The organism is Pseudoalteromonas sp. Xi13 (assembly GCF_003952205.1).
In the GTDB taxonomy this organism is placed as follows: Bacteria; Pseudomonadota; Gammaproteobacteria; order Enterobacterales; family Alteromonadaceae; genus Pseudoalteromonas; species Pseudoalteromonas atlantica.
This window is the reverse complement of the sequence record NZ_CP034439.1, coordinates 2,734,112-2,849,454: the sequence shown is the minus strand read 5'-3', so window position 1 is coordinate 2,849,454 and position 115,343 is coordinate 2,734,112. Positions and strand designations below refer to the sequence as shown.

At 41.0% G+C, this 115,343-nt stretch carries 105 protein-coding genes and 1 tRNA gene (2 of these 106 running past the window's edge); 68 read left to right on the top strand and 38 right to left on the bottom strand.

The features are described 5' to 3' along the window. Positions 1–2,471, bottom strand: the 5' portion of a protein-coding gene (locus tag EJ103_RS12795; protein ID WP_126007987.1) for a PilZ domain-containing protein. 7 nt of this gene lie to the left of the window's left edge; the window shows 2,471 of its 2,478 coding nt (coding positions 1–2,471); its start codon is at positions 2,469–2,471; its stop codon lies off the left edge, out of view. A 359-nt stretch (positions 2,472–2,830) separates the two neighbouring features. On the opposite strand from EJ103_RS12795, the gene radA reads away from it, so the two are divergent. The 3 genes from radA to EJ103_RS12780 all read left to right on the top strand — a co-directional run bounded on the left by radA (position 2,831) and on the right by EJ103_RS12780 (position 6,268). Next, complete coding sequence (gene radA, locus EJ103_RS12790; protein WP_004586161.1) at positions 2,831–4,216, top strand: DNA repair protein RadA; 1,386 nt, start codon at positions 2,831–2,833, stop codon at positions 4,214–4,216. A gap of 75 nt (positions 4,217–4,291) precedes the next feature. Beyond that, on the top strand, positions 4,292–5,224 hold the full coding sequence (locus tag EJ103_RS12785) for a hypothetical protein (protein ID WP_126007986.1): 933 nt from the start codon (positions 4,292–4,294) through the stop codon (positions 5,222–5,224). 192 nt (positions 5,225–5,416) lie between these two features. Next, positions 5,417–6,268 carry a tetratricopeptide repeat protein gene (locus EJ103_RS12780; protein WP_126007984.1) on the top strand — a complete coding sequence of 284 codons (852 nt, stop codon included), beginning with the start codon at positions 5,417–5,419 and terminating at the stop codon, positions 6,266–6,268. Positions 6,269–6,387: 119 nt separating this feature from the next. On the opposite strand, the gene serA is transcribed toward EJ103_RS12780, so the two are convergent. The 5 genes from serA to metK all read right to left on the bottom strand — a co-directional run bounded on the left by serA (position 6,388) and on the right by metK (position 10,936). Beyond that, positions 6,388–7,617, bottom strand: coding sequence for a phosphoglycerate dehydrogenase (serA, locus tag EJ103_RS12775; RefSeq protein ID WP_004586164.1), 1,230 nt, complete (start codon positions 7,615–7,617; stop codon positions 6,388–6,390). A 9-nt stretch (positions 7,618–7,626) separates the two neighbouring features. Beyond that, on the bottom strand, positions 7,627–8,280 hold the full coding sequence (gene rpiA, locus EJ103_RS12770; RefSeq protein WP_004586165.1) for a ribose-5-phosphate isomerase RpiA: 654 nt from the start codon (positions 8,278–8,280) through the stop codon (positions 7,627–7,629). 37 nt (positions 8,281–8,317) lie between these two features. Next, positions 8,318–8,914 carry a 5-formyltetrahydrofolate cyclo-ligase gene (locus tag EJ103_RS12765; RefSeq protein ID WP_126007982.1) on the bottom strand — a complete coding sequence of 199 codons (597 nt, stop codon included), beginning with the start codon at positions 8,912–8,914 and terminating at the stop codon, positions 8,318–8,320. Between the two features lie 19 nt (positions 8,915–8,933). After that, a complete protein-coding gene (locus EJ103_RS12760; protein ID WP_055252842.1) occupies positions 8,934–9,476 on the bottom strand; it encodes a hypothetical protein in 543 nt (180 codons plus the stop codon). Positions 9,477–9,784: 308 nt separating this feature from the next. Further along, positions 9,785–10,936, bottom strand: a complete 1,152-nt coding sequence (gene metK, locus EJ103_RS12755; protein ID WP_004586168.1) for a methionine adenosyltransferase — start codon at positions 10,934–10,936, stop codon at positions 9,785–9,787. A gap of 304 nt (positions 10,937–11,240) precedes the next feature. Between metK and tkt the strand changes: the two genes are divergently transcribed. From tkt to EJ103_RS12720, 7 genes are all read left to right on the top strand, one after another. Beyond that, positions 11,241–13,232, top strand: a complete 1,992-nt coding sequence (gene tkt / locus EJ103_RS12750) for a transketolase (RefSeq protein WP_126007980.1) — start codon at positions 11,241–11,243, stop codon at positions 13,230–13,232. Between the two features lie 256 nt (positions 13,233–13,488). Then, positions 13,489–13,803, top strand: coding sequence for a pyrimidine/purine nucleoside phosphorylase (locus EJ103_RS12745; protein ID WP_024033130.1), 315 nt, complete (start codon positions 13,489–13,491; stop codon positions 13,801–13,803). A 178-nt stretch (positions 13,804–13,981) separates the two neighbouring features. Then, positions 13,982–14,338, top strand: a complete 357-nt coding sequence (gene raiA / locus EJ103_RS12740) for a ribosome-associated translation inhibitor RaiA (protein WP_024033129.1) — start codon at positions 13,982–13,984, stop codon at positions 14,336–14,338. 142 nt (positions 14,339–14,480) lie between these two features. Then, positions 14,481–15,716, top strand: coding sequence for a divalent metal cation transporter (locus EJ103_RS12735; RefSeq protein WP_031289801.1), 1,236 nt, complete (start codon positions 14,481–14,483; stop codon positions 15,714–15,716). Positions 15,717–15,795: 79 nt separating this feature from the next. Next, entirely contained in the window at positions 15,796–16,002 is a 207-nt protein-coding gene (locus tag EJ103_RS12730) for a hypothetical protein (RefSeq protein WP_126007979.1), read from the top strand. Between the two features lie 22 nt (positions 16,003–16,024). Continuing rightward, positions 16,025–16,480 (top strand): GNAT family N-acetyltransferase, encoded by a 456-nt coding sequence (locus EJ103_RS12725; protein ID WP_126007977.1) that lies wholly within the window; start codon positions 16,025–16,027, stop codon positions 16,478–16,480. An 18-nt stretch (positions 16,481–16,498) separates the two neighbouring features. Further along, positions 16,499–16,915, top strand: coding sequence for a GNAT family N-acetyltransferase (locus EJ103_RS12720; protein ID WP_126007975.1), 417 nt, complete (start codon positions 16,499–16,501; stop codon positions 16,913–16,915). A gap of 359 nt (positions 16,916–17,274) precedes the next feature. On the opposite strand, the gene EJ103_RS12715 is transcribed toward EJ103_RS12720, so the two are convergent. From EJ103_RS12715 to EJ103_RS12700, 4 genes are read right to left on the bottom strand one after another with little or no spacing between them, the layout of a single operon-like run. After that, a complete protein-coding gene (locus EJ103_RS12715; RefSeq protein WP_126007973.1) occupies positions 17,275–17,697 on the bottom strand; it encodes a hypothetical protein in 423 nt (140 codons plus the stop codon). A gap of 1 nt (position 17,698) precedes the next feature. Continuing rightward, on the bottom strand, positions 17,699–18,886 hold the full coding sequence (locus EJ103_RS12710) for a VWA domain-containing protein (RefSeq protein ID WP_126007972.1): 1,188 nt from the start codon (positions 18,884–18,886) through the stop codon (positions 17,699–17,701). 1 nt (position 18,887) lies between these two features. Beyond that, the gene (locus EJ103_RS12705; protein ID WP_004586178.1) at positions 18,888–19,736 is read right to left on the bottom strand and encodes a MoxR family ATPase; all 849 of its coding nucleotides are present in this window, start codon (positions 19,734–19,736) and stop codon (positions 18,888–18,890) included. Between the two features lie 52 nt (positions 19,737–19,788). After that, positions 19,789–20,028, bottom strand: a complete 240-nt coding sequence (locus EJ103_RS12700; RefSeq protein WP_029774266.1) for a DUF1653 domain-containing protein — start codon at positions 20,026–20,028, stop codon at positions 19,789–19,791. Between the two features lie 60 nt (positions 20,029–20,088). Between EJ103_RS12700 and EJ103_RS12695 the strand changes: the two genes are divergently transcribed. The 11 genes from EJ103_RS12695 to rpoS all read left to right on the top strand — a co-directional run bounded on the left by EJ103_RS12695 (position 20,089) and on the right by rpoS (position 27,659). After that, the gene (locus EJ103_RS12695; protein WP_024033120.1) at positions 20,089–20,568 is read left to right on the top strand and encodes a DUF2947 domain-containing protein; all 480 of its coding nucleotides are present in this window, start codon (positions 20,089–20,091) and stop codon (positions 20,566–20,568) included. Between the two features lie 75 nt (positions 20,569–20,643). Beyond that, on the top strand, positions 20,644–21,273 hold the full coding sequence (locus tag EJ103_RS12690; RefSeq protein ID WP_126007970.1) for a hypothetical protein: 630 nt from the start codon (positions 20,644–20,646) through the stop codon (positions 21,271–21,273). A 30-nt stretch (positions 21,274–21,303) separates the two neighbouring features. Beyond that, complete coding sequence (gene ftsB, locus EJ103_RS12685; protein WP_004586182.1) at positions 21,304–21,591, top strand: cell division protein FtsB; 288 nt, start codon at positions 21,304–21,306, stop codon at positions 21,589–21,591. Further along, a complete protein-coding gene (ispD, locus tag EJ103_RS12680; RefSeq protein WP_054982725.1) occupies positions 21,581–22,282 on the top strand; it encodes a 2-C-methyl-D-erythritol 4-phosphate cytidylyltransferase in 702 nt (233 codons plus the stop codon). Before ftsB ends, ispD begins: the two co-directional genes overlap by 11 nt. Continuing rightward, positions 22,279–22,776 carry a 2-C-methyl-D-erythritol 2,4-cyclodiphosphate synthase gene (gene ispF / locus EJ103_RS12675; protein ID WP_126007968.1) on the top strand — a complete coding sequence of 166 codons (498 nt, stop codon included), beginning with the start codon at positions 22,279–22,281 and terminating at the stop codon, positions 22,774–22,776. The genes ispD and ispF overlap by 4 nt, the downstream gene beginning before the upstream one ends. Next, positions 22,773–23,822 carry a tRNA pseudouridine(13) synthase TruD gene (locus EJ103_RS12670; protein WP_121637862.1) on the top strand — a complete coding sequence of 350 codons (1,050 nt, stop codon included), beginning with the start codon at positions 22,773–22,775 and terminating at the stop codon, positions 23,820–23,822. The genes ispF and EJ103_RS12670 overlap by 4 nt, the downstream gene beginning before the upstream one ends. After that, positions 23,803–24,567, top strand: coding sequence for a 5'/3'-nucleotidase SurE (surE, locus tag EJ103_RS12665; RefSeq protein ID WP_054982722.1), 765 nt, complete (start codon positions 23,803–23,805; stop codon positions 24,565–24,567). The genes EJ103_RS12670 and surE overlap by 20 nt, the downstream gene beginning before the upstream one ends. Next, a complete protein-coding gene (locus EJ103_RS12660; RefSeq protein ID WP_126007966.1) occupies positions 24,557–25,195 on the top strand; it encodes a protein-L-isoaspartate(D-aspartate) O-methyltransferase in 639 nt (212 codons plus the stop codon). The genes surE and EJ103_RS12660 overlap by 11 nt, the downstream gene beginning before the upstream one ends. 9 nt (positions 25,196–25,204) lie before the next feature. Beyond that, positions 25,205–25,783 (top strand): YqaA family protein, encoded by a 579-nt coding sequence (locus EJ103_RS12655; RefSeq protein ID WP_126007964.1) that lies wholly within the window; start codon positions 25,205–25,207, stop codon positions 25,781–25,783. A gap of 41 nt (positions 25,784–25,824) precedes the next feature. Then, positions 25,825–26,649, top strand: coding sequence for a peptidoglycan DD-metalloendopeptidase family protein (locus EJ103_RS12650; protein ID WP_126007962.1), 825 nt, complete (start codon positions 25,825–25,827; stop codon positions 26,647–26,649). Between the two features lie 35 nt (positions 26,650–26,684). Further along, entirely contained in the window at positions 26,685–27,659 is a 975-nt protein-coding gene (gene rpoS, locus EJ103_RS12645) for an RNA polymerase sigma factor RpoS (protein WP_024033114.1), read from the top strand. A 132-nt stretch (positions 27,660–27,791) separates the two neighbouring features. On the opposite strand, the gene mutS is transcribed toward rpoS, so the two are convergent. After that, positions 27,792–30,377 (bottom strand): DNA mismatch repair protein MutS, encoded by a 2,586-nt coding sequence (mutS, locus tag EJ103_RS12640; protein ID WP_126007961.1) that lies wholly within the window; start codon positions 30,375–30,377, stop codon positions 27,792–27,794. Positions 30,378–30,398: 21 nt separating this feature from the next. Between mutS and EJ103_RS12635 the strand changes: the two genes are divergently transcribed. Next, positions 30,399–30,890 (top strand): nicotinamide-nucleotide amidohydrolase family protein, encoded by a 492-nt coding sequence (locus tag EJ103_RS12635; protein WP_126007959.1) that lies wholly within the window; start codon positions 30,399–30,401, stop codon positions 30,888–30,890. Between the two features lie 65 nt (positions 30,891–30,955). Then, positions 30,956–31,999 (top strand): recombinase RecA, encoded by a 1,044-nt coding sequence (gene recA, locus EJ103_RS12630; RefSeq protein WP_004586193.1) that lies wholly within the window; start codon positions 30,956–30,958, stop codon positions 31,997–31,999. 337 nt (positions 32,000–32,336) lie between these two features. Here recA and EJ103_RS12625 read toward each other — a convergent pair whose 3' ends face one another. Continuing rightward, positions 32,337–34,463, bottom strand: a complete 2,127-nt coding sequence (locus EJ103_RS12625) for a TonB-dependent siderophore receptor (protein WP_126007957.1) — start codon at positions 34,461–34,463, stop codon at positions 32,337–32,339. A 406-nt stretch (positions 34,464–34,869) separates the two neighbouring features. After that, entirely contained in the window at positions 34,870–36,039 is a 1,170-nt protein-coding gene (locus EJ103_RS12620; RefSeq protein ID WP_004586195.1) for a DcaP family trimeric outer membrane transporter, read from the bottom strand. Between the two features lie 418 nt (positions 36,040–36,457). Here EJ103_RS12620 and acs point away from each other — a divergent pair, with 418 nt between their 5' ends. The 3 genes from acs to EJ103_RS12605 all read left to right on the top strand — a co-directional run bounded on the left by acs (position 36,458) and on the right by EJ103_RS12605 (position 41,024). Further along, positions 36,458–38,398: an acetate--CoA ligase gene (gene acs / locus EJ103_RS12615; protein WP_126007956.1), complete on the top strand. Its 1,941-nt coding sequence runs from the start codon at positions 36,458–36,460 to the stop codon at positions 38,396–38,398. Between the two features lie 104 nt (positions 38,399–38,502). Then, positions 38,503–39,153 (top strand): response regulator transcription factor, encoded by a 651-nt coding sequence (locus EJ103_RS12610; RefSeq protein WP_004586197.1) that lies wholly within the window; start codon positions 38,503–38,505, stop codon positions 39,151–39,153. Between the two features lie 275 nt (positions 39,154–39,428). Further along, positions 39,429–41,024, top strand: a complete 1,596-nt coding sequence (locus EJ103_RS12605) for an AbgT family transporter (protein ID WP_126007954.1) — start codon at positions 39,429–39,431, stop codon at positions 41,022–41,024. 309 nt (positions 41,025–41,333) lie between these two features. Here EJ103_RS12605 and purU read toward each other — a convergent pair whose 3' ends face one another. Together purU and EJ103_RS12595 are read right to left on the bottom strand one after the other, a co-directional pair. Beyond that, positions 41,334–42,164: a formyltetrahydrofolate deformylase gene (purU, locus tag EJ103_RS12600; RefSeq protein ID WP_024033106.1), complete on the bottom strand. Its 831-nt coding sequence runs from the start codon at positions 42,162–42,164 to the stop codon at positions 41,334–41,336. A gap of 296 nt (positions 42,165–42,460) precedes the next feature. Continuing rightward, a complete protein-coding gene (locus tag EJ103_RS12595; protein WP_126007952.1) occupies positions 42,461–44,347 on the bottom strand; it encodes a hypothetical protein in 1,887 nt (628 codons plus the stop codon). 343 nt (positions 44,348–44,690) lie between these two features. On the opposite strand from EJ103_RS12595, the gene EJ103_RS12590 reads away from it, so the two are divergent. The 3 genes from EJ103_RS12590 to EJ103_RS12580 all read left to right on the top strand — a co-directional run bounded on the left by EJ103_RS12590 (position 44,691) and on the right by EJ103_RS12580 (position 48,213). Beyond that, the gene (locus tag EJ103_RS12590; RefSeq protein ID WP_004586201.1) at positions 44,691–45,668 is read left to right on the top strand and encodes a DNA topoisomerase IB; all 978 of its coding nucleotides are present in this window, start codon (positions 44,691–44,693) and stop codon (positions 45,666–45,668) included. A 211-nt stretch (positions 45,669–45,879) separates the two neighbouring features. Further along, complete coding sequence (locus EJ103_RS12585) at positions 45,880–47,196, top strand: L,D-transpeptidase family protein (RefSeq protein WP_126007950.1); 1,317 nt, start codon at positions 45,880–45,882, stop codon at positions 47,194–47,196. A 15-nt stretch (positions 47,197–47,211) separates the two neighbouring features. Next, positions 47,212–48,213: a D-Ala-D-Ala carboxypeptidase family metallohydrolase gene (locus EJ103_RS12580; protein ID WP_126007948.1), complete on the top strand. Its 1,002-nt coding sequence runs from the start codon at positions 47,212–47,214 to the stop codon at positions 48,211–48,213. A gap of 105 nt (positions 48,214–48,318) precedes the next feature. Here EJ103_RS12580 and EJ103_RS12575 read toward each other — a convergent pair whose 3' ends face one another. From EJ103_RS12575 to EJ103_RS12540, 8 genes are all read right to left on the bottom strand, one after another. Then, positions 48,319–48,630 (bottom strand): hypothetical protein, encoded by a 312-nt coding sequence (locus EJ103_RS12575; RefSeq protein ID WP_029774557.1) that lies wholly within the window; start codon positions 48,628–48,630, stop codon positions 48,319–48,321. Positions 48,631–48,714: 84 nt separating this feature from the next. Then, on the bottom strand, positions 48,715–50,079 hold the full coding sequence (pelG, locus tag EJ103_RS12570; RefSeq protein WP_126007947.1) for an exopolysaccharide Pel transporter PelG: 1,365 nt from the start codon (positions 50,077–50,079) through the stop codon (positions 48,715–48,717). After that, entirely contained in the window at positions 50,067–51,584 is a 1,518-nt protein-coding gene (gene pelF, locus EJ103_RS12565) for a GT4 family glycosyltransferase PelF (protein WP_126007945.1), read from the bottom strand. Before pelF ends, pelG begins: the two co-directional genes overlap by 13 nt. Next, positions 51,577–52,560 (bottom strand): protein PelE, encoded by a 984-nt coding sequence (locus tag EJ103_RS12560; RefSeq protein WP_126007943.1) that lies wholly within the window; start codon positions 52,558–52,560, stop codon positions 51,577–51,579. The genes pelF and EJ103_RS12560 overlap by 8 nt, the downstream gene beginning before the upstream one ends. Next, positions 52,553–53,848, bottom strand: a complete 1,296-nt coding sequence (locus tag EJ103_RS12555) for a PelD GGDEF domain-containing protein (protein ID WP_126007942.1) — start codon at positions 53,846–53,848, stop codon at positions 52,553–52,555. Before EJ103_RS12555 ends, EJ103_RS12560 begins: the two co-directional genes overlap by 8 nt. Continuing rightward, the gene (locus EJ103_RS12550; protein WP_055252862.1) at positions 53,845–54,360 is read right to left on the bottom strand and encodes a hypothetical protein; all 516 of its coding nucleotides are present in this window, start codon (positions 54,358–54,360) and stop codon (positions 53,845–53,847) included. The genes EJ103_RS12555 and EJ103_RS12550 overlap by 4 nt, the downstream gene beginning before the upstream one ends. A 14-nt stretch (positions 54,361–54,374) precedes the next feature. Beyond that, positions 54,375–57,662, bottom strand: coding sequence for a tetratricopeptide repeat protein (locus tag EJ103_RS12545; RefSeq protein ID WP_126007940.1), 3,288 nt, complete (start codon positions 57,660–57,662; stop codon positions 54,375–54,377). Further along, the gene (locus tag EJ103_RS12540; RefSeq protein WP_126007938.1) at positions 57,662–60,370 is read right to left on the bottom strand and encodes an endo alpha-1,4 polygalactosaminidase; all 2,709 of its coding nucleotides are present in this window, start codon (positions 60,368–60,370) and stop codon (positions 57,662–57,664) included. The genes EJ103_RS12545 and EJ103_RS12540 overlap by 1 nt, the downstream gene beginning before the upstream one ends. Before the next feature lie 406 nt (positions 60,371–60,776). Between EJ103_RS12540 and EJ103_RS12535 the strand changes: the two genes are divergently transcribed. The 4 genes from EJ103_RS12535 (at position 60,777) to EJ103_RS12520 (ending at position 65,731) form a co-directional block, all read left to right on the top strand. After that, a complete protein-coding gene (locus EJ103_RS12535; protein ID WP_126007937.1) occupies positions 60,777–62,444 on the top strand; it encodes a methyl-accepting chemotaxis protein in 1,668 nt (555 codons plus the stop codon). Positions 62,445–62,740: 296 nt separating this feature from the next. Further along, positions 62,741–63,214: a MarR family transcriptional regulator gene (locus tag EJ103_RS12530; protein WP_052026274.1), complete on the top strand. Its 474-nt coding sequence runs from the start codon at positions 62,741–62,743 to the stop codon at positions 63,212–63,214. A 146-nt stretch (positions 63,215–63,360) separates the two neighbouring features. Next, positions 63,361–64,110, top strand: a complete 750-nt coding sequence (locus EJ103_RS12525) for a hypothetical protein (protein WP_004586207.1) — start codon at positions 63,361–63,363, stop codon at positions 64,108–64,110. A gap of 268 nt (positions 64,111–64,378) precedes the next feature. Beyond that, positions 64,379–65,731 (top strand): magnesium transporter, encoded by a 1,353-nt coding sequence (locus tag EJ103_RS12520; RefSeq protein ID WP_024033089.1) that lies wholly within the window; start codon positions 64,379–64,381, stop codon positions 65,729–65,731. Positions 65,732–65,773: 42 nt separating this feature from the next. Here EJ103_RS12520 and EJ103_RS12515 read toward each other — a convergent pair whose 3' ends face one another. The 4 genes from EJ103_RS12515 to EJ103_RS12500 all read right to left on the bottom strand — a co-directional run bounded on the left by EJ103_RS12515 (position 65,774) and on the right by EJ103_RS12500 (position 68,574). Then, positions 65,774–66,607, bottom strand: coding sequence for a mechanosensitive ion channel family protein (locus EJ103_RS12515; RefSeq protein ID WP_029774567.1), 834 nt, complete (start codon positions 66,605–66,607; stop codon positions 65,774–65,776). A 37-nt stretch (positions 66,608–66,644) separates the two neighbouring features. Next, positions 66,645–67,364 (bottom strand): LrgB family protein, encoded by a 720-nt coding sequence (locus tag EJ103_RS12510; protein WP_126007935.1) that lies wholly within the window; start codon positions 67,362–67,364, stop codon positions 66,645–66,647. Continuing rightward, positions 67,357–67,710, bottom strand: a complete 354-nt coding sequence (locus EJ103_RS12505; RefSeq protein ID WP_004586211.1) for a CidA/LrgA family protein — start codon at positions 67,708–67,710, stop codon at positions 67,357–67,359. Before EJ103_RS12505 ends, EJ103_RS12510 begins: the two co-directional genes overlap by 8 nt. A gap of 72 nt (positions 67,711–67,782) precedes the next feature. Then, positions 67,783–68,574 carry a crotonase/enoyl-CoA hydratase family protein gene (locus EJ103_RS12500; RefSeq protein ID WP_126007934.1) on the bottom strand — a complete coding sequence of 264 codons (792 nt, stop codon included), beginning with the start codon at positions 68,572–68,574 and terminating at the stop codon, positions 67,783–67,785. A gap of 249 nt (positions 68,575–68,823) precedes the next feature. Between EJ103_RS12500 and EJ103_RS12495 the strand changes: the two genes are divergently transcribed. The 3 genes from EJ103_RS12495 to EJ103_RS12485 are packed head-to-tail and all read left to right on the top strand — an operon-like array spanning position 68,824 to position 70,504. After that, positions 68,824–69,153: an HI1450 family dsDNA-mimic protein gene (locus EJ103_RS12495; RefSeq protein ID WP_029771932.1), complete on the top strand. Its 330-nt coding sequence runs from the start codon at positions 68,824–68,826 to the stop codon at positions 69,151–69,153. A gap of 33 nt (positions 69,154–69,186) precedes the next feature. Then, positions 69,187–69,999 (top strand): DUF481 domain-containing protein, encoded by an 813-nt coding sequence (locus tag EJ103_RS12490; RefSeq protein ID WP_004586215.1) that lies wholly within the window; start codon positions 69,187–69,189, stop codon positions 69,997–69,999. A 16-nt stretch (positions 70,000–70,015) separates the two neighbouring features. Continuing rightward, positions 70,016–70,504 (top strand): hypothetical protein, encoded by a 489-nt coding sequence (locus EJ103_RS12485; protein ID WP_126007932.1) that lies wholly within the window; start codon positions 70,016–70,018, stop codon positions 70,502–70,504. Between the two features lie 41 nt (positions 70,505–70,545). On the opposite strand, the gene EJ103_RS12480 is transcribed toward EJ103_RS12485, so the two are convergent. Together EJ103_RS12480 and EJ103_RS12475 are read right to left on the bottom strand one after the other, a co-directional pair. Continuing rightward, on the bottom strand, positions 70,546–71,031 hold the full coding sequence (locus EJ103_RS12480) for a peptidylprolyl isomerase (RefSeq protein WP_126007930.1): 486 nt from the start codon (positions 71,029–71,031) through the stop codon (positions 70,546–70,548). Positions 71,032–71,043: 12 nt separating this feature from the next. Beyond that, positions 71,044–71,955, bottom strand: a complete 912-nt coding sequence (locus tag EJ103_RS12475) for a folate-binding protein YgfZ (RefSeq protein WP_126007929.1) — start codon at positions 71,953–71,955, stop codon at positions 71,044–71,046. 162 nt (positions 71,956–72,117) lie between these two features. Between EJ103_RS12475 and EJ103_RS12470 the strand changes: the two genes are divergently transcribed. Further along, the gene (locus EJ103_RS12470; RefSeq protein ID WP_004586219.1) at positions 72,118–72,369 is read left to right on the top strand and encodes a succinate dehydrogenase assembly factor 2; all 252 of its coding nucleotides are present in this window, start codon (positions 72,118–72,120) and stop codon (positions 72,367–72,369) included. Continuing rightward, on the top strand, positions 72,362–72,781 hold the full coding sequence (locus EJ103_RS12465) for a hypothetical protein (protein ID WP_126007927.1): 420 nt from the start codon (positions 72,362–72,364) through the stop codon (positions 72,779–72,781). Before EJ103_RS12470 ends, EJ103_RS12465 begins: the two co-directional genes overlap by 8 nt. Here EJ103_RS12465 and nadB read toward each other — a convergent pair. Further along, positions 72,756–74,366 carry an L-aspartate oxidase gene (nadB, locus tag EJ103_RS12460; protein WP_024033085.1) on the bottom strand — a complete coding sequence of 537 codons (1,611 nt, stop codon included), beginning with the start codon at positions 74,364–74,366 and terminating at the stop codon, positions 72,756–72,758. The two genes, EJ103_RS12465 and nadB, sit on opposite strands and share 26 nt — an antisense overlap. 245 nt (positions 74,367–74,611) lie before the next feature. Here nadB and rpoE point away from each other — a divergent pair, with 245 nt between their 5' ends. The 10 genes from rpoE to pdxJ all read left to right on the top strand — a co-directional run bounded on the left by rpoE (position 74,612) and on the right by pdxJ (position 83,242). Continuing rightward, positions 74,612–75,193: an RNA polymerase sigma factor RpoE gene (gene rpoE, locus EJ103_RS12455; protein ID WP_004586222.1), complete on the top strand. Its 582-nt coding sequence runs from the start codon at positions 74,612–74,614 to the stop codon at positions 75,191–75,193. A gap of 1 nt (position 75,194) precedes the next feature. Next, entirely contained in the window at positions 75,195–75,821 is a 627-nt protein-coding gene (locus tag EJ103_RS12450) for an RseA family anti-sigma factor (RefSeq protein WP_055015366.1), read from the top strand. 4 nt (positions 75,822–75,825) lie between these two features. After that, complete coding sequence (locus EJ103_RS12445; protein WP_054982697.1) at positions 75,826–76,776, top strand: MucB/RseB C-terminal domain-containing protein; 951 nt, start codon at positions 75,826–75,828, stop codon at positions 76,774–76,776. Between the two features lie 19 nt (positions 76,777–76,795). After that, on the top strand, positions 76,796–77,245 hold the full coding sequence (locus tag EJ103_RS12440; RefSeq protein ID WP_126007926.1) for a SoxR reducing system RseC family protein: 450 nt from the start codon (positions 76,796–76,798) through the stop codon (positions 77,243–77,245). 189 nt (positions 77,246–77,434) lie between these two features. Then, complete coding sequence (lepA, locus tag EJ103_RS12435; protein WP_126007924.1) at positions 77,435–79,222, top strand: translation elongation factor 4; 1,788 nt, start codon at positions 77,435–77,437, stop codon at positions 79,220–79,222. 16 nt (positions 79,223–79,238) lie between these two features. Beyond that, positions 79,239–80,174, top strand: coding sequence for a signal peptidase I (gene lepB / locus EJ103_RS12430; protein ID WP_126007921.1), 936 nt, complete (start codon positions 79,239–79,241; stop codon positions 80,172–80,174). 2 nt (positions 80,175–80,176) lie between these two features. After that, positions 80,177–80,854 carry a ribonuclease III gene (rnc, locus tag EJ103_RS12425; RefSeq protein ID WP_004586228.1) on the top strand — a complete coding sequence of 226 codons (678 nt, stop codon included), beginning with the start codon at positions 80,177–80,179 and terminating at the stop codon, positions 80,852–80,854. After that, on the top strand, positions 80,844–81,776 hold the full coding sequence (gene era / locus EJ103_RS12420; RefSeq protein ID WP_004586229.1) for a GTPase Era: 933 nt from the start codon (positions 80,844–80,846) through the stop codon (positions 81,774–81,776). Before rnc ends, era begins: the two co-directional genes overlap by 11 nt. A gap of 20 nt (positions 81,777–81,796) precedes the next feature. Then, positions 81,797–82,489, top strand: a complete 693-nt coding sequence (recO, locus tag EJ103_RS12415) for a DNA repair protein RecO (RefSeq protein ID WP_126007919.1) — start codon at positions 81,797–81,799, stop codon at positions 82,487–82,489. 21 nt (positions 82,490–82,510) lie between these two features. After that, a complete protein-coding gene (gene pdxJ, locus EJ103_RS12410) occupies positions 82,511–83,242 on the top strand; it encodes a pyridoxine 5'-phosphate synthase (protein ID WP_126007918.1) in 732 nt (243 codons plus the stop codon). A gap of 104 nt (positions 83,243–83,346) precedes the next feature. Here pdxJ and barA read toward each other — a convergent pair whose 3' ends face one another. After that, positions 83,347–86,121: a two-component sensor histidine kinase BarA gene (gene barA, locus EJ103_RS12405; RefSeq protein WP_126007916.1), complete on the bottom strand. Its 2,775-nt coding sequence runs from the start codon at positions 86,119–86,121 to the stop codon at positions 83,347–83,349. Positions 86,122–86,232: 111 nt separating this feature from the next. Between barA and rlmD the strand changes: the two genes are divergently transcribed. The 5 genes from rlmD (at position 86,233) to eno (ending at position 93,746) form a co-directional block, all read left to right on the top strand. After that, a complete protein-coding gene (gene rlmD, locus EJ103_RS12400) occupies positions 86,233–87,558 on the top strand; it encodes a 23S rRNA (uracil(1939)-C(5))-methyltransferase RlmD (RefSeq protein WP_126007914.1) in 1,326 nt (441 codons plus the stop codon). A gap of 8 nt (positions 87,559–87,566) precedes the next feature. Beyond that, a complete protein-coding gene (gene relA, locus EJ103_RS12395; protein ID WP_024033076.1) occupies positions 87,567–89,723 on the top strand; it encodes a GTP diphosphokinase in 2,157 nt (718 codons plus the stop codon). 1 nt (position 89,724) lies between these two features. Then, positions 89,725–90,522: a nucleoside triphosphate pyrophosphohydrolase gene (gene mazG / locus EJ103_RS12390; RefSeq protein ID WP_126008773.1), complete on the top strand. Its 798-nt coding sequence runs from the start codon at positions 89,725–89,727 to the stop codon at positions 90,520–90,522. A gap of 177 nt (positions 90,523–90,699) precedes the next feature. Then, positions 90,700–92,334: a CTP synthase gene (locus EJ103_RS12385; protein ID WP_004586236.1), complete on the top strand. Its 1,635-nt coding sequence runs from the start codon at positions 90,700–90,702 to the stop codon at positions 92,332–92,334. 113 nt (positions 92,335–92,447) lie between these two features. Next, positions 92,448–93,746, top strand: a complete 1,299-nt coding sequence (gene eno / locus EJ103_RS12380) for a phosphopyruvate hydratase (protein ID WP_029771921.1) — start codon at positions 92,448–92,450, stop codon at positions 93,744–93,746. 292 nt (positions 93,747–94,038) lie between these two features. Here eno and mutH read toward each other — a convergent pair whose 3' ends face one another. Then, on the bottom strand, positions 94,039–94,710 hold the full coding sequence (gene mutH, locus EJ103_RS12375; RefSeq protein WP_126007912.1) for a DNA mismatch repair endonuclease MutH: 672 nt from the start codon (positions 94,708–94,710) through the stop codon (positions 94,039–94,041). A gap of 577 nt (positions 94,711–95,287) precedes the next feature. Here mutH and rppH point away from each other — a divergent pair. From rppH to EJ103_RS12315, 12 genes are all read left to right on the top strand, one after another. Next, entirely contained in the window at positions 95,288–95,806 is a 519-nt protein-coding gene (rppH, locus tag EJ103_RS12370) for an RNA pyrophosphohydrolase (protein ID WP_004586239.1), read from the top strand. 29 nt (positions 95,807–95,835) lie between these two features. Beyond that, complete coding sequence (ptsP, locus tag EJ103_RS12365; protein ID WP_126007911.1) at positions 95,836–98,100, top strand: phosphoenolpyruvate--protein phosphotransferase; 2,265 nt, start codon at positions 95,836–95,838, stop codon at positions 98,098–98,100. A 72-nt stretch (positions 98,101–98,172) separates the two neighbouring features. Further along, positions 98,173–98,982 (top strand): sulfite exporter TauE/SafE family protein, encoded by an 810-nt coding sequence (locus tag EJ103_RS12360; RefSeq protein WP_096041290.1) that lies wholly within the window; start codon positions 98,173–98,175, stop codon positions 98,980–98,982. A gap of 10 nt (positions 98,983–98,992) precedes the next feature. Next, a complete protein-coding gene (lgt, locus tag EJ103_RS12355; RefSeq protein WP_004586242.1) occupies positions 98,993–99,796 on the top strand; it encodes a prolipoprotein diacylglyceryl transferase in 804 nt (267 codons plus the stop codon). Positions 99,797–99,808: 12 nt separating this feature from the next. Then, positions 99,809–100,660 (top strand): thymidylate synthase, encoded by an 852-nt coding sequence (locus tag EJ103_RS12350; protein WP_004586243.1) that lies wholly within the window; start codon positions 99,809–99,811, stop codon positions 100,658–100,660. 19 nt (positions 100,661–100,679) lie between these two features. Next, on the top strand, positions 100,680–101,558 hold the full coding sequence (gene galU / locus EJ103_RS12345) for a UTP--glucose-1-phosphate uridylyltransferase GalU (RefSeq protein WP_121637835.1): 879 nt from the start codon (positions 100,680–100,682) through the stop codon (positions 101,556–101,558). A 380-nt stretch (positions 101,559–101,938) separates the two neighbouring features. Then, entirely contained in the window at positions 101,939–102,637 is a 699-nt protein-coding gene (locus EJ103_RS12340) for an SPOR domain-containing protein (RefSeq protein WP_126007909.1), read from the top strand. Positions 102,638–102,847: 210 nt separating this feature from the next. After that, a complete protein-coding gene (locus EJ103_RS12335) occupies positions 102,848–103,426 on the top strand; it encodes an SPOR domain-containing protein (protein WP_126007908.1) in 579 nt (192 codons plus the stop codon). 159 nt (positions 103,427–103,585) lie between these two features. Then, a complete protein-coding gene (locus EJ103_RS12330) occupies positions 103,586–104,179 on the top strand; it encodes a FlgO family outer membrane protein (RefSeq protein WP_126007906.1) in 594 nt (197 codons plus the stop codon). 13 nt (positions 104,180–104,192) lie between these two features. Beyond that, positions 104,193–104,885 (top strand): FlgO family outer membrane protein, encoded by a 693-nt coding sequence (locus EJ103_RS12325; protein WP_126007904.1) that lies wholly within the window; start codon positions 104,193–104,195, stop codon positions 104,883–104,885. 8 nt (positions 104,886–104,893) lie between these two features. Further along, the gene (locus EJ103_RS12320; protein WP_126007902.1) at positions 104,894–105,571 is read left to right on the top strand and encodes a FlgO family outer membrane protein; all 678 of its coding nucleotides are present in this window, start codon (positions 104,894–104,896) and stop codon (positions 105,569–105,571) included. Positions 105,572–105,693: 122 nt separating this feature from the next. Beyond that, a tRNA-Arg gene (locus tag EJ103_RS12315) sits at positions 105,694–105,768 on the top strand. A gap of 175 nt (positions 105,769–105,943) precedes the next feature. Here EJ103_RS12315 and EJ103_RS12310 read toward each other — a convergent pair. From EJ103_RS12310 to EJ103_RS12290, 5 genes are all read right to left on the bottom strand, one after another. After that, the gene (locus EJ103_RS12310) at positions 105,944–107,035 is read right to left on the bottom strand and encodes a GGDEF domain-containing protein (RefSeq protein WP_126007900.1); all 1,092 of its coding nucleotides are present in this window, start codon (positions 107,033–107,035) and stop codon (positions 105,944–105,946) included. Positions 107,036–107,133: 98 nt separating this feature from the next. Then, positions 107,134–107,697 (bottom strand): hypothetical protein, encoded by a 564-nt coding sequence (locus EJ103_RS12305; protein WP_126007899.1) that lies wholly within the window; start codon positions 107,695–107,697, stop codon positions 107,134–107,136. A gap of 434 nt (positions 107,698–108,131) precedes the next feature. After that, positions 108,132–109,064 carry an exopolyphosphatase gene (locus tag EJ103_RS12300; protein ID WP_126007897.1) on the bottom strand — a complete coding sequence of 311 codons (933 nt, stop codon included), beginning with the start codon at positions 109,062–109,064 and terminating at the stop codon, positions 108,132–108,134. A gap of 318 nt (positions 109,065–109,382) precedes the next feature. Beyond that, entirely contained in the window at positions 109,383–110,831 is a 1,449-nt protein-coding gene (locus EJ103_RS12295; RefSeq protein ID WP_055252881.1) for a dihydrolipoyl dehydrogenase, read from the bottom strand. An 82-nt stretch (positions 110,832–110,913) separates the two neighbouring features. Then, the gene (locus tag EJ103_RS12290; RefSeq protein WP_126007895.1) at positions 110,914–111,642 is read right to left on the bottom strand and encodes a glutathione peroxidase; all 729 of its coding nucleotides are present in this window, start codon (positions 111,640–111,642) and stop codon (positions 110,914–110,916) included. A 109-nt stretch (positions 111,643–111,751) separates the two neighbouring features. Here EJ103_RS12290 and EJ103_RS12285 point away from each other — a divergent pair, with 109 nt between their 5' ends. After that, positions 111,752–112,642, top strand: coding sequence for a LysR substrate-binding domain-containing protein (locus EJ103_RS12285; protein ID WP_206435484.1), 891 nt, complete (start codon positions 111,752–111,754; stop codon positions 112,640–112,642). Here EJ103_RS12285 and EJ103_RS12280 read toward each other — a convergent pair. Next, a complete protein-coding gene (locus EJ103_RS12280) occupies positions 112,639–113,832 on the bottom strand; it encodes a flagellar assembly protein FlgT (RefSeq protein WP_126007892.1) in 1,194 nt (397 codons plus the stop codon). The two genes, EJ103_RS12285 and EJ103_RS12280, sit on opposite strands and share 4 nt — an antisense overlap. A 129-nt stretch (positions 113,833–113,961) precedes the next feature. Here EJ103_RS12280 and EJ103_RS12275 point away from each other — a divergent pair, with 129 nt between their 5' ends. After that, entirely contained in the window at positions 113,962–114,417 is a 456-nt protein-coding gene (locus tag EJ103_RS12275) for an LPP20 family lipoprotein (protein ID WP_004589651.1), read from the top strand. Positions 114,418–114,841: 424 nt separating this feature from the next. Continuing rightward, on the top strand, positions 114,842–115,343 hold the 5' portion of the coding sequence (locus EJ103_RS12270; RefSeq protein WP_036963734.1) for a transglutaminase-like cysteine peptidase. The gene runs 149 nt beyond the window's last position; the window shows 502 of its 651 coding nt (coding positions 1–502); its start codon is at positions 114,842–114,844; the stop codon falls past the right edge of the window.

Genomic DNA, 115,343 nt, shown 5'->3' with positions numbered 1-115,343 from the left:
AAGCGGTTTAACCAGAGCAGCTTTCTGCGGCCCATTTGAGCGACCTGCTTTTGATCTAACTCTAAATGGCTAAGCGCTTCGTCGGTTATATCTACAATATCACCCACCCCAGATACAGCCCACAGCGCTTCTTCTATGTCTTTTGCTTTGTGCATTGCATATTGGCTTACATATTTAAGTTCGTTTGATAGGTAGTCTGTATCTGGGCGACCCGTTCGCGATAAGTACAAGCGCATAACAAATACCAGCTCAGACTTAACGCCTGCGCTAATTTGCTCACTAAAGCTCGAATAGTTTTCGCCTAGTACGCATTGGCTCGTCACAGCCTTTTCAATGTTATCTTGTTTAGGGTCAAAATTAATTGCGAGTGTAAACGGTAAAGGCGGGTCTTGTCGGCTACGATCTTTAATGCTTGGGGTGATCACATCAATAATTTGTTGCTGCGTTAAAATATGGCTTAGGTCAGTTTTATTATTTAATAAGCCAAAATTTTGTAAAATCACGTGAATTGGGCTGGCATATAAACCAAAACCTATGGCTCCTGGAATAAAGTGGCTTGCTTCTTTATGTAAATAAAGCGGGAATTGGCACACACTTTTGGTCACCATATTTCTCAGTGCGGTAGAAAGGCCTTCTATTTTAGGGGCTTCTTCAGACACTTTTAATTTATCTTTATTACTTTGAATTAATTGGGTAAAAAAGTTAACCCCTGCATGTGGTAAGTCAGCAACTCTGTTGGCTTTTAAATTAATGGTCGTTAACGACTTACTAATTGCCATCACTTCGTATTTAAGCTCACTTAAATTATGCTTTTTAGTTATTTTTTGTAAATCGGGGAAAGACAGTAAAACAATATCGCCTTTTTTAAAGCTAACCGGCGAGGCTGACTCTAATTGCAAGCCCATAACCGAAAAATCCCGAGTATGAGCCTGATACTGCTTATCCTCAAACGTAAGCTCGGCAGGTGTTTTATATAAGTAACGTTTGTGAGAGCGTAAATTTACATACTCTAGTGGCACAATATCTAAATAAGGAGGCTTATTATGCTTAGCGTGGCCAAAATGTTTAAGCTGGTTAACTAACGCCTTATCGTAGGGCTGCTTCTTATAGTGCGCTTGTTCTTCACTGTTACCAATGGCGGTTAAAACCGCAATGTATTTTACATCTTTTATAAGGCCAGCCACTCTTGGAGAAGGTGGCTTATTTAGCTTTTCTATGTTTTTACCCGCCGAATTAGGCAACGATAATGGAATAAACGAATCATCTGGGTGGCTTGGCATAACTTGTAATTTAAAGCATTGCCAGCTGTCTTTTTGGCTACCAAACCCTAAAAATAGGTTTCTTAATTTAGGGTTGTTATTAAGCTCTGTACGCGTGGCTGAGTAGTAATAAATTTTTCCTGCAGAAACATGAGTAAACGTATATAAGTAATCTTCTTTTACTGCGTTTACTTGGGTAAGCATTTGGCTAATACGTTGATTATTTAAAATGCTATATAAGCAGGGCACTTTTCGTTCATCAGTAAAATAGCGCTGAATAAAAATATTGTTTTCAGTGGTTAGGCTTAAACTAGGAACAATTTGTTCGCCTTTTTTACTTAAAAACACGTATAAAGAGGTAACGCGCGGAATATAATATTGCTCATAACCCTTTGAAACCACAGCATCTAGGGTGTTATCTAGGTTCACTTTATAGCGGCGTTTATTACCGTTTATAAAGCTATCTAAAAAATTATCGAATGCTTCATTTTTTTCTATAAAAGTACGCTTTAAACGAATGTGGTTATATTCACGAGATATATTTTCAACTGCAACTACTTCATATTGAATGCCATTTTTAAGGCCTAGCTCAAAATCTTGCTCAAGCCCTACTAGCCGCATGGCAATTAGCTGCCCTTTTTTTATAATTTGGCGGGTAGGAAGCTTAATTTTACAACCACTCAAAGAGATATCTGAGGTACTCGCGGCAATGTTTTTCTTATCGTTGTACTCAATTTTAACTTTAATCGAGTAGTTCATTCGCTCCTCAGAGCGGCTTTCATAAGAGGCAAATTTTATTACGCTGGTAGTCAGAGTGTCGTTTTCAACTTGTGTATCACTTTGCTCTTGTGCTTGTTTTTGTAATACGCGATGGTTGTTTTCGGTATTCATTACCGCTTCGTATACCGCTAAAGTATAGCCGCCGTGTTGTTTTAAGGCTGCCTCAAATACTTCTATGGCGGTGTCATCCATAAAGTGCTGTTTACCATTGTGCTCATACGGGCGAACTTGGCCTGTTACTAAGCCTCGCAGGTCAACAAAACGGGCAACTGGCTGAGATAGGCGCGACATTTCCATTTTCATTAAAAACTGCTCAGGCTTTGTTAAACCTGCCGTTTTAGATTTGAAAATTAGGTCGAACTTTGCGTTACCTAAATAGGTTTTTAGCTCATTTACGAGGTCTTCGTGTTTGAGCAGTATGTCTTCAGCCATTTATAAATCGTCACCGTCTAATTGAAAAGTAGGTATACTGTAAAGTCCATTTATTTGAAAAATTCAATAAACGTAACATCGTGCTATGTTATTAATATAGGTACGATTTTTCGTGTAAGTACAGTTTAACTCTTGTTATTATGTGTTAAATGCCAATTTGTTGGCAAGTTACTTTAAAGTATTTAAAAGCAATAAGTATGCCCTAACTTAAAGTAAAAGAGAAAATTACATGTGTTTGTTTCTAATATAGATCCTAGAGTGGCTTTAGCAATGTAGCGCTGCTATGTCGTTCTCCCCATGATAAAATAAACAACTAAATGTATGCATTTTAAATTAAAGAATAGTAGGTAAGGTTATAAATGGCTAAAGCGGCAAAAGTAGAATTTGTTTGTACAGAGTGTGGTATGAACTATCAACGTTGGCAAGGTCAGTGTCGCTGTGGTGCGTGGAACACGTTGGCAGAATTTAAACCCTCTGCAGGGCAAAGTAAAAAAGCCGCTGCGCGAGCAACCGTTGGTGGTTATGCAGGTGGCATTGGTGGCGGCTCTAAAAAAATTGATGATGTAGCCACCACCGAGGCCGAAAAGCAGCTAACAGAAATAGGCGAGCTTGACCGTGTACTAAGCGGCGGCGTAACCACGGGCTCGGTTAATATTATATCGGGCGACCCAGGGGCAGGTAAAACAACGCTATTATCTGATTTAGTAGCCAGAATGTCGCAGCGTATGCCATCACTTTACTGTACTGCTGAGGAGTCGTTGTCGCAGTTTAAAAACCGTGTAAACCGCTTAAAGCTTAACTATAACGCCGATGAGCTTTATTTACTTTCTGAAACTAGCGTAGAAACCATTATTGAAGAGCTTGATAAAAATAAAATTAAGTTTGCTGTTATCGACTCTATTCAGGCGGTTGTAACCGACACTGCAAATGGCAGCCCTGGTTCGCCTTCGCAAGTAAAAAGTGCCGCGCAAGCGCTTACTCAGTATTGTAAGCAAAACGATGTCACTATGTTTATTATTGCCCATGTAAATAAAAACAACGAAATTGCAGGGCCGCAAACATTAGTGCATATAGTGGATGCCTTATTGCACATTGACACGAATGATGGACAGGTACGTACGCTTAGAGCTAACAAAAACCGTTTTGGTGATATTGATACCGTAGGCATTTTTAAAATGTGCGAACGCGGTATGCTGAGTGTTGATAACCCCAGCGAGATTTTTTTATCGGGATCAAGTACTGAATCACCAGGCTCTACTATTACGTGTATCCGAAAAGGTAACCGTAATTTATTGCTCGAAATTCAATGTTTAACCACCGAAACCGAAGCCGAATTTCCGCAGCGTGTGTGCGTGGGTTTAAACATGAACCGAATAAAAATGCTCACTGGTATTTTACGCAAACACACCAAAACTAAAATATTTCACGATACGTTTTTTAATATTGTGGGCGGCTTACGAATCGATGAAACCGAAACCTGTATTGATTTAGCGTTAGTAACCGCGCTTTTAAGCAGCTTAAACGAGTTTGTTGTACCGCGTACAACCTGCATCATGGGTGAGCTTAGTTTAAACGGCGATGTTCGCCCAATCGACAGCGGTGTACCACGGGTTAAAGAAGCGGCTCAGCATGGGTTTACTGAAATATTTATTCCGTTTCGTAATTACCATAAATCGATGGAAGGACTAGGGGCTAAAATTACGCCAGTAAAAACCGTGCACGAGTTACTGAGTTTAATTAATTAACGCTTACAGCGGCTGCTGTGCAATGTTACTCTTGAGCAAACACAATTTATATACAGATCAGAATAAGGAAATAGCATGAAAAAACTCGTAATAGCCATAGCCATTGTTGCAGCTGGCGTAGGCGGTGTTAGCTACGCAAACTATGTAGCAACTCAAGAAGTACGTACCGAAGTAGACAAGCAGCTTGCTTTAGTGAGCGATCAAACCGGTGCAACATTTAAATACGCGGGTTTATCGGCAAGTGTTATTTCTCAAAGCGTTGAAATTACTAACATGGAAGTAATTAGCCCTGAAGGTGATAACGTAGCGCATATTCAAAGTATTGAAGTAACCAGTTACGAAACCGATAAAATATCGCCACATACATCGTTTACAGTAAAAAGCTTTCAGTTCGATAAAGACTTTGTAGCAAAACTACCTGCTGATACAAACGAAATGCTTGCCTCTGCAAGTTACGACTTAAGCTCATCACTCGATTACGATGAACAATCTGGCGACAGTGACGTAGTTTTAAAACTAGATGCAAAAGATATTGCTAGTTTTAATATGGATGTAGGCCTTGCCAATTCTAAAGCATTAATGGACGCATCCCTTGCGATAAGCAAAGCACAGCAAGAAGCAGGTGACACGCCACTTACGTACGAGCAAGAGTTACAACAGCAAACCTTAGTTATGCAAGCTATGAGTAAGCTTGAGCCACGAAATATTAATTTAGTACTTAATAACCAAGGCAAATTAAAAGAGCTATTTGTGAGCGAGCTTGAAAAACAAGGTATGACGCTTGAGCAAATGCAAATGACGCTACAGCAACAGTTACAGCAAGCTCCCGTAACTGAAGAAATTGCACAGGCGCTAACTGATTTTGCCAAAGGTTTAAACTCATTAAGCATATCGGCAAAATTGCCTGAAGGTAAAACCATGATGGAAGTAAACCAGCAAATAATGATGTTAGCTGGCCAGCCAGAAGAGCTAGTTAAATTTGTCAATTTAGAAGTTAAAGGCGAGTAAAGTCGTTTTAGCTTTGTAGTTGCCTATATGGTTGGCTGCAAACAATGAAGTTGTTAGAGCGTGGGTATATCTCACGCTTTTTTGTGCAATATAATAATCTGTTTTTAAATGCTTTTTCATTGGTTGAACTGCTTGTTTTTTAGTCTCTGTTTGGCTAGTGTATTAATTATACATACGGAAATGGACCTAATTATGCGCTTATTTTTAATTCTTACCCAAGTAATAACCTTATCACTTTCGCCTACCTTATCAGCAAAAACTAATTTTGAGCACAATATCAAGGTGGAGTCATGCTCTTCAGAAAAATGTAAGGAAGAGTTTAAAAAACTAAAGCGATACTCACGTCAACAGATCCCACTTGCTCAAGAGATGTTGGGCACTTTTTATTATAATGGTTATGGTGTAGAGCAAGATTTAAAAAAAGCAAGAAGGTACTTTTATGAAGCCGCTCGTTGGGGGCTGCCTAATAGCCAGTTTAAACTTGGCATAATGATGATTGAAGGCCAAGGTGGTGAAGTTAATAGAAGCCTTGGCTTTACAAACTTACGACACGCCGCTAAAAAGTTACCAAAAGCAAATTATTATATTGCAGCATATATGCTAACTAATAACCCGACAAAAGATGATGCTTTAGAAGCAAAAGAAAAGCTAGAACTGGCAGCAAATAAGGGCTATGTGAGGGCAAATTTTTTACTAGCTAAAGTGTATGAATCAGCAATTTTAGGTCAATCCAATAAAGAAAAAGCAATTAAGCATTATAAAAAGGCGGCTATAAAAGACCCAAGGGCAAAACTAAAGCTTGCCTCTTTAGGCATTGATTTACCAAGAGAGCCTGAAAATAAAGATATTGAGCGTATAACCGTTGTCAGAGAAAAGCAAACAATGGGTAATTTTATCACTAATATAAAAAATATGCCTAGTATGCGAACCGCCGTATCGAGTCGTATTAAAGGAGGTAAATGCGAGGATAGCATCAGCTGTGAAAGTATAAGTGGTTATGAAAACTTGAAACTGTTTAAGCAAGGCGCTACTCAAGGTTTATAATGGGCACCTAGGTAAATGCGTTGAAATGAGAGCCTAAAGTTAAGTTAGCTTTAAAATAAAAAAACACCGTATTTATTTTAAACACGGTGTTTATTTAATTATTTTTTACACTTCATCTTTTAGTGAAGAATACGCGCTCTAATTGTACCTTCTACTGCGCTTAGCTCTTTAAGTGCAACTTCTGACTGATCGGTATCTACGTCAATAACTACATAACCAATTGATTCATCAGTTTGTAAGTACTGCGCGGCAATGTTAATACCGTGCTGGGCAAACGCTTGGTTAATTTGTGTAAGTACGCCAGGGCGGTTGTGGTGTACGTGCAATAAGCGGCTACGGTTAGCAAGCTCTGGAAGCGAAACCTCAGGGAAGTTAACCGCTGTAATAGTTGAACCATTATCTGAGTATTTAGCTAATTTACCGGCTACTTCAATACCAATGTTTTCTTGCGCTTCTTGGGTTGAACCACCAATGTGCGGCGTTAAAATAACGTTGTCGAATTCACGCAGTGGCGATACAAATTCTTCTTCGTTAGATTTTGGCTCAACAGGGAATACATCAATAGCTGCGCCGCTTAGCTTTTTCTCGCTAAGTGCTTCAGCAAGTGCATCAATATCCACTACAGTACCGCGTGAAGCGTTAATTAGTATTGAGCCTTGTTTCATTACGGCAAGTTCTGCTGTGCCAATTAGGTTTTTAGTTTGCGGTGTTTCTGGTACGTGTAAACTAATAATATCAGCGCGCTGTAAAAGCTGTGTTAGGTTATGAATTTGTGTTGCATTACCTAAAGATAGCTTATCTTCAATGTCGTAATACTCTACGTTCATACCTATGTTTTCAGCCATAATACCAAGCTGGGTACCAATGTGGCCGTAACCAATAATCCCGAGCGTTTTACCGCGCGCTTCAAACGAGCCGGTTGCTGTTTTTAACCAGCCGCCACGGTGCGCTGCTGCATTACGCTCTGGAATACCACGTAATAGTAATAGTATTTCGCCAAGTACAAGTTCAGCCACTGAACGAGTGTTTGAAAACGGTGCATTAAATACTGCAATACCGCGCTCGCGAGCTGAGTTTAAGTCAACTTGGTTAGTACCAATACAAAAACAACCAATGGCTACTAGCTTTTCAGCTGAGTCTAAAACTGCTTGGTTAATATGAGTACGAGAACGAAGCCCTACAAAGTGCACATCTTTAATACGCTCTTTAAGTTCGTCCTCAGGTAGCGATGTTTTTACGTAGTCGATGTTGCTGTAACCATTACGTTTAAGCGTTTCTACTGCGCTTTGGTGAACACCTTCAAGCAAGAGAATTTTAATTTTGTCTTTTGCTAACGATACCTTACTCATAACCTCATCCTATTTAATTTGTGGCCCATTTTTAGTGCCGATAATCACTTTATCAGCGCCGCGCATCGCAAATAGGCCGTTGGTAACTACGCCAACAATTGAATTAATTTGTGTTTCAAGTTGTTTGGCATTACTAATACTTAAATTGTGTACATCTAAAATAACGTTACCGTTATCGGTTACTACGCCTTGGCGGTACACAGGGTCGCCACCAAGTTTTAATAATTCACGCGCTACGTAGCTGCGTGCCATGGGTATAACTTCTACCGGAAGTGGGAAGTCACCCAATGTATCTACTAATTTTGTGTCATCAACAATACAAACAAATTGTTTTGCAACGGCTGCGACTATTTTTTCGCGGGTAAGTGCTGCGCCGCCGCCTTTGATCATTTCGTTTTGGGCATTAATTTCATCTGCGCCGTCTACGTATACATCAAGAGCATCTACATCGTTTAGCTCAAACACTTCAATACCTAACGCGTGTAAACGCGCTGTTGAAGCCTCAGAGCTAGATACCGCACCCGTTATGGTGTCTTTTACTGTGCCTAGGGCATCAATAAAATGATTTACGGTAGAGCCTGTCCCCACACCAACAATGGTGTTTTCTTTTACAAACTCGAGTGCAGCCCACGCAGCTGCTTTTTTTAATTCGTCTTGCGTCATTGTTATGCTCATATTTCAAATGTGTAGTGGGTGTTTATTACCAGTGATAAATTTTATCGGGAGTAATAATGGTTTTAAGTGGAACATCCCACGATTCAATTGGCAGTGCATCTACTTTTTGGCAGCTATGTGCTAAGCCTATAAGTTGCGGTTTTTGCCAATTGTAAGCGTGTAATTGCGCCAGTGTTTTATCGTAAAATCCACCCCCCATTCCTAATCGATTACCTTGATTATCAAATGCTACAAGTGGCATCAGTAAGTAATCTAAATCAGTTAATGGGCATATTTGAGAGCAGTTCAGCTTAGGCTCCAAGATACCATAGCGATTTGCTCTCATGGGTGAGTTTTTTTCATAGCGTTGAAACAGCAAAGTAGCCCCATTAAATGGGTGTATAACGGGTAAGTAAAGGGTGTGGCCTTGTTGCCATAACTCATTAATTAACAATGAGGTATCTAATTCTCCATCGTTACTAAAGTAAATGGCTATTTGTTTTTTTGAGGCTGTTTTATCGCTATTTAGCTGTTGAGTAAAATTCAACTTTAACTGTACCGCGGCTTTTTCTTGCTGTTTTTTTGATAGATTATTGCGTAATTGGCGAATAGATTGGCGTATGTGTGTACGTTTATTGCTCATTGTAATTACGCACCTTTGATTAAATAGACACTAAATCAGGAAAAGCTAAGTAAACAGCAAGCACAATAAGTAGTAAAACGGCGGTGGCAATCAGTGAATATAACAAAATATTGCTACGCGTTTTAACAGGTTCATCGAGCTGCTCGTCAAGCATAAGATCATCTTCTTGCCACTCATCGCTTTCGTCTGTAGGGCTTTTTAGCTCATTGGTTGGAAGCCTTTGTTCTAGCTCTTCTAGTTTTTCTTCTAGGCGGATCAGGCTGCTCGTTATGTAATCAAGGGCATCAAAAATCCGTTCATCGCGCTGACTAGCTGCGCTAGGGCTTTGAGTGGGCAACTCACCTGTGGCTTGTAACTTACTTTTAATGCCTAGGCTTGCTAGTAATTTGGCCTGCTTTAGGGCTTTGTCTTTATTGCTAGGTGCAAAGAGTGCTTTGCCATTAAAAAACTGAGTTACTTTATCTTCAGACGTTTTTAGCTTACTTGCTAAATTTACGCAGGCCGTTTTAGCCTCAGTGCCCTCGGCGAGTCCTACAAACATAACGCGAAAATTATTGGCCATTTACTTATCCCTTAAGCTTTTATTATGCAAAGAGTATATACCTAAAACCGTACGAAATTCGAGGGCTAGCTAATACCAATTTAATTCAAAACACGATTAGTTTAGCGTATTAAATAGCGCACTGACTGCGTTAAAATTATTTATATAAAATAACTGTACGCCGTAAATTCCTTTGTTATTGCACTATTTACAGGGTGCAATGATAAACAACTAAATTAATGCAATTGATATAAATAGTATAATTAGCCTTTGCTTTAGATATAAAAACGGCCCTTAAAAGGGCCGTTTATTATTTAATGCATTTTGGCTTAAAGGCCAGCAGCTGCGCGAAGTGCGTCTGCTTTATCTGTACGTTCCCATGGGAATTCGTCACGACCAAAGTGACCGTATGCCGCTGTTGGTTGGTAAATTGGGCGCTCTAAATCAAGCATTTGAATTAAGCCGTAAGGGCGTAGGTCAAAGTGCTCACGAATAAGCTCAATTAAACGACCTTCTTCAAGCTTGCTTGTACCAAAGGTTTCAACGCTGATAGAGGTAGGCTCTGCTACACCAATTGCGTAAGATACTTGTAGCTCACACTTATCAGCAAGGCCAGCCGCAACTACGTTTTTAGCAACGTAACGTGCAGCGTATGCAGCTGAGCGGTCAACTTTTGATGGATCTTTACCTGAGAAAGCACCACCACCGTGACGTGCCATACCGCCGTATGTATCTACGATGATTTTACGACCTGTTAAACCACAGTCGCCCATAGGTCCGCCAATTACAAAGCGACCCGTTGGGTTAATGAAAAATTTAGTCGCGCTAGTAATAAGCTCTGCAGGAAGTACCGGCTTAATGATGGTTTCCATCACGGCTTCTACTAAGTCATTTTGCGAAATTTCTTCAGCGTGCTGAGTAGAAAGCACAACTGCATCAATACCTACTGGCTTGCCGTTTTCGTATGCAAAAGTTACTTGAGATTTTGCATCTGGGCGTAACCAGTTAAGCTCGCCGCTTTTACGTACTTGCGCTTGGCGCTGTACTAAACGGTGTGAGTAAGTAATTGGCGCAGGCATTAGTACTTCTGTTTCGTTACATGCATAACCAAACATTAAGCCTTGGTCGCCAGCACCTTGTTCTTCTGGGCTAGTACGGTCAACACCTTGGTTAATATCAGGAGACTGCTTACCAATTGTGTTTAAAATTGCACACGAGTCTGCATCGAAACCCATGTCTGAATGCGTGTAGCCAATTTCACGTACTGTTTTACGTGTAATTTCTTCAATATCAACCCATGCGCTAGTGGTAATTTCACCACCAACCATAACCATACCGGTTTTTACGTAAGTTTCGCACGCAACACGGGCATGAGAGTCTTGCTCTAGGATAGCATCAAGTACCGCATCAGAGATTTGATCGGCGATTTTATCCGGATGACCTTCAGAAACAGATTCAGAAGTAAATAAATGTTTTGCCATTGTATTTCTGCTCACAAATATTGCGCTTCACAAACGTCGGTATTAGCGCTAAAAAATTAAGGGGCGTATTTTATCTAAAACAAAACACCTTGCATAGTGTTTTTACGCCTAGACGTCTAAATAAAATGAGTAATAACTTTTTGGTCTTAAAAAATATTCATAATAGCCCATTTTTATGGGGTTTTTAATTGCACACTGCACCCACATTAAGTAAGAATGGTTGCTATAACAGCTCTTAAGTTACTTAAGGGTATTAACGAACACATAAGTACCCGCGCAAATACACATAAAGGTAGGAGAATTCATGCCATCTCGCAAAGAACTTGCAAATGCTATTCGCGTCTTGTCAATGGACGCAGTACAAAAGGCCAAATCTGGCCACCCTGGAGCCCCTATGGGCATGGCCGATATCGCAGAAGTATTATGGCGCGATTATCTAAAGCATAATCCAACTAATCCAGAGTGGGCTGACCGTGACAGATTTATTCTTTCAAATGGCCACGGTTCAATGCTTATCTATTCTCTATTGCACCTAACTGGTTACGACTTACCACTTGATGAAATTAAAAACTTCCGTCAAATGCATTCTAAAACGCCAGGCCACCCTGAGTACGGTTATGCACCAGGAATTGAAACTACTACGGGCCCACTAGGTCAGGGGATCACAAATGCGGTAGGTATGGCGATTGCTGAAAAAGCGCTTGCTGCACAATTTAACCGTGAAGGCCACGACATTGTTGATCACTACACATATGCATTTATGGGTGACGGTTGTTTAATGGAAGGTATTTCTCATGAAGCATGTTCACTTGCTGGCACATTAGGCCTTGGCAAGTTAGTGGCTTTTTGGGATGACAACGGTATTTCAATCGATGGTGAAGTAGAAGGTTGGTTTAGCGACGATACACCAGCACGATTTAAAGCGTACGGCTGGCATGTAATAAGTGACGTTGATGGCCACGACAGCGATGCTGTTAGTGCTGCAATAGCAGAGGCTCAAAGTGTTACTGACAAACCATCGCTAATTTGTTGTAAAACAGTGATTGGTTACGGTTCACCTAACAAATCTGGTAGCCACGATTGTCACGGTGCGCCATTAGGTGATGACGAAATTACAGCGTCTCGCGAATTTTTAGGCTGGTCTGGCGGTGCATTTGAAATCCCTGATGATATTTACGCACAGTGGGATAGCAAAGAAAAAGGTCAACAGCTTGAATCTAGCTGGGACGAAAAATTTGCAGCATACGCAAAGGCATTCCCAGAGCTTGCAGCTGAATATAAGCGCCGTATTAATAACGAACTTCCAGGCGATTGGGCTGAAAAATCTCAAGCATACATAGAGCAACTACAAGCAAACCCTGCAAACCCTGCATCTCGTAAAGCGTCGCAAAATGCATTAAATGCATTTGGCCCGTTATTACCAGAGTTCATGGGGGGCTCAGCCGATTTAGCTGGATCAAACTTAACAATTTGGGATGGCTCTAAAGGGCTAACTGCAGACGATGCAAGCGGTAACTACGTTTACTACGGTGTACGTGAGTTTGGTATGTCGGCAATTATGAATGGTATTGCCCTTCATAAAGGTTTTATTCCTTACGGTGCAACGTTCTTAATGTTTGTTGAATACGCAAAAAATGCGGTACGTATGGCTGCACTAATGAAGCAACCAAGCATTTTTGTATACACGCACGATTCAATCGGCCTAGGTGAAGACGGTCCAACTCACCAACCGGTAGAGCAAATTGCTAGCATGCGTTTAACGCCAAACTTATACAACTGGCGCCCGTGTGACCAAGTTGAGTCGGCAATTGCATGGCAACAAGCTATTGAGCGTAAAGACGGTCCTACATCACTTATCTTTACTCGCCAAGGCCTTGAGCAACAAGCGCGTGACGCTCAGCAATTAGCAGATGTTAAAAAGGGTGGTTACATCCTTAGCTGTGACGGCGAGCCAGAGCTAATTATTATTGCAACAGGTTCTGAGGTGCAACTAGCACAAGACTCTGCAGTAGAGCTACGCAGCCAAGGTAAAAAGGTACGTGTTGTATCTATGCCATGTACTGATGTATTTGAAGAGCAAAGCGCACAGTACAAAGAAAGCGTACTACCGGCAGCCGTTACACGCCGCGTAGCAGTAGAAGCAGGTATTGCTGATTACTGGTACAAGTACGTGGGCCTTAATGGCGCAGTAGTAGGTATGACTACCTTTGGTGAGTCGGCACCTGCTGGTGAGCTGTTTGAGTACTTTGGCTTTACAGTAGAGAACATTGTAAATAAAGCAAACGCGTTGTTTTAACCGTTAGCTTTAATATTTAAAAGCCCGCCCTGTGTAAAACAGGGCGGGCTTTTTTGTTTGCTGACTGAGTTATAAAGCGGTGTAGTAGCCTTAAGATACTGCATCACACTGCTTGAAATACGTAGTACTTTTTTAGCTTAAAGCCTTTTGAGTTTGAATTTCAGATGAGTAATTTTCACAGCGCTTTTCTTGCAAGGCTATGACCTATCAGGCAAGGTGGTGGCCGATTAAATAAAATAATACAACAGGAGTGAGGATGTCTCAGTTTGAAAATGTAAGCGTAATTAAAAAAGCGAACGTGTATTTTGACGGTAAAGTATCAAGCCGTACCGTGGTATTTAATGATGGCACAACCAAAACGCTAGGTTTTATGCAACCAGGCGAATTTGTATTTGATACCAGTAAAAAAGAACTCATGGAGCTGTTAGGCGGCCAGTGGGACATTTTATTACCTGGCGAAACGCAGTGGAAAACATTTATCGCAGGCGAATCTTTTAACGTTGATGCCAATGTTAGCTTTAAAGTAAAAGTGAGCGATTTTGCTGACTATTGCTGTTCGTACACAGACTAAACGCTAAAGGCTAGACGTCTGAAAGCCCATATTTTATGGGCTTTGCATAAACTTTGCACAACTTATAATTTAAATCAGTTTAAGTAACAAATTAATTTCAAAAATCAGTGCTTTTTCCTTGTGTTAATCTAAATAGCCCCCAATACTATTTATGAGGTAACAAATAAAAGGATACCCTATGAAAATTAATCTTTCTGGTCACCATGTAGACGTTACTAACTCTATTAGAGAGCATATCAACGAAAAGTTTTCAAAAATCGAGAGCCACTTTCCATCACTTATCGCACTCGACATTATATTGTCTAAAGAGCATCACAAAATCCAAGCAGAAATTAGCACAAATTACGAAGGTGCGCGTATATCGGTAAAAGGGGAAAACGAAGTTATGTACCCGGCGATTGCAAGCGCAGCTAAAAAACTCGATGCAGCACTAAAACATCGAAAAGGGCAAATAAAAGCAAATTTACACGAAAAGCCTGTAAGCACAACGCCAGAAATAGCGCACGAAATCATCCAAGAGATGGAACTAAAATAAGATTTAGTCCCAAAGTACTATAAAAAAGAGCCTTACGGCTCTTTTTTATTGCCTTTAATTTAGGTAAGTTATGCAGCCTTCGGTGTTATTAATTATGAAAATTAATAACCAGAGCGAATAATACACATAATTTGAGAAATTAATGCAGCAAACACACACCTCTTGGAAATCTCGATTGGGCGCACTAGGCCCTGGTATCTTAATGGCAACCGCAGCAATTGGCGGCTCTCACTTAGTTGCATCTACTCAAGCTGGCGCGCTATTTGGCTGGCAACTGTTTTGGCTAATTCTCGTTGTTAACGTATTAAAGTACCCGTTTTTTCGCTTTGGAATGGAATACACCTTAGCAACCAAAAACAGTTTAGTAGAAGGCTATAAAAATAAAGGCCCTGTCTATTTTTATAGTTTTATTGGCTTAAATATACTTGCCGCCATAGTTAATACTGCAGGGGTGTTATTACTGACTGCAAGCTTGCTGCATTATGCACTGCCAATAGTGATAGAAGTCACGCTACTGTGTTGGATATTGCTCGGTGTGTGTTTAGCTATTTTATTACTTGGGCACTTTAAAGCGCTCGACAGCGTTGCTAAAGGCATTATGGGGCTATTAACGCTTGCTACTGTTATTGCGCTGGTTATCGCGTTTAGTAATGGCCCAATGGCTCCTGCTGACTATATTGGCCCATCACCTTACGAGTTGGCTATGCTGAGCTTTATGGTCGCGTTAATGGGCTGGATGCCAGCACCCATAGAAATATCAGCGCTTAGTTCGCTTTGGCTTAAAGAAAAACAAACTCAGCAAACGGTTACTAAAAGCCAAGGCTTATTCGATTTTAACGTAGGCTATTGGCTAACAGCCTGTTTAGCATTGGTATTTTTTAGCTTAGGTGTGCTGGTGCAATACGGGCAAAGCAGCAGTATTGAGCTTGGCGGTGTTGCCTTTGCTAAACAGCTTATTGATATGTATGCACTGACTATTGGCGAGTGGGCAAGGCCGCTTGTATCAGCCATTGCTTTTTTATGTATGTTTGGCACTACACTCACCGTGCTTGATGGCTACGCCCGTACACTTAACGAGTCACATAAACTACTTGGCTTTAAGCAATCTAAACACAGTTTAAATATTTGGTTAGTACTGCAGGCATTTGCCGGTATGGCAGTGATTTTATTTTTTAAATCGGCCCTTGGCCCCATGCTTACCTTTGCCATGACACTAGCTTTTGTCACTACCCCCGTTTTTGCATGGCTTAACTTTAGCCTTGTACGCTCAGAGCCCGCTATTAAGCACAGCGTATTACTGCGCAGCTTAACCTGGTTAGGCTTAGTGTACTTGGTTGGTTTTGCTGTTGCGTTTGTGGTTTGGAAGCTAGCTGCATAAACCAGTTATATAAATATGATATTTTTAAGTTAGTTAAGCATAGGTGTAGGCATTAATTTGTGTTTATGAGGAAAGTGACATGAAATTTGAAATGTCTATTACAGATAATTTTGCATCCTTTTTTGATGAACAAAAAGAAAGATATATTTTTATTGATAGCTTTGATAATAAAACGTTTGAGGTGCAAGTAGGGGATTTAGATAACCCAAAATCAGTAGGTAGCGTTTTAGCTTCTAATAATGATGAATTGAATGTTAAGTTATTAGCGCTTTACAATAAATATTAATACACTAAAAAATGAGCTATAAATGAAAATTAAAACAGGTGAGCTTTCAAACCCACACATTATAAAGTTACTACAAGCGCATCATAACGATATGCTAAAACACTCACCTGTTGAAAGCGTACATGCGCTGGATGTAACTAAACTCACAAAGCCCAATATAACTTTTTATAGCTTATGGATTGATAATAATTTAGCGGGTATTGGCGCATTAAAAGCGCTAAATACAACGCATGGCGAAATTAAATCAATGCGCACCTCAAGCAACTATTTACGCCAAGGCATAGCCGCTAAGTTACTCACGCATATTATTGAGCAAGCAACACAGCGAGGTTATAAAAAGTTAAGCCTAGAAACTGGAACAGCAAAAGCATTTTTACCTGCGCAAAAGCTTTACACTCAGTTTGGTTTTAAAGAGTGCGAGCCGTTCGGTGATTATCAGCTAGATCCGTACAGCTTGTTTATGAGTAAAGTGCTTTAAAAGTGAGTAAGGGATATTATGGTTTATAAGGTTGAATATACAGCTCCTGCACAGGATGAATTTGCTAATTTACGTACACAAGTAAAGTGGCAAAACCCTGACGATAAAACATTAAAAGCAAGCATCGAAAATTCATTGTTTTGGGTCACTGTATACGACACGGATAAGTTAATAGGCACTGGCAGAGTGGTTGGTGATGGCGCAATGTATTTTTATATTCAAGATATAATTGTTGCGCCAAGCTATCAAAAACAAGGCATTGGTCATTTAGTAATGACCCACATTGAAAACTACCTAAGCAGCACCAGCCCTAATGGCGCTACAATCGCTTTATTAAGTGCTCATGGTAAAGAAAGCTTTTATACACAATATGGTTATGTAAAACGAGATGGCGATGGTTTAGGGCTCGGAATGTGTAAATTTATTAGCAAGTAATAATAAATATTGCTGAATTTTTTTATATTTCCCATTAACTCTGTAAGTCAGATTGTTTCTAGTTAATTCATCATTTTTTTTGATGGCGTGGCTTCGCCACTTATCCGACCTACGTTAAAGGTAGGTTGGTTAAGCCAAAGGCGCCACCCAACAACGTTATAGGTTCACGCCTGAAGCTCCACTGCTAGTTCTGAGCCTTCGTAAATTAACATTCTAACTCAGCTCTTTAATCGCTTTACTTATCCCAGCTAAACTCTGTGGTTAGATGTGGTTATCAATCAACTGTTTTATAAAATCAGTTGATTGATAGTGCGGCGAATGCTCAACGAGTTGTGAGTTTAGCCAATCTAGCCTAATTGCTACTCATTTGAGTAAACAATAATTTCATCAGAATTTGGTAATTTATAAAATCCAACATTTTTTGATTGCTTACCCATGAAATCAATAGCATATTTCATCTCTGAAATTGTTCTTACTGTAGAAAACTTATCTTTAAAACATGCTGAGAATTCGTATGTGAAAGATGTTGACTGATCATAACCTCCCAGCTCTAAAAGGTTATATTCAGTAAACGGATCTGGCCCTAAAATTTGATGAGAGGTAATAAAAGGCACCCTAGAGTCTTGTGATTTCCAGTCATTCAAGCATTTAGCTTCAACATTGCTTGCTAATAAATAAATGCTTTCATCCTTTTTAGAGTCACTTTTAAAGATAGTAATAAAAACCATATTGATAATAAGTGATGCAAACAAAACTAATTTTAATATATTCCTATTATTCATTTTAACTCAGCTCTTTTATCGCTCTACTTATTCCATCCAAGCTCAGCGCATACATGCGATTGTTCATTAACTCTTTTATAAAGCCAATTGATTGATAGTAAGGCCAGTGTTCAACAGGTTGTGGGTTGAGCCAGGCGACTTTATCGAAGTGATTGGTAATTCGTTGCAGCCATGCACTGCCGGGTTCTTCGTTGTAGTGCTCTACTGAGCCGCCAGGGTAGGCTATTTCGTAAGGGCCCATAGTGGCATCACCTACAAATATGACCTTGTAGTCGCTGGTAAATTTATTAATCAGCGTCATGGTGTCGATAATGTTTGAATGGCGCCGAGCATTGTCTTGCCAAACGTGTTCGTATAAACAGTTATGAAAGTAGTAAAACTCTAAATGTTTAAACTCGCTGTGGGCTGCGCTAAATAGCTCTTCGCAAGTATGAATGTAGTCATCCATTGAGCCGCCGATATCAAACAGCATTAATACTTTAACGGCATTGTGGCGCTCGGGTGCCATTTTTACATCCAGCATGCCGCCTTGTTTGGCAGTAGCGCGAATGGTCTCGTTTAAATCAAGGGTGTCACTTGCCCCAGTGCGGGCAAATTTACGTAATTTTTTAAGGGCGAGTTTAATAGTACGAGAGCCAATTTCGCGATCTGAGTCTAAATTGCGGTATTCGCGCTTATCCCACACTTTTACCGCTTGGCGATTACGGTTACCCTCTTGCCCTATACGCACGCCTTCTGGGTTATAGCCGTATGCACCAAAAGGTGATGTACCGCCGGTGCCCACCCATTTATTGCCGCCTGCGTGGCGTTTTTGTTGCTCTTCTAAACGCTCTTTTAGGGTTTTCATTAGCTCGTCGAGCCCACCCATGGCTTTTAGCTGGGCTTTTTCTTCATCGCTTAGGTGTTTTTCAAACTCTTTGCGCAACCAATCTTTAGGTAAGTTGTGCTGTTGTTTTAAACTTTCAAGCAAATCAAGGTCGGCAATACCGCTAAAATAGTCGCTGAAGGCTTTGTCGAACCGGTCAAAATGGGTTTCGTCTTTTACCATTATGGTGCGCGCTAAATGGTAAAAGCCATCTACATCGGCAAATATAACGCCTTTTTTTAAGGCGTTTATTAAATCGAGTAGCTCGCGCAGGCTTACCGGTAAGCGGTATTTGCGCAGCTTGAAGAAAAACTGTACTAACATGTTAGCGACGACTCATAAACGCAAGTTTTTCGATGAGGCTTATGTCTTGCTCGTTTTTAAGCAGTGCGCCAAACATCGGCATTAAGCCGCCTTTTTGGGCTTTATCGTGCAGCGTTTTAGCGTCTATATCTTCGGCCATTAAAAGCTTTAACCAATCCAGTAATTCGCTGGTGGAAGGTTTCTTTTTAAGACCGTTGGCTTCACGTAAATTAAAAAATACTTCGAGAGCTTGGCGAACTAAATCTTGTTTAACGTTAGGGTAGTGCACATCAACGATTTGCTGCATTTCTTCGCTGCTTGGAAAATCAATATAGTGAAAAAAGCAGCGGCGTAAAAAGGCATCTGGTAGTTCTTTTTCATTGTTTGACGTGATGATCACAATAGGGCGTTCTTTCGCTACAATGCGCTCGTTAGTTTCGTAAACATGAAACTCCATTTTATCAAGTTCGAGCAGTAAGTCGTTTGGGAACTCGATGTCGGCTTTGTCTATTTCGTCGATTAAAAGCACTGGGCGTTTGCCGTTAAGTTCAGCATAGTTAAACGCTTGCCACAGCTTGCCTTTAACAATATAGTTGCCAATATTATGTACGCGCTCATCGCCTAATTGGCTGTCGCGTAGGCGCGATACCGCGTCGTATTCGTACAAGCCCTGTTGTGCTTTGGTGGTTGATTTAATGTGCCACTGAATAAGCTCGGTATCTAAGCTTTTAGCAAGCTCTTCCGCCAGCATGGTTTTACCTGTACCTGGCTCACCTTTAATTAATAAGGGTTTTTCAAGCATAATAGCGGCATTTACAGCCTGTTTAAGCGAGCTGCTAGCGATGTAGTTGTCGGTAGAATTAAATTGCACGGGTTCCCCTTGCCTGGTCTGATCAGTGTTGTATGTGATTATAATGCCATAGTTAATCTGCAGCTCCAAGGTAGGCAAAGCGTGGAATAGTGTGTCCATCTTTTTCAACGGTTTCTAAAAACATACTTAGTGGGCGTGCCCACATGCCGTACTCGCCATACAGGGCTTGGTATATAACTAGTTGCTCATCGGTTTCACTGTGTGTTGCTACGTAAAATACTTTGTATTGTGGGCCTTTGTAGTGTTGATATATGCCTGGTTTGAGGGAAAGCGGTTTTATTGCTGTAGTCATGTTTTGATCTCTTGTATAATTGCGTTTGCTTTTTATTATGCCAAAGAATACACCAACACTATGAATTATATTTCGCTCGATGATCACAAAAAAGCCTGGGTTTTTCGTCATAAAGACCTCCCTGTATCTGAAGAAGACGCTGCGCGTATTAAGCCAATGACCAGCGAACGTGCTGCGGTGCTTTGGAGCACTATGGTGAGCCGCGAGTTCGACCACCCCGATTTTTTTGATAAAACTGATTGGTGCGGTAAAGAAGAAAGCTTTAGTGATGAAGTAAATTGGGAAGATGCGTGGGAAAATGGCGACGAAAGCTTACCACAAGCCATTTTGGATCATTTAGATTGGCAGGCTAATACCACTGTTTATTTTTGTATGGCACGCGATAACGTTATAGAAACCACCTTTGATGTATTTAAACGTAATTGGCAAAACTTTATGTTTTTAGCTGATGGCAGTTTATTAATTGGTAAAAAGCGTAATACCGTGGTGCAATTTTTAGAAAGCGGCATTGCTAAATTAGGTGAAAAGCCAAGTGCTTAAATTGCCAAGTGCGCTTAAAAAATAGCCGCTATTGTGCTATAAAACAGCTACCTAATTGTTTTTTGAGTATAACTATTGGTAGCGAAGAGTCAGCCACTTGCAGCTCAGCAGCAAGAAATATGGCAAAGTGATGCGCAAAAAGTGCTGTATGCACAATTGTGCAATGCGTTTTATCAGCGAGAGGTACAGCGCTTAGTTGCTGAGCCTAATGCCGATAAACTACGCCGCCAATTAAAAAGCTTACCGTATTATATAGAACGGGCGGCAACTTTGGTTGCCAATGGGAGTTCGCCGTTTACGCTCGACTCACAAAATGGCTCTTGGCTTGAAAAACAAAAGCCAACACCGCCAGAGGTTAACGCTCAGGCAAATGAACTTTTTTATAAAAAATATGCCCAAGTGGGGCTAATAGTGCCGGTGTTAATAAATAGTCATGACCAAGTGAGGCTAAGAATAGACAGCATAGATCAAGTAAGCGACAATAAACTGCACTGTAATGAACTAGGCTGGTTTGATTTTTTTGGCAAGGGCCTAGAGCAAGCAAATGCGCAGTTGGTAAAACCCAGTAAAATGAGTTTTACAGCGGCGTGTTGCGGGCATCAGTGGCAATTTTCAAAACGCTGCGCACCTAGGTTGCTTTCACTTAGAGAAATGCTATTAGCGGGTAATATTAATTGGCGTAATATAAAACGCCCACGAGCCTAATTTTATTTAAAAACGAATAGGGAGTGTTAAATGCGGTTTTTTCAGCTTGGCCTGTTGTGCTTAGCACTGTTTATACAATACCGACTTTGGTTTGGTCATAACGGTGTGCAAGACTATACACGTTTAAAAGCAGCCGTGGCTTCTCATCAACAAACTAATGAAAAACTAATTAAGCGCAATAAAGTACTTACCGCCGACATAGAAGATTTAAAGCTTGGTCAAGAAGGCATAGAAGAGCGCGCTCGTAACGAATTAGGAATGATTAAACCGGATGAAACATTTATACGTGTTTTACCGGGCAAACAACATGAAAAATAATAATTCAATAGCTGCCATTGTACCCGCTGCCGGCGTAGGCAGCAGAATGCAGCACAGTGCACCTAAGCAGTATATTAAATTGGCAGGAAAAACTATTTTAGAGCACACGCTCTGTAAGCTTTCGCAATTACAAAGCTTAAGCCAAATAGTTGTAGCCGTTAGTCAAACCGACCCTTATTTTGACTCGCTTGCGCACATAGACTCGCGAATTTTACGCGCGAACGGCGGGCAGGAGCGAGCAGACTCAGTGCTTAATAGCCTATTATTTTTAGAAAATAACCCTCCTGAATGGGTGCTGGTGCACGACGCAGCCCGCCCTTTAGTCACTATTAACGATATTGAAACCTTAATAGCGCATTGTATAGCCGACGACGAAGGCGGTATTTTAGCAAGCAAAGTAAAAGACACCATAAAGCGCGGTAACACGCATAGCGAGCAAACCGTGCCTCGTGATGATTTATGGCAAGCGCTTACGCCGCAGTTTTTTAAATATGACGAGCTTAAAAATGCGTTGCAACGCGCGCTTTGTGAAGGCGTGACTATTACCGATGAAGCCAGTGCCATTGAGTGGGCAAATAAACCCGTTAAGCTAATTGCAGGGCGCAGCGACAATATTAAAATAACCACGCCGGAGGATTTAGACCTGGCGGGGTTTTTATTAAACAAACAACAAAACGAGCAAGCATTATGATTCGAATTGGCCATGGTTTTGACGTACACAAATTTGGTGGCGAAGGCCCAATAACAATTTGCGGCGAAAAAATAGATTACCCGCAGGGCTTTTTAGCACACTCAGATGGCGATGTTGCTATTCATGCATTATGCGATGCTATTTTAGGCGCGTTGGCAATGGGCGATATTGGTAAGCATTTTCCGGACACGGCGAGCGAGTATGAAAATATAGATAGCCGTATTTTACTTCGCCATGTTGTTAGCCTTGCCAAAGAGCAAGGTTATGTACTGGGCAATGGCGATGTCACTATTGTGGCGCAGGCTCCTAAAATGTTGCCACACATCCACGCTATGCGCTCTAATTTAGCCAGCGATTTAAATTGCGAGCTTTCACAAATCAATGTTAAAGCGACCACCACCGAAAAGCTTGGCTTTGAAGGGCGTAAAGAAGGTATTTCTAGCCATGCTGTGGTTATTATGAGCAAAGCGCCTGAGAGTACAGGAAGCGCATGAGCGATTTAAATTACCTATACGGTGCACCGCTTTCAAAAGCAGACTTTAAAACCGTTGCTGAAGATTTTATGGTTGATGAAGACCTCGGCATAGAATTTACCGGCAGTGGTGAGCATGTATGCTTACAGGTCGTTAAAAAAGGTGAAAACACGCAGTACGTGGCCAAGTTAATTGCACAAAAGGCTGGAGTGTCACCGCGCGAAGTAAGCTATGCTGGCATGAAAGACCGCCACGGCGTTTGTAGCCAATGGTTTAGCGTAAAAGTACCTATTAAAAAGCATATTGATTTTAGTGAACTCAATAGCGACAGCATTTTTGTGGTTTCGCAACAGCGCCACGAACGTAAATTACGCACCGGTTGCCACAAAGGAAACCGATTCACTATTACGCTTCGTAATGTAACCCAGCCGCTTGATATTTTATGCCGCATTAATGCCGTACGTGCGGGTGTGCCTAACTACTTTGGCGAGCAGCGCTTTGGCCGCGATGGGCATAATTTAGTTATGGCCGAAAAAATGTTTGCCGGCGAGCGCATTCGCGATAAAAAACTACGCGGTATTATTATCTCCGCTGCCCGTTCACATGTATTTAATCAAATAGTGAGCTTACGTGTTAAAGAGCATGGGTTAGCTAAAACCATGCACCGTGAAGTATTTATGCTAAGCGGTAGTAACGCATTTTTTGAAGATGCAATAAGCGATGAAAACATAGCACGTTTAGCCTCTGGCGATATTATGATGTCGGCTCCTATGGTTGGTAAAAGCGAAAAGGGCTTAACTGAACAAGAAAAATTATGGCTAAAACCATACCAAGCATGGTGTGAGGGCTTAGGCGAATTAGGCCTAAAAAATGAGCGCCGTATGCTGCGCCTCATTCCGCAAGATTTAACCATAGAAACACTAGACGAAACGACTTTAAAATTAAGCTTTGGATTGCCTAAAGGGTGTTTTGCTACCGCACTTTTACGTGAGCTGGTGGATTACACCGATGCAAGCCCTAATGAGCGAAAAGAAAAGGACAGTCAAAATGAAGATACTGCTAAGTAACGACGACGGTGTAAACGCTAAAGGGATTGCTGTTTTATACCAGGCTCTTACGCAAATTGCCGATGTAACCCTTGTAGCCCCTGATCGTAACTGTAGTGGTGCCAGTAACTCGTTAACGTTAATAAACCCACTGCGCTCTACCACGCTTGAAAACGGCTTTATATCGGTTAATGGCACGCCTACTGATTGTGTTCATTTAGGGGTTAATCAGTTAGTAGATGAAACGCCTGATTTAGTCGTAGCAGGTATTAACCACGGCGCTAATTTGGGCGACGATACATTGTATTCAGGCACTGTGGCAGCGGCGACCGAAGGGCGCCATTTAGGCTTGCCTGCTATTGCCGTGTCGCTTTGCTCGCACCATGGTGAGCACTTTGAAACCGCAGCAGCTGTGACCGTTAATATAATTAAAGGGCTGGCATCGCACCCCCTGCCTAAAGATCAAATTATCAACGTAAATGTACCCGATATTCCTCTAACTGAGCTAAAAGGGGTGCAAGTTACGCGTTTAGGTGCTCGACATAAAGCCGAAACCATGACCAAACAAACGGACCCATGGGGGCGTGATATTTTTTGGTATGGCTCGCTTGGTATTGAAAGCGATGCCGGAGAGGGCACTGATTTTTACGCTGTTAATAATGGCTATGCTTCAGTTACACCGTTAAGTGTTGATATGACAGCAAAAGAAAGTATTGAAGCGGTTGGGCAGTGGTTAGCTGAAATGGAGATAAACCGTGCTGGCTAATTACTCGCGCAGTGCTATTGCGCTTTCTAAGCTATTAGAGCAAGAAGGGGTAGAAGACAAACAGGTATTAAAAGCCATTGCAGATATACCACGTCATGCCTTTATTGATGATGTACTAAAACACAAGGCGTACGAAAACACGGCGTTGCCAATAGGGCAAGGGCAAACTATTTCGCAGCCTTATATTGTGGCGCGTATGACCGAGCTGCTTCATTTGGCTGGCGTACGCGACAAAGTGTTAGAAATTGGCACAGGCTCTGGTTATCAAACCGCAGTGTTAGCCAAATGTTTTAATAAGGTGTATTCGGTCGAGCGTATAAAAGCACTGCAATGGCAGGCTAAACGCCGTTTACACCAACTTGATTTATACAATGTAACCATGAAACACGCAGATGGCTGGCAAGGCTGGCAATCACAGGCCCCGTTTAATGGTATTATAGTTACCGCGGCCGCATCAAAAGTGCCCCAAGACTTACTTGCACAACTAGCTGATGGCGGTGTACTCCTTGCCCCCATTGGAGAGCAAGAACAAAAATTAACCATGATTATTCGCCAAGGCGATAGCTTCACAGAGCATGTTATTGCACCAGTACGGTTTGTCCCTCTCGTCCCTGGTGATATTGAATAGGAATTCACGTTGAAATTGTTTACTAAGTTATACGATATGGCCCTAGTGTGGGCAAAACACCGCTTTGCTGAGCGCTATTTAGCAGCCATGAGCTTTGCTGAGTCTGTTTTTTTTCCGGTACCACCGGATGTAATGCTTGCTCCTATGTCGCTTGCTCAGCCAAGTAAAGCGTGGCGCTTTGCAAGCTTTGCAACAGTTGCTTCAGTACTTGGGGGGATTGTAGGTTACTTTTTAGGTTACTGGTTATTTGAGCCTGTTGTACAGCCCTTTATTGAGCAGATGCACTGGCAAGAAAAGTTTGAAACAGCGCTTACATGGTTTAAAGAGTATGGCGTGTGGGTGGTATTTTTAGCGGGCTTTTCACCTATCCCTTATAAGGTATTTACTATTGGTGCAGGGGTATTACAAATGGCATTTTTACCATTTTTAATAGCGTCTGCCGTTGGCCGTGGTGCGCGTTTCTTTTTAGTTTCTGCTTTAATGAAGTGGGGCGGGGTTAAAATGGAGCAAAAATTACGTCAATATGTTGAAGTACTTGGCTGGGGTTTAGTTATATTAATAGCGGTTACTTACTTTTTATTACGCTAACTAGCAAAAGTAGTACTTTTTAAATTTCGGAGCAAAACACCTTGAATAGTCAGTACGTATTATATGTAGTTGTATTTATTGCTGTTTTGCTTTCGGGGTGTTCATCTCGCCATATTCCTGCTCCTGTTAGTAGCCTTAATACTAATGTTAATGATTTTCAAAAAGGCATTAACATTAATGGCAATAAATACACAGTACAAAAGGGTGATACTTTATATTCCATTGCCTTTAGTGCAGGGCAAGATTTTAGGTCGCTTGCAAAAAACAATTCAATTCCATCACCTTACGTTATTTATCCTGGGCAAGTTATTTCGCTTGTAGCCACGAGTAGCCATGCGGTTGCTAGCAATTCACCCGTTAAACAAAAAATAACATCCACTAAAATAAAACAAAAAACTAACAAAAAATTAAAGAAAAATCTTGATCAGCCGAAACAACGAGAGTATGTTCGAAAACAAGCCAATGAAATAGTTAGTAATGCTAAACCTTCGTCGAGCAGTAAAGTAAAGTGGTTTTGGCCTGCAAAGGGCAAAGTGACTAAACGCTTTTCTAATAAGGAAAACGGTTACAAGGGTTTACAGATTACTAACCGTACAGGGGCTTCAGTTTTAGCCGCAGCACAAGGAACGGTGGTGTATGCGGGTAATGCGCTTCGAGGGTACGGTAATTTAATCATTTTGAAACATAATGATGATTACCTAAGTGCTTATGCACATAACTCGAAACTACTTGTTAGAGAAAAGCAGAAAGTTAAGGCAGGACAAAAAATAGCAGAAATGGGCAAGTCAGAATCTTCGGTCACTGCGCTTCGTTTTGAAATTCGCTACCGTGGGCAAGCTGTCAATCCTGCTAAATACCTTCCCTAATTTTTAGGTATTGATAATTGCTCGGGAGAAGGCTTATGGCTAACGCAGCAAAACTTGACAAAAACACCACCGACGAAAAATTTGATGACACCGCAGTAGAAGAAACTGCAGCATTACTTGAAGAGGTTGATAACGAAGAAGAGATATTTGCAAAAGAGGAAGTAACTAAAAACCTTGATGCAACCCAACTTTATTTAGGAGAAATTGGTTTTTCTCCCCTACTTAGCGCTGAAGAAGAAGTCTTTTTTGCCCGCAAATCGCTACGTGGATGTGAAGCATCTCGCAAGCGTATGATTGAAAGTAACCTACGTTTAGTTGTAAAAATTGCCCGCCGTTATAACAACCGAGGATTAGCACTTCTAGATTTAATTGAAGAAGGTAACCTAGGTTTAATTCGCGCTGTTGAAAAGTTTGACCCAGAGCGCGGTTTTAGATTTTCGACTTATGCAACGTGGTGGATACGCCAAACAATTGAACGCGCCATTATGAATCAAACGCGCACAATTCGCCTGCCAATACATGTAGTTAAAGAATTAAATGTTTACTTGCGTACAGCACGCGAGCTGACACAAAAGCTAGACCATGAGCCAACTGCTGAAGAAATTGCTGAAAGCTTAGGTAGACCCGTAGAAGACGTAACTAAAATGCTACGCTTAAACGAAAAAATTGCCTCTGTTGATATGCCAATTGGCGGTGAGAACGACAGCGCACTGTTAGACATTATTGCCGATGAAAAAAGCGCAGGCCCTGAGGGCGAAGTTCAAAACAACGATATTAACAAACATATTGTCGATTGGTTAGGTGAGTTAAACCCTAAACAACGTGAAGTATTAGCGCGTCGCTTTGGTTTACTTGGCTATGAGCCATCAACACTTGAAGATGTTGGCCGTGAAATTGGTTTAACGCGAGAGCGCGTAAGACAAATTCAGGTAGAAGCATTACGTCGTTTAAAAGATATTTTACAACAAGAAGGGTTAAGCACAGAAAGTTTGTTTGACCAGTTCTCGTAACTCCCTTTTATACTGTCTATGTGTTTAAAAGCTGAAGGATAAAACCTTCAGCTTTTTTTATGTCTTACGACCCCCAATAAATACTATTCACTGTGTTATCAGCCTCTTAACCACCGCTCAAGTTACCTATATTCAAAGTAGTGCTTTTAATTTATAAAGAAGTTCGTGTGCTTGACGCGGCGATAGATTATCAGGGTCAATGGCACTGAGCTGCTCCTCAACCTCTGAAGGCTCAGGCGCAGGTAACTCATTAGCAAATGAAAACGCCTGCTGCTCAGCATTAGGCGCTGTTACACTCTGGTGGTTTTCGAGCAGTTTAAGCTTTTGCTTTGCTTGGGTTATCACGGCTTTAGGCACGCCGGCAAGCGCTGCGACCTGTAAGCCAAAGCTTTTACTTGCTGCACCATCAAGCACAGTATGCATAAATGCAATGGTGTCGTTGTGCTCTATGGCATCTAAGTGCACATTCACCAGCCCAGTTTTTTGCTCGGCAAGTTCCGTTAATTCAAAGTAGTGCGTAGCAAATAATGTTTTAGCAGATATTTTTTGTGCCAGATGATCAGCCGTTGCATAAGCAAGTGATAAGCCATCGTAGGTACTGGTGCCTCTGCCTATTTCATCCATTAATACCAAAGATTGCGCAGTTGCATTATTTAAAATTGTGGCGGTTTCAGTCATTTCTACCATGAAAGTAGAGCGACCAGAGGCTAAATCATCGCTTGCACCAATGCGAGTAAATATACGGTCAATATTACCAATTTTTGCACTATCAGCAGGGACATAACAGCCAATATGCGCCATCAATACGATAAGTGCTGTTTGGCGCATATAGGTTGATTTACCACCCATGTTTGGACCGGTAATAATCAACATTTTACGTTGGCTATTTAGCTCCACAGGGTTGGCAATAAAAGGTTCTTTCATTACTTGCTCTACCACAGGGTGGCGACCTTGTTTAATACTTATATTGTCATCATCGCATAGCTGGGGTTTAGCATAGTTAAGCGTTTGTGCTCGCTCTGCTAAGTTATTCAATACATCTAAATCAGCTAATGCGCCAGCCATCATTTGAAGCTGTTCAATATGCGGGGCTATAAACTCAAATAGCTCTTCATATAATTGCTTTTCAAGCGCAAGAGCTTTTGATTGGCTGCCAAGCACTTTGTCTTCGTGCTCTTTTAGTTCAGGTATTATGTAGCGTTCATTATTTTTAAGCGTTTGGCGGCGAATATAATCAGCAGGTACTAAGTGTGAATTTGCACGACTTACCTCGATAAAAAAGCCATGCACCTTGTTATAGCCAATTTTTAATGTGCTGATCCCGGTGCGCTCTCGCTCTCTAAGTTCTAGTTGCTCAAGTATATCGGTAGCGCCTTTACTCAAGTTTCGCCATTCATCGAGTTCGCTGTTGTAGCCTGGTGCAATAACGCCCCCATCGCGAATTAGTACTGGTGGGTTATCAATAACAGCACGCTCAAGTAAAGCTTGTAGTTCAGGTAGCTCTGGAGAATGGCGAACAATGCTAGCGATACGCTCATCATTAGCATCGTTTAATAATGCGTGCAGTGGTGCGAGTGCTTGTAGGGCACTGCGCAGTCGGGTTAAATCGCGCGGGCGTGCAGTGCATAAAGCAAGTCGTGCTATTACGCGTTCTATGTCACCAATTTCTTTTAATGAATCGTGTAACTCGCCATATAATTGCACATCTAAAATAGCGCTAATGGCATTTAAACGTGAGTTAAGCTCATTTTTATTACGCACAGGTGTATGAATGCGGCGTTTAAGTAAACGCGACCCCATGGCCGTAGCGGTTTTATCAAGTACCTGCGCTAAGGTGTTTTCAAAGCCGCCCGATAAATTAACGGTTAGTTCTAAATTTTTGCGTGTTGCCGCATCTAATATAACTGCGTGCTCGTTATGCTCAAGCGTAATAGCGCGAATGTGAGGTAGCGCAATACGTTGTGTATCTTTTACGTATTGCATTAAACAACCCGCAGCGACCAAAGCAGCATGCGCTTTATCTACACCAAAACCAACTAAATCTTTGGTGCCAAACTGCTCGCACAGTAAGTGTTGCGCGGTGTCTAGGTCAAACTCCCACTCAGGGCGTCGCCGTGCCCCTTTTATATGCTCAATTAAATGTGTGTTTTCAAAGCTTTCACAGTATAAAAGCTCAGCGGGTGATAAGCGCTGTAGGGTTGAAGTAAATGCTTCGTCGGTGTTAACTTCAACTACGTTGAAGCGCCCTGAATTTATATCAAGGTAGGCAATACCGTATAGCCCTTTTTTATTTTGCCATACGCTAGTGAGTAAGTTATCTTGGCGTTCTTGCAATAGCGCTTCATCTGAAATAGTACCCGGTGTAACGATACGTACGACTTTGCGCTCTACTGGCCCTTTACTGGTTGCAGGATCGCCAACTTGCTCACATATAGCAACCGATTCGCCCATTTGCACTAAACGAGCTAAATAGTTTTCTACTGCATGATAAGGGACACCCGCCATAGGGATTGGATCGCCGCCGGCTTTACCGCGATGCGTTTGCGAAATATCGAGTAGTTGGGCCGCGCGTTTAGCGTCGTCAAAAAAGAGTTCATAAAAATCCCCCATACGATAAAACAATAAAATATCGCGATGCTCTGATTTTATTTTTAGATACTGCTGCATCATAGGGGTTTGTTGTTTTATAGTGTGCGGTGCATAAAGATCAAACGACATGTATTTACCCAAAGGCTGAATATGGAATTACATCAAGAGATTAAAACACTTGCTGCGCAATTGGGCGTTATTTTAACGGATAAACGCTTATGGATCACTACCGCTGAATCATGTACTGGAGGCGGAGTGAGTTATGCGCTTACAGATACGCCAGGTAGCTCAGGTTATTTGGGCCGCGCATTTGTTACTTATAGTAATGAAGCTAAGCATGAACTGCTTAATGTGGCCAATACTACGCTAGAGCAATTTGGTGCGGTGAGTGAGCAAACAGTAAAAGAGATGGCTTTTGGTGCCGCAAGCGTTGCCAAAGCTGATGTTGCCGTGGCAATTTCGGGCATTGCTGGGCCAGGTGGCGCTACGTCCGATAAACCAGTTGGCTTTGTGTGGTTTTGCATACAAATTGCCAATGAACAATTTACGTTTAAGCAAATATTTAACGGCGATAGAGCGCAAGTTAGAATGCAAGCTATTGAATTTGCATTGAAAAGTGCTATCGAGAAGATAAAATTATAAATTTCACTTGATACTGTGATTTCATACAGTATACTTGTTCGCATTAGCCGGATTTGGAGAACAGAATGAACGATAATAAACAAAAAGCGCTGGACGCTGCACTATCACAAATTGAGCGTCAATTTGGTAAAGGATCAATTATGAAACTGGGCGATAACAAAGCCCTAAATATTGATGCTGTATCTACAGGCTCACTTGGGATTGATATTGCTTTAGGCATAGGTGGTTTGCCTATGGGGCGTATTGTTGAAGTGTATGGCCCTGAGTCTTCAGGTAAAACAACGCTTACTTTGCAAGTTATCGCGCAGGCTCAAAAAGAAGGCAAAACATGTGCCTTTGTTGATGCTGAGCATGCTCTTGATCCGGTATACGCACAAAAGTTAGGTGTTAACATTGATGAGCTGTTAGTGTCTCAGCCAGATACCGGTGAGCAAGCATTAGAAATTTGTGACATGTTAGTACGTTCAAGTGCTGTAGATGTTGTTATTGTCGATTCTGTTGCAGCGCTTACACCAAAAGCTGAAATTGAAGGCGACATGGGCGACTCGCACATGGGCTTACAAGCACGTTTAATGTCGCAAGCACTACGTAAGCTTACAGGTAATATTAAACGCTCAAATACGCTATGTATTTTCATTAACCAGATTCGTATGAAAATTGGTGTAATGTTTGGTAACCCTGAAACAACAACAGGTGGTAATGCACTTAAGTTTTACGCATCAGTGCGTATTGATATTCGTCGTATTGGCTCTGTTAAAGAAGGCGATGAGGTAGTCGGTAACGAAACCCGCGTTAAAGTAGTTAAAAACAAAGTTGCACCACCGTTTAAACAAGCTGAGTTCATCATTATGTATGGTGAAGGTATTTCTAAACAAGGTGAGTTAATAGATTTAGGTGTTAAGCACAAAATTGTTGAAAAAGCAGGTGCTTGGTACAGCTACAACGGCAATAAAGTAGGCCAAGGTAAATCAAACTCTATTAAGTTTTTGAAAGAAAACGTAGAAATTGCAGATGAAATTGAAGGTAAGTTACGTGATATGTTGCTATTAAAAGCAACGGTTGAGCCAGAAGATGGCGAAGACGTATTAGGCGCTGAGTCTGACCTTTAAGTGTAAACGTTCTCTAAGCTTGATTTGACCCGAGCTTTAAAAGGCGCTAACCAGCAGTGGTTAGCGCCTTTTTTGTGTTTAAAGCACGCTAAAACTATAACCTTACAGGCTTTAATAGATGCAGTTTAAATAGCGCTTAGCCATATTTACAGTGATGCTGGCTAACAAGTTCGCGTTTTAATTGAGGCGCCTAATAAAAGCATGGTATTGCTAGTACTTTGCATAAGGTAGATAGCGCAAGGAGGGGGGATAAGCGCTTTAACTTAAAGGGGCTTAAAACAAAAACGGCACTAAAAAGTGCCGTTTAAATTTAAAAGCCGTACTTTTAAAAAGCGACTTATAGCTGCCAGTTTACCGATAGCGCGTAGTTACGCGGCGCACCGTAATAACCTTGAGCCCAGTATAGGCTGTGTAGGTATTTTTCATCTGTGGTGTTATTAACGTTAAAAGTAACCCCAACGTTTTCTGTAATTTTGTAGTTAGCCATTAAATCAAGAATACCGTAAGCATCTTGGTTCGTGGTTACAAGTGCAGCGCCGGTTGCATCTTCAACTTGTACGCGGCTAACCGAGTCTTGCCAACGATAATTTGCACCAAAAGTTAAGCCTTCAACAAATGGTACTTGGTAAGTTGCAGCAAGTTTTAGCTGGTTCTCTGGCGTGTAATCTTCAACTAAATCATCACCATCAATACTTAAATTACTAAAGCTGATACTTGCACTTAAATCCTCGGTTACTTTACCACTTAATTCAATTTCAAAACCGTCACTGGTGATACCATCAGCACCATAATAACGAGTATCGCCTGGTAATGAATCAGGTAATGCAACAGCTAGGTTTTCTTGTTTTGCATCAAAGTAAGCAAAGGTTACAAATACTTGATCGTCTAAAAGCTGTGCTTTTAAACCAATTTCGCTACTTTTACCTGTAATTGGCGCCAATTGCTCAGCATTAATATCAAGCTCTTTTTGTGGCACAAAGGTCTCTGTGTAACTTGCGTAGGCTGAAAGTGATTCATTAAAGTCATACACAGCCCCCACATACGGGATAACTTCGCTGTCGTTACGTGTTTGTTCTACACCATAAGCAGTGCCGGATGTTTCCCAATCAGTGTAACGTACACCTGCTAACACGCTTAGCGGAGCGCTTAATTTAATGCGAGTAGACATATAAGCTGATTGCTGTTTGTTTTCTATGTCACTGCCATTTAAGCCATCAGCAAGGGTTGCTTCAGGTACTACGCCATCCCACGTATCAAGCGAAGGCATGGCTGGGAAGCCGTTGCCCGTGGTGTAATCGTAAAGCGACTGCTCGTTGTAATCCATTTTTGCTTGGCTAACACCAAATGACAGGTCGTGTTCTTGGCCAAATAAATCAAATTTACCGCTGGCGTATAAATCAAATAAATCGTGCTTATCTTCGTAGTCGTAACGGCTTGCGTAACCTGTTAAACCAAGGCCAGTTTCGCTATCAGGTGTGCCATATACGTAAAATAGTTCTGAGTCTTGCTCGTTTTCTATGTGTGCGTAACGCGCTGTTGCAACCCACGTAGCCGATAGGTTTTGCTCAAGTGTTACATATACTTGCTCTGCGCTGTTATCCCAGTAAGACCAATCAGATGCCGTACTTGTAGAGGCGTCGTAGTTTGTTGCTGTGCCATCGGTGTAATAAAGAGGGAGTGCGCCCCAAAGTGGGCTATCGGCATCTTTTTGTTGGTTAACATAGTTGATGCTTAATGTCGTGTCGTCGGTTAGCTTGCCTTCGTAAGCAAGATAAGCAATTGTTTTATCTGTTTCGTAACGATCTAGGTATGACTCCGCTTTTTGCTTGGTAAATACGGCGCGTACAGCGTGGTCGTCGTTAATTGGCGTTGAAACATCTACCTCTAAACGCTTGTTGTTCCATGAACCATACGATGCAGATGCATGCGCTTGAGTTATGTAAGTTGGTTTTTTTAATACCATATTTACGGTTGCAGATGGGTTACCTGCGCCAGTCATCAGGCCGTTTGCACCACGTACAATTTCTACACGGTCGTAAATAGACGTATCTAAAGTGCCCTGAATAGAGCCTGAGCTTTGTGGGATGCCTAAACCATCAACCTGAAAGTTTGTTATTTCAAAGCCACGGGCTTTAAAATAAGTACGGTCAGTTTCTATTTGCTCTACAGTTACACCGGGGGTGCTCTCTAGCACTGAGTTAATATCATCTAGTGAAAAATCATCCATTAAAGCGCGAGAAACAACAGAAATACTTTGTGGGGTTTCTTTGATTGTTAGGCCTAATTTTGTAGCAGATTGCGCATCTTCGGTGATGTAGTTTTTATGATGCTGGCCATATACTGCTATTTTTTCTAATGAGTCATCTGTATTTGTTGTAGTTTCTTGTGCAAATGCATGACCAGATAAAACAAGTGAAGTAATAAGGCTTAGCTTAGATAAACGCAAAATTTGTTGGGACGACATGTGTTTTTCCAATAGGTTCAAAAAAGAAGTGCATAACATAATCTAAATGAGAGTGATTTTCAATAACATGTTTGTTGTTTGTGCAAAATAATTAGTAGTTATCCGAAATTGTGGGGATTTAGTGGATTTTAGCAACTAAATAGCCGCTTAGTTTAGCGCTAAGGTAATATCCCTTAATCGCAAAGAGAGTGTTATTTCTGTGCAAACTTTTATCTGAGCTCTACCAAATGCTGCTATTTAAGCTTATTTAAGCGCTAACCGTGTTTAATTTACTGAAAATCTCAGACAAAAAAGCATTCTTAAATACCATTACTACCACAGTACTATTAAACCTTTTAAGCAGAGTTCAAGTTGTATAGCTAAAAAAAAGCGGCCTAAGCCGCTTTATTGTGATCACTATGTTTAATTAAAAATTGTATTTTACAGAAAATTGTAAGCGCTCTAAATCGCCGTCAATACCACTTTCTGTTTCGCGCTCGGCATGTTTAAACTCTGCACCAAATGTTAAACGCTTAACCGGTGAGTATAAAATATTTGCACTAAAGCTTTGGCTTGATTCAACAGGGTCACCTGATATTGTTAATAGATCGGTGTTGTTGTCAGCACTAAAGAAAGAATATAAGAAAGTTGAGCGCCACTGGCTTGTCCATTTATGTTGATAAGCAACAAAACCAGATGTTGAGTCTATTGCATCTAGTTCATCGCCATTAAGCACTGCACCATGGGCAACATTTAAGCCCACGTAACGGCCAAGGCCTTTACCTTGAGTAAGCATAAATTTAAGGTAGTCTTCGCCAAAATTTACACGGCCCGAAGCGCTAATACCAAACGAGGTTTCATCAGCGTCAACATCGCCTACTTTATAAGTAAGTTGGCGAGCAAGTGCTGCAACTACAAAGTTACCCCAATCGGCATTGTGTGTGTAGCGCGCAGTAAAATCAGGAAGTGACGCATCATCTGTTTCTACACGTGCGCCACCTTGAGTGGTAATTGTGCTTTCTGGGTTTTCTAGTGAGAACGACCAAGCACCGGTTGTGTACTTAATTTGCGTTTGGCGTACAAAAACAGTGCCTTCAGCAGGGCCTACAAAATCAAGTGTTTCTGCAAGTGCACCCACGTTTTGAAAGTTTGACCATGTTTGACCAAATAACCAGCCATCGTAAGTTACAAATGCATGGCGAATACGTGGTGCATAAGAGTTTGATACGCGCTCGTTACCGCCAGGGGCCGATGCTAAAAAGTCTAACTCAATTTTAGTTTTAACTGTTTTACCGTTATCCATTAACGTTGACGTACCAAAGTTAAAACGTGACTCACGTGCATGCATATCAAATACGGCATCCGAATCATCATCATCGCCTACGGGCAGTGTGCTTGGTACGTAAAAATCACGTCCTACATTTGAGCCATCAGGAGCGCCTGCAGAGTAATCACTCCACATTGTATCTAGCTTAATGTATCCGCCGTAAGTAAATTCGGTGTTACCTACTTTAGCTGCAGTTGCCGCATAAGCCGTGCTTGTTAAAGCACATAATACAGCACTCGCTGCAAGAGTTTTTAATGGGGTAAATTTCATTGTGGTGTCCTTTAAAGGCTACTTGTTGTTTGTTGCTTTTTAAACGTTCAAATGTATTACTTGCTACAGGTATTACTTACGAATAAAAATTTATTTATCTTGCATCACGCTACGAGTTCGTTAAATAAGTGTTTAACTTGCATGGCTGCATCATTATTTTAATGTCCGAAAACCACTTTTAAATATGTGCAAAATTTACTCAATTACCTATTGGTCTATAAGACGAAGGTTTAAGAGTAATTCAATGGCCACTTACTTATATTTAACATACTGTATTTCTATGTAAAAAAGTCATGAGCGGCGAGATTATAAACCACAAAATGTTAATTAGAAGGGTTGTACAACTAAGGTCTAATACTTAATAAAGTACTGCTGAGTAATCCTTTAATCATGGCAAGTTATTAAAATGGAGACTGAGATGTCACAAAGTATCTATCCTGTTCCTGCACATATTGAAAAAACGACGTTAGTTGATAACGAAAAATATAATACACTCTACAAACAGTCGATTGATGACCCACAAGGGTTTTGGCGTGAACATGGCCAGCGCTTAGATTGGTTTACTCCGTATACTAAAGTAAAAAACACCTCATTTGATAAAGGCCATATCGATATAAAATGGTACGAAGATGGAGTTTTAAATGCCTCTTATAACTGTATTGACCGCCATTTAAAAACCAAAGCCGATAAAGTTGCGCTTATTTGGGAAGGAGACAACCCAAACCAAAGTGAAAACATTACCTACCAACAATTACATGATGAAGTGGCACGCTTTGCTAATGGTTTAAAAAAACTGGGCGTACAAAAAGGTGACCGAGTTGCTATTTATATGCCGATGACGCCGCAAGCAATTTACGCCATGCAAGCCTGTGCACGTATTGGTGCTATTCACTCGGTTGTATTTGGTGGTTTTTCTCCCTCTGCCATTGCAGATCGAATTAAAGACTCTGGCGCTAAAGTGGTGATCACATCCGATGAAGGCCGCCGAGCTGGTAATTGTGTTCCTTTAAAAGCGAATGTTGATGAAGCCGTAGCTCAAGAGTCGGTGACAAGCATTGAACACGTTATTGTACATCAGCTAACCGGTGGCGAAGTTGATTGGAACGAGCACGATATTTGGTGGCATGAGCTTGTAGCTGACCAACCGGCGCAGTGCGAACCGGAGCCAATGAATGCAGAAGATCCACTCTTTATTTTATATACATCGGGCTCTACTGGCCAACCAAAAGGGGTTGTGCATACTACAGGGGGTTACTTAGTTTACTCATCAATGACCCACGAATACGTATTTGATTTACAAGAGGACGACGTATATTGGTGTAGCGCCGATGTAGGTTGGATCACCGGCCACAGCTATATTGCTTATGGCCCACTGGTTAATGGCTGTACGCAAGTGGTATTTGAAGGCGTGCCTACCTACCCAACCGCAGGGCGCATGGGGGAGGTGGTTGATAAGCACGGCGTAACCATTTTATATACTGCACCAACCGCTATTCGAGCGTTAATGGCTAAAGGCGATGAGCCAACCACGTCATCTGATCGTCAAAGTTTACGCATTTTAGGCTCAGTGGGTGAACCCATCAACCCTGAAGCATGGACGTGGTATTACGAAAATATTGGTAATGCTAATTGCCCAATTGTAGATACGTGGTGGCAAACCGAAACGGGCGGCATTATGATCACTCCGCTGCCTGGTGCCACCCAAACTAAGCCAGGTTCAGCAACGCATCCGTTTTTTGGTATTGCGCCGGCTCTATTTGATGCAGAGGGTAATACACTTGAAGGTGCTGTTGACGGTAATTTAGTGATATTAGATAGCTGGCCTTCACAAGCGCGTACTGTTTATGGCGACCACGAACGTTTTGAACAAACCTATTTTAGTGCTTACCCCGGTGTTTACTTTACAGGTGACGGCTGTCGTCGTGATGAAGATGGCTATTACTGGATCACAGGGCGTGTTGATGACGTGCTTAATGTATCAGGGCATCGCTTAGGCACCGCTGAAATAGAAAGCGCGCTGGTAGCTCACGAAGCTGTAGCAGAGGCCGCCGTAGTAGGTTATCCGCATGATATTAAAGGCCAAGGTATTTATGTTTACATTACGCCAAATGAAGGCGTTACTGTAAGTGATGAGCTGACAACTCAAGTCCGTAATTGGGTACGTAAAGAGCTAAGCCCAATAGCTTCCCCTGATATGATTCAATGGTCGCCTGGCCTACCAAAAACGCGTTCAGGTAAGATTATGCGTCGAATTTTGCGTAAAATAGCCGCAAATGAACATCAACAGCTAGGGGATACATCAACACTTGCAGACCCAACCGTGGTAGATGAGCTCATAGAAAACCGATTAAATCGTTAAATGCGCGTTAAAAACTTGATTACAAGTTGATTCTAAACGTAGTATATCGGCTGTCAGTAAGTACTTTATACCTTATTGGCAGCCGAATTTATTAGGAGCGAACCATGAGTCAGTTTTTAATAGCGGATGATCATCCGTTATTTCGCGAGGCACTAAAAGGAGCATTAAGTGCTAAGTTTGACGATTTAGAGGTATTTGAATCATCAGATTTTGACAGCACATTGCAAGTACTTAGCGAACAAGAAGATCTTGATATATTACTGCTAGATTTACACATGCCAGGTAATGGCGATTTATATGGCCTGATCCGCATTCGCGAAGACTACCCAAGCTTACCCATAGCGGTTGTCTCAGGAAGTGAAGACATAAACATAGTGTCTAAGGTAATGGGTTATGGCGCAATGGGCTTTATTCCTAAGTCATCATCTTCAGATGATATTGCTAATGCTATAAACCAAATACTAGAAGGCGATACGTGGCTTCCAAAAGAGTTAAAAAATAAAGTAGCCGAAATAGAAGGAGAAGACAGAGAAATTGCCGCGCAGGTTGCATCGTTAACGCCGCAGCAATATCGTGTATTGCAATACCTTCATGAAGGGTTACTAAACAAACAAATAGCCTACGAACTACATATTTCTGAGGCAACAGTCAAAGCACACATTACCGCAATTTTTAGAAAGCTTGGCGTTTATAACCGTACCCAAGCCGTTCTTATTGCAGCTAAACTACAACTAGAACCAATAGAGCAAGCTTAAAATATTAAAAGCGCTAAAATCTGTTTATCGTTAGGCAAAGCCGTGCCTAGCTAATGAGCTTATTGCCTGTTAATAGGTGATAAGCGCTTACAAATACCAGATATGCGCTGCTCTGGGTGATATGGCAAGACTGAATAAACTTCAATCCACAAAAGCCAATACACTCAAAGCAGCGCTTTTTAAACTTAAAACCTACACGTCATTTACCTTTTATACATGATCTCTTTTGCAAACAATGCTAGGTTAGCGCAATTTTGTAATTTATAGAGCCAAGTATGACAGACTCCACACACTCACCTAATAATCAACCTAAAGACAATAACGGCTTATTTAATCGCTTTTTAGCAACCGTTGAGTTTTTAGGAAATATGCTTCCTCATCCCATTACTTTATTTGCGATATTTGCGGTTTCAATTGTGCTAATTAGTGGTATTGCTGATTGGTTTGGGCTAAGCGCAATTGACCCAAGACCGATTGGGGCAGCAGGGCGTGCGCCTGATGGAGTAATTGAAGTTGTTAGCTTACTCAGTGCTGAGGGGCTACAGCGTATTATGGCTGGCCTGGTTACTAACTTTACCGGTTTTGCGCCTTTAGGTACAGTATTAGTGGCACTACTTGGGGTCAGTGTTGCAGAGCATTCAGGGCTACTCTCTGCTGCTATGCGAGGCATGGTTATGGGCGCGTCAAAGCGTTTAGTTACCTTTATGGTGGTGTTTGCGGCCATAATGTCTAACACAGCTTCTGAGCTTGGCTATGTGGTGTTAATTCCGCTTGCAGCCATGATATTTCATAGTTTGGGGCGCCACCCTTTAGCTGGCTTAGCGGCTGCATTTGCTGGTGTTTCTGGCGGCTATAGCGCTAACTTACTACTTGGCACAATAGACCCATTATTAGCAGGTATAACTACGCCTGCAGCACAAATGATTGACCCAACGTACGAGGTTGGCGCCGAGGCTAACTGGTATTTCATGATGATATCAGTATTACTTATTGCCGCACTGGGTACACTTGTAACCGAAAAAATAGTAGAGCCGCGTTTAGGTAAATATAACCCCGATGAAGCCAGTATCGACTTGTCACAAAACAATATTGATACACTTACCACGTTAGAAAAAAACGGTCTAAAATGGGCGGGCGTTGCTCTGTTAGTGGTGCTGTCGTTATTTGCTTGGACGATTATTCCTGCCGATGGTATTTTACGCCACCCAGAAACAGGCCAAGTGGCAGGCTCGCCTTTTTTAAAAGGAATAGTCGCAATTATATTTGTAACTTTTAGTGTGCCAGGCTTTGTTTATGGGCGTGTTGTTGGCAGCATGAAAAACGATAAAGACATTATTAACGCAATGAGCAAAAGCATGAGCTCAATGGGTTTATATATAGTATTAGTATTTTTTGCAGCCCAGTTTGTGGCCTTTTTTAAATGGACTAATTTAGGCACTATTTTGGCAATTAATGGTGCAGCACTATTACAAGCGTTAAACCTTACTGGCCCAGAAGTATTTGTATTGTTTATATTAATGTGTGCAATGGTTAACTTGAGTTTAGGATCGTCATCGGCGCAGTGGGCGATTACAGCCCCTATTTTTGTGCCTATGCTTATGCTTATTGGTTACGCGCCAGAAACCATTCAAGCGGCGTATCGTATTGGTGACTCTGTGACTAACTTAATCACCCCAATGATGAGCTATTTTGGCTTAATTTTAGCGGTGGCAGTTAAATATAAAAAAGACATGGGTATAGGAACGTTAGTGGCCACTATGCTGCCATACAGTATTGTGTTTTTTATCGGTTGGGTCATTTTATTTTACGTATGGGTGTTTGCTTTAGGCTTGCCAGTAGGGCCTGAGTCACCTATTTATTACACACCTTAATGGTGGATGCCAATTTACAATTAAATACGGTGTCGGATAAAACACAGCTACAGCTAATATCTGACTCTAATTAAGCTGTTAGGCATAAAAAAGCCAGCAAAAGGGGAGAGCCCTGTTGCTGGCTTTATAGTATGTAAAAAGGGGTCTTATACCAATCCGCAATAATACTTAATCATTTTAAGGGGCTAAACGTGTCGCTATCTGCGTTAAAAAATTCTCATTTAGAGCAACTAAATAGCGAATTTTTTGCCTTGCTATCAACACGTTTATCCATCCTCAAAATAGATCACTTAATTATGCGCAATGGTATTAGCTAAATACCACGGTTTTATTACCGTTAATAAATAGTTTGTGTTCAGAAGCTAGTTGTAAGGCTTTACTAAACACGGTTTTTTCTACGTCTTTACCCATTTTAGCCATCATTTCAGCGGTGTTAGCGTGCGTTACGCTGGTAACGTCTTGTAAAATAATAGGGCCTTCATCTAGCTCATTATTTACAAAGTGAGCCGTAGCACCAATAATTTTTACGCCGCGCTCAAATGCTTGATGATACGGTTTAGCGCCAATAAAGGCCGGTAAAAACGAGTGGTGAATATTAATAATTTTGTTCTCAAAACGACCCACAAACTCAGGACTTAGTATGCGCATGTATTTTGCTAAGCCAATAATGTCAGGGTTATAAGAGGCAATTAAATCACCTACTTTTTCATCATGCTCGGCGCGACTTAGGCCTACGTGCGAAACAACATGAAAAGGCACATCAAAGCCTTTTGCTAATGGCTCTAAATCTGGGTAGTTGGCAATTACAGCTAATACTTCAATATTTAACGCTTGCTCAAACTGTTTAAGTAATACAGACCCTAAGCAATGTGCTTCTTTTGTTGCAAGCAGTACCACTTTAGTTTTTGTATCATCATGTAGAGCAAGTTGTGCACCCTCAGGTAATAAAGCGCGTAATTGCGATAAAAAGTCACTTTGTGGCTCGCCGGTTAGTTCAGTGCGCATAAAAAAGCGCTTGGCGTCTTTATCTACAAATTCGTTATTACGTGTAATATTTAAATTGTGCGCGTGGCAAAGCCCTGTAATTTTGGCAATTAGGCCTACATCGTCGGCACATTGGGTGGTTAGTATATAGCTCATTTTCCTCATTCTTACCCAGTTTATAATTGCTTCATTATTTGGTTTTTAACGCATAAAGCAAGGGGTTTATGCGTAAATTTAGAATTAATCGGTCAAATAGGTATAAATGATTCAATAAAGTGAAGGACAATTAAAAATACGTTAATAATAAGGCAGATAAACACCATAAATTTTAACAAGCGGGTATTTAAAAAAGGTTTAGTGGTAAGTATTTAGTGCGCGCACGGTTTGTAACCTAGTTGCCTAGATTAAAACCGCGGCGCAGTTTAGCTTTTACAAATATAGCAAAGCGATTATTAAGCTTTAGGCTCTGGTGTCAAGTTCTCTTCTTGCCTTAGGTAACCTGCGGCCTCTTCATCCTCTTTTGTTATTGCTTGCTGAGTAGGTATTGCACGGGTTTGTTGGTTTAATTGATGTATTTGCGATGCATTACCTAAATCGCGCTCACTGGTAATTGAAGCAATCGATTCGCGGTCTTTTAGAAAGGCAATTACATCATTTTTAATGGCTTGTAATTGACCTTCATCTTTGTGCATTTCCATTATATGGCGAGGATGCTCAAGGTTTTTCATACCGGTGGCAGCAAACGTGCTCGTAATAACACGAGAGACAATGACCCATGGCGTGATACTGCTGCGCACTAAGGTGTTTTCTGAGCGGGTGCTGTCGTGAATACCTGTCCCCGTTGAAATTTTAGATTCGGTAAATGTGCCTTCACATTTAAAGTACACAAGTAATGATTCAAACTGCATTTCGGCAAAAAATAAATGAGCACAGTTAGCCAGTAAACGAGCAAAGGCTTTAATAATCACTGCTATTATTAAAATATGAACACTGCTCATTAGTAAGCTACTAAACTGTATAACGTTTTGATTATTAAACGCTTGCTGTAAATTATTAATATTAGCGCTATCTATGTAGTAATAAATATCTATTAATGAATAGGCTAACCACACCGTTAATACTAATGCCACAATATAAAGTAAATTAGCACTTATTAGCGCAATTAATCTGGCTAGGGTAAAGTTTTTACCTAGCTCCATAGCATGTAGTTTAGGCTGAACCTCTTGAATCATTTCGCCTTTAAAACCGCCTTTACCCTCTATTTGCTCTTGCAATTTGGGGTCTAGCTCTCGGTAAACTCTATTAGGCACTTCTTTGTAGCGTCTATTTGCCATGACAAGATTATCAAGGTTTATAAATACTTCATCAGGGTGAACAGACTCTTGCCAGTTTTCACGTAATTCTGACACTTCGGCGGTAGGGGTCACTGCGTTTAAGCGTGCTTTGATCATTGTAAATACTAATGCGCAGCTTAACGTTGCTAATATAATAATGGCAATGAGGTATATGCCAGCATGCAAGTTTGGCAGTTGTGCCATCCACGCGTCTATTTCTTGTTTGCTGATATGTTGCTCTTGCATTAGCCACGACATAGAAAGGCCAATAACAATCGGTAAAATAAACGACAACGAAATAATTTTAGCTAATGTACCGCCTCCCAGCGCTTCAATGTTTCTTTCAGCATTGCGAGAGATAGGTTTGCTACTTGAACGCCAAGAAAAAAGCACATAAAACATTAAAATAGCACTGTAAACCGGAAAGGCTAATTCGCCAGCTTCCCCAGTAAAGCCCGACAGCGAAACAAACGCTACAAGCCCATAAGCAACTAAAGCAACAAGCGTGCTCACCCATGAGCCAAATAATCGCTGCGCTACATTTCGAATTGGGTAAGGTAAAAATAACAGTTTGGGAATTAAGCTGTGTAACAAACGAGATAAAAATCCGTTAGGCTCTTTAAAGGTACTGTTTTTACGACCAACCAGCATTTCTTCGAGTGATTGGGCGTTATAGGCTACTTCTTTTTTTTCTTCTTGCGCGGTAGAGCTCTCAGACTTACTAAAATTGTACGCAAGCGACGTAGGGTGGTTTCTGCCAACAAAGTACTTTAAGGTGGCATAAATACCTGACGATAAAGAGCGAATACCCAGCGCTAAAATAAACATGCCAAATAACATTAAAATCCAGCCTGCGGTGGTACTTTCTTTCACCGAGCTTGCAGCTATAACAAGTAAACTTACGCCTGCTACCGACTCAATAATACCTCTTAGCGCGGTTACTTTACCTTCCAACTTAAAGGGGTTTTTTAACCCAAGATCAATAGAACCATAATCAAATGCCATTGTATGCTCCTTGTAAACAGCACATTATTTAAGGGGGGTTACCAGTTTTGCAATAATACTTAATCATTTGCGGGACCAAACCTAGTGTTAGCTATGTTTTCCGGGCTCAAATAGACTAATTAATTAAGCGAGTTGGTATTATTATCCGTGTATATTTTGGCCAAAATGAGCATAGCTAAACGGTACCAAAAGGTGCAGTTTATATACTTAAGCAGGTAATTAAACTAAACGGATTTTTATATTATTGTTCAATTTTTGATTATATATCAATAACGTTGTTCAGTTTAAGGTTATTTTACAGTGATACATTTATTGATGGTGGTTTAAGTTGCTAGGAGCATAAATGAAACTAATCTACGTAGATGATAATTTACCCGGTATAACCCGTAAGCGTAAAAACAAAACGTGGCTGTACTTTGACCCAATAGGAAAGCAAATTACCGATCAAAAAGTGATTGATCGTTTAAATGCGTTAGCGTTTCCGCCCGCCTACAAAAATGCTTGGTTTTGCCCTGAAGAAAATGGCCATATTTTAGCAACCGGGGTAGATAGTAAAGGTCGTAAGCAATACCGCTACCATGAAGATTTTAGAGCTCAACAAGAGGCGAAAAAATACCAAGCCTGTGGGGTGTTTGGCAATAAGCTGCCATTACTGCGTGCCCGTTTAGAAAACGATTTACAAGGGGATGAGCTCAGCGTAGAGCGCACATTAGCTGCGGTAGTTAGGCTTATGGACTTAGGTGCATTGCGGGTAGGTAACGAGCGAAATGTAAAGCAAAACAAAAGTTTTGGCGCCACAACCCTGCGCAATCGCCATGCTAAGCTTACGGGTAAAAATATACAGCTACGGTATCGGGCTAAATCGGGCAAAGAGCGCGAGGTAAACATAACCGACAGAGTGCTTAGCCATGTAATTAAAGACCTACAAGATTTACCCGGTCAGCATTTGTTTCAATATATAAGCGATGGAGAGCGCACAAACGTAACCTCTAGTGAAATTAACCAGTATATTCAACAAATAATGGGTGAGGACTTTAGCGCTAAGCACTTTAGAACCTGGCGAGCCAGTGTTATTGCCTTTAAGCAACTTGTAAAAGCAAAAGGCGCACTTAGTTTAAAAAGTATGCTCGAGAGCGTGTCTGAGCAGCTAGGTAATACGCCCGCTATTGCCCGTAAATCGTATGTTCACCCGGATTTAATTGCCTTGTGTAAAGAGGATGAACAAACCCAAACAGCGTGGCGAGAGTCGCTTTCTTTACCGCGAAAAACAAAATACTTGAGTCGTTATGAGCGTGGCTTTTTAGCCTTTTTAAAAGACTAATTGCTATAGCAACTTTACACACTACAGCAACCAAATTACATAATTGCGTAATTGAAGTGTTTTTTAACCAGCATGTGAAAGTTTAAAAAGTTATTAAATTTCAGTGTGTTGTGTTTTTATTTTATTTTGGCACCTGCATTGCACCTTCAAATTACTGTTAAGCAGTAAGTACAAAAGCATTTATCAATGATATTTAGCGAGGAGGTACAAAGTGAAGGGGTTATTTTCAAAGGCATTGTCTACAAAGGTAAAGCACATTACGTTACACGCTACGCTTGCAGGCTGCGTTAGCGCCATGCTAACAGGGCAAGCGCTAGGCAGTGCAGATCTTGAAAGTGTGGCACTTGCCAACTCTTCATTGACCACTTACAACTCGCAACAACAATTGCAAAATGGCGATTATTATTTTGATCAAAATGCAGCACAGTTAATAGCGCGCACCGAAAAAGCAATTAACTGGTACACAGAAATAGTTAACAGTGGCGGGTTTACCCCTTTATACACTAATGAGTTGCTTGAACTTGGCAGCACCAGTAAGGCGGTGAGTCAGTTAGCGCTGCGTTTGTATCAAGAGCGTGACTTAACCAGCAATGTATGTGACAGCGCAATGTGCACATTTGATAAAACCATTGAGCAGGCTGTGCAGCAGTTTCAGCGTCGCCACGGTTTAAAGGTTGATGGGCGAGTAGGAAAGCGTACCTTAGCTAAGCTTAATGTACCCGCTAAGAAAAAATTGGCTAAATTAAAGCTTAACTTTTACCGCATAACTAACTTCGCAGGCTCAAGTGATTCGCAGTATGTGTATGTAAACATACCTGAGTACACATTGCGCTATGTAAAAGCAGGCGAAGTAAAACTACAAAATAACGTTATTGTGGGTAAGCCGAGTTGGGAAACTCCTGCCTTTAGTGACGAAATCGAAAAATTTGTAGTAAACCCTGAGTGGCGCATACCAACCTCTATTGCAACCAAAGAAATAGCACCAAAGGTGGCAAAAGATCCTCAGTACCTTGCTAAAAATAATATCGAAGTTAGAAAAAACAGCTACCTAGATTCTAAAACAGTTAATCCCAGTAATATTGATTGGCAGGCTATTAAGCCCTATCAGTTTGATCACTTTTTAGTTAAGCGTGCAGGGGATGAAAACCCACTTGGCGAAGTGAAATATTTGTTTCCAAATCCTGAAGCCATTTATGTTCACGATACGCCAGCAAAGCAGCGTTTTAACCAGTCGCAGCGTGCGTTATCACATGGTTGTATAAGGGTTGAAGAGCCATTTTCATTGGCACGTGAAATAATTAAGCACCAAGGTGAAGAGCGCACCCTTAAGCAAGTGGATAAAGCCAGAGATACCGATACCACTCAAACCTTTTATTTAAATGAGCCCTTACCTATTCATTTAGTGTATTGGACGGCGTGGGTTGATGAAGACATGCTCGTTAATTTTAGAGACGATATTTATCAACACGACGCAAAAGCATTACTTAAAAACGAAGATCAGTCAGTCATTGCTGCATTGATTAAATAGACTATGAGAGGATTTATGCCGTTTATACCGTGTATTTTAGGCTGCATATTAGCGCTTTGCGTAAGCGTAGGTAGTTATGCCGCCGAGCCCGTGAAAAAAGCACACCCAAGCGTTGATATTCAAAATAAAGCAAATTTTGAAGATGCAGAGTTTAGCCTAAAAATTAACGACATAGTAATGCCGTATTCGGTGTTTTCTGTATTTGTGATGCCTAATGAGGCCGTTGAATTTGAAGTGCTTTACGCACAATCAAAACGACCCTATTCATTACTTAATAACCATAGCAACGCCACCTTAACTGATACAAACCGCTGGCAGTGGCAGGCGCCTAAAAAGCCTGGCTTAACACGGGTAATTATTGAATCCCCCGACAAAAAGCAACGTATGACAATTAATGTGTTTGTTAAAGTACCTGCAGATGAAGTACAAGGTGGAAAGCTTAAATATTACCACATTGGTCATTACCCAACACCCTCACAAATTAAAGATAGTAAGCATTACATAGTGCCCGATGGTTTTGTAAAGGTGACCCCAGAGAACGAAAATATAAAAATATCACCGCATTTTTCTCTTAAAGAATTTGTGAGTAAGCAACGAAGTAAGCACCCTAAATACTTATTTTTACAAAACAAGTTGTTACTTAAACTTGAAAAAATACGCAAAGAGCTGATTTTAGAAAACATACCAGTTAAAAATATGGTGGTAATGAGCGGCTACCGCACCCCTTATTACAACAAAGCCATTGGTAACGTAAAGCTTAGCCGCCATGTGTTTGGCGATGCTGCCGATATATTTATAGATAACGACGGCGACTACCGTATGGATGATATAAACAACGACGGCAAGCACTCTATTGGCGATGCACGAGCTATGGCTGGTATAGTGGAGTCGCTCGCTATGCGAGAGTCATTTAAAGGCTTACTTGGCGGTTTAGGTGTTTACGGGCCAAAATCGCATCGCGGTGCATTTATACATGTTGATACGCGTGGTTTTAAAGCGCGCTGGGTGAGTAAATAACCACATAGCTTTTTTGTGTTGGTAAAAAATGATGCGAGTAAAAAGCCAAACTCTTTTCCACGTTAAATTTGGCTAGTGTTGCTCTTAACTTAAAATATTGATCACTTACATGTGATCAATATTTTCTCGCTCTGCTATAAGTTTAATAACTCGCTTCTCTTTCATCATAGCACTACTTTCTTCAAGTAATACATCGCTAAAGGCTGGGTCAAATATTTTAGGTTTGTTGAAGTTGCGTAGCATAGAGACAACCCAAGTAGATGATGTATCACAATAATTTTCTTCTGAAGCTTTTATCTCCAAATTTTTTAAAAGTTTATAAACTTCAATTGCACGCTCCGGATACGTGTAATCATCAACTGCTATCCAAGCTTCACGCAACTCTTGAAGTGAATAATTTAAATAATTAATTTCCATAATATATTCCATTAAATATAGAGAAACTCAGTACGTTTTCAGTCACGTAAAAGAAGACGACTTTTATACCGCTTTTATAATATATTATTGCAGCATAAAAGTTTCGTACTCAAGCTCTTCAAATTGTTTTGATAGCCAATACAGACCAATTACAGATGTAATTATGGTCGAGAGCGCAAAACCGTAACCATAAAACTGTGGCCCTAATGCAATTGAGGTAATCGTAAATACGATATTGATAAACAAAAACAGCCCAGATAAAAATAATACGGTGGCACGCTTATCTAAGTAAAATAAAATATTTAAAATAGACAAAAATATAACCTGTACACCTACACCCACCACATCAATAAACAGTAATGTTTTATAGTTAGGGTCTATGCCTATAAAGGTCAGTATTTGCTCGCCCCACAGTAATAAGCACGCAACGGTTATACCTTGGATTTTAAATATATCGTAAAGGCCGCCTTGCGCTGTTTGCACCATTTTATCTTTTAGGTAAAAAATTTCTTCAAGCGATGAGCCACCTCTAATAGCGGTATAAAAACGGTCGTATTGTTCTACAAAGTCGGTTTCCATTCTGACTAAAAATACCGCCATTCCTGGAATAATGGTTAAATAGGCTAAAAATATAGGCAAGTCGTAAATAGGGCTTGCTCTTAATGTGCCTATAATTTGAATAGAGGTAGCGGGGGAGTACCAAAAAATAATTTTATCGGCCCACACGCCTATGTTGTAAAAAAGCCCACAAAAAAATAGGCTGTAATACACTTTTTTGTTGTTTAAAAAATCAAAACTAATGAGTCTACCGCCAGGGTAGCGACGAATAATCATAAACAAAAAGCTAAAAAAGAGCAGCGCTTCACCGGCAAAAAAAGCAAAAAACAACCCGTCTATTTGCCAGTCGCGCAGTAAAAATGCCAGTAACACCATAAAGCTGTAACCGCTTAACATGGTCACTAAAATAAGCCGGTACTCCTTCATTCCCGACAAAAATATAGCGCCAAGCCATTGGTTACATAAGCTTACAAACGCCCCTAATATTATTATTTTAGTCACAACAGGTAGCGGTAGTATTGGCCATACAGCTAAGCCAATCAGTAATGCGGCAAGGGTGGTAACTAGCTGCGCGCCAAGTAAATTAGGCAGCACCTGCTCGTCCTTTTTTTGAAAAAACAGATCGGCAACAAAACGCGTTAATAATAGCTGCAGACCGCCGGTCAATATAAGGGACGCTGCCATCATATACGTAATAAGCGTTAAAAACTGAATAATTAATACTTTTGGCAGCACGACACCTAGGCTTAAAATACCAATTAGCATGAGCGCAATGATAGAAAGCAGCCAAGGGCCTGAGCCTATTAATCCCGCATAACCGTATGCTTCAAAAACAGAGAGTAGGGTGTTTTTTTTGAGAATTTTACGTATCTCAAAACCTATTCCGGCCATGCGATTGTATCCTTGTAAAGTTTATCGTAGCGGGCAAACATATGGCTCTCGTCGTAGTATGTTTTAACACGGTTGAGGCCGTTTTGTTGGTACTGATACCATGTTTGCTCATTTTCCAATAGGGTGATTATTTGCTGTGCGGTTTCGCTGGGTGAGGCAATAGAAACTACTTCGCCAGCTTTACCAAGGGTCCTATCTTCCTCGCTTGCCCCTTCTATTATTTCTCGGCACGAGCCCACGTCACTTGCAAGTACAGGTACGCCTGCTGCCATTGCTTCAAGCAGCACTAATGGTTGAGCTTCAGAAATTGAAGTCAACGCAACAATACCTAGCTTTGGGAGTATTTCGACGATGTTTTTCATGCCGGTAAACGTAATGTTTTTGTCTAAATCTAGGCTGCTTACTAGTAGCTGGCACTCTTTGTAATACTGTGGGTCTTCCTCAAAAGGGCCTATGATCCAGCCTTCTATCTCTGGCAGCTCGGCTTGGACCTCTTTAATAGCACGAATAAAGGTTTTAATATCTTTAATTGGCACTACACGGCCAATTAACCCAACCACCATAGGGACCGATTTAGGTCTTGCGTTAAGCGCATCAACAAAGCGTTTTGTTTTTATACCATTAGGCACTACCGAGGCTTTACTTTCGCTGGCACCATCTTTAATTTGCCTTTGTCTATTCCCCTCATAAAGCGAGATGATTTTGTCGGCTTGGTTATAAGTAGTGCGGCCAATTTGCTCAAAAAAGCTGATCCACATTCGGCGAATAAAGCCCATTTCAGTATTTAGGTTTTTACCTAGGCTTTGTTCAGACTCTTTTATCCAGCTGGCCTGTATTAAATCTATTTTACGCTCTTTAGTATAAATACCGTGCTCGGTAAGCAAAAATGGCGTGTTGTGTATAACGCTTGCACCTGCGCCCAATATGCCAGCATAGCCTGTCGAAATAGAATGAATAAGTTTAACATCGGGGAGTGAACGGGCTATTTCGGCTATTTTAAACAGTGGTTTATACAAATTTCTGTACGACCAAAAAAAGTCGATAAATGACGATTCATCGCAATAGGTTAAATAATAGTTTGCCAGCACCTGCCACGACGACTCGCTGTATAAAAAATCGGCTTCGTTGATGCCGTCTTTTTTAGCTAAATTTTCAAAGGCAAACTTTACCAACTCCGTCGGTATTGGGTCTTTACAGTCACGGAAATACCCTTGCAATTGCTGCCAAAAATCAAACAGTTCTTTTTTATATTTAACGCCATGTTTCGCTTTTATTTTTGTACTGTGTTGCGTAACTAAATAATGCACATGCAGCTTAGTCACATTACTCGGTAGCGTGTACTGAATGTCGCCGTAGTGTTCGGGTGCGCCACCAACAAACACTAATTCAAAGTTATAGTGAGGCAGGCCTTCTATAATTTGGTGTACCCAGCTCGATACGCCGCCCCGTACATAGGGGTAAGTGCCTTCAAGTAAGAGTAAAATGTCGGCTTTTTTTTCACTCATGCCAATACTCCTGTAAATGGCGTAACTCAGAGCCTTTAGGCTGTAGTGCTAGCTCTTCAAGATAGCGCTGACAGTCTGTGTAATTGTGTAATCCAAAGGCAACTTCGGCTTTATAAGGTAATACGTGGCGCCTAGCCATGCCTAATTGCGTGGCTAAATTTAAGCTTTGCTGCGCCTCATCTAATTTACCGAGCGCAAGTTGAATTCGCCCTAAAAACACATAGCTTGCTGGCTGAGGGTTAAACTTTATACTTGTTAAGGTTAGTGCTTCTGCTTTTTCTAGTACGTACCTTTTAAGTGCGCCTTGTGCTAAGCCTAAGTAACTAAGCTCCCAATAAAGCTCGGCTTGTTGGCGTTGCAGATTGCTTAATTTAGGTTGTTGCGTGGTATTGGCTATAGCGTGCTGGCATTGGCTTATTTTTTCGTTCAGTTTAGTTTCTTTGCTATCAAGAGTTGAATAGGCAAGTAAGCGAATATCATCTTCTAAGTCTTTTAAAGCCAGCTTGAGTATAGGAATAGCTTGGGCATCGCTCATGTGCCGTGCAGCCATTACTGCACTTAGGCGTTTATTTGGCTCACTGGCGTGTTTTAAAATAGCTTTTAGTCCACCCATAGAGTAAATAGGCGTTGCTGAAACACTTCTTGCTTCAAAGGGCAGGGCAGGAACCTTGTGCTCTACAATATCAATGTCGTTGTTTTTAAGCGGTTTACTAAGGGCAAAAGTAATGGCAAATACCACCCCTAAAATACCAAATACAGGCAAGGTAAATAGCAGTAAAAATAACAGTGCCGAACCACTTTTTAAGGTGGTTTTGTATTTGTTAGGAATAAAAGCATGGCTTACAAAGGTAAAGCACAGGCTAGCAATGCCATGTAATAAAACAATTAACAGCCAGTTAGGCGCATCTAAAATATGCGCAAAAGCAAAGTATTCACATAAACAGCCAATAAAAGTGGCAACGATAATTTTAATCATGGGATGCAACTAACTTAGCGATGTGTTCGCTGCTTATAGGCAATGCCATTTGTTCTTCTATTTTAATTTGCAGTTGCTCAACGGTTTTACCAAAGTGCTCGATACACCAAGTATTAATACGCGATATAAAGCCACTTTTGTCCAGTTCACTTGCCATTGGCATAAGCAGTAAAAGTGTGTGGTTTTGACTATCGTAAAGATAAATATCTAAACCTCTGCGAGCTTCACTTAAATACTCTAATAATTGGCGCGACTCTTCACTTGTTTGCATTGCTTTGAGTTTAAGCAGCTGCGAGGGAATATTATAGCGTTTAGCTTCTTTGTTCGCCCTGCGTAGTTGCCTTACAAAATAAGGGGTTTCTTGTGGGGTCATTACCGGGTTGGTAATTTCATGACGCAGCAAATCGCCAATGTTACCGGCCATAACAGCTAGCAAAGTAAGTGTGGTGTTTTTAAGGGCAAAAAATTGAATGCTTTGTACTAAAATTACCCCGTAAATAGTGTTATTAATATCAACCAATGGGATAGCAATATGGTATTGGCTAAATTTATTTTTAACCTCTTTAACAGAAACCAGCTCGCGCTCTTCAAACATGGCTTTAATAAGGGGGTCTTCCCTATTTAGCTCGCCCATAGCACCTATGCTTGCTAATGGCTGCTCTATTATGGTGTGGTTTTCTACTTTATAAAGCGCTGCTTTTTCAAGTGAGCCATATTCAACAAATAAGTTTAAAATGCTATTTGCCGCACTGTCTAAGCGTCTTTGTGTTAGTTGCCCTATAACGGCCCGTACCGCTTGGAGCGATTCGCGCAGGCTAAGAGTATGACCTGCTAACATTTGCTCAATCCGGTCGTGGGATGAGTTTATTAAATGGTATTGGCGGGTAAAGGTTTCTAATCGGTTAGTTACATACTCAAGCTCAATACTTTGCTGTTGATTAGTGCGCTCCCATACATCTCTGAATTCGCCAGCAATCATAATTACAATTAAATAACCAATCATGGCGTTAATATTAAATTCGTTAGGTTGCGCTAATACTTCGCTTTTGCTTAACAGCAATTGCCCGGCTAATAAACATAATATGCTTATAAAGCCTTTTGAAAAACCATAGCGCAAAGCCACTAACAGCGGCCCAAGTACCGGCCACGAAAACCCATTTTCCGTCCAAAAGGGGTCTTCGGCGTTAAATATAACCGGCAGCACAATTGCAAGCGCGGTAAATACAATTACCTCAGCCCAAATTTGTAGCTCAGGGACCTCTCTTGGTCGAAAAAAATGTGTTTTCACTCACTAACCTCAATGTACGAAATTAAATCGGCGATGACATCTTGTGCTGTCGCGGCAATACTGTCGCGTCCCCAGCCACTTTTTGCGATAGTGCCCGTCCAAAGTGGTGTTGTTTGACCTTTGGCCGTTAAGCTAAGTGTAAGTGCGACTACCGGCTCGCCGTCTAGACCCGCTTTATAACGCCATTCTTCTATGCTACCTGATAACACATAGTCTGTTTGCTGTGTGCTTAACCACTGCATGGCGTTATCAAGACGGTATTGATCGTCAAGTGGCGGAAGGTCTTTAGTGTTACTGCGCGGTGCACGTAATAACGTAGGAAGCTTATTTTGCTGCCAAATACTTGCAAGTATATCTTCTGCACGTTCACCGGCTAAGGGGGTTTGCGCATGATTTACCAAAGGCATTAAAGCCACGGTAGTTGATGGACCTAGCTCTACATCATCAGCCACACGGCTGGTGGTACATGCACTGAGCACTAATACCAAACACGGTATGATTAAACGAAACATATTCTCTCCTAACATTAAAAATGTACGTAATAGCCTAATTGTAATTGTGTATCTGAGTTACCCACTTTATTACTACTTTGATAACCCAGCTGTAATTTAAATAAATCATCCCCTAGCACTGACCAGCCCGCACCACTTGATACTGAAATGTCGAGGGTGTCGTTTAACGTTTGATAACCCGTACTGATGTCGAATAACCACGAGGGGCTTTCGCCTAAATAAGGGGGAGCTAAGTTTGAGTTTGACGAAAGCGAAGTGCCCAGAGCAAAGCGCCTAAAAGGTTGTATATTAATAAGCAGCGGTCGCGCTCTTTGATCTATGCCTAAAGGGGCTAATGTGCGTTCAAAGTCTTGCCATTGAGCACTAAAATAAGTACTCCAAATAGGGCGGTCTTTTAAAATAGTGTATTGATAACGGGCGTTATATTCTTGCCCGCTGATAAGCGTTGAGCTATCACTGCGGCGCTTAAATGCCATGGCGGCTGCCGAGAACTGCACGTTTTGACGCCCATCAATAGCGTAATTTATATAAGCCGTGGTTTTATTTAATTTAGCAAAGCTAAGTAAGGTTTCTGATTGGCGGTTTTCAACGTTGTGCTCAAGTTTTACACCTACCTGCGTGCGCGAGTCCCACTGGTAACGCGCATCTAGGCTCAAGCCTTGGCGGCTCATTAAATTGCCCTGATGAGAGTCTACTTTTGCATTAAAGTACCAACGACCCCACGTCATTTTATCTTCTATGGCAAACAGTAAGCCGTTGTTATTTAAGTTTTGTTGATTGCTAATGCTAAGTTTCCATTGCCCTTTAGCATACGGAAAATAAACATTTACATCGTACTGGCTGGTATTTAAACCGGCCTCAGGGGATAGGTTAATCTCTAATGCTCTAAAGTAGCTGGTGCGGGCGTTACGTAATAAAGACGTTTCGGCTTGTGTTGGCTCTTGTGTTAACTCCTCATACCAACGCTGCATAGTTGCATAAGGCTGCCTTAAATAGAGCAAAGCACTTAGCTCATCTATTTTTCCTAACGTTTGCGTATTTACCAGTGCCTTTACTTTATTAAACTCGCCGTTGCTCATAGCCAATTGTAGCTTTTGCCATGGCTCAAGCTTTTGTGCTGCGCGTCTGGCTAACCACCAGTTGGCGGTTGCGTTGTTTATAGCCTCAGGCGCTATGTCATCTAAGCTGCTAAATTGGCGTAAGTGGGGCACGGCCATTGCGCCGGCCCATTGGATCATTAAACCTCGGTATGCGTATTTGTCTTTTGGTAAATGGTTTAATAAATAATGTTTAAGTTCGCTGGCATTAGCGTAGTAGCCTAACTGGTTCATAACATCGGCTAAATTTACTAAAGTAGTTAAATCTCGAGGGTTACTAATGGCTAATTGGCGCAGATAAAAATAAGCACTATTAAAGGCTTTTTGATGAATAGATAAACTCGCCAATAATTGTGCCCACTCTCGGCTGGGTTCATTGCGTGAGTAGTTAGCTAAAATACGCTTAATCATAATGGTGTCGTGCATTTGCAATGCAAGCCAGCCTTGCGCTAGTACCACATCGGGATTGTATTCACTTAGTTTTGCTGCGCGGTTAAGTGTTGTGTATGCGTAATTTAAGTCACTTTGATTTTGGTACCAGTTTGATAATATTAGCCATGCAGGGTAAAGCGCTTTATTATAACGTTGTTTTTCAAGAGCCTGATGAGCACGAGTAACGTGTTCTTCATCGCCAATTTGCGTGCTTAATAAAGTAATTTGGATTAACTGTCTATCAGTGAGTGCGGTTTGTTGCCATAGGTAATTTAATAACCCTTGTGGGTTGTCGGCAAATTTTAGCTGCTGATAATGCAGCATATCACCTACACTCAGTGGGCTGATGTTTTTTAATTGCTCTAAAGCGTACAGCTCTTCTTTTTTATCATTTACACGCAAAGCCATATCGACGCGGGCACCCCAAAACTCATCATCGTTACTACGTGCTTTTTGCTTTAAAATGGCCAAAGCGGTTGTAAAGTCATCGTTTAACCAATGCGCTCTTGCAAGCCAGAGTAAGTCTTCTTCGTTTTTTGGCCCTGCGTAGTGAGGCCACAAGGCTCTCAGCCCAGCTAAATTACCGGTATCGTGTAACACCTTGGCTTTCCAATATTGTGAAAGAGGTGTTTTTCCGTTTATTTGCTCATAGCGCTCAATATGATTAAGCTCTTGTTTTGCATTACCAATAAATTCGTTGGTTTGCATCCAATTTGCAAATCCGTTGCCTTTAAGCTGTCGGTTTTGCGCTTTATATTCGTAAATGTCGTTGGCATCTTGATATAAGTATAAGGCATTCGCATCATTAATGCTGTCGGTCAGCATAGCTACATCAACGGCTTTATGGGCCATTAACCATTTAAATTCTTTAAGCGCCTGTTTAGGCTTATTTTGCCAGCGCATAATTTTCCAATTTAAAAGCCTTAGCGCTTTATCATTGGGTGTTTTAAGTAATAACTTTGCGATTAATTGTTCAGCTGCGTTTGCATTGCCATTGGCTAAGTTTAAATGCATGGCTTTGGTTAAATATTCGCTGTTATTAGGCTGAGTTTTTAATAATGTTTCTACTGTTTTTAAGGCTTCTTTATTATCACCCGCTAAGCTTGCAAAATATAATGTACGCTCGGTATTAGCGGTATCACCGTATTTTTTCCACCATGTGTAAGCTTGTTTTGGATTGTTAGCACCCAGTGCGGTTTCAATGGCTTTTTGGGCTACATCGGCATTAATGTGGGTTTTATAAATAGCGAGCGCTTTGCCAGGCTCACCTGCGCCTAACCAAAAATCAGCGGCTAATAATGGCTGCGCGTGTTGCTCATAATATTGTGCTACGTTTGCATTGAGCCCCGTGGCTTTAGCTATATTTAATAACTGGCTATCCCAGTGTTTAAATGCCGCAAGTTTAAGTGTTAGTTCTTCAAAACGGTCATCTTTATTTGCGCCGCTATCAACCCACAATGCGTATAAAAGTTTTATTTCTAATTCAGTTTTTGTATCGCTTTTAGGGAGTTTTTCAAGCTCGTTAGTCGCTTGCGAATACTCATTTAAGCTCAGGTGAATGGCTATTTTTTTGGCGCGTAGTTTTTCATTATTAGGGTCGCTACTTAATGCGGCATTTAAGTAGGTTTTTTCAAAGGTATAATCTTGTGATAGCGAGTCATCTTCAAAAAATAAGGTGTGCGGAAACAGCGCGTAAAGTGAAAAGCAACTTACCGCTAATATAATTAAAATGGTTTTAACTGATACTAAGTGAGGGCGCTTTTTGTTATTCATTATTGAGCCCTTCTTGCGCAGTTTAAATAGCCATAAAATTCGCCAGCAGGTAATGAAAACTGCGTTGTATTGCCAAAGGTTTTTCCGCTAAAGCGCTTTCCCATATGCGAAATGAAATGACAACTGCGAGCATTTTTAAGCTCAATTTTAGCCTCAATCCACGCTTTAAAGCTGACAGGGCCGTTTACCTGCCAATTACTAAACGCGACATTAGCGGAGAGCAAATAAGGTTGGTTATCTGGCGTTGTATGATCAAAGTTAATTGTGGCTATTTCATCGCCCACGTGAATATAGTTTCCTTGCGCGGTTACCCCTAAAATACCGTGGCTGTTAGTCATATTGGGCACATCAAAAATAACAGGCAAGCGCAGCGTTTTTATATATTTAGAACTAAATAGCCATTCGCCGCGCGTATTTTTAGCAAGCGCAGAAAAATAAAAGTCTTTGGCAATGCGTGCATATTGACTTAAATGCACCGGGGTATTTTCTCTGGCTAATACGTAATCAATATTGTAATGCAGCGCATCAAGCCCTGCTGGCACTTCGCCAGAGTAAAAATGAAAGTAAATTGTGTAAGGCTTTAATCTGTATGGTTTCTCGGTTATTTCAAATGTTTCTACTAAGCGCTTAAAACCATAGTAAGGGCCGTGCCATAAATTGGTGTAAACATTTTCGTTTAAAATGGGGGCGTATATTTGATACAGCAAATCTCGCTCAGGACGGCCAATAGGTGATATATGCGACAAGCTTGGATTGTCGGCATTTACGTCGGTATTTCCTCCATTAACGTTAATTACACCGGCATCGCGCGCAAGTTCGAGGGCTTTTGGGCCTGGGGTTGCATCACCCGACCATAGCATCATCACTGTTTTTTTATTTTTTGGTGCGAGCCGCTCATTAATGTAATTTATTGAGCCGGTTATTTCTTTATTTAAATCGATGGCGTCATATCCCGGTACATCTAAATGAAACCCGTAGTCGGTGTCGTCTTTATTTATTTCTTTTCTACCTGATAAGGCTGTCCAAAAATAGGGATGGCTGTAAGTGTGTGATGCCACTTCGACATAAGGAAGCGCAAAAATTTCTTTGGCTATTTTTTCAAGCTTTGGGCTGTCAGCGCCATGCAATCCGTTAGGCTCAATATCGGCTTGGATAATTGAGGAGGTAAGTGGTAGCTTGTATTTTTTTATAACTTCATCGCGCACAACTTCTGCTGCGTAAGGTTTACCTGCAAAGTGCGCAATGCTTGTAAAGCCGTCGCCATCAATATGAAGGGTTAGCATACGCCGGCCGCTTAATGTAGTTGTATCTGGGGCTAGTATAGGCGCAAGCCCCATTGCCTTAGTTAACACGGCTTTGGGGTCTACAACCCAGTTACTGCCCTCCATAGGCAACGTATCTATAAGCCAAGGTGCAGCGATAAGTGCGCCGTACTTAGTTTTACTTCCTTGGGTTAGGGTGGTGCCATCTTCAGCGTGTATTGATATTAATGATTGCGCATTCTCTGCAAGTGTTAATAAATAGGGCTTTACAATAGCGGGCGCAGTGGTTGACTCACCTTTGAGCCAAGATGCCATAGCCGCGAGTTTATAAGGCCCATTTGAAGGCAAATTAAAAGGCTCGACTCCTAAGCTTTCAAGTAACTTATTAGAAGGAGGGAGCTCGCCAAGTACCAGTTGCGGTACCACGCCTAAGTTACTTTCGAGCCACTCAATAACCTGTGCATTATAAAATTGATCGCTCGTCGTCCAAGAGATAATGCCAGCATGGAGGCTGGTATCTACTTTAGGTAAAGGCGTGTTAGCCATGTCTATGTAATCAGGTATGTAGCCTAAATACTCAATCATTGTGGCAAGCTTTAGGTGAACCGTGGTGTATATAAGTGGCTTTACATTACTGTTGTATGGAATAAGTATGCGCCTAGGCACTGGCTGTATATTTGATGTCCCCCAAGTTTGAAGGTGCCCATCAGTAACCCAAGGAGCATAACCTTGGGCAATAATTTGCTTAGCCATCGCAAGGCGCTGCTGTGGTTTAGCGTAATCAATTACCTGTACGTTAAAGCCCAGTGATTGTGCTTTATGGAGCTTTTCATTTAACCAAGCTTGATCGTTCTCAGTGGTAAGTTTGTAGCTGTTATCTACTGGATTAAAGTGGCTAAATAGACCCTCGGCAACTAAATCAGAGGCGTAATCGTTAAGCTGTGGCAGTAGCTCAAACCCTCTGTTTAAAATTAAATGTTTATTAAATGTACTCGACAAACCTTTAATTATATTCACAAGCCCCACTTGTTGAGCCGCTTTATCGTAATCGGGTTTTAATAATTGGTAGCTGTCGAGCGTATCTAAAAATAAACCGTTAAAGCCTCGTTGTTGTAATTCACGTGCTTGTTTTTGCAGGTGTTGTTGCCAATGCTCAGCGGTTAAATCAGCAATATGGCTATTCCAGTGTGGGTTTTTTGCTACTGAGGATTCATTTTCAGTAAACGATTCTCCCACACTTAAATAAGCGAATACGCGAGTGTTGCGCTCTTTAAGCCAATTAAGTTCGTGTTGAGTAATGCTTTGCGGCTGCACAACAACCCGTGAATAAAAGGTCATTTCGGCCAATGGCATGGGGGATGAGTAATAAAAGGCAATGCTCTTGTTAGCAGGTTGAGCGCACACGTTTAAACAAATCAACAACGTTAGATATAAGAAGTACTTCATTATTATTTTTAAAAACCACAGCCTAAGTTAACGTTGAACATTGTCCCGCTTTTTGTATAGGTATTTATTATTAGAATTGTGATGATTATATGTTAAATAAAAATGCCTGGCTACCTTAATGTGAGATGAATCGTGGTGGGATTGCTTGAGGGTTAACTAAGTAAAAGGTAATGAAAACGCCTTACTGCACAGTGTTTTCGATAAAAAATTGCGACTAATGTCGAGTGATAATGTATATCTAAAGCGCTGTAATCTAATTATAATGCGCCCACCTTGCCAGCCCTTGGCAACCCCCTGCGCTATTTATAAATTGATATAAATAGTGACATATTAAATGCTTACTTTATTGCGTTAATTACTGCAAAGCAGACAGTGATAACGTGCATACCCTATTTGTGGAGATTTAATGAGTAACTTAAGCTTGAGAAATAAACTTTTATTACTGGCTATTTTACCGTTGAGCTTGTTATTAATTAGCTTAATGGCCAGCTCGTACTATTTAGAATCGCAAAACCAGCAACAAAATTTTGAAACAATTAAATCTAAACTCATTAAAGACAAACACACGCTACTTGCCACTGAAGTGGAAATAGCAAGCAAGTTGGTACGCCATCAGTTGGATAACGGATCAACACAAAGTGTTAAAAATGTCCTTAGGGAGCTTACTTTTGGTGACGACGGTTACTTTTTTATTTACGACACACGTGGCGTTAGCGTGTTTCATGCCCTGTTAGGAAGTGCTATTGAAGGGCAAAATAAAATTGGGATGACAGACCCAAATGGTAAAAAAATAATTGTTGGATTATTAGAGCAAGCACGTAAAGGTGGCGGGGCATTTAATTACCATTTTCAAAAGCCAAATACCAACGGGTTAGTAGAGAAAATAGGGTATGCCGTAATGATACCAGGTACCGATTGGATGATTGGTACGGGTGCCTATATGGATGATATACAAACAGAGCTTGCAAATTATAAACAGACTATGCAATCACATACTCGCGAAAAAATAACCACCTTGTTATTAATTGCCTTATTTTGGGTTGTGGTTAGCGTAGTGGGCGCACTTTTAGCGTCTAACGCTATGGTTAAACCTATCCAAATAATGGGCCAAAGCTTAGATGATATTGCTAAAGGTGAAGGCGACTTAACAAAACGCCTAGCTATACATACACACGATGAAATAGGGCAGTTGGGCGAATCGTTTAATGTGTTTGTTAGCAAGCTGCAAAGCATTATAAGTAATGTGGCTGATGTTACTAATGATGTAAAAAATGCCTCAAGCGATATTAATTCGCAAACAAAACTGTTTGAAAATAAACTGCTCAATCATAACCACGAAACAGACCTAGTTGCCACAGCGATTACCGAAATGTCGGCCACCTCTCACGAAGTGGCTAAAAATACCACGCAAGTTGCTGAGTCTACTCATACGGCAACGCTAGAAGTGGCAAAAGCGCAAGAGTGCGTAGATATATCACTAAGTGAAGTTTCCAACCTTATGGGCGAGATTAACCTAGCTGCTGATCAGGTAAATTCTTTAAGTGAGCAATCTAAAAAAATAGACAGTGTACTTAGTGTAATAGGTGGCATTGCCGAGCAAACTAATTTGCTTGCACTTAACGCCGCTATAGAAGCCGCACGTGCGGGCGAGCAGGGTAGGGGTTTTGCCGTGGTGGCTGATGAAGTAAGAAGCTTAGCGAGTCGTACGCAACTTAGTACCCATGAAATTAGTGAAATGCTAAGTGAATTGCATAACTTAGTGGGCGGCGCGGTAAATGCCATGCAGGCGAGCCAAGCAAGTTGTAATCGCTCAGTTGAGTCATCGCGCGATATATCGCAAAGTTTAGGTGCTGTGACTACGTCGGTTACCACCATTAACGACATGAGTACGCAAATTGCAACCGCTGCAACAGAGCAAAGTTCAGTGACAGAAGAGATAAACCGTAATGTGTTTGCCATTCAAGAAATTGTTAATGAACTAACCCAAGCAAGTAAGGCCACCTCTGAGGTTAGCCAGCATTTAGCAGGGCGCGGTGAAAACCTAGGACAATTAATAGGGCAGTTTAAGGTTTAAAACGTCATTGCATAAACCACTACTAGCCGCAACTTATGTTGCGGCTTTTTATTTTAAATACAAAATGGTTTAGAGGCTGTTTACTTTTTGAGGTGAATTTTTAGCAAGGTACTTTTATTTGGTAAAGCTGTGCTTATATTTTAAGGTTGCTGCAAAGGCATAGGCGTATTAACGCCCAACATGTCAGACCCTAGGTAGAACAAATTTTTATTTTTGAAAGTTCGCTAACCCTAGGGAATTTTATTAATTATGTGTAGTCTATTACACGCATTTTGAATAAACAGAGTAACCCTTATATGCAACAAAGTATGCCTTCAGTACAAAACGCCGACCCCGAAACGCTCGTAGCAGAGCAAGACCTAGGCCGGTTGATATCGTTTTTACGTTCAAAAATTGCTACACACATTGATGCCCAACTCGATTGTATGGACTTAACCTCTGCGCAATATATTGTGGTAGTGCTATTAGCGCGTGGCTCAGTAAACACATTAGCCGGACTGAGCGATCATATGGTGTACGATAAAGGCGCGATGAGCCGTTTGTTAAAGCGTTTAGAAGAAAAAGATTTAATTGAAAAAACACAATGTGAGTTTGATAAGCGCTCTACACTTTTAAGTTTAAGTGATAAAGGCAAAGCGCTTTATCCGCAAATAATGCCCTTAGTAAATCAAGTGTACGAAAAAGCACTTAGCGGCTTTTCTGAAAATGAAAAACACAGCGTTATGGACTTACTAAACCGAGCAATAAACAACCTAGATACACCTTCATAAATCTCTAAAAAAGATTATCAACATTTTAGCGATACTGTTTCAATAAAAACTTAGCCTGCTAAGTACTAGATCTAATTGTGCGGCAAATCTAACTTTGCTAATATAGTTGCCTAGGCAATTAAAGTTATCATCTTGTTAGGTTTGTTATGATTGAAAATAAGTTGTTATCACAATTACAGCAGCAGTTTCCTGAACATGTATTTATGCAACAGTATTTAAGTGTTGTTCATAAAGGGCGTTTTGCGAACGCAATTGTATACAGGTACAAAGATGATACGTTTGACTTAATAGTAAAAGACTTTAGCCAAAGCCCGTGGTTTATTCGTAAAACCTTTGCCAAGCTTTCTGTAAATCAAGAATTTAAAGGATTGAGCCGCTTAGCACAGCTTGATGCAGTTGCTAATCGGTTTAGCCGTTTATCGCCGATAGCGGTGGCGTATGACTACATAGAAGGCACGCCGCTTAGAAGCTTAATACACCAGGGGGAGACGTTGCCTGTTGAATTTTTTATTGAGCTTGAACGCCAAGTTGCAAAAATGCACCGCCTAGGCATTGTGCATTTAGATTTACGTAATATGGGCAATATATTATGTGGTAGCGATGGCAAGCCTTATATCATTGATTTTCAGTCAACCATTAGCTTTTCACGCTTTTCGCGTTGGTTGCAACGTTTTATGCGCGGCTCTGACATGTCGGGCGTATATAAAGCGTGGGATAAGCTAAGTAGTACACCTTTGCCGCGTGCTAAGCAGCAGTATTTGCAGCGTTTTAACCATGTTCGTAAACGCTGGATATTTAAAGGCTACCCAATACAACGTGCATATGCATGGGGTGCTGCAATGGTCACGCAGTTTGTGGACTCTGACCTAATACGTAACTTAACCGATAGATTTTAATCCCCCTTTTTCATTGTGTGACTTTGCCCATAACAGCTTAGCGTTATGGGCTTTTTTTTGGTTAAAAATAAGGCCAATAATTTCTTTTTTAATTTTAAAATAAACAGTAGTATCGCTGGTGTTTTTACCCCTACAATGCGCAAAAATAATGAGCGCAGTTTCAACCATCAAAGCTTAAAGCGTCTTAATAAGTTTAGGTTTTTTCTGCAATTTTTTATTGTTCAAGTAAACTATAAGCAATGTGCATTTTAAAATTTAAGGTTTCAAGATGATTGAGTATCCAGTCGACCAACTACCGCAGCTAATAAACGATTTATTACAATGCGAAACACACACGCAAAAAAGCCAGCTTTTAGCCGATGCACAGCTTAATTTATCTACTGAACACCTATCGCTACTTTTTGAGGCCATCCCAAAAGAACAGCGTCTAGAAATTTGGCAGCTATTAGATAAAGACACGCAGCATGAAATATTTGTCACCCTGAGCGATGACAGCTGCTTATGGTTACTACAAACCTTAGATGATAGCGAGGCATACGCGCTATTAGATGAAGTGAATGTTGAAGAATTACTTGAGCTTGAAGAGGTTATTCCTGAGCGCTTTGTTGATTATGCTAAAAAGCAACTCGATGAAGCACAAACGAAACAATACGATCTTGCTCAGCAGTATCCGCCTGAGCAATTAGGTCACTGGGTTGGTTTCGACTTTCTAAAAATAACTGAAAAAGCAACAATTGCAGGCGTTAAAAAATTACTGCACAAAGGTTTGCCGCAATACAGCGAAGTTGTGTATTTAGTTAGCCGCCAAGGCAGCCTAATAGGTGAACTTGCAGTAAATGATTTAATAAAAGCCGATGAAGGCGATAACCTATTGGCGCTGGCAAACTATGATTTTTCATCATTACATGCAGATGATGATTTATACGAAGCGGCAGAAGTGGTTATTCACAGTGAAAAAATGGCCATGCCGGTGGTTAATACCGATAACAAATTAGTCGGGCGTTTAACCATTAGCTCGGCATACGAACTACGCCAAGAAATTGCCGATGAAGCTGCGGCCAAAGCTGGTGGTTTACGCGAAGACGAAGACCTGTTTGCCAGTGTAAGAAAAAGTGCTAAAAACCGGGGAATTTGGCTGGGTATAAATTTAGCCACTGCGTTTTTAGCATCTTGGTTTATTGGCTTATTTGGCGCAACAATAGAGCAGGTTGTGGCACTGGCGGTACTTATGCCTGTGGTGGCCTCTATGGGCGGAATCGCCGGGAGTCAAACTTTAACGGTAATAGTGCGCGGTTTAGCGCTTGGCCAGGTAACCGACTCTAACCGCAATGCACTTTTAAAAAAGGAGCTACGGGTGGGGGCGGTGAACGGCTTAGTGTGGGCATTAGTGATTGGCGCGCTCACCTTTGTTTGGTTTAGCGACATAATGCTAAGCATTACAATTACCGTTGCTATATTGCTTAATTTAGTTGCTGCGTCGTTAGCTGGGGTTGTTATACCGTCTATTTTAGACAAAATGAAAATAGACCCTGCGCTTTCTGGCTCGGTAATATTAACCACGGTTACTGATATAGTTGGGTTTGTGACCTTTTTAGGGTTAGGCAGTTTATTACTGCTTTAAGCTAAAAAACAACAAAGCCGCATTAAGCGGCTTTGTTTTTTATTAAGAAAGGTCGCGCTCTTTAATAGTAACCACCCGCTGCGGAAAGGGTATTTCTATCTCAGCGCTATTAATGGCTTTATAAACGCCTGCGTTAATAGCAAGTTTGGTTTCTATTATTTTGGTTGTTGGCACCCAATAGCGATAACTAATGGTTACGCCGCTATCGGCAAAGCGCTCTATGCCCACTTGAGAAATAGGGTTTTGAGCCACCTGATCATGAGCCTTTAACACTTCTTCAATAAGGCTAACAGCGGTATCAGCGCAGGCAGTATAGGCTATGTCTATTTCTCCTTTAACTAACGAGTAGCTAAATGAGTTGTGAATAATTTCACCCACTATGTGCTTGTTAGGAATAGTGATTTCTACTTTTTCTTCATCAATTAAAATGGTGTAACCCAGCTCAATTGTTTTTACTTGGCCGCTGACCCCTTTTACTTCAATGGTATCGCCTACCACAAAAGGGCGCGTGGCAATAATAGCAAGGCCAGCGCCATAGTTTGAAAGCATCCCTTGTAAGGCCAAACCCGCACCTAGAGAGGCTGCACCTATAGCCGCTACAAAGGGGGTAACACTAATGCCTATTTTGCCAAGCGCTATCACTACAACCATCACAATAAGCAATACTTTTACCACGTTACTGACAAAGCTGGTAAGCGTGATATCGACATTATGACGAGCCATCAATTTAGCGACTAAATTTGAGAGTTTTTTAGCCACCCACAAACCTAGTATAAGAATAAAAACAGCACCCACAATTTGCATGCTGTAGGTAACTAAATACTCAGTGAGCATGGTGTAGTATTTTTCAAATTGTTCTATTTCAGAACTGATCATAGTGGGCTCTTTATATTGCGTAATTATTTTTTGCTAACTATAGCAAAGTGTTGACTAAAAAAGGATATAGCACGGGGGCTATTATGGCGGTTAATAATGCGCTTAAAGCCATAGCAACCGAGGAAAACGCGCCTATTTTTGGGTGCTCGTCTAGTGCTGCTGCGGTGCCTATAGCATGGCACGCAGTTCCCATTGCTATTCCTTGAGCTTGGTGGTTATTAACACCTACCCACTTAATGAGCATTAACCCAAAGAGTGCACCTAGTAAGCCAATAAATATAACTAATGCTGCGGCAAGAGAGCTAATCCCCCCTAAGGACTCAGTAACTATTAACGAAATAGGCGTAGTTACACTTAATGCAGCTACGGAGGCGCTTAAATTGGCGGGTACATCAAATAAAATACTTAAAATAAAAGCCACCACAGTGGCGTTAATAATACCTAAGCTACAGGTGCTTACTATTAACAGTAGATTTTTTCTTACATGTATAAACTGCTGATACAAAGGTAAGGCCAGTGCCACTATAGCAGGCTCTAATAGCCAACTAAGTAGTTGGCTATGCCTAGAAAAATCAGCATAAGGTAATTTTAAATTAACAAGCACTAAGGCAATAATCGCAATACTTAAAAACACCGGGTTGGTGAGCGACTTTACTATGCTGTGCTGCCAGTGTTTATTAAACGCTCTTAATAATAAAAACAGCAAAATAATAGCGGGAGTTGTTAAGTACCATAGCGTAAGGTGCAGCTCAGTCATTGTTATTTTTACCTTTAACATAGCCAACAACACTGCTTACCAGTAAAAGCGTACTGGCAGGGACGAGCAAAATAACCAAAACCAAATAGGGCCAATGCAGCTTAATAAGTGCAATGTGCTCGATAAATCCTACCCCCGCGGGTATAAAAAATATTGGCATAATATTTAAAATAGGGGAGGCCGAGGGTTTAATATGGTGCTCTTTCACTACACCTAACAGTAATAAACTCAGTAAAATAACCATGCCAAGGAGCGGTGCAGGGAAGCTGCCACCAATTAAGTGCATTATTAATTTAGCACACCCTAAGCACAGTAAAATAATTGCACTGCTAAGCAAGTACTTCATGATAATGGCTCATTAATATAGAAAGAAATTAACGTTAGCAAATACGCACTATTATTAAATGCTAATTTAGTCTTACCAGCGCTTTGAATTTGCATAGCTTATATCTGTTTTCCCTTTTGCTTTGGCAATTGCTTTTTTAGTATTAGGATTGAGTAACAAGCGAATTTGGCTAAACGTTTCTTTAGCTAAAATTTGTCGTTGGTTTGTTGTGTAGCTTTGTTGAGTAACGCGCTTTATCGCTGCTAGTGTATCGGGGGAGCGCTCACGTAATATATTTAACATGCGCTGTGTGGCCTGTTCGGTATTGTCTGTAAGCTCTGTGACTAACCCCAGCTCGTAGGCCGTGTGTGCACTAATAGGATTGGCGTGGCTTGCCAGCCACAGTGCTTGGTCGCGCTTTAATAAACCAGCAAGCACTACATTAGCGCCCATATCGGGGCATAGCCCCCAACGCGCTTCCATAATGGCTAGTTTTGCGTGGGTATCAACAATTCTATAGTCGGCGCCCAACGCTATTTGTAGCCCACCCCCTAAACAATTTCCGTTTATTTGCGCAATCACAGGTACGCTTAACGACTGCCAGCCCAGAACCACTTTTTGCGCTAGGTTTTGATTGCCAGGTAGCCATTTTAGCAACAGCCTAACAATGTTTAATGGTGAGGCCATCACTGCAGCCACATCAAGCCCAGAGCAAAAATGCTCACCATCACCTTTTATCACTACGGCGCGAACACTTTTATCTTTTTTTATACGTTTAATAGTACTGTTTAATTGCAAGAACATATCAAAGCTAAGTGCATTTTGTTTTTCTGCGCGGCTTAAAATAACGTTAGCAATGCCTTGTTGTATTTCTAGTTTTATCATTGCGCTCTCCTATTATTATGTGTTTGAGCTTATGATGTACGCCGTACTAAGTAAAGTAACGGTTTGTTTTATAATAAAAAATAAATTGAATTATTTTTAACTTTTTTAGTCAAAGCACTTTGAATCTTATTTAAGCTTAACTGCGCATGAGCTGGTAACAAAAAAGTCATTATTTTTAGCTGTTTTTTCTCAAAACACAGATGAGTTTTGATATTATGTGCGCACTTAAAATGCATTGAGGTTTTACCCATGTCAGGCCCACGTTTATATAGCGAAGAAGAAGTTACCCATCAAGCGTACGATATTTTTTTAGAGCTGGCGCCAAATAATCTTAGCGAACAAGATGTTGAAGACTTTAACGAATATCGAGAAGAGCTTGGGTTTATTGAAGAGGGCGAGCCTGATGAGCAATGGCAAAACTTTGTTGCACTTGAAATAGAGCCGGAGTTATTTGTGCAAGTGCTAGTGGGGTTAGAGTTTGAAAACGAAGATGTGTTATTTGCAAAAATTTTAATTAGCCGTGATAAAGACGCGCCGTTTTGTCATATTTTGTGGAAAGAAACAGAGCACGCTGAGTAAGCAGTTTTGTTTGTATGTGCAAGAGAGTTTACCGTGCATAAGTATTTACTATTCGTGTTTTTAATAATGAGCAGCCGCTGTTGGGCTGTTGATCCATTTGAAGACTTTCATGAATATGGACAACTCTCTGATGAAGAAATTCACGAGCTACATAAAGGCGAAATGCTCTATGGCGATACGGAGTTTGGCTTAATTTTAAGTAAGGGTAATACTAACTCTACCAGCTTTAAGTTTAGAGGAAATTTATACCAAGACTTCGAAAATTGGCGTAACCAATTTAAATTAGACACCTTGTATAAACGAGATCAAAACGAAGATACAGGGCAAACCGATGTAACGGCAGACCGTATTTTTGTCTCTGCACAGGGTAACTACAAAGTGGGCGTTAAAAACTCTTCATTTTTTATTTACGGTGACTACGAAGAAGATAAATTTAGTGGCCTAGATTACAAAAGTACAGTGGCTACCGGCTATGGTGCCAGAGTTTATCAAGGTGTAAAAAATAAAGTAGATATTGATATTGGCCCAGGTTTATATCGCTCCGTCGCTGATGATGAGTCAGAGGTAAGCGAAGAAGATGAAAACAAAACCGGTTATTTAGTACGTATCGCAATGCAGTGGGAGCGTTTGGTATCAAAGCGCACGCGCTTTAATCAAGATGTGAGTATTGAGCAGTCTTTGTCGGGGTTAAATTCGCGTTTGAAGTCAGAAACCGCTTTGATTAGTCAAGTTATAGGTGCGGTATCGTTAAAGTTTGCCTACATGTATCGTTATAATTCAAAACCTGAAGACGATAACCTTAAATACGACTCAGAATTAAGCGCCACGTTGGTGTACAGTTTTTAATAATAAAGAGAGCGTTATGTATCAGCATAAACAATATGCGGTGTTTATATTTTTTGTTTTAGCATGGATAGGCGGCTTTGTAGCCTTAGCCTGGAACTTAATGGGCGCCGATGTGCCATTAATGGTATTTGCCGGTGTATTGGTTTTAGTCGGTTTTTTGTTTCATGGCTTAACTGTAAAAGTTGACGAGCAAACAATTAGTTGGGCTTTTGGCCCTGGCGTTGCGGGGCAACGATTAGCACTAGCTGACATAGTAGAGGCTAAAGCGGTGCAAAACTCTTACCGCCATGGTATTGGTATTCGTATTACGCATGATGGGTGGGTGTATTCTGTATCCGGGTTTAGTGCGCTACAGTTAACCTTAAAAGACGGTACTAAGTACCGAGTGGGAACAAACGATCAGCAAGGCTTATTACGTGCGCTTGAGGGTAAAATAACACCCAGTGAAACTCCTTTAGAGGAACCGGCGCCAATAAAAACCGCGAGCTACAATAATATGTTATAAAAAAAGCGCCTTAGGCGCTTTTTTTATAAACGGCGGTATGATTAGTGATCGTGACCACAACCGCCTTCACCGTGCACGTGGCCGTGCGCAAGCTCTTCTTCGGTTGCTTCGAGCACCTCTAAAATTTCTACATCAAAATTAAGGGTAATACCCGAAAGCGGGTGGTTGCCATCAACTATAACGTCTTCATCTTGAATCTCGATAATCATCACAGATTGATCACCATCATCAGTTGACGCTCTAAACTGCATACCCACTTCAATCTCCATGCCATCAAACATCGACTTAGGCACCGCTTGCATTAGGTTATCGTGACGTTCGCCGTAGCCTTCTTCAGGTTCTACTTTTACATTTAATGTATCACCGGCTTGCTTGCCTTGGAGTGCATTTTCAAGCCCTGGGATTAAGTAGCCTGTGCCAATAATAAAAACCAGTGGCTCGCCATCAAAAGAGTTATCAATGGTATTGCCATCGTTATCCAGTACTGAATAATGCATTTTTACTACTGTGTTTGGTGCAACGATCATAGTCATTCCTATTTATTCATCTTCAAGAGAGTAAGGTAGAGGCAGAATGCTTAGCTCTACCTGAGGGGTGTGCTTTGCACGAAGTACGTGTGTACTTGGTGTATCGTTTGGCAGCACAACAAGGCCAAATAAGGTTTGGCTATTTTCGTTATAGCTTTGGGCAATTAGTTTACCAGCGCGACGCCAGTTTTCGCCCACTTGGGTTTCAAGCTCTGGCTCTTCAAGTAGGCCATCGCTTTTACCTGTAACAATATACATAGCGCGTTTGTTTTTACCTAGGTACTTCATACGGGCAACCGTTTCTTGGCCGGTGTAACAGCCTTTTTTAAAACTAATGCCGTTAATCGCTTGAAGGTTTACCATTTGTGGTACGTATTCGCCAATGGCGTCACTATTTAATTGTGGCTCGCCCGCTTTTATAGCGGCTTCTTGCCATAGTGCGCAGTTATCTAATGTAGACACATCATCTGGCATACTAAATTGGCTATCAACCATTAGTAAAACGCGATTTGGCGCTAACTTAAGGGCTTTACCACTTGGGAAGTCACAGGCCGTTTGGTTATCAGAAAAACGAATATCAAGTTTTTCTAGGACTGGGGTTAAATCGTCACTGATCAACCCAATTAATCTGTTCGTAGAAACATCAATATCTACTTTGGCAAACACAGCGTATTTTTTTAGCTCACTGAGCGACTTCTCTACCTCAGGCTGTGAACCTGCTAAGTAGTAGCTATCTTGGTGAGAAAATAATTTAAACACACCCCACAACTTGCCTTTGGCGCTGCAGTGACCAGCCCATAAATAATTGCTGTTAGATAGTTTATTGAGATCTTGAGTGATTTGTCCGTGAAGATAAGACAATTTATCCGCACCGGTTAGGCTAATAAGTTGGTGAGATAACGGACATGCATAAACGCTCGACATAAAAACCTTCTGTGCAATACAAATGAGTAGACATAATAACGCAGTTATAACCTAGGGTACAGCAACGAAGGCGGGCAGTTTTTTATTATTTGAACACAGATTAATAGCTGCTAATTAGGCAGGTATTTGTTAAACTCGGGACAATTAAGTATGAGGTTTAAAATGACTGAAATTCATAGTAAAGCACGTATACGCTGGGCTTGTCGCCGCGGCATGTTAGAGTTAGATGTTTTGTTTATGCCATTTGTAGAGCAGGCGTATGATTCGTTAAATGCACAGCAGCAGGCTGTATTTCAGCGTTTGCTAACCCAAGAAGACCCTGATTTATTTGCATGGTTTATGGGCCATGAAGAGTGTAAAGATGCTGAGCTTAATACCATGGTATCGCTAATTTTAGACCGAGTTCGTGTATAGGTTTACGGTAGTAAATAACAAAGCAGAACAGCGGCCTGTGGTGCTGTTTTTCTGCTTATTAAGTGTGGTATTAGGGCTTTATTTAAGCTCTTTTTTTAGCATTGTTGTTTGTATAACTGTAAATACAATTGCGCTTTGCTGGGTATGGCAAAAAATAGTGGCCATTCACCCTGAAAGTGGCGTTATTATTTTAGAGCCTAAGCAAATACGCTTTGAAAACGAAAATTTAAAGGTTCAGGGACAAATAACCCCTAAAACAAAAATATTAAATACCAGTGTGTGGTTACACATTAAAGGTTTTAATAAACGCCAATGGCTTATTATTTCAGCTAATGGCGTAAATAAGCAAAGCTACGCACGTTTAAAGCGCGCAGCATTGATTGCCATTAATGGCGAGGTGGAATCAAAATAGTGGGTGTTGGGTTTTCATTTTGCTCAGGGTAGTCAATCGTATAGTGAAGGCCACGGCTTTCTTTACGCTGCATTGCACTTCTAATTATCAGCTCGGCTACTTGCACTAAATTACGAAGCTCCAATAAGTTATTACTTACTCTAAAGTTTGCGTAATAATCATGTATTTCTTGTTGTAATAACTCAACACGGTGCAGTGCTCGTTCTAGGCGTTTAGTTGAGCGCACAATGCCTACATAATCCCACATAAATAACCGCAGTTCGTGCCAGTTATGGGTAATAACAATTTCTTCATCAGAATTACTGACACGGCTTTCATCCCAGCTTGGCAGCGCAAGTGGTGCCGGCGCATGCTCAAGTTTACTTAAAATATCTTTAGCGGCAGCGTGGGCAAATACAATGCACTCTAATAATGAATTGCTCGCCATACGGTTAGCGCCGTGCAAACCTGTGTAGGCGACTTCGCCTACAGCGTATAAGTTATCTAAATCGGTTTTCCCGTTAAAGTCGCTCATTACACCGCCACACGTATAATGCGCGGCAGGAACAACCGGGATGGCTTCTTTGGTTATATCAAGCCCTACACTTAAACACTTTGCGTAAATAGTAGGGAAGTGCTCAATAATAAAGTCTTTATCTTTGTGGCTAATATCTAGGTATACACAATTTGCACCTAAACGCTTCATTTCAAAGTCGATAGCACGGGCTACTATGTCGCGCGGTGCCAGCTCTTCTCTATCGTCAAAGTCTTTCATAAAGCGAGTGCCGTCGGGGCGCTTTAAATACGCTCCTTCACCGCGCATAGCTTCGGTAATTAAGAAGTTTTGTAGCTCAGGATGATAAAGGCTAGTGGGGTGAAATTGGTTAAATTCCATATTGGCTACCCTACAGCCTGCACGCCACGCCATGGCAATACCGTCACCGCTAGATACATCAGGGTTTGAAGTGTACAAATACACCTTGCTTGCCCCCCCTGTTGCGAGCGCTACAAATTTAGCGGAAATAGTTTCTACTTTTTTTGCTTTTTTATTCCACACGTACATGCCATGAATATGCGAACCCGGCTTACCTAAGCTTTTATCACTAATCAAATCGATGGCATTGTATTGCTCGAGCAAGGTAATGTTTTTATGCGCTTTAACTTGGCTAATTAACGTGGTTTGTACGGCCTTACCAGTGGCATCGGCTGCATGTAAAATACGGCGATGGCTGTGTCCGCCTTCGCGGGTTAAATGAAAGCGCTCTTTTCCTTTGCTATCAAACTCCATATCAAAAGGAACGCCTTGCTCAATGAGCCATTGTAAACACTGATGCGCATTACTTGCAGTATAATGCACAGCTTCTCGGTCACATAAACCACCGCCGGCATCAAGGGTATCTTCAACATGTGATTCTATGCTGTCGTTTTTTTTATCAAATACTGCGGCAATCCCGCCTTGTGCATACAGTGTAGAGCCTTCGGTGAGGGCACCTTTACTGATCACAGTAACATTACAATAGTTAGCTAAAGACAATGCAAGAGATAAGCCCGCCGCGCCGCTACCGATAATAGCGACATCAGCAATATGATGTTTATTTTGGTTCATGTTAGAGGTACTTTGCGGTTACAATGCTCAAATTAGAGCAATATTTGTTTTTAATAATGTAGTTGTATCATATTTGTCATATTACTACGTAGTGATTTTAATGGCTTAGCGCCGTTATTTACGACTATTTTATAAAAAAATAATATTAAGCAGAACTTTTTATTCATAAAGAGGTCAGAGTATTTGTGAACAATGGCGACACTATGAATAACCAGCAAGAATCAAACAGAGGAGTACCGGCTCGAATGAGCGAGCAGGAATTAGATTTAGCGCTTGTAAAAAGGGTCCAGCAAGGAGATAAAAACGCCTTCAACCTATTAGTAAAGAAGTATCAGAACAAAATTGCAGGGTTAATTTCACGTTATGTGTCTAACCAAGGCGATATTGCAGATGTAGCACAAGAGGCATTTATTAAGGCCTACCGTGCACTTCCAAACTTTAGAGGTGATAGTGCCTTTTATACGTGGTTATACCGTATTGCCGTTAATTGTGCTAAAAATTATTTAGTAGCTCAGGGCCGTAAACCGCCAGCAAACGATATAGACGCTGAAGATGCCGAGTTTTATGACGGTGCGGATTCGATGCGTTCAAACGCATCGCCTGAAAACTTACTGTTAAGCGACGAAGTACGCGCTGTTATTTTTAATACGATTGATAGTTTGCCTGAAGACCTTAAAACCGCGATTACCCTAAGAGAAATCGAAGGGATGAGCTATGAAGAAATAGCCGTGGTAATGGATTGCCCTGTTGGGACAGTACGTTCGCGTATTTTTAGAGCCCGAGAAGCAATAGATAATAAATTAAACCCATTAATAGGCGAGTCTTAGTATGACAAAAGCACACGTTAACAAGTTGGATAGCGAAACGTTATCAGCATTACTTGACGGCGAACAACACCTTGCAGAGGGTAAAATTTCTGATCAGGATGTTGCTACGTTTGGTCGATATGCGCTAATTGGTGATGCGATGCGTGCTCAAAAAAATAACAACGACATACACATCGATATAAGCGATAACATAGCCTTAGCACTTGAAAGTGAGCCTGTGTATGCCGATTTCACCCAATCGACAGCAAACAAAACACCTGATACCGAGCACAGTGAAGCGCAGCAAGATAACAAAGTAGTGGCGTTTAATTGGCGCAAGCCGGTTGCACAACTTGCTATTGCTGCAAGCGTAGCTATGTTTGCCATTGTTGGCGTAAATACCTTGCCACAAGGTGCGGGTGAGCAAGAAAGCGAAATTCCGCTTTTACAAACTACCCCGTTAACAGGTATGGCGTCGCCGGTGAGTTACTCATCAGAACCTGCTCTTGAAAACGCTGAGCAGGGTTTACGCGAATTACAGCAACAACGCATTGGTGCGTTAGTTTTAGAGCATCAACGTCAAGCACGTGTTGCACACTCTTTGCAAACAGCGCAAAATAGTGACAAAGCGCAAGAGGAAAAAAACTAATTAAATGAAAGTAATCACTTTTGTTCTGTCGTTAGTATTAAGCTTTAATGTTTTTGCTAACGACACAAATCCCGCCAAAGATTTATTACTAAACATGGCGAACGCAGTGCATACCCGCAATTTTGACGCCTCTTTTGTGGTGGTAAAGGGTAAAGCCATGGAACCTTACCGTTGGGTGCATGCAAAGCAAGGTGAAACAGAGCTTGAGCATTTAAGTTTACTTAATGGCGCGGGCTTAGAAATGGTGAGAATTAACGACCAAGTAACCTACTTTGAACCGCAATCGCAGCCATATTCTATAAATACAGACTCCATTGCTGGGCCAATACCTGAAGTATTATTTAAAGATATTGAAGCATTAAGCAGCCAATATGATTTTGTGCTAGGTGGTAAAGGCCGTATTGCAGGGCGAGCGGCGCAACTGGTGAGAATAGAATCAAAAGATGAATACAAATATAACTACTGGATTTGGCTTGATACAGAGTCATCGCTGTTATTAAAAGCCGCGTATGTTAACCACCAAGGTGAAGCATTAGAGCAGCTACAGTTAACCCATATTAGCGTAACAGAGCAACCAGCACCGATGATTTTAGAAGTGCTCAACCGTAATTTTCCAACGCCGTTACCAGGTAACGCACTGGAAGGTGAAAAAAGTAATGCCACAAACTGGCGCATTGGTTGGTTACCTAATGGCTTTAAATTACTAAAATCAGACCGCCATAAACTTGATTTAAACAACGAACTTACTGACTATTATTTATATTCTGACGGGTTTGTTGAAATTTCTGTTTTTGTACAGCGCCCCTTACCAGGTCGCCGCTTAAGCGGATCATTAACTTCTGGCGCAACGACAATTTATGTGCATAATGGCGGAAACTTTGATGTATCTGTTGTTGGTAATGTGCCAAGCCAAACCGCAAAGGCAATTGCTGAGTCAGTGACTCGCGCATTATAAACAATTCGTAAGGGTTGTTATGATTGAACAAACACTTACAGTGGTTGCCCTAGATGGCGCCACTGCCCACTTAGAAGCCCAGCAAAAAAAAGCCTGCGAAGGGTGTAATGGTCGCTGTGGCTCGCAAGTCTTTGCCAAACTCTTTGGTAGCGATAAAAAAACCTTTCCATATCAATTTGATACTCCTGTAGAAGTGGGCCAAAAAGTAACGCTCTCATTAGATGATTCGCATTTAGTCAAACATGCTTTTGCTGTATACATGCTGCCTTTATTTTTAGGATTAACGCTTGCATTTATTAGTGCCGAATTACTACTTTTAGCGCAGGGATGGCAAATATTATTCGCCGCTTTGGGCGGTGTAGGTGGTTACTTTTTAGCTAAAAGCAAAGTAAAAACACTCAGGCATGATGTAAAAGTGATAAAAATTCATCCAATTAGCCTTCCTTTAACGCAAATAGATGGTGATTAAGGCCAATTAAATGTAAAATTGCCGTTTTATACCAGAGTAACTTGGAAATACAGGGTAAAAAGGCAATCAAAAATTTGATTATCTAAAGCGCATTTAGCCATTTATATAGCACTTATACCCAATAAGTATTTTCAAGTCACTCAGGTGTTCGTACTTAGCCTATTAAAATAGAAGTTTAGAATCCAGTTTATGAAGCATATCCGTAATTTTTCGATCATCGCCCATATTGACCATGGTAAATCGACCCTTTCAGATCGTTTGATCCAGGTTTGTGGTGGCTTAACAGACCGCGAAATGCAAAAGCAAGTGTTAGATTCAATGGACATCGAGCGTGAGCGCGGTATTACCATTAAAGCGCAAAGTGTAACGCTTAACTACACAGCTAACGATGGCGAAACCTACCAACTTAACTTTATCGATACACCGGGGCACGTTGACTTTACTTATGAAGTTTCTCGCTCTTTAGCGGCATGTGAAGGTGCGCTTTTAGTTGTTGATGCCGGACAAGGTGTTGAAGCACAAACGCTGGCAAACTGTTATACCGCCATTGAAATGGATTTAGAAGTAATCCCTGTTTTAAATAAAATAGATTTACCGCAAGCCGATCCGCTTCGTGTAGCAGAAGAAATTGAAGACATTATTGGTATTGATGCCCTAGACGCTGTGCAATGTAGTGCTAAAACAGGTGTTGGTATTGCTGAAGTACTTGAAATGATTGTAAAGGATATCCCACCACCGGTAGGTGAAAAAGATCAACCTTTACAGGCGCTTATTATTGACTCGTGGTTTGACCCATACCAAGGTGTTGTATCACTAGTGCGTATTAAGCACGGCGAACTACGTGCCGGCGACAAAATAAAAATAATGTCGAACGAGCAAGTACATACAGCTGATCACGTGGGTATTTTTACCCCTAAACAAACCAACACGGGTATTTTACGTACCGGCGAAGTAGGGTTTGTTATTGCCGGTATTAAAGAAATACACGGCGCCCCAGTGGGCGATACGATTACGCATCAAAAAAATGCGGCACCAGCGCGTTTACCAGGCTTTCAAAAAATTAAGCCGCAAGTATATGCAGGTATGTTCCCAATTGCCTCTGATGATTATGAATCGTTCCGTGATGCACTTAATAAACTAAGCTTAAATGATGCGTCGTTATTTTTTGAACCTGAAAATTCAACAGCACTGGGTTTTGGTTTCCGCTGTGGCTTTTTAGGTATGCTACACATGGAAATTATTCAAGAGCGTTTAGAGCGTGAATACGATATTGATTTAATTACCACGGCACCTACTGTAATCTACGAAGTAGTAACCAAAGAAGGTACGAGACAAATTGATAACCCGTCTGACTTACCGGCGGTTAATGATATTGTTGAAATACGCGAACCAGTAGTAGAGGCAAACATACTTGTACCGCAAGAGTTTTTAGGTAGCGTTATTACTCTGTGTGTAGAAAAGCGTGGTATGCAAACTAAAATGAGTTATCACGGCAAGCAAGTCGCTGTAACTTATGAGCTACCTATGGCTGAAGTGGTTATGGACTTTTTTGATAAATTAAAGTCAACCAGTCGTGGTTTTGCATCGCTTGATTACAACTTTAAGCACTTTCAAACATCAGACATGGTACGTGTTGATATACTTATCAATGGTGAACGTGTTGATGCGCTCGCTATAATTGTTCACCGAGACAGTGCACAATCACGCGGCCGCCAACTTGCTGATGCGTTAAAAGAGCTTATTCCGCGTCAAATGTTTGATATTGCGATTCAAGCTGCAATAGGACAACATGTTATTGCCCGTACTACGGTTAAGCAATTACGTAAAAATGTAATCGCTAAGTGTTACGGTGGTGACGTGAGCCGTAAGAAAAAGCTACTGCAAAAGCAAAAAGATGGTAAAAAACGAATGAAGCAACTGGGTAATGTAGAAGTACCGCAAGAAGCGTTTCTAGCTATTTTGAAAGTTGGTAAATAAAAACAAAGGATTATAGATGGCTGGTTATTTCTCAGTTTTATTGGTGTTATTAACGTTAGGCTCAGGTTTAATATGGTTAATTGACCACCTAATGTATGCGCCAAAAAGGCAAGAGCGTTTGGCGCTTGCCCAAACATCTGCCGGTGGCCAGCTTGATGAAGAAACAGCGGCGTTAATTGCACCTGAGCCGGCAATTACAGAAACTGCAAAATCGATTTTTCCGATGATTGCAGCTATTACTATTTTTAGGTCGTTTATTTTTGAGCCTTTTCAAATACCGTCAGGTTCAATGATGCCAACCCTGTTGGTGGGCGACTTTATTTTAGTACAAAAGTACTCGTACGGGATTAAAGACCCGGTATGGCGTAGCCAGCTTGTAGATGTAGGCGAGCCTGAACGCGGCGATATTGTTGTTTTTAAATACCCGTTAGATGAGCGAGTAGATTATATAAAACGTGCTATTGGTTTACCGGGCGATAAAATTGTTTATCGTGATAAGCGTTTATATATTCAACCTAATTGTAAAGAAGGCGAGACCCAGCAGGGTGACCTACTTTGTAATGAGTTTAATAAAATTGATTTTAAATTAATTAACGATAATGAGTTTAAACAAGGCCAAATGTCGCTTGCCCGAGTAAATGAAGATTTAACGACACTCAAGCACGACATTTTAATCAACCCACGCGCACCTGAACGTAAAGGGCGTTACTATCAGCAACCAGGGACTCCTTCGGATGAATGGACTGTACCAGCTGATCATTATTTTATGATGGGTGATAACCGCGACAACAGCCAAGATAGTCGCTTTTGGGGCTTTGTACCAAAAGAAAACTTGGTGGGTAAAGCTGTCTTTATATGGATGAGTTTTGAATTTGAGAATGGCCCAGATGATATTTTACCAGGATGGGTTCCAACTGGTGTTCGTTTTGAACGCCTAGGTAATATTCAGTAACAATGAAAAAAAATGTAACAGAATTATATAAACGAATTGGCTACGAATTTGCTGATCAAGGTTTACTTGAACAGGCAATGACGCACCGCAGTCATAAAGGTCAACACAACGAACGCTTAGAGTTTTTAGGCGATTCAATTTTGAGCTTTGTTATTGCCAATGCTTTGTACGACAAATTTCCAAAAGCGCGTGAAGGCGATTTAAGCCGTATGCGCTCTACGCTTGTGCGTGGCCAAACACTTGCTGAATTTGGGCTAGAGTTTGGTTTAGGTGACTACTTGCGCCTTGGGCCGGGTGAGTTAAAAAGCGGTGGTTTTCGTCGTGAATCAACGTTAGCTGATGCTGTAGAAGCCATTATAGGGGCTGTGTTTTTAGACTCAAACATAGACCGCTGTGGCGAGCTGATTTTAGCGTGGTACGAATCTCGACTTGATGCTATTTCACCAGGGCTTAATCAAAAAGATCCTAAGACCTTGCTGCAAGAGTATCTACAAGCGCGTAAGTTATCTTTACCGGGCTACACCGTTGTTGATACCAAAGGTCAAGCGCACAATCAAACGTTCACGGTTGAATGTATAGTTGAAGGTATGGATAGCATTATTTCTGTTGGTAGCTCGCGCCGTAAAGCCGAACAAAAAGCTGCCGAAAAAGCATTGAAGATACTAAAAAATGAATCTTGATACCTTAATACAGCCTCATGAAGGTGATATTGATACGTTTTGTGGCATGGTTGCCATTGTTGGCCGCCCTAATGTAGGTAAATCAACATTGCTTAATGAAATCATTGAGCAAAAAGTAAGTATTACCTCGCGCAAGCCACAAACAACTCGCCACCGTATTATGGGTATTCATACAGAAGGGCAACACCAAGCTGTTTATATTGATACGCCGGGCTTACACGTTGAAGAAAAGCGGGCTATTAACCGCTTAATGAACCGTGCTGCATCGAGTTCAATTGGTGATGTAGAGCTTATTATTTTTGTTGTTGAGGGCACTCACTGGAATGCCGATGACGAAATGGTACTTAATAAAGTATCGCAAAGTGGTAAGCCTGTTTTACTTGTTATTAATAAAATAGACCAAGTAAAAGACCGCGATTTAGTATTACCGCATATGAAGATGCTTGGCGACAAATTTGATTTTGTGGGCATAATGCCGGTATCGGCAACGCAAGGTAAAAACGTTGATTTAATTAAAGCCGAAGTAACTAAACGCTTACCACCGTGCGAATTTTACTTTCCTGATGACTATGTAACCGACCGCTCAATGCGTTTTATGGCGGCAGAAGTTATTCGTGAAAAGCTAATGCGCTTTATGGGTGAAGAGCTGCCGTATTCTGTTACTGTAGAAATTGAGCAGTTTAAATGGCAAGAAAACGGTGTTTGGCATATCAACGGGTTAATTCTTGTTGAGCGTGAAACCCAAAAACGCATGGTAATAGGTAACAAAGGCGAAAAGCTTAAAGTGATTGGCCGTGAAGCCCGTAAAGACCTTGAAGAAATGCTCGATAACAAAGTGTTTTTAGAGCTTTGGGTTAAAGTTAAATCGGGTTGGGCAGATGATGAACGTGCCTTAAGAAGTTTAGGCTATGGCGAAGATTAACCAGCATTTAGCCAACTAATATGGATAGCGACTTCTACACAGCGTACCTATTACATCGGCGTCCTTATAGCGACTCCCAAGTAATGCTCGATATGCTGGTAGAAGGCGTAGGCCAGCTTAGAATGCTAGCCAGAGTGAGTGGTCGCCAGGCCACTAAACACAAAGCACAATTACAGCCTTTTCAGGCACTGCTTGTTCATTACAGTGGCAAGTACGATTTAAAATACATTAATAAATTTGAGCTACATGGTAATCCTTTATATTTAACAAAGGATAAGCTTTACTGTGGCTTTTATTTAAATGAGCTGACTAACCGCATTGTGCCGGTAAACGAGCCACTTGAACAAGTGTTTGAGCTCTACAAAACTCACCTAGAGAACTTAAATAGCGATGTCAATTTACAGTCGGTGCTGCGCTCATACGAATTTCAATTATTAGAGTTGTTGGGTTATGGCGTTGACTTTAGCTTTGATGCCAGTGGTGAGCCAATTGATGAAAGACAAACGTATAGTTACTTTCCTGAGTTGGGTTTTTTGATGCAACAAGATACGCGTTCAGGGTTTAGCGGCGCGCAGCTCAAAGCGATTGCTAATCATGATTTTAGCCAAAGCGATGTACTCTATATGGCAAAACAATTAAGCCGTTATTTACTAAAACCTTTACTGGGTAATAAACCATTAAAAAGCCGTGAATTATTTATGGCCTCTCAATAAACATATTTTACAGGTAACAAAATGAAAGACATTCTTTTAGGCGTAAACGTTGATCATATCGCAACGCTTCGCCAAGCGCGTGGTACATCATACCCAGACCCAGCACATGCAGCCAGTGTGGCAGAGCACGCCGGTGCAGATGGTATTACTATTCATTTGCGTGAAGACCGCCGCCATATTCAAGACCGCGATGTATACATAATGGCTAAAACGATTCAAACGCGTATGAATCTTGAAACAGCGGTTACAGATGAAATGATTAACATTGCCCTAGAAGTAAAGCCTGAGTACGTATGTTTAGTACCTGAAAAACGTGAAGAGCTTACGACCGAAGGCGGCCTAGATGTGGCTGGTAATGTAGATAAAATTAAAGCGGCCACTAAAACACTAACTGATGCGGGTATTAAAGTGTCATTATTTATTGACGCCGATAAAGCACAGTTAGATGCAGCTAAAGCGTGTGGTGCACCGTATGTAGAAATTCATACCGGCGCGTATGCAGATGCCACTAATGATGAAGATTTACACAAAGAGCTTGAGCACATACGAGAGGGTGTAAAATACGCGGCGAGCTTAGGCTTAATTGTAAATGCAGGGCATGGCCTTCATTATCATAACGTAAAACCAATTGCTGCAATGCCTGAAATTTATGAGCTTAACATTGGCCACGCTATTATTGCGCGCGCAGCTATTGATGGCCTTGAAAAAGCAGTACGCGACATGAAACGCCTCATGATTGAGGCAAGGTTATAAATTTAACCCCATGGTGGCACCATTTCATAGAAATACTTAATTAAGTAAAATGGTATTAAAATCTGTAAAAAGCGCATTATCAGCGCTTTTTTATTACGTGTTTTTTAGCGTTGGTGCTCGGTAACACTTGCATCTGCCATAAGGTTTTCCAGCTCATCCTGAAGTTCAAATAGTTCAGGCTCAACGTTATCTAGCACGCAATCACTTTTAAGTGAGGTTTCTATGGTTTCTGCCAGTGATTTAAGCTTAGGCACACCGGTATAACAGCACGCGCCATGGAATTTGTGAATAACACTTAATACCGTTTGGCAATCGTTTTGCTCAATAGCCTCGTTGAGCTGCGAGAGTGTCTCTGGCACACTTTGTAACAGCATATTGAGCATTTCCAGCGCCAGCTCACCTTTGCCCCCTGCACGTTGTAGCGCAAGCGACCAATCTAAGCAGTTACTTTCAAATGGAGCAGGGCTTTGCGACGTTACACTTTTAATTTTGTCGCGGCTTACGGGCGATTGTGGACTATGATCGCATATAATTTGGCTCAGCATGTCCTCATCAATAGGCTTAGTTAAATAGCCTTTAAAGCCATCTTTTAATAGCTGCTCTTTTTCACTGTGCAGTGCATGCGCGGTTACCGCAATAATAGGTGTGTCTTCGTTTAAAGAAGACTCCTTAATAAGTTTACACGCGGTAATGCCATCCATAATCGGCATTTGTATGTCCATAAAAATAACATCGTACTTATGGCTTTTACTTAAGCTGTAGGCTTGCGAGCCATTATAAGCGGTGTCTATAAATTCAACTTGCTCTTTTAACAAGGTGCAAATAAGTTTTAAGTTTGCATCGTTGTCATCTACCACCAGTACTTTTAATGGCAATAATGTTTGGTCGCTTGGCTCAATATTTAAGGTTGGATGATCAAGGCGATAAGGCGCAGCCAGTACTTCACATAATTTACGATGATTAAGCGGCTTACTTAAGCACGCATCGGCGCCGCTGCCAATAAACGCTTCGCGCATATTATGCGATACCGTATTGAGCATAAGGTATAAATAATCGCACGACTCGCGAACCATATTCACATAGCTCTTAAGTCGCTGCATATCATCTACCGATGCCATATCACCAATAATACAAATATCGTACTTAAGAACTTTATGTTTGATGGCGTCTAAAAACGCTGCTTCATTAAAACAGGCGGTTACAACCGCTTCCCACTCGTTTAATACAGAAAGCACTGAGTGGTGCGTATGCTCGTGTGGCTCTAGGTATAATATGCGTTTACCAATAAGTGATTTAGAAGGTAAGTCGTTACTAAAGGTATGATCAGGCAACCTAAACACACCATTAAAGGTAAAACAGGTGCCGCTTCCCGGGGCTGAATTTAGCGTTATTCGGCCATTCATAGCCTCTACAATATGTTTAGTAATAATGAGACCTAAACCAGTGCCGCCAAATTTTCGGGTGATGGATGAATCTGCTTGGCCAAATGCAGTAAATAACGCATCTTGCTTATCCATTGGAATACCCACACCGGTATCGGTTACTGATACTAAAATAGAGGCGCGGTCTTCATCTAATAAGCGGTAGCTTATATCAACTTTTATAGAGCCTTTTTCAGTAAACTTAATGGCATTACTTAACAAGTTAATGAGTACTTGTTTAAGGCGAGTGGGGTCACCGGTTAAATCATCAGGCACTTGTGGGTTGATATAAATAGATAGCTCAAGTTGTTTTTCATGCGCCGAGGGAGCTAATAATGTCATAACCTCGTTTACGCTATCGCGCAGTTGAAACTGGATTGATTCAAGCTCCATTGCGCCTGCTTCAAGTTTAGAAAAATCTAAAATGTCGCTAATAATTGTCAATAAACTATTGGCAGAAAGCTCTATGGTATCGAGGTAGTCTTTTTGATGTTTATTTAAAGGTGTTTTATACAATTGGCGCGTAAAGCCAATAACCCCATTTAGCGGGGTACGTAACTCGTGACTCATTTTAGCTAAAAAGTCGGACTTAACGCGGTTAGCATCTTGTGCCTCTTTTTTGGCCATGGTTAGCTGAATATTTGAGGTTTCGTATTGCTCTAGGGTTTCGCGGTAATCACTCGTGGCCTGATCAATATTTTTCTGCATTTCGTCTTTTTGCATAACCATAGTGTGGGCAATGGTATTAAGCCCTTCACGCAAAAGTTCAAATTCGCCCATCATGGTGTCGTTTAAACCCGTGTCTCTTTTACCTTCAACTAGTTTGTCGGTGGCAAGTACTAACTTATTAAGTGGGTTCATAAACATACGGCTAAGCTTAAGCGCTAAAATAGATGCCAATATTATTGAAAATAAAATAACAATGCCGCTAATTAAAACCGCTCGCTGCTGGCCTATAATCGCTTGGTCTTTATTAAGTTGTAAAATAACGGTGCCAAGCGGGGTTTGAAAATCATTAATATCCCATTTTGATACCGGCGCAGAATGATTAAAAATAGGGGTGTAGAACGTGATTAACTCTTCTGATTTATTAATTTTTGTTGTGTGAAGATTTTCAATTTGTTCTTTTTGAGTTAGTTCATCAAACGAGCGATGATAGTTACTGGTCATAATAAGCTGATTGCTGGTATCAAAAATAGCAATCGATTTAATGGTTGGGGAGTGCTTATTGTGTGTGTAACTAATCAGACGGTTGAGCAGCTTTTTATTTTTTTCAAGTAAAGGCTGCTCTAAAGCAATTGCTAAGGGTTCAGATATTGAGCTGCCTTGTTGATATAAAATTTCATCAAGCTCAATGTAACGATTTATTGTAAAATAGCCGCCAAGTAACAAACCAATGATCACTGTGGGGATCAAGGTTAAGGTTAAAACAGAATCACGTAAGCCTAATTTGGTCATAATGGAAGCGTTATTATCATTATTAGTATGGATCGAGTATATACGGTTCATCGGCTATTCTCAAAGCATCTGATTTGCTTATACGTAATACAAAATTTAAGGTAATGCCGCATGGCGCAAATTTTTAAAGCAAAGAAAAAACCACTTAAACAGCAAACACTCACACTTAATATTACGGCCATGGATCATCAAGGGCGGGGCGTTGCCAAACACAATAACAAAGTGTGCTTTGTAAGCGGCGCTTTAATGAATGAAAAAGTAACGGCAAGCCTAATTGAAGATAAAGCCAAATACAGTAGTGCAAAGCTGGTTAAGGTTATTAATCCAAGCGATGCGCGCACGCAGCCTTTTTGTCAACATTATAATCACTGTGGTGGTTGCCAGTTGCAGCACCTAGAAATAAATCAGCAAGTGGTTGAAAAGCAAAATGCAGTGACGCAACTGTTTCAAAAATTTGCCAAATTAAGCGACTTAAATTGGCAAGCGCCTCTTTTAAGTAAGCCCACTCATTACAGACGCAGTGCGCGTATTGCCGTAATGTATGATAAAGCCGCTAAAAAAATGCGAGTTGGGTATCGTGCGCCTAGCTCTAAAAATGTGATTAGTATTGAGCAATGTGATGTGCTTAGTAAGGCATTTACTAACGTATTTAGTATTTTTGAAACGCTTATTAATCAATATAAAGCGCTACACAGTATAAGTCATTTACAGTTGTGCCAAAACGAAGCTGGGAACTTTATTGTTATTCGCCATACTAAAGCGATACCAGATGAAGCCAAAAGCTATATACAAGAAGCAGCAAACGCACAGCAGTGGTTAATTACTTGGCAAGACAACAGTGATGTTATAGAGCAGGCTCATTTGCCTACGCCGTATTATTTTTTAGAAAAGTTTAATTTAAAGTTTGAATTTGGCCTTGGTAATTTTATTCAAGTAAATGATGAAGTTAACCAAGCTATGTTAGCTCAGTCGGTAAATTGGCTTAACTTGCAAGGAAACGAGCAAGTATTGGATTTATTTTGTGGTATTGGTAACTTTTCATTAGCGCTAGCCCAGCATGCTAAATCGGTTATTGGAGTAGAAGGGGTTGCATCGGCGGTTGCAATGGCGACGCAAAATGCGCAAACTAACTCTATCACTAATGCGCACTTTCATTGTTTTGATTTAACGCAAAAAATTGAAACAGCACAATGGTTTAATAAGGCGCTAGACGTATTAGTATTAGACCCTTCTCGCACAGGTGCTATGGCTGTTTTAGAGCAACTACCTTTAAAGCAGTTTAAAACCATTTTATACGTCTCTTGCGATCCTGTTACTTTAGCCCGTGACAGTGCAATTATTTCGCAAGCAGGCTTTGAAGTTACTAAAATTGGGCTAATGAATATGTTTCCACATACAGGACACATAGAAACAATGGCGTTATTTCAACGGAGGTAAAGCGTTTTATGGTCGCTACACGTCAATCACATCAGCAGGACGACACAGGTGACTTTGCTACTAGCCTAAAACAGTTAGCGTTATCGCAAGAGAAAATAACGCTACTAAACAAAGCGCAAGCATTGTGTGTTACATGTGACAACCAAGCACGGCAAAACACGGCCATAGAAATGGTCGAGATTTTAGCCGAGCTAAATTTAGATGCAGAATCTCTCGCAACCGCGTATCTCACGCATTACTACTTAAACGACTTAGTAGACCTTGAAACCGTAGAAGCACAACTTGGCAAAAATGTAGCCATGCTTTTAACTGGGGTTGCGCAAATGGCTGCTATTAGTACTTTATCGCACCAAGGTAAAGGCACTATGCAGGTAGATAACATTCGTAAAATGTTACTTACCATGGTTGAAGATGTGCGCGCTGTGGTGATTAAACTTGCTGAGCAAGTGTGCCATTTACGCAATGTAAAAAATGGCGATGAAGAAGAGCGTGTTATTGCCGCTAAAGAAACCGCCGATATTTTTGCCCCGTTAGCAAACAGGTTAGGTATAGGCCAGCTTAAGTGGGAACTAGAAGATTTATCGTTTAGGTATTTACACCCCGACACCTATAAAAGTATTGCTAAACAACTTGATGACAAACGCCTTGCCCGTGAAGCCTATATGGAAGATATGGTTGCGCAAGTAAAAGCTCGCCTAAGCGAAGCCGGTATTGAGGCGCAAGTGTATGGCCGCCCTAAGCACATTTACAGCATTTATAAAAAAATGCAGCAAAAAAACTACGAGTTTGATCAGCTGTTTGATATTAGAGCAATGCGAATTGTTGTAGAGCGCCTGCAAGATTGTTACGGCGCGCTAGGTATTGTGCACACTAATTGGCGCCACCTTAATAAAGAGTTTGACGACTACGTTGCTACACCTAAGCAAAATGGCTATCAATCAATTCATACCGTGGTATTTGGCCCTGAAGGGAAAACCGTTGAAATACAAATACGCACCAGCGAAATGCACCAAGATGCAGAGCTAGGCGTAGCCGCGCACTGGATGTATAAAGAAGGCGCTTTACCTGGGCGTGGCTCAGGCTATGAGCAAAAAATTAGCTGGTTGCGCAAATTACTGCAATGGCAAGAAGAAGTGGTTGATGGGGGCGATTTAGCCGAAGAGCTTAAAAACCAAGTTGTAGAAGACCGCGTTTATATATTTACTCCAAGCGGCGATATTATCGATTTACCTGTTGGCGCTACACCGCTTGATTTTGCTTACTACATTCACTCAAATGTAGGGCACCGCTGTATAGGGGCTAAAGTATTTGGCAAAATAGTGCCGTTTACACATCAGCTATCAACGGGCGATCAGGTAGAAATTCTCACGCAAAAGCAGCCTAATCCAAGCCGCGATTGGCTAAATCCATCGCTTGGTTACATTAAATCGTCGCGTGCAAGGGCTAAAATCCATCATTGGTTTAAACAGCTCGACCGCGATAAAAACTTAAGCGCCGGTAAAGAGATTCTAGATAACGAACTGCAAAAGCTAGATTTAACCTACAAAGATTTAGACCCAGCTATTAAGCGCTTTAATTTTAAAGAACTAGATGACTTAATGGTTGCCATAGGTGCCGGCGATGTTCGCTTAAACCAAATGCTTAACTTTGTCAGTGATCGTACTGAAGAAGAACCAGTTATTCGTTTTAAAGCGCCAAGTAAAGTAACTGGCGATAAAAACGGCATTGTGGTTGATGGTGTAGGCAGCTTAATGAGCCACGTTGCTAAGTGTTGTCGTCCAGTACCTGGCGATAAAATAATTGGTTATATTACACAAGGCCGAGGCATTGGGGTACACCGCGAAGATTGCGATTCATTTAACAACTTAAAAGAGCAGCACCCAGAGCGTGTTATATCGGTTAGTTGGTCAGATGAAATAAACGGCTCTTATGCGCTAAGTATAAAAATAGAAGCCAGCGATCGCTCAGGTTTAATTCGCGATATTAGCTCTGTACTGGCTAACGAAAAAGTAAATGTGATCAACATGAACGTTAATACAGTTGGGGCTGATCAGTTAGCGGTATTCACTATGCAAATAGAAGTGCATGACCTATCGGGCACAAACCGGGTTTTGTCTAAACTGCATCAAATTGAAGGTGTGCACAGTGCCAAGCGAAACCAATAAAATGGCAAACGTTAACGCACTTGAGCAACTACTCGATATTATGGCGTTGCTTCGCGATCCTAGCGACGGTTGCCCGTGGGATCGCAAGCAAAACTTTAAATCGATTGTTCCGCACACGCTAGAAGAAGCCTTTGAAGTGGCCGATTGCATAGAGTCGGGTAATTTAAACGAGCTTAAAAATGAGCTGGGTGATTTACTGTTTCAAATCGTTTTTTACGCACAACTTGCCAAAGAGCAGGACATGTTTGATTTTAACGACGTGGTTAGTGAGCTAAATAGTAAACTTACCCGCCGTCACCCTCATGTTTTTAACACCAAGCAAGCATTAACCGACGAGCAATTAGCAAAGCAATGGCAAGCAATTAAAGCACAAGAGCGTGCAGCAAAAGTACAGCCAAGCAAAGCCTCACTTTGGCAAGATATACCCACCAATATGCCAAGCCTAACTAAAGCTAAAAAAATTCAGCAGCGTGTTGCCGCACTTGGTTTTGATTGGCCAAGCTACCACGGGGCACTTGATAAAGTAAGTGAAGAAGTACTTGAAGTAAAAGAAGCGCTTGAGCACGACCCTTCATCCGATCATACAGCAGAAGAAATAGGCGACTTATTATTTGCCACAGTTAATGTGGCTCGCCATGTTAAACGCGACCCAGAGCAACTACTTAGACAAGCCAACGATAAGTTCTCGGCGCGCTTTGAAAAAGTGCAAGGTTATTTAATTGCAAAAGGTAAAAGTTTAGAGCGCGCAACGCTTGACGAAATGGAAGAAGCATGGGAAGCCATTAAAAAAGCGAAATAAGATTAGCTCAGTACAACCTAATGTTAATCAACGAACATTTTTTGTGCGCGTAAACGCTATTTTTAGCTGGATTGCTCAACGCTGTTTTGGTACAATTTCGCCCCGTCTTGATGATATACCCAGAGTCTCTTTCTCGGGTGTTATATTCCTTTTAATTCCTGATATTCTAGGGTTCGCATGAGTACAAAATTTATCTTCGTTACTGGCGGGGTTGTTTCTTCGTTGGGTAAAGGTATTGCAGCAGCGTCATTGGCAGCTATTTTAGAGGCCCGCGGTTTAGATGTTACCATTTTAAAGCTGGATCCTTACATAAACGTTGACCCAGGCACAATGAGCCCAATTCAACATGGTGAAGTATACGTTACAGAAGACGGCGCCGAAACGGATCTTGATTTAGGTCACTACGAGCGTTTTATTCGCACCAAAATGACCAGCCGCAACAACTTCACACAAGGGCGAGTGTACGAAGATGTACTACGTCGTGAGCGCCGTGGTGAATACTTAGGTGCAACCATTCAGGTTATTCCACACATCACAAATGACATTAAGCAACGTGTATACGACGGTGCTGAAGGTCATGATATTGCGATTGTAGAAATTGGTGGCACAGTAGGTGATATTGAATCACAACCATTTATTGAAGCAATTCGTCAGTTAGGTACAGAAATTGGCCGCGAACGCGCGCTATTTATTCACCTAACGCTAGTGCCATTCTTAGGGCCTGCAGGCGAAGTAAAAACCAAACCAACACAGCACTCAGTTAAAGAGTTACGCTCTGTAGGTATTCAGCCAGATATTCTTATTTGTCGCTCAGACCGTAAATTGCCTAACAACGAACGTGCAAAAATTGCATTGTTCACAAATGTTGAAGAAAAAGCGGTTATTTCGCTTCCTGACGTAGACAGCATTTACAAAATTCCTGCGCTATTAAAATCACAAGAGCTAGATAACTTTGTATGTCGTCGTTTCCACCTTGACGCACCAGAAGCTGATTTAGTTGAATGGGAGCAAGTACTTTATCAAGAGTCTAACCCGACTGGCGAAGTAACGATTGGTATGGTTGGTAAGTACATTGAACTACCAGATGCATACAAATCAGTTAACGAAGCACTAAAGCATGCAGGTCTTAAAAACCGTTTAACCATTAATATTGAATACGTTGACTCGCAAGACTTAGAAAGCAAAGGGGTAGAACTGCTTTCTCATCTAGACGCTATTTTAGTACCAGGTGGTTTTGGCGGCCGTGGTGTTGAAGGTAAAATTTTAGCGGCTAAGTATGCCCGTGAAAACAAAGTACCTTACCTAGGCATTTGTTTAGGTATGCAAGTAGCGCTTATTGAATACGCACGTAATGTTGCAGGTTTAACCGACGCTAACTCAACTGAGTTTAATATTCACTCAAAAGCGCCAGTAGTGGGCTTAATTACCGAGTGGTTAGATGCTGAAGGTAACATTGAAATACGTGATGAAAAATCTGATTTAGGTGGCACGATGCGTTTAGGCGCACAAAAATGTCACTTAACGCCGGGTTCTAAGGTGCACGAAGTGTACGGCAATACAGAAATTATTGAACGTCACCGTCATCGCTACGAAGTAAACAACAACTTTGTAGAGCAATTAGAGCAAGCAGGCTTAAGCTTTACCGGTTTATCAGAAGATAAAAAACTAGTAGAGATCATCGAAAACAAAGATCACCCATGGTTTATTGCCGCGCAATTCCACCCGGAATTTACGTCAACACCACGTGATGGTCACCCGTTATTTGAAGGGTTTGTAGCAGCCGCTCATACTCATCAAAAAACGTCTTCGTAATTAAAAAAAGCCGTGCATATTGCACGGCTTTTTTGTCTAAAGGGCTGACTAAAAGATATAAAACGTAGTAAAGTTAGCTGAACTCACCATTTTGGGAATATAGAGGAATCAAGATGTCAGAAATCGTAAAAGTAATTGGTCGCGAAATTATGGACTCGCGTGGTAACCCTACTGTTGAAGCTGATGTATATTTAGCTGATGGTTCTTGGGGCCGCGCTGCCGCTCCTTCAGGTGCATCAACAGGTACTCGCGAAGCACTAGAGCTACGTGATGGTGACAAAGCCCGTTACTTAGGTAAAGGCGTATTAAACGCAGTTGGTTTTATTAACAACGAAATTGCGGATGCGCTAAAAGGCCAAAATGCATTAGAGCAAAGTGCTGTAGATAAAGTAATGCTAGATTTAGATGGCACCGAAAATAAAGAAAAACTAGGTGCAAATGCTATCTTAGCGGTATCACTAGCGACTGCAAAAGCCGCTGCACAATTTAAAAAAGTTGAGCTTTACGAGCACATCGCAGACTTAAACGGTACACCAGGTGTTTACTCAATGCCGTTACCTATGATGAACATCATCAACGGTGGTGAGCACGCCGATAACTCTGTAGATATTCAAGAATTTATGATCCAACCTGTTGGCGCTGAAAACTTCCGCGAAGGCCTACGTATGGGCGCTGAAGTATTCCACAGCCTTGCTAAAGTATTAAAAGCAGATGGCCACTCTACAGCGGTAGGTGATGAAGGTGGTTTTGCACCAAACCTTGCATCAAACGAAGCGGCACTTGCTGCTATTAAAACAGCTGTAGCAAACGCAGGTTACGAGCTAGGTAAAGATATTACACTGGCTATGGACTGTGCAGCCTCTGAGTTTTACGACAAAGAAGCAAACATTTACGATCTGAAAGGTGAAGGCAAAAAGTTCACTTCAGAAGAGTTTAACTACTTCTTAAAAGATTTAACTGAGCAATACCCAATTGTATCTATTGAAGATGGCTTAGATGAGTCAGATTGGGATGGCTTTGCACACCAAACTAAATTAATGGGCGATAAAATCCAATTAGTAGGCGATGATTTATTCGTAACTAACACAAAGATTTTAAAACGCGGTATTGATAACGGTATTGCTAACTCAATCCTAATTAAATTTAACCAAATTGGTTCACTAACTGAAACGTTAGCAGCAATCAAAATGGCTAAAGATGCAGGCTTTACAGTTGTTATTTCGCACCGTTCTGGCGAAACAGAAGATGCAACTATTGCTGATTTAGCGGTAGGTACTGCTGCTGGTCAAATTAAAACAGGTTCATTGAGCCGTTCTGACCGTGTTGCTAAGTACAACCAACTTCTTCGCATTGAAGAAGCGCTAGGTTCTAAAGCACCTTACAACGGTCTTAAAGAAGTTAAAGGTCAGTAATTCTATTTTATATAGAATCTTATTTTTAATTTTAGATAATAAAATCCTCGCTAATGCGGGGATTTTTTATGCCTGATACTTTTTTAAAGAGATGAGAATGCTTTGTAGGCGTTAAGCTTGCTGACGCGCGCACGCAGTGCGAAAAGAGGGTACAAGAAAAGTGAAAACTCTTTATTTAAACCACAAATTGTTTTATTAAAAAAGGTGAAATATCTTGTAGGCGTTAAGCTCGCTGACTCGCGCAAGTAGTGCGAAACAGGGTTTGCTTAACTCATAATATTTTCTGCAAAGCTCAGAGCTGAAACTGCTGCTTTAAAATAGCCCCTGTAAAACTGGTTTTTAAATAAAAACCACGCGGTAAGGTTTTTATTGTTTGCCCATTTGGACCAATAGCATCAGTAACCACTTTGCTATTAGCGGCTTTTGGCCTAATTTGAATGGCATCACCTAAATGGCCCGATATTTCATCAACTCGCCCAAGCGCTATTAACTCCATTTGTTCTTCCCAATCACGTTGTAGCAACGTATCTTGCTCAGGCGTAGGCTGCCATAAAAAACCACTGCCAATGGTTCTATCAAAAGGCGCAATATCGCGCTCACTCAATATAGGCAGCCATAAAACATGATTGAGTTTTTTACGCACAGCGCTTGTATGCCACGTCATGCCGGTTACGTTTATAAGGGGGGTAACCGACACAAAAGTGGTTTCTAAGGGTTTTCCTTTATACGAAATAGGCAGTGTTTTTAATTCAATGCCTAAATCTTCAAAGTCGGGGAGGGGTTTTGAGCCTGCAGTAGCGCCTAACACGTATTCAATAAGTTGCCCGGTCCAGCCTTTTTCGCGTAATAGGTCGTCAGGGGTTTTAAAGCTGTATTGAGAGGCTAATTGCCCTAATGTTAAACCAGCAATAGCGTTTACGCGTTGCATTAAGTCATTAATTGAATGGGGTTTTGTTGGTCGCATGCTACTCATTTACCTTGAATAATTAACAGCGCCATGATAGCAAAACCCCCGTAAGGTGGATATCTTTGCTTTTGGTTGTTTTTTATACGTACTGTGTTTGGCGTAATTTTGCTCACCCCAAAAAGTCACAGTTTAACTGTAAGTGACTGACTAGCTTTAATATTTTCAATTAACTCATTCAGCTTTAATTAAGTTAGCAAATTCTATATGGGATAAATACAACTATATAAACATGTTTATCCACAGAATCTGTGGAGAAAGCGAGTTTTTAGATCTGCTATTGTGGACTTGTTTGCAAAATAGCCTTGTTTATCAAAAGTTATACACAAGCTGTGAGTAAATAGCACTAAACATAATAATCAAGGCATAGCTTAGCTTTTTTTGCTAAAAGTTGCGTCAATTAAGGGTTATTTTATCCTTGTAATTACTCAGTGCTAATTTAATGTTAAGTCGTTATGCACAGTGTAAATAGTAAACGTGCGATTAGGGCGTGATGACTTTGGGGATAATAGTGTTTGCCGAATTGCAGCTAATGTGGAACAATCATTAAAAATCGACTTACAAATGAGGCACTAAGGTGATTGATGCCGAAGGTTTTCGTGCCAATGTCGGAATTGTAATTTGCAATAATCAGGGGCAGGTTTTTTGGGCTAGACGTTACGGTCAACATTCTTGGCAATTTCCCCAAGGCGGTGTTGATGACGGAGAAACACCCGAACAAACCATGTACCGTGAATTACACGAAGAAGTAGGTTTGCGACCAGAAGATGTAGAAATAGTTGCAAGCTCAAAACATTGGTTACGCTATAAATTACCCAAGCGATTAATTCGCCGCGACTCTAGTCCGGTGTGTATTGGGCAAAAACAAAAATGGTTTTTATTAAAACTGCGTTGCAAAGATGAAGATGTAAACTTGCTTAAAACACATCATCCCGAGTTTGATGATTGGCGCTGGGTGAGTTATTGGTACCCAGTAAGGCAAGTGGTATCGTTTAAACGCGATGTATACAGACGGGTGATGAAAGAGTTTGCACCGTTTGCAATGCCTTTTAATAAAAGAGAACATCATAAAGAACAGTGGCGACACAAAAGGTAGTAGCATAATTATAAAATAAGGAGCAGGTAATGCTGGCAACACTTAGAACTATTGCTGAGTCTGTTTCGCAACAAGCGAATTTAGACAGTGCCTTAGTGTGCTTTGTGAAAATGGTTAAAGAGGCCATGAAAACCCAGTGCTGCTCTATTTATTTTGCCGACTACAGCCAAGATAACTTTGTACTTATGGCAACCGAAGGCCTTAACCCCGACGCCGTAGGTAAGTTTAGAATTGGTTTTACCGAAGGGCTTGTAGGTTTAGTAGCCCAGCGAGAAGAGCCCATTAATATAGCTTTTGCAAAATCTCATCCGCGTTTTAAGCTCTCCCCCGAAGTAAACGAAGAAGGTTACAATGCTTTTTTGTCTGTACCTGTGGTGCATCAAAAAAAGGTATTGGGCGTTATTGTTGTACAACAAAAAATGGCGCGGGTTTTTAGCCAAGACGAAGAGTCGTTTTTAATTACCCTTTCAGCGCAGCTAGCCTCGCAACTTGCGCATGCTGAAATAAAAGAGCTTTTACGCCAAGACGAATCATCACACCAAACCTCAGTGCTCAAAGGGGTGTCGAGTGCGCCAGGTATTGGGATTGGCCAAGCCTTTGTGGTACTGCCCAAGCTTGATTTTAAATCTATAGAGCTAAAAAAAGATCCTGATAGCGCCGAGCAACGCCGTTTGTTTACACAAGCCGTTGCTGCCACCCGCAAAGAATTTAATACCCTGTCTATGACCTTGAGTGACTCAATCCCGCGTGAAGCACTCGCGGTATTTGATGTATACCAACAATTACTTGATGCGAAAAGTTTAGGCCACAATGTTGAGGTACAGTTACAAGAGGGCTGGTGCGCAAAAAGCGCCTTAAAAATTGTTATTGAGCGGCTTATTTCGCAGTTTAATGCCATGCAAGATCCCTACATTAAAGAGCGCGCAGTTGATGTAAAAGACATTGGTTTAAGGGTATTACACCACCTAGTAAACACAGAACACGCAGTAAAAGATTACCCACCCAATACCATATTAATTGCGAATACCTTAACGCCCGCCATGCTGGCTGAAGTACCCAACGGGCATTTAGCGGGTGTAGTGAGTGTGAATGGCTCAGCCAATAGCCATGCCTCTATATTAACCCGAGCGATGGGAATACCGGCTATTTGGGGTATTGAAGATTTACCCTTATTGCAATTTGATGCCAAACCAATGATTTTAGATGCCTTTGCTGGGCGTTTATATATTTCTCCTTCGCAAGTGTTACTCGATGAATACGCACAGTTAAAGCACCAAGATAAACTACTCAATAACCGCTTTTTAGCAGAGCAAAGTGCGCAGTCGGTTACCTTAGATGGTGAGCAAATAAATTTAATGCTAAATGCAGGGCTTGAGCTTAATACCGAGCAAAGCAGTGCGCATATTTGCGATGGGGTAGGGCTTTATCGTACCGAAGCATGGTTTATGCAAAAGGGGCAATTTCCATCGCAAGCTGAGCAAGAAAACTGGTATAGGGAGGTACTAAAAAGTTACCACCCGGCGCCAGTGGTTATGCGAACCCTAGATATTGGTGGCGACAAGGTTTTAGATTACTTTAATATTACCGAAGAAAATCCCTTTTTAGGGTGGCGCGGCATACGCATAAGCCTTGACCATCCAGAGCTATTTTTAGATCAGCTCAAAGCCATGTTAAAAGCAAATATGGGCTTAGGTAATTTAAAAATAATGCTGCCTATGATCAGCGGTACAGAAGAGGTAGACGAAGCGCTCGCGTTATTTGAACAAGCTTATTTTGAACTGGCAGAAAAACACCCAGAGCAAAACTTGGAGCGCCCAGAAGTGGGCATTATGCTTGAAGTACCCTCAAGTATATTTATGCTCGACGAGTGGGCTAAAAAAGTAGATTTTTGCTCAGTGGGCAGTAACGATTTAACGCAATACTTACTTGCTGTCGATAGAGCAAATGCGCGCGTGGCTCAATTATTTAACCCATATCACCCCGGTGTGTTAAGGGTATTAAATAAAGTAGCGAATGAATGTAATAAACACTGTTTACCCTTTAGTTTATGTGGCGAGCTAGGCGGCGAGCCAGAGGGCGCTATTTTACTCATTGCCATGGGCTATAGGCATTTAAGTATGAACATGTCGTCGTTAATTAAAGTAAAGTGGATTTTAAGGCGTTTAAAAATTAACGATATGCAGCAATTACTCGCAGAGTGCTTAGTGCAATCGAACGCTAAACAGGTACTGCGCTTAACGCGCAATTTTATGATTGAACACCAATTAGGCGATCTTTTTTATACCGCCAAATAATGCAGCGCTTAAAGATGCTATTAACTTTATAATCCTTTAATATAGGCGCACGAAAAGGTATTTGAGAACACTATGTATGACTTAGCTTTACTCGTGGCCAGTTGTGCGCTACTTGGCTGTGTAGTTGGCTTTTTAGCAGGGCTATTAGGGATAGGCGGCGGTTTAATTATTGTGCCTGTTTTAAGTAGCTTATTACTGATGTTTGACGTTACTTCACCTGATCACGTATTAGTTATTTCTATTGCAACATCGCTTGCCTCTATTTTATTCACTTCTACTTCTTCAGTCTTGGCTCATCATAAAAATGATAATGTGCCATGGCAAATTGCACCGTGGGTTATGTCGGGTGTAGGCTTAGGCGCGTTAATAAGTGGCTTTGCCGCAAGTTTAATACCCGAACAAGCATTACGCAGCGTGTTTGCAATTAGTGTTGTGTTTATTGCAGGCAGAATGGTGTTGGCATCACGTAGTAAATCGCTTAAAGAAAAACCGCTACCAAAAGGGGTTATTTTAGGGAGCATTTCTGCCCTTATGGGCGCGCTTTCTGGTTTAATAGGTATTGGTGGCGGCGCACTTATTGCCCCTATGCTTAATTACTTTTCAGTTGATATGAAAAAAGCGATAGGCTGTGCATCAGCGAGCGGCATTGTTATCGCGCTATTTGGCTCTATTGGTTATATAAGCGCAGGCTGGCAGGTAACCGATTTAGCCCATGGGTTCGCAGGGTTTGTATACTTACCTGCATTATTTGGTATTGTAATAACATCGTGGTTTGTGGCGCCCTTAGGGGCTAAAGCAACTCATTATTTACCTGTTAATATAATAAAGAAAATTTTCGCGGTGTTGCTTGTGCTCATCGCACTTAAAATGGTTTTTAGCTAAAGGTTTATTTATGGCACTTGAGTTTCCTCAAATCGATCCAATAATTTTTTCTGTTGGACCGCTAAGCGTACGTTGGTACGGTTTAATGTATTTAATTGGTTTTGCATTTGCGATGTGGTTTGCTAATCGTCAAGCCGAAAAACCAAACTCTGGTTGGACTAAAGAGCAAGTTAGCGACTTGCTTTTTTACGGCATGCTAGGGGTTATTTTAGGCGGCAGAATTGGCTATGTATTGTTTTATCAGTTTAGTTACTTTTTAGAAAATCCATTGTATTTATTTAGAATTGACCAAGGCGGTATGTCGTTCCACGGCGGAACATTAGGGGTTATTACCGCTATTATACTATTTGCCAAAACCCGCAAAAAATCACTATTTGCAGTGGGAGATTTTGTGGTGCCGCTGGTTCCGGTAGGCTTATTAGCAGGGCGTATTGGTAACTTTATAAATGGCGAGTTATGGGGCCGCGTAAGCGATGTGCCATGGGCAATGGTATTTCCAACGGGTGGGCCGCTTGCGCGTCACCCATCGCAGTTATACGAAGCCTTTTTTGAAGGGCTAGTCCTGTTTTTAATTTTATTATGGTTTATCAAAAAGCCTCGCCCTGCAGGCAGTGTAGCCGGTGTATTTTTATTAGGGTACGGCGTATTTAGATTTTGTATTGAATATTTCCGCCAACCAGATGCGCAGCTTGGCCTATTTGCCGATTTTATCTCAATGGGCCAAATACTCTCGTTACCTATGATAATTGGTGGCCTAGGGCTATTAATTTGGGCGTACAAAAAACCGCAACCTGTAACCGCAGCAAAGGCATAGTAAGAACAGATCATGAAACAATATTTAAAATTATGTCAGCGCATCGTTGACGAAGGTGTATGGGTAGAAAACAAACGCACAGGCACGCGCTGCTTAACCGTTATTAATGCCGACTTAGAATACGATGTAGGTAATAATAAATTTCCTATGATCACCACTCGTAAAAGTTACTACAAAGCCGCTATAGCAGAGCTTTTAGGTTACTTACGAGGGTACGATAGCGCAGCGCAGTTTCGCGATATAGGCTGTAAAACGTGGGATGCAAACGCAAACGATAATAACGCATGGCTAAATAACCCTAACCGCAAAGGCGAGGACGACATGGGCCGCGTTTACGGCGTGCAAGGGCGTAATTGGCAGCGCCCAGATGGCTCAACGCTCGATCAGCTTGCTAAAGTAATAAATAACTTAAAAAACGGGATTGATGACAGAGGTGAAATAATTACCTTTTATAATCCTGGTGAGTTTGAGCTTGGTTGCTTGCGCCCATGTATGCACACGCATACGTTTTCGCTGCTTGGCGACACGCTGTATTTAACATCGTATCAGCGCAGTTGCGATGTGCCGCTGGGCCTTAATTTTAATCAAATTCAGTGTTTTGTATTACTGGCATTGGTGGCGCAAATTACCGGCCATAAAGCAGGTAAGGCGTATCATAAAATTGCTAATGCGCATATTTACGAAAACCAGTTACCGTTAATGCGCGATGTACAGCTAACACGTGAGCCGTTTGACTCACCGCAATTAAATATTAACCCAAACATAAAATCACTAGAAGATATAGAAACATGGGTAACACGAGACGATTTTGAAGTAGTAGGCTATCAATGCCACGAACCAATCCAATATCCGTTTTCAGTATAATAAGATTAAGGAGAACAAGATGAAAGCAGTGATCCCAGTAGCAGGCCTTGGAACGCGTATGTTACCTGCCACAAAAGCTATTCCTAAAGAGATGCTCCCTGTGGTAGACCGCCCGCTTATTCAATATGTAGTAAATGAAGCGGTAGCAGCAGGCGTTAAAGAGATTGTACTTGTAACGCACTCAAGTAAAAACTCTATCGAAAACCATTTTGATACCAGCTTTGAGCTAGAAGCCACGCTTGAAAAACGTGTAAAGCGGCAATTACTTGCCGAAGTACAGGCAATTTGCCCTAAAGATGTGACCATTATTCACGTACGCCAAGGCGAAGCCAAAGGCTTAGGTCATGCAATTAACTGTGCAGCGCCAATTATTGGCAACGAACCTTTTGTGGTTATTTTGCCAGATGTAATTGTTGATGACGTAGAGAGCGACCTTAAAAAAGACAACCTAGCAGAGATGATCGCCCGTTTTGAAGAAACTAAGCACAGCCAAATTATGGTTGAGCCAGTACCAATGGACGAAGTAGACAAATTTGGTGTTGTTGATTTAGGTGACGTAGAGCTTCACCAAGGTGAAAGCTCGCCAATTATTAACATGGTAGAAAAACCGCCAATAGATGAAGCACCTTCAAACCTATCGGTAGTAGGGCGTTATGTATTAAGCGAAAACATCTGGCCACTGCTTGCTAAAACGCCGCAAGGGGCTGGCAACGAAATTCAACTTACAGATGCAATTGCCATGCTAATGCAGCAAGAAAAAGTAGACGCGTACGCAATGAAAGGCCGCAGCCACGATTGTGGTAGTAAAATAGGCTACTTAAAAGCAACGATAGAGTTTGCTTTGCGCCGCGACGAGTTTGCAGATGATTTAAAAACATTTATTAAATCGTTAATTTAGGTTTTATTAAATTACCCACCAAGGCGCCTGTTTAGGCGCCTTTTTTAGTGCTACATTATTAATAGCAAAATAGGTAAGGCTTTACTTAATTTTAACGCCGCCAGTAATAAAGATGGTCTACGCTTAATTATGTTCTGAATTTGACTTGCGTTATATAGCAACATAACGTAATTTATATTGTAAAGTTTATGTTAATTGGCATCAAAGTTGTATTAAAAGCCAAACTCACGGAAGGGTCATGTTAATTTTATCTATGCAGGTAAATTAGCGTGCGGGAGCAAAAATCGCTCATTGTTTAAATTGCTAAGTTAAACGCTTTCTTGTGAGAATGTTTAACTGAAATGTAAGTGCACAGGCACTGCTTTCAGGATAACGGGTACATGCTTAAATTAAAAAAATACTATAAACACTTTTTTGTATGCCTTTTTACGCTTACGTTTGGCACGGCGTGCTCTATTACGCCTACCGCTAAACCTGCTGTTGATAATGATATACCTAACACCACGCCCGATTACGTATCGATAACTGCACTAGAGCTTGCGCAATTAAAAGATGCCGCAATGCAATGGCAGCAAGCACGCGCCGGTATAGAGCGTATTTTAAAGCTTGAAAAAGAAATTACTTACCTGGTTAATCATATAGATATAATAAACTCTAAAGCTATTGCACAATCTAATGCAAGCCCTGCCTACAGCAGCCGTTACACTCGCACGCCTTCGCGTACAACCAGTAATAAGCCACGTCGTCAGCAAACTTACAAAGCTGCTAACAATAACCAAAAGCAAACTATAAAGCTTAATACCCCTAAACATGTATTTGCATTACAAGTTGCCTCAGTTGATTCTAAGCAGGATGTAGCCAAGGCTTGGCAAGAACTAAATACCAAAGCAGCGCCACTATTTAGAGATAAAATATTAACCAACGTAGAAACCGCAAAAATAAATGATAAAACCTTTTATCGCTTAAAGCTTGGCTCTTATAAAAACCTTAAAAATGCCAAAGCCGACTGTGAAGTATTTAAAATGTATAAGCTCGACTGCATTGTAAGTAACTACACCGATAAGCCAATTAAACTTTAATAGTGATACCAACCCGCAATAATAAATAATCATTTTATGGGCCTAATCGTGTTGCGTTGTGCGTTAATAAATCTCGTTTAGAACAACTAAATAGCAAATTTTTTGTCTAGCTATCAATACGTTTTACTATCCTCTAAATAGATTACTTAATTAAGCTAATTGGTATAAAAGCGCAATAGGCCGTAGCACGCGTGACTTGCTTAGCGTTGATTGGCTGTTAAAATAGCGCTCACTATTACCCAAATTAACAACATACTTATGCTGCACTACAAGGATTTTTTAGCCTCATTAGTTTTAGGCTTTGCATTAGCAAACAGTGCTCACGCACTAGCAACGGCCCAAAAGCAGGCGATGCTCATTAAAAAAGATGACTTAGCCGTACTCAAAGAGTCAGCGCAGCAGTGGCAACAAACCAAGCCTCAACTAGAAAGACTGTTAAAGCTAGAAAGTGAATTACAGCGCACAGTAGATAAATTAAAACAACTTAACGCGCAGCCAAAACCACAGCAAACTAACCACTTAGCTGTTGTGAATACAAATGCGCTGTTTGCTGTGCAAGTGGGGGCGTATAAAAATAAAGCGGTACTTGAAGCGGCTATAAAGCAATTTCAATCGGCCTCAAATAAGCTTGAAGTAAATACCGAGCAAGTACTGATTGACCAGCACACCTTTTATAGATTAAAGCTTGGTGCGTTTAAAACAAAAGAAGCAGCAAAGGATGCATGTAAGTCATTAATAAACAATAATACCTGCTTTGTAACCTACTACGTGAAAACGCCTCAAAGTTAATTAACCTGAACTCTGGTTAAGAGCCTTACTAGCATATTGAACTATCTTGATACTTAAATTTATTATCTCTGGCTAGAGATAGGTTTATTATCCAGAGTTTAGGTTAATTAGGCATAATAATTGCTTTATCCTCGGTATGTTTTAAAGAGGACGGCAACTATGCGCCTTTTACTGCCTTTAGTATTGTTAAATTTAACTGCTTGCAACTTGGTTCCGCCCCCAGAGCCGAGTGTGCCTACTGACGCGCCAAAAGCAGCAATGGCACCCTATACCGTTAACGAGTATGTAGCAAATCTAACCTCGCAGCTTAACCATGTAAATGGCGCTTTAAATGCCAATGCGCGCATTGGTGTGAGTAGCTTTTTTTATGCCGATGCTTTAGATACTAAGCTAGTAGCAGGGCAGGCCTCGGGTTTGAGCTTACAAATTCAAGAAAGCTTATTAACGCAATTTACCCAGCTTGGCTATCATACCGTTGAGTACCGCCTTGGCAATAACCTTATATTAGCGCAAAACGCAGACAGCATATTAAGCCGCGACTTAAGTAAATTACGCAATCGCCAAAATATTGACTTAGTCATCACCGGCACTGTAACGCGCCAACAGCATGCTTATATAGTTAATGCACGACTCGTTAATATTGAAAACAAGCAAGTACTGTCGGCAGGCAGCATAGAGATCCCTATAAATGTAATGTGGGGAAACGAAAAAATTCAGCAGCGTGACGGCTCTTTGTACCGCAGCGAATATTAATCAGGAGCACACCATGAGAAACCTATTAATTACCCTATGTTTGCCATTAGGCTTTGGCTGTTCGCAAATGTTAAATTCGCTACATTCAGAGCCGGAGCAAGTTGAGCAAGATAATGCAGCCCAGCTTGTTTCAGAGCAACGTGCGGTAAAAGCACCTGCACCAAATGAAACGTTATTTCAGTCTAATTTAAACAAGCAAAGTAACTACACCAAAAGTGCCCCCGCAAAACGCAAAAATATAAACCATTATGTGCGCGGTATAATGCAAGACATGGTCGAAAACCTGCAATACGTAAACGACAAAACGCCACTTGCCGTTTCTAGCTTTGTATTTTTAGATGATGACTACAGCGATGGAAGCCTGTTAGGTAACCAAATAGCCGAAAGCTTTATGCACGAGCTGCATAGTTTTGGAGTACCGGTTATCGATTTTAAAACCACCGATTATATGCGAGTAACCCCCGCAGGCGACTTTGTATTTAGCCGCGACTACCTAGAGCTAAACCAAGATCAAAACTTTAATTACGTATTAGCAGGAACACTTGTGAGCCACCAAGGCGGCGTACTGGTAAATGCACGAATAGTGGGCATTAAAAGTAAAGCGGTAGTGGGCAGTGCGCAAGGGTTTATTCCTCAATCAGTGGTGGATGCGCTAAACAGTAGCTATCGCACCGACGGAATTATGCTTAAACAAGCCAGCGAGTGAGGTTGACCATGTTTTACAAACTATCTGCTATAGCGGGGCTAACGGCAACGTTAGCATTAACTGGCTGTTCAATAACGCAAAATAATGAGCATAACGAAAGCATAAACACACGCTCAGACTACACCGTGCTAACGCAAAGTAGCCAACCAACGCCAGTGCATGCCAACCAATCTGTGCAGCAGCAAAGTGAGTACGACACAGCAAGGCAGTTTACACCGCTTAAACACCACAAAACGCTGGCAAACTATGTAGAGCAAATGGCGCTGGATTTAGTCGATACGCTTGAAGCCGAAGCGCCCGATAACAACAGCATCAACATAGCGGTTACCACCATTGTAGATTTAGACGCATCGCTTAATAAAAGTAATCAGTTGGGTAATCAATTAGCAGAGACGTTTATTCATCAGCTGCAAAAATTTGGCTACGGCGTGGTAGATTTTAAAACCATGGACAACATTGATGTATCAAACAGAGGCGACTTTGTGTTATCTCGCGATATAGAAAAGCTAAGCGAAAGCAGCATGGCTAACTATGTATTAGCAGGTACGTTAATTTACCGCCCAAATGGCGTAGCAGTAAACACCCGCGTTATAAATTTTCACAGCAAACATATTGTAGCAAGCAGCCGCAAACTCATACCACTGTACGTGTTAAACAAAGAAGATATATATTTATCAAGCAATTAAGTTAATTTTAGCTTGATATGAAAAACAAGATGCCGTTATAATTTTTGTAAGCTGTAAGCTGTAAGCTGTAAGCTGTAAGCTGTAAGCTGTAAGCTGTAAGCTGTAAGCTGTAAGCTCGGTGCGGCCTCTTAGTTAAATGGATATAACGGCCCCCTCCTAAGGGGCAGTTGCAGGTTCGATTCCTGCAGGGGCTACCAATTAAATCAAAAACTTAATCTTTAGATTAAACTAAGCGATATTTTTTCCTAATTTTTCTCAAAAGTAAAAAGTTGCCGTTCAAATAACAACCTTTTGACAGTCGTATGTTCAGGCTGAAAGTCAGTTTTGTCATTTAGTTCCATCTTATATACGCACATAAGATAAAGTTCTTAATTAGCTATTTAGGCAGATTCTGTTTTTGCCAGATTTTTTAGCTATATATAGCTTATCATCGGCTTTCTTTATTAAAGAATTTAAATCTGAATTAGGATCACTAAAAAGCTCAACAGCTCCCATTGAAAATGTGATATTTGAAAGGCCATTGAATTCAAACTTTGATAATTTACTAGAAAGACGGTCAAATAAATTTTTTGCTTCGTCAAGCGAAGTCGCTGGTAAGATGAATAACCACTCTTCTCCTCCCCATCGACCAAATCTATCTAATGCTCTAATATTTTCTGAAGCAATATCTGCAAATGTTTTTAGTACTAAATCCCCGACATCATGTCCATAAATATCATTTATAGATTTAAAGTCATCTAAGTCAGCCAATAGTATAGTTAAGTTTTGACATTTCTGTTGAGCAGCGGCTAATTCTTTGGTTGCTCGGAGGGTAATTGCTCGTCTATTCGGCGCACCTGTAAGGACATCAATCATTGCTAATTTGCTAAACTCATTTTTAGATTTTTGACTTCGGTAGATAATGAGAGAAAGGAAAAATACAGCTATCGTCAACGTGATGATAAACATAACTAAAATATAATTTTTTTGTTTTTCATTTTCTTTTTCTAAGTTCGTTACTTTAAGCGATTGTTCTAAAATTCTACGTGCACTTTTTTGCTCTTCAACTTTATATTCAGAAAGTAATTCATCTAACTTTTTTTGAGATTTATCCTCTTTAATAAGTAAGCTTTCGTAATACTTATTTTTATATTTCATAGCATCTTCGAATCGCTTTTGTGACGTACTAAATTCAAAGAGCCATTCATATAATGTCTTCATTTGATAGTCGTCTATTAAGCCATCGTAGTCTGCCATTAACTGATGAATCATGAACTCAGCTTCTGACACTTCACCATAATCTTTTAATAATTTAATATAAAGTATCGACCCATCTAATGCCGTTCTACTAACCCCAAAGTCAGATAGTATTTGGATAGCCTCTTTTAATATTGATAAACTTTTGTTCTTGTCCTCAATCTCCAAGTATCCCCAATAAAGTAATACTTCAGCTTTAGTTACACCAGAATCCACTGAATCTAACATATTTGTCCATTTATCTTTTTTCTCTTGAAATTTAACAGCACTATCTATGTTTACATCGGGGTAGGCTTCGTCTCCTTTTCTAAAGTTAACGTATAGTATTAATTCAGGATCGCCAATCTCATTTGCTTTAATTTCAGCCTTATCAAAATAGAGGTTTTTTCTTTTTCAATGCTCGATTCGGCATAATTAAAATACCCTCCTAATAAAGATAAGGTTCTAACTTCAATAGAGTTTTTTGGTTCACCTATGAAATAGGATTTGTATTTGCTAAGTAATGAAATTGCTTTTTCAGTTTTTGAATCCCAAAACCAACTTTGAGCCATTACGTATAGGTGCCAAGCAAAATGAGGATTGCTTTTATCTAAAATATTTAATCTTGTAATCTTGTTTCTAATGAGTTCTATATTATTCCTATCTTTTTCTGCATCAGCAATTGTTAACTCGCTAAATAAAAGATGAGTTTCAATATTTTTATGAGCACAATAGTTTTTTAAATATTCGTTTATTTCCTTTAATTCTTTAACGTTTAGAGTCTCTATTGAATTATAAAGATTTGAAACAACAGAGTTATAATCAGTACAACGACTCACTTGGGCATTGCTATGAAATGTAATGAAAGTCATGATTAAAAGAATGGTGAGAATTAAAGGTATTAACTTCATTGTTATTTACTGCATATTATAGTGGTCAACCAATTTGCATTCAGATTATCAGAAAGCACAAAAGTTACTACACATATACTAAAATTTATATGTTGCCATACATATAAGTAACTTATAGTTAGGGATTGTAAGTTATGTCTGATGCAGTGTATTCGATAACCTTGGGAAGAGGTGGGTGAGTACAGGTACGCTTTATTAAGTTAATCCATAAATACAAAATGCTCATAAAAATTTTGAACGCTCAATGCTGTTCTTAAAGCTTCAGGGGAGTAATAACTACTGAGTTGAAGTGTTTGTAAAACAGTAATTTTTATAACTACGCATAAAAAAGCGAGTAAATATAAATCTACTCGCTTTAAAATTTTGACAGCTTACAGCTTACAGCTTACAGCTTACAGCTTACAGCTTACAGCTTACAGCTTACAGCTTACAGCTCAACCATCACTCGTAATCGTATCAATCAGCTCATCAAGCACTGCTTCGGCTTTGCTGGTTTCTACTTGGCAGGTGCCGGCGTTTAAGTGGCCGCCACCGCCGTATTTGAGGCATAACTCGCCCACATTGGTGTTTGAGCTGCGGTTGGTGATTGATTTGCCTATGGCAAATACTACGTTTTGTTTTTTAAGGCCCCACATTTTGTGAATTGATATATTGCAGTCGGGGTACATGGCGTAAATAACAAAGCGGTTGGTGGCGTAAATAGTTTCTTCTTGAGTTAAATCTAGCACCACGAGGTTTTTATGCACGGTTGCGCATTGTGCTATTTGCTCTTTGGCCTTTTCGTTATGCTCGTTATAAAGCGCAACGCGTTCGGCTACGTCTTCCATTTTTAAAATATCTTCAATGCTTTGGTCTTTACAGGCATCAATTAGCTTCATCATTAATTGGTAGTTTGAAATTTTAAACTCGCGGAATCGGCCAAGGCCTGTGCGTGCATCCATGATAAAGTTCATTAATACCCAGTCTGTTGGATTGAGTATTTCGTCTTTTGAGAACTGCGCTGCATCGCCTTTATCTACCGCTTCCATCATGTCTGTGCTGATGTTTGGAAATTTTTCTGCGCCGCCATAATAATCATAAACAACGCGTGCAGCAGAAGGAGCTTTAGGGTCAATTACATGGTTTTTAATATCGCTTGCGTTACGTACGGTTTCGCTTAAGTGATGGTCAAATGCAATGTGACAGCCAGCAACGTAGGGTAGGTTAGTGGTAATGTCGTTTGCAGTTATGTCTATTTTGCCATCTTGCATGTCTTTTGGGTGTACAAATAAAATGTCATCAATTAGGTCTAAGTCTTTGAGCAGTACGGCACATACTAAGCCGTCGAAATCGCTGCGGGTGACTAGTCTAAATTTATTATTGGGCATAGCTTTTCCATCTTGTTGTGATTGAGTAATCAAATAAGTGTAACAGCTAAAATAATTTTTGAGAGGTTATAGCAATCGAATTAAAAATTTAGTCATTCAAACGTGCTAAATAAAGCGTAAACGGCGTTATAAATTTTTAAGTAGAACATATGCCTATCGAAAATTATGCCTTTGTATGTACTCTGTTTATCTGTTGCTATAAATACATCATAATTTAATACAATAGGTATTAGCGTTAAAAAAGCGCATAAAAAAGCCAAAACGACTGTTTTGGCTTTTTGTTAGCAAGTATGTATTTGTTTTATTACTGTATAAAAGTTAAGCGCCTGGTCCGCATTCCATACAGCTGTTAATAATATCTGGGCCAAATTTAAGTCTGGCATTTAAATCGCGAAGGGCAGTGCGTAAACCTTCTTCAATTACTGGGTGGTAAAATGGCATATCCAGCATTTCTGGTACGGTCATTTTGTTTTGCACAGCCCATGCTAATAAATGAGCAAGGTGTTCGGCTTGTGGGCCAATAAATTCTGCACCTAAAAATAAGCCTGTGCCTTGCTCTGCGTAAACGCGCATGTGGCCTTTATTTTTAAGCATTACTCGGCTGCGGCCTTGGTTTTCAAAGCTCACTTCGCCTACTTCAAAGCAACCACATTCACCTAGGCGGTCTGTAATTTGTTTGTAGCTGTCGCCTACCATTGCTATTTGTGGGTCACTAAACACTGCGGCAATTTTTGCGCGGCGAAGGCCAATGCGTACATCGGGGAAGCGCCCAGCATTTTGACCGGCAATGGTGCCTTGATCAGATGCTTCGTGTAGCAGGGGGATCATATTGCTGGCATCGCCCGCTATAAATATATTTGAGTTACCACATTGCATTGTGTGCGGGTCGGCGTGTGGCACACCGCGCTCATCAAGCTCTATGCCGGTATTCTCTAAACCTAGCTTGTCTACATTGGGTACTCGGCCTGTGGCTGCAAGTACGTAGTCAAATTGCTCGGTGTGTTTAGCACCGTCTTTATCGGTGTAAGTAAGCTGGGCTTTATCGCCAACTTGCATCATGTCAGATACGTTTGAGTCGGTATCTACAAAAAATTCTTCAGCAAAAACAGTGTTTGCATAGTCTTTAATTACTGGGTCGGTAAGTGGGCCAATTGCGCCGCCAACACCAAATAATTTTACGTTTACGCCTAAGCGGCTAAGTGCTTGGCCAATTTCTAGGCCTATTACGCCTGGGCCAAATACAGCCACTGACTCTGGTAGGTCGTCCCAGTTAAATACATCGTCGTTTATAATAAGTTTGTCGCCAAAGTTATTAAACACGCCAGGGTATGATGGGCGCGAACCCGTGGCAATAACAAAACGTTTAGCAGTAATAATGATGTCATCGTCAATTTGCACGCGGTTGGCGTCTAAAAACTTGGCGTAGCCACGAATTTTATCTTCATCAGGAATGTCGTCTACGGCTTCTACTACGAATCCTGCAAAGCGGTCTCGTTCGCTTTTAACACGTGCCATAACTGCTTTGCCGTCTATTCTTGGCTTTGAGCTATGTACACCAAATGCAGGTGCCATTTCAATTGAATGCGCGGCTTCGGCTGCGGCAATAAGTAATTTACTTGGCATACAACCAACGCGTGCACAGGTAGTACCGTACGGGCCTGATTCAATCATTAAAACGTTAGGGGTGAATTGTTTTGCGTTACGGTATGCGCTTAAGCCTGCAGTACCTGCACCTATAACAACAACATCGGTTTGTAATTCTTTCATAGTGGTATCCTTTATTATTTTCAATCTGAGCGATGAGATTGATATAGAGGGGCGCGTACGCCCCTGCTATTTTTTTACTTAATTAAGCAAAGTATTTTTCTAAATCGTCTGAGCCGCCAATGTGTTGTCCACCAATAAATATTTGTGGAACAGTGTCACGGCCAGAAATTGCTTTAAGGCTTGTTAATGTAGCGCCTGCACCCATAACAACTTCTTCAAATGCGTAGCCTTTTTCTGTTAGTAGCTCTTTTGCCTTTTTACAGAAAGGGCAACCAGGCTTAGAAAATACGGTTACTGGCTCTGGTTTAGTTTGTTTTGGGTTGATGTAGTCAAGCATTGTGTCTGCATCAGAAACTTCAAACGGGTCGCCTGGTAAATCTGGTTCGATGAACATTTTGTTGATAACGCCATCTTTAACTAGCATAGAGTATCTCCAGCTGCGCTTACCAAAGCCTAAATCGTTTTTATCTACTAACATGCCCATGCCGTCAGTGAATTCGCCGTTTCCATCAGGTAATAATGTGATGTTTTGCGCTTCTTGATGCTCTGCCCATGCGTTCATTACAAATGTATCGTTTACTGATACACATACAATTTCATCAACGCCATTTTGCTTAAGTACACCGGCTAACTCGTTGTAGCGTGGTAAGTGAGTTGATGAACAGGTTGGTGTAAATGCGCCCGGTAGTGAAAACACAACAACGGTTCTGCCTGTAAAAATTTCGTCTGTGGTTACTGATTTCCATTCGTCGTTTTGACGTGTTGCAAATGTAACGCTTGGGATTGTTTGACCTTCAATATTCTTTAACATAGTTTGTTCCTCTTGATTTGTTGGAGCCATTATGGCGAGAATTTAAATATAGTTCCAATCGTTTGTTTGTATTAAACTAATAGGTATAGCCTATCAGGTGGAGATGAATTTGAACTTAAAAGATTTAGAGTATGTAAAAGCAATAGCGCACCACAAGCATTTTCGCAAAGCGGCCGATGCCTGTTTTGTTAGCCAGCCTACACTAAGCGGGCAAGTAAAAAAGCTTGAGCAAGAGCTTAATGTTGTTTTATTTGACCGCTCAACTAAGCAAGTTACATTAACAGCGCAAGGTGAACGTTTGTTGACACAAATAAACGTTATTTTAGAGCAAACAGAAATCTTAAAAGAGCTGGCGGCTACTTCAAACGGGCCGCTACAAGGTAAGCTAAGAATTGGTATTATTCCTACTATTGCGCCGTACTTACTCAGCGCTTTACTGACCTCTATGAAAGCGGCGTTTAGCGAGAGCCACTTTTCGTTTATAGAAATGCAAACAGCGATTATGCTAGAGGCGCTTGATAACGGCGAGCTCGACTTTGCAATTTTGGCCGATGTTCCCGAGCTTAAAAACTACCATACGGTTAACGTGTACAAAGAAGACTTTATGGTTGCTGTTTCAACCGATAACCCGTTATCTAACCGTAAAAAAGTAGCGCTAAGCGATTTACAAAGTTGTAGCCTATTAATGTTAAGTGATGGCCATTGCTTTAAAGATCAAGCCCAAAAGTTTTGTTTTGCTGCGGGAGTGGATGTGTCAAACCAATATCAGGGCAATAGTTTAGAGACTTTATTGGCGCTGGTGGCGATAGATGACGGGGTGACATTTGTGCCCAAGCTTGCGTGTACACAGCGTGTAGGGATTGATTATTTACCTATTTTTCCTAATCAGCAGCGTAATGTGGTATTTGCTTGCAGAAAACACTATCCGCGTTTAGCGGGCGTTGAGCAATTAGCCCAGTGGTTGGCAGAGCACCCAAATTTAAAACGGGCGCTTATTTAGCGTTCTTGGCTTGCAACCTCTACCACATCGTTTATTTGTACCCCAGGCAAAGGCTTATCGTTAAGGCTTACAGCAATGGCGCTTTGTTTATAAAGTTGCTCAACCACAATGGTGTTAAGCGTGGTGACGGTATGCGGCATAGTATTGCCTTGTGCATCGGTTAAGTAGTTATGGTGCGCGATGCTTAATAGTTGGCCTTTTTTAAGGCCATGATCTTTGCCTAGGTTTATCACCAATTTATTGTTTTCCATGTGCATTATTTTTCCTTTAGTAGGAAAACACGCCATAGCCGCTTGTATATCGTAACTGACCGTTTGATTTATATCGCTAATACTTTGCCCAAAAGGTGATTGCCAAAACCTATCGCTATTTACATCAACTATGGCTGTTTTTTCAAATGGCCATACAGCTTGGGTATGATAGCTGTTTTGCCATAATTGTTCGTACGTGGTGCCATCAAACAACATAAACTCAATAGCGTAGCTGCGCTGGTAGGTTTCGTCTTGCCAAAAGGCGTAGTCGTTGTTGAGTTTATCGCTTGGCGCTAAATTGGTTATTTGGCTTAATAAAACATATTGCGCGTTGCTTCTGGCTGAAAGCTCTTCTAGTTGTGCATTTGAGTAGTCGTGCTGCTGATTAAAGTAATTGTCTACATTAATTGCTTTATTGTAGTAAGCAACGGGCAGGGCGCTCATTTTTGTACTTTGCAAAGCGCTAAATAACTTTTTACTAATGGTTTTATTTACGTCAAATATTTGACCCATTAAGGCATGTTCACGATGAACAAGCTGGCTTTGGGTTACAGCAACAAATTTATTAAAGCTACTTTGTGGGCATTGCTCTGTTTGGGCAAATACATCAAGCCTAAGCGTAATGGCAAATTGTTGATTTTGGCGTTGCTCGCTCACCAGCTCTATTTTTTGTATTTCGCCGTGGCTACTAATTTTTAGCTGATCTTGCGTTAACACGCCGTCTACCAAGGTTTGTACCGAGCTAACCCGGGCGCCAGAAAACACTAATGCTTGTGTAATTGCATCTTTAATTGCGGCCGATTTAGCACTGCTTATGTCGCCATTTTGTATTTGTGCATGGCCGGTAGATTCAAACCATTGTGCGTAAGTACTGGTAGAAAACGTTAATAATGCAGCGCTAGTAACACCTGCAAATAGTGATGATAAAAACGTGTTCATACTGGTACTCCACATAAAATTAGTTAATTACGCTTTAGCTAAGCAAGGACTGCACCAATATGAGGATTTTATAACAAATGGCATTAAACCTGCATTTATTTGCGCAATTAGTTTAAAGGGTGCAAATAAATGCGTGCAATTATATTACTTACTTTAGCAGGCCTTGGCCTTGCCGGTTGCAGCAACGTGTTTGATAAACATGTTGAGTACAAATATGTAGAGCCAAATAATTATCCCATACTTAAAGCGGTTGGTTATGCACCTATTAGCTTGCAGCAAGGGGCTAATAAATCACAAAAGCAATTAATGGCAATTAAGGCCTCTAAGCTTGAGGCGTACCGTGAACTGACTGAGCAAGTTTATGGGCAAAAAATTACAGCGGGCACGTCTGTAGCAGGTGCTATTGCTCAAAACGATTACATGGAAAGTAAAGTGCAGGGCATAATTAAAGGTGCGCAAATTATTAAAACTTACTCAGTTGACGATGTATACGTTACTGAGCTTGAGCTAAACATGAAGCGCGTGCATGACTTATACATAGGTGAAATTAAGCCGCGTGAAGTTAAAAAAGTGACCTACTACTAAGTAACTGGCCAGTACTTTAAATAGTAAAGCTACATTAAGCTGCTATTTTAGCGGTTGGTTTTAGCATTAAGCGCGTGCGCGTGGAATATACTCGTATAGCAATACATAACTTTGCTACTTACGGGAGCGTTTTTCTGTAAATCTAGGGTTTGATAAATCAGCTTTAAATACAACGATGGTTCAATACGTTAGTTAATGTATTAAGCAATGTTGAAATGACCGAGTTAAAATTTAAATCTAGTAAAAAAACACATACAAAATATCTCATCCTTTTATATTGAGTGCTATGCTGTTGTTACGAATAATATTTGAACAAGTAGTGTAGCGTTTAGTATATGTTTTTAATTTTTCTTTTTTTGGGCTGTGAATGACACTTAGGCCCACTCTTTCCTCAAGTAAGCTATTTTTTTGGTGCAAAAGCAATTTGCGCTATTTACTGCTATTTTTTTTACTTTCAAGCGGCGTGTTTGCGAGCCGTTTAACTATTCAATTTAATACCTTTATAGAATTAATGGGGCAAAAGTATGGCCCTGCGCGAGTCACTGTGGCGCGTAATTGGCAAACTATGTTGGTGCGCACCCAAAATAAACCAGAACAACAACAAATTTTAATTGTTAACGACTTTTTTGCACGCAATCTTCGATACCAAACCGATATACAGCTTTGGAAGCAAAACGACTATTGGGCTACGCCATTAGAAACCCTTGGCCGTGGTTTAGGTGATTGTGAAGATTATGCCATTGCTAAATACATTAGCTTACGCGCCTTAGGCGTAAGCGACGACAAGCTTAGGCTTATATATGTAAAAGCTAAGCTTGCTGGTACAAACAAAACACAAGCACACATGGTATTAGGCTACTTTGCTACGCCTAATGCTCAGCCGCTTATTTTAGATAGTTTAATAACAAAAGTGTTACCTGCAGCAA

Coding starts and splice junctions, on each gene's coding strand:
- EJ103_RS12485 (WP_126007932.1), top strand. CDS start 70,016: ATGTATCAGCATAAACAATATGCGGTGTTTATATTTTTTGTTTTAGCA.
- EJ103_RS12450 (WP_055015366.1), top strand. CDS start 75,195: ATGACAAAAGCACACGTTAACAAGTTGGATAGCGAAACGTTATCAGCA.
- EJ103_RS12670 (WP_121637862.1), top strand. CDS start 22,773: ATGAGCGATTTAAATTACCTATACGGTGCACCGCTTTCAAAAGCAGAC.
- EJ103_RS12295 (WP_055252881.1), bottom strand. CDS start 110,831: ATGAAAGAATTACAAACCGATGTTGTTGTTATAGGTGCAGGTACTGCA.
- ptsP (WP_126007911.1), top strand. CDS start 95,836: ATGCTGGCAACACTTAGAACTATTGCTGAGTCTGTTTCGCAACAAGCG.
- radA (WP_004586161.1), top strand. CDS start 2,831: ATGGCTAAAGCGGCAAAAGTAGAATTTGTTTGTACAGAGTGTGGTATG.
- recA (WP_004586193.1), top strand. CDS start 30,956: ATGAACGATAATAAACAAAAAGCGCTGGACGCTGCACTATCACAAATT.
- ftsB (WP_004586182.1), top strand. CDS start 21,304: ATGCGGTTTTTTCAGCTTGGCCTGTTGTGCTTAGCACTGTTTATACAA.
- EJ103_RS12310 (WP_126007900.1), bottom strand. CDS start 107,035: ATGTTAGATTCAGTGGATTCTGGTGTAACTAAAGCTGAAGTATTACTT.
- ispF (WP_126007968.1), top strand. CDS start 22,279: ATGATTCGAATTGGCCATGGTTTTGACGTACACAAATTTGGTGGCGAA.
- EJ103_RS12725 (WP_126007977.1), top strand. CDS start 16,025: ATGAAAATTAAAACAGGTGAGCTTTCAAACCCACACATTATAAAGTTA.
- ispD (WP_054982725.1), top strand. CDS start 21,581: ATGAAAAATAATAATTCAATAGCTGCCATTGTACCCGCTGCCGGCGTA.
- EJ103_RS12500 (WP_126007934.1), bottom strand. CDS start 68,574: ATGATAAAACTAGAAATACAACAAGGCATTGCTAACGTTATTTTAAGC.
- EJ103_RS12720 (WP_126007975.1), top strand. CDS start 16,499: ATGGTTTATAAGGTTGAATATACAGCTCCTGCACAGGATGAATTTGCT.
- metK (WP_004586168.1), bottom strand. CDS start 10,936: ATGGCAAAACATTTATTTACTTCTGAATCTGTTTCTGAAGGTCATCCG.
- EJ103_RS12470 (WP_004586219.1), top strand. CDS start 72,118: ATGACTGAAATTCATAGTAAAGCACGTATACGCTGGGCTTGTCGCCGC.
- galU (WP_121637835.1), top strand. CDS start 100,680: ATGAAAGCAGTGATCCCAGTAGCAGGCCTTGGAACGCGTATGTTACCT.
- rnc (WP_004586228.1), top strand. CDS start 80,177: ATGAAAAAAAATGTAACAGAATTATATAAACGAATTGGCTACGAATTT.
- EJ103_RS12580 (WP_126007948.1), top strand. CDS start 47,212: ATGCCGTTTATACCGTGTATTTTAGGCTGCATATTAGCGCTTTGCGTA.
- serA (WP_004586164.1), bottom strand. CDS start 7,617: ATGAGTAAGGTATCGTTAGCAAAAGACAAAATTAAAATTCTCTTGCTT.
- EJ103_RS12515 (WP_029774567.1), bottom strand. CDS start 66,607: ATGATCAGTTCTGAAATAGAACAATTTGAAAAATACTACACCATGCTC.
- barA (WP_126007916.1), bottom strand. CDS start 86,121: ATGACCAAATTAGGCTTACGTGATTCTGTTTTAACCTTAACCTTGATC.
- EJ103_RS12620 (WP_004586195.1), bottom strand. CDS start 36,039: ATGAAATTTACCCCATTAAAAACTCTTGCAGCGAGTGCTGTATTATGT.
- EJ103_RS12510 (WP_126007935.1), bottom strand. CDS start 67,364: ATGACTGAGCTGCACCTTACGCTATGGTACTTAACAACTCCCGCTATT.
- EJ103_RS12480 (WP_126007930.1), bottom strand. CDS start 71,031: ATGATCGTTGCACCAAACACAGTAGTAAAAATGCATTATTCAGTACTG.
- EJ103_RS12735 (WP_031289801.1), top strand. CDS start 14,481: ATGCAGCAAACACACACCTCTTGGAAATCTCGATTGGGCGCACTAGGC.
- EJ103_RS12530 (WP_052026274.1), top strand. CDS start 62,741: ATGCAACAAAGTATGCCTTCAGTACAAAACGCCGACCCCGAAACGCTC.
- EJ103_RS12280 (WP_126007892.1), bottom strand. CDS start 113,832: ATGAACACGTTTTTATCATCACTATTTGCAGGTGTTACTAGCGCTGCA.
- tkt (WP_126007980.1), top strand. CDS start 11,241: ATGCCATCTCGCAAAGAACTTGCAAATGCTATTCGCGTCTTGTCAATG.
- EJ103_RS12495 (WP_029771932.1), top strand. CDS start 68,824: ATGTCAGGCCCACGTTTATATAGCGAAGAAGAAGTTACCCATCAAGCG.
- EJ103_RS12290 (WP_126007895.1), bottom strand. CDS start 111,642: ATGTTAAAGAATATTGAAGGTCAAACAATCCCAAGCGTTACATTTGCA.
- lepA (WP_126007924.1), top strand. CDS start 77,435: ATGAAGCATATCCGTAATTTTTCGATCATCGCCCATATTGACCATGGT.
- EJ103_RS12745 (WP_024033130.1), top strand. CDS start 13,489: ATGTCTCAGTTTGAAAATGTAAGCGTAATTAAAAAAGCGAACGTGTAT.
- EJ103_RS12785 (WP_126007986.1), top strand. CDS start 4,292: ATGAAAAAACTCGTAATAGCCATAGCCATTGTTGCAGCTGGCGTAGGC.
- EJ103_RS12560 (WP_126007943.1), bottom strand. CDS start 52,560: ATGATTAAAATTATCGTTGCCACTTTTATTGGCTGTTTATGTGAATAC.
- EJ103_RS12540 (WP_126007938.1), bottom strand. CDS start 60,370: ATGAAGTACTTCTTATATCTAACGTTGTTGATTTGTTTAAACGTGTGC.
- recO (WP_126007919.1), top strand. CDS start 81,797: ATGGATAGCGACTTCTACACAGCGTACCTATTACATCGGCGTCCTTAT.
- EJ103_RS12340 (WP_126007909.1), top strand. CDS start 101,939: ATGCTTAAATTAAAAAAATACTATAAACACTTTTTTGTATGCCTTTTT.
- pelG (WP_126007947.1), bottom strand. CDS start 50,079: ATGGCCGGAATAGGTTTTGAGATACGTAAAATTCTCAAAAAAAACACC.
- nadB (WP_024033085.1), bottom strand. CDS start 74,366: ATGAACCAAAATAAACATCATATTGCTGATGTCGCTATTATCGGTAGC.
- EJ103_RS12635 (WP_126007959.1), top strand. CDS start 30,399: ATGGAATTACATCAAGAGATTAAAACACTTGCTGCGCAATTGGGCGTT.
- EJ103_RS12550 (WP_055252862.1), bottom strand. CDS start 54,360: ATGTTTCGTTTAATCATACCGTGTTTGGTATTAGTGCTCAGTGCATGT.
- EJ103_RS12475 (WP_126007929.1), bottom strand. CDS start 71,955: ATGTCGAGCGTTTATGCATGTCCGTTATCTCACCAACTTATTAGCCTA.
- pelF (WP_126007945.1), bottom strand. CDS start 51,584: ATGAGTGAAAAAAAAGCCGACATTTTACTCTTACTTGAAGGCACTTAC.
- lepB (WP_126007921.1), top strand. CDS start 79,239: ATGGCTGGTTATTTCTCAGTTTTATTGGTGTTATTAACGTTAGGCTCA.
- EJ103_RS12320 (WP_126007902.1), top strand. CDS start 104,894: ATGTTTTACAAACTATCTGCTATAGCGGGGCTAACGGCAACGTTAGCA.
- EJ103_RS12505 (WP_004586211.1), bottom strand. CDS start 67,710: ATGAAGTACTTGCTTAGCAGTGCAATTATTTTACTGTGCTTAGGGTGT.
- EJ103_RS12605 (WP_126007954.1), top strand. CDS start 39,429: ATGACAGACTCCACACACTCACCTAATAATCAACCTAAAGACAATAAC.
- raiA (WP_024033129.1), top strand. CDS start 13,982: ATGAAAATTAATCTTTCTGGTCACCATGTAGACGTTACTAACTCTATT.
- EJ103_RS12440 (WP_126007926.1), top strand. CDS start 76,796: ATGATTGAACAAACACTTACAGTGGTTGCCCTAGATGGCGCCACTGCC.
- EJ103_RS12545 (WP_126007940.1), bottom strand. CDS start 57,662: ATGAATAACAAAAAGCGCCCTCACTTAGTATCAGTTAAAACCATTTTA.
- EJ103_RS12385 (WP_004586236.1), top strand. CDS start 90,700: ATGAGTACAAAATTTATCTTCGTTACTGGCGGGGTTGTTTCTTCGTTG.
- eno (WP_029771921.1), top strand. CDS start 92,448: ATGTCAGAAATCGTAAAAGTAATTGGTCGCGAAATTATGGACTCGCGT.
- pdxJ (WP_126007918.1), top strand. CDS start 82,511: ATGAAAGACATTCTTTTAGGCGTAAACGTTGATCATATCGCAACGCTT.
- EJ103_RS12275 (WP_004589651.1), top strand. CDS start 113,962: ATGCGTGCAATTATATTACTTACTTTAGCAGGCCTTGGCCTTGCCGGT.
- mutS (WP_126007961.1), bottom strand. CDS start 30,377: ATGTCGTTTGATCTTTATGCACCGCACACTATAAAACAACAAACCCCT.
- EJ103_RS12330 (WP_126007906.1), top strand. CDS start 103,586: ATGCGCCTTTTACTGCCTTTAGTATTGTTAAATTTAACTGCTTGCAAC.
- EJ103_RS12575 (WP_029774557.1), bottom strand. CDS start 48,630: ATGGAAATTAATTATTTAAATTATTCACTTCAAGAGTTGCGTGAAGCT.
- surE (WP_054982722.1), top strand. CDS start 23,803: ATGAAGATACTGCTAAGTAACGACGACGGTGTAAACGCTAAAGGGATT.
- EJ103_RS12325 (WP_126007904.1), top strand. CDS start 104,193: ATGAGAAACCTATTAATTACCCTATGTTTGCCATTAGGCTTTGGCTGT.
- EJ103_RS12595 (WP_126007952.1), bottom strand. CDS start 44,347: ATGGCATTTGATTATGGTTCTATTGATCTTGGGTTAAAAAACCCCTTT.
- EJ103_RS12525 (WP_004586207.1), top strand. CDS start 63,361: ATGATTGAAAATAAGTTGTTATCACAATTACAGCAGCAGTTTCCTGAA.
- EJ103_RS12350 (WP_004586243.1), top strand. CDS start 99,809: ATGAAACAATATTTAAAATTATGTCAGCGCATCGTTGACGAAGGTGTA.
- EJ103_RS12445 (WP_054982697.1), top strand. CDS start 75,826: ATGAAAGTAATCACTTTTGTTCTGTCGTTAGTATTAAGCTTTAATGTT.
- rpoS (WP_024033114.1), top strand. CDS start 26,685: ATGGCTAACGCAGCAAAACTTGACAAAAACACCACCGACGAAAAATTT.
- EJ103_RS12710 (WP_126007972.1), bottom strand. CDS start 18,886: ATGTTAGTACAGTTTTTCTTCAAGCTGCGCAAATACCGCTTACCGGTA.
- EJ103_RS12360 (WP_096041290.1), top strand. CDS start 98,173: ATGTATGACTTAGCTTTACTCGTGGCCAGTTGTGCGCTACTTGGCTGT.
- EJ103_RS12765 (WP_126007982.1), bottom strand. CDS start 8,914: ATGAGCAATAAACGTACACACATACGCCAATCTATTCGCCAATTACGC.
- EJ103_RS12610 (WP_004586197.1), top strand. CDS start 38,503: ATGAGTCAGTTTTTAATAGCGGATGATCATCCGTTATTTCGCGAGGCA.
- relA (WP_024033076.1), top strand. CDS start 87,567: ATGGTCGCTACACGTCAATCACATCAGCAGGACGACACAGGTGACTTT.
- EJ103_RS12715 (WP_126007973.1), bottom strand. CDS start 17,697: ATGAATAATAGGAATATATTAAAATTAGTTTTGTTTGCATCACTTATT.
- EJ103_RS12760 (WP_055252842.1), bottom strand. CDS start 9,476: ATGGCCAATAATTTTCGCGTTATGTTTGTAGGACTCGCCGAGGGCACT.
- rpoE (WP_004586222.1), top strand. CDS start 74,612: ATGAGCGAGCAGGAATTAGATTTAGCGCTTGTAAAAAGGGTCCAGCAA.
- EJ103_RS12520 (WP_024033089.1), top strand. CDS start 64,379: ATGATTGAGTATCCAGTCGACCAACTACCGCAGCTAATAAACGATTTA.
- EJ103_RS12780 (WP_126007984.1), top strand. CDS start 5,417: ATGCGCTTATTTTTAATTCTTACCCAAGTAATAACCTTATCACTTTCG.
- EJ103_RS12535 (WP_126007937.1), top strand. CDS start 60,777: ATGAGTAACTTAAGCTTGAGAAATAAACTTTTATTACTGGCTATTTTA.
- EJ103_RS12700 (WP_029774266.1), bottom strand. CDS start 20,028: ATGACTACAGCAATAAAACCGCTTTCCCTCAAACCAGGCATATATCAA.
- EJ103_RS12625 (WP_126007957.1), bottom strand. CDS start 34,463: ATGTCGTCCCAACAAATTTTGCGTTTATCTAAGCTAAGCCTTATTACT.
- rpiA (WP_004586165.1), bottom strand. CDS start 8,280: ATGACGCAAGACGAATTAAAAAAAGCAGCTGCGTGGGCTGCACTCGAG.
- purU (WP_024033106.1), bottom strand. CDS start 42,164: ATGAGCTATATACTAACCACCCAATGTGCCGACGATGTAGGCCTAATT.
- EJ103_RS12305 (WP_126007899.1), bottom strand. CDS start 107,697: ATGAAGTTAATACCTTTAATTCTCACCATTCTTTTAATCATGACTTTC.
- EJ103_RS12695 (WP_024033120.1), top strand. CDS start 20,089: ATGAATTATATTTCGCTCGATGATCACAAAAAAGCCTGGGTTTTTCGT.
- mutH (WP_126007912.1), bottom strand. CDS start 94,710: ATGCGACCAACAAAACCCCATTCAATTAATGACTTAATGCAACGCGTA.
- lgt (WP_004586242.1), top strand. CDS start 98,993: ATGGCACTTGAGTTTCCTCAAATCGATCCAATAATTTTTTCTGTTGGA.
- mazG (WP_126008773.1), top strand. CDS start 89,725: ATGGCAAACGTTAACGCACTTGAGCAACTACTCGATATTATGGCGTTG.
- rlmD (WP_126007914.1), top strand. CDS start 86,233: ATGGCGCAAATTTTTAAAGCAAAGAAAAAACCACTTAAACAGCAAACA.
- EJ103_RS12590 (WP_004586201.1), top strand. CDS start 44,691: ATGAAACTAATCTACGTAGATGATAATTTACCCGGTATAACCCGTAAG.
- EJ103_RS12300 (WP_126007897.1), bottom strand. CDS start 109,064: ATGCCCAATAATAAATTTAGACTAGTCACCCGCAGCGATTTCGACGGC.
- era (WP_004586229.1), top strand. CDS start 80,844: ATGAATCTTGATACCTTAATACAGCCTCATGAAGGTGATATTGATACG.
- acs (WP_126007956.1), top strand. CDS start 36,458: ATGTCACAAAGTATCTATCCTGTTCCTGCACATATTGAAAAAACGACG.
- EJ103_RS12730 (WP_126007979.1), top strand. CDS start 15,796: ATGAAATTTGAAATGTCTATTACAGATAATTTTGCATCCTTTTTTGAT.